95 protein-coding genes and 2 pseudogenes (1 of these 97 running past the window's edge) are annotated in these 93,274 nt (G+C 39.0%); 16 read left to right on the forward strand and 81 right to left on the reverse strand.

Features of this window, described 5'->3' with window-relative positions; genetic code table 11:
• The 4 genes from ABES02_RS21890 to deoD all read right to left on the reverse strand — a co-directional run.
• Positions 1-510 carry the 5' portion of a CobW family GTP-binding protein gene (locus tag ABES02_RS21890; protein ID WP_430139592.1) on the reverse strand. Its footprint begins 411 nt before the window's first position, so only the first 510 of its 921 coding nucleotides appear in the window; its start codon is at positions 508-510; its stop codon lies beyond the left edge, outside the window.
• 94 nt (positions 511-604) lie between these two features.
• Entirely contained in the window at positions 605-2,101 is a 1,497-nt protein-coding gene (locus ABES02_RS21895; protein WP_430139594.1) for a S41 family peptidase, read from the reverse strand.
• Positions 2,102-2,275: 174 nt separating this feature from the next.
• Complete coding sequence (locus tag ABES02_RS21900; RefSeq protein ID WP_430139595.1) at positions 2,276-4,468, reverse strand: heavy metal translocating P-type ATPase; 2,193 nt, start codon at positions 4,466-4,468, stop codon at positions 2,276-2,278.
• Between the two features lie 140 nt (positions 4,469-4,608).
• The gene (deoD, locus tag ABES02_RS21905) at positions 4,609-5,313 is read right to left on the reverse strand and encodes a purine-nucleoside phosphorylase (RefSeq protein ID WP_430139597.1); all 705 of its coding nucleotides are present in this window, start codon (positions 5,311-5,313) and stop codon (positions 4,609-4,611) included.
• A gap of 156 nt (positions 5,314-5,469) precedes the next feature.
• On the opposite strand from deoD, the gene ABES02_RS21910 reads away from it, so the two are divergent.
• Positions 5,470-5,598 (forward strand): hypothetical protein, encoded by a 129-nt coding sequence (locus ABES02_RS21910; protein WP_263315207.1) that lies wholly within the window; start codon positions 5,470-5,472, stop codon positions 5,596-5,598.
• Positions 5,599-5,639: 41 nt separating this feature from the next.
• On the opposite strand, the gene ABES02_RS21915 is transcribed toward ABES02_RS21910, so the two are convergent.
• From ABES02_RS21915 to ABES02_RS21935, 5 genes are all read right to left on the reverse strand, one after another.
• Positions 5,640-5,951 (reverse strand): hypothetical protein, encoded by a 312-nt coding sequence (locus ABES02_RS21915; RefSeq protein WP_430139598.1) that lies wholly within the window; start codon positions 5,949-5,951, stop codon positions 5,640-5,642.
• Positions 5,952-6,107: 156 nt separating this feature from the next.
• Positions 6,108-6,878, reverse strand: coding sequence for a sporulation protein (locus ABES02_RS21920; RefSeq protein WP_430139600.1), 771 nt, complete (start codon positions 6,876-6,878; stop codon positions 6,108-6,110).
• Positions 6,865-7,686 carry a serine/threonine protein kinase gene (locus ABES02_RS21925; protein ID WP_430139602.1) on the reverse strand — a complete coding sequence of 274 codons (822 nt, stop codon included), beginning with the start codon at positions 7,684-7,686 and terminating at the stop codon, positions 6,865-6,867. Before ABES02_RS21925 ends, ABES02_RS21920 begins: the two co-directional genes overlap by 14 nt.
• 4 nt (positions 7,687-7,690) lie before the next feature.
• Complete coding sequence (locus ABES02_RS21930; RefSeq protein ID WP_430139604.1) at positions 7,691-7,873, reverse strand: hypothetical protein; 183 nt, start codon at positions 7,871-7,873, stop codon at positions 7,691-7,693.
• Positions 7,874-8,032: 159 nt separating this feature from the next.
• Positions 8,033-8,206, reverse strand: coding sequence for a YozD family protein (locus ABES02_RS21935; RefSeq protein WP_223593216.1), 174 nt, complete (start codon positions 8,204-8,206; stop codon positions 8,033-8,035).
• Between the two features lie 138 nt (positions 8,207-8,344).
• On the opposite strand from ABES02_RS21935, the gene ABES02_RS21940 reads away from it, so the two are divergent.
• The gene (locus ABES02_RS21940) at positions 8,345-8,512 is read left to right on the forward strand and encodes a hypothetical protein (RefSeq protein ID WP_430139606.1); all 168 of its coding nucleotides are present in this window, start codon (positions 8,345-8,347) and stop codon (positions 8,510-8,512) included.
• A gap of 1 nt (position 8,513) precedes the next feature.
• On the opposite strand, the gene ABES02_RS21945 is transcribed toward ABES02_RS21940, so the two are convergent.
• From ABES02_RS21945 to ABES02_RS22015, 15 genes are all read right to left on the reverse strand, one after another.
• Positions 8,514-9,209 (reverse strand): hypothetical protein, encoded by a 696-nt coding sequence (locus tag ABES02_RS21945; protein WP_430139608.1) that lies wholly within the window; start codon positions 9,207-9,209, stop codon positions 8,514-8,516.
• Between the two features lie 128 nt (positions 9,210-9,337).
• Positions 9,338-9,565: a YozE family protein gene (locus ABES02_RS21950; protein ID WP_430139610.1), complete on the reverse strand. Its 228-nt coding sequence runs from the start codon at positions 9,563-9,565 to the stop codon at positions 9,338-9,340.
• Between the two features lie 107 nt (positions 9,566-9,672).
• Positions 9,673-9,951 (reverse strand): YokU family protein, encoded by a 279-nt coding sequence (locus ABES02_RS21955; protein WP_430139612.1) that lies wholly within the window; start codon positions 9,949-9,951, stop codon positions 9,673-9,675.
• 5 nt (positions 9,952-9,956) lie between these two features.
• Positions 9,957-11,381: a lysine 2,3-aminomutase gene (ablA, locus tag ABES02_RS21960; RefSeq protein ID WP_430139613.1), complete on the reverse strand. Its 1,425-nt coding sequence runs from the start codon at positions 11,379-11,381 to the stop codon at positions 9,957-9,959.
• 113 nt (positions 11,382-11,494) lie between these two features.
• Entirely contained in the window at positions 11,495-12,883 is a 1,389-nt protein-coding gene (locus tag ABES02_RS21965) for a sigma-54 interaction domain-containing protein (protein WP_430139615.1), read from the reverse strand.
• Positions 12,884-12,952: 69 nt separating this feature from the next.
• Positions 12,953-13,876, reverse strand: a complete 924-nt coding sequence (gene ablB, locus ABES02_RS21970) for a putative beta-lysine N-acetyltransferase (protein ID WP_430139617.1) — start codon at positions 13,874-13,876, stop codon at positions 12,953-12,955.
• A gap of 6 nt (positions 13,877-13,882) precedes the next feature.
• Entirely contained in the window at positions 13,883-15,304 is a 1,422-nt protein-coding gene (locus tag ABES02_RS21975; protein WP_430139619.1) for an aldehyde dehydrogenase family protein, read from the reverse strand.
• Positions 15,305-15,376: 72 nt separating this feature from the next.
• Positions 15,377-16,738 carry a 4-aminobutyrate--2-oxoglutarate transaminase gene (gene gabT, locus ABES02_RS21980; RefSeq protein ID WP_430139621.1) on the reverse strand — a complete coding sequence of 454 codons (1,362 nt, stop codon included), beginning with the start codon at positions 16,736-16,738 and terminating at the stop codon, positions 15,377-15,379.
• Positions 16,728-17,999, reverse strand: a complete 1,272-nt coding sequence (locus tag ABES02_RS21985) for a peptidase (protein ID WP_430139623.1) — start codon at positions 17,997-17,999, stop codon at positions 16,728-16,730. Before ABES02_RS21985 ends, gabT begins: the two co-directional genes overlap by 11 nt.
• A gap of 29 nt (positions 18,000-18,028) precedes the next feature.
• Complete coding sequence (locus tag ABES02_RS21990; protein ID WP_430139625.1) at positions 18,029-18,694, reverse strand: 3-oxoacid CoA-transferase subunit B; 666 nt, start codon at positions 18,692-18,694, stop codon at positions 18,029-18,031.
• A complete protein-coding gene (locus tag ABES02_RS21995) occupies positions 18,679-19,371 on the reverse strand; it encodes a CoA transferase subunit A (RefSeq protein ID WP_430139627.1) in 693 nt (230 codons plus the stop codon). The genes ABES02_RS21990 and ABES02_RS21995 overlap by 16 nt, the downstream gene beginning before the upstream one ends.
• On the reverse strand, positions 19,372-20,727 hold the full coding sequence (locus ABES02_RS22000) for an aspartate aminotransferase family protein (protein ID WP_430139629.1): 1,356 nt from the start codon (positions 20,725-20,727) through the stop codon (positions 19,372-19,374). It lies immediately after the preceding gene.
• 131 nt (positions 20,728-20,858) lie between these two features.
• Positions 20,859-25,028 (reverse strand): tetratricopeptide repeat protein, encoded by a 4,170-nt coding sequence (locus ABES02_RS22005; protein WP_430139631.1) that lies wholly within the window; start codon positions 25,026-25,028, stop codon positions 20,859-20,861.
• Between the two features lie 105 nt (positions 25,029-25,133).
• Positions 25,134-26,600 (reverse strand): NAD(P)/FAD-dependent oxidoreductase, encoded by a 1,467-nt coding sequence (locus tag ABES02_RS22010; RefSeq protein ID WP_430139633.1) that lies wholly within the window; start codon positions 26,598-26,600, stop codon positions 25,134-25,136.
• A gap of 181 nt (positions 26,601-26,781) precedes the next feature.
• On the reverse strand, positions 26,782-26,931 hold the full coding sequence (locus ABES02_RS22015; RefSeq protein WP_430139635.1) for a YjcZ family sporulation protein: 150 nt from the start codon (positions 26,929-26,931) through the stop codon (positions 26,782-26,784).
• Between the two features lie 118 nt (positions 26,932-27,049).
• On the opposite strand from ABES02_RS22015, the gene ABES02_RS22020 reads away from it, so the two are divergent.
• A complete protein-coding gene (locus ABES02_RS22020) occupies positions 27,050-27,649 on the forward strand; it encodes a DUF502 domain-containing protein (RefSeq protein ID WP_430139637.1) in 600 nt (199 codons plus the stop codon).
• Between the two features lie 20 nt (positions 27,650-27,669).
• Here ABES02_RS22020 and msrB read toward each other — a convergent pair whose 3' ends face one another.
• From msrB to rsgA, 3 genes and pseudogenes are all read right to left on the reverse strand, one after another.
• Positions 27,670-28,110, reverse strand: a complete 441-nt coding sequence (gene msrB / locus ABES02_RS22025; RefSeq protein WP_430139639.1) for a peptide-methionine (R)-S-oxide reductase MsrB — start codon at positions 28,108-28,110, stop codon at positions 27,670-27,672.
• Positions 28,100-28,594 carry a peptide-methionine (S)-S-oxide reductase MsrA gene (gene msrA, locus ABES02_RS22030; protein ID WP_430139761.1) on the reverse strand — a complete coding sequence of 165 codons (495 nt, stop codon included), beginning with the start codon at positions 28,592-28,594 and terminating at the stop codon, positions 28,100-28,102. The genes msrB and msrA overlap by 11 nt, the downstream gene beginning before the upstream one ends.
• A gap of 173 nt (positions 28,595-28,767) precedes the next feature.
• A pseudogene (gene rsgA, locus ABES02_RS22035) lies at positions 28,768-29,896 on the reverse strand (ribosome small subunit-dependent GTPase A).
• Positions 29,897-30,230: 334 nt separating this feature from the next.
• On the opposite strand from rsgA, the gene ABES02_RS22040 reads away from it, so the two are divergent.
• A complete protein-coding gene (locus ABES02_RS22040) occupies positions 30,231-30,974 on the forward strand; it encodes a DUF4397 domain-containing protein (protein ID WP_430139641.1) in 744 nt (247 codons plus the stop codon).
• 25 nt (positions 30,975-30,999) lie between these two features.
• Here ABES02_RS22040 and ABES02_RS22045 read toward each other — a convergent pair whose 3' ends face one another.
• The 7 genes from ABES02_RS22045 to ABES02_RS22075 all read right to left on the reverse strand — a co-directional run bounded on the left by ABES02_RS22045 (position 31,000) and on the right by ABES02_RS22075 (position 38,690).
• Complete coding sequence (locus ABES02_RS22045; protein WP_430139643.1) at positions 31,000-31,578, reverse strand: YpmS family protein; 579 nt, start codon at positions 31,576-31,578, stop codon at positions 31,000-31,002.
• A gap of 7 nt (positions 31,579-31,585) precedes the next feature.
• Positions 31,586-32,416: an SGNH/GDSL hydrolase family protein gene (locus ABES02_RS22050; protein WP_430139644.1), complete on the reverse strand. Its 831-nt coding sequence runs from the start codon at positions 32,414-32,416 to the stop codon at positions 31,586-31,588.
• 416 nt (positions 32,417-32,832) lie between these two features.
• Complete coding sequence (locus ABES02_RS22055) at positions 32,833-34,038, reverse strand: RNA-guided endonuclease TnpB family protein (protein WP_430139646.1); 1,206 nt, start codon at positions 34,036-34,038, stop codon at positions 32,833-32,835.
• A 202-nt stretch (positions 34,039-34,240) separates the two neighbouring features.
• Positions 34,241-34,819, reverse strand: a complete 579-nt coding sequence (locus ABES02_RS22060) for an SCO family protein (RefSeq protein WP_430139648.1) — start codon at positions 34,817-34,819, stop codon at positions 34,241-34,243.
• 78 nt (positions 34,820-34,897) lie between these two features.
• On the reverse strand, positions 34,898-36,055 hold the full coding sequence (locus tag ABES02_RS22065; RefSeq protein WP_430139650.1) for a Ger(x)C family spore germination protein: 1,158 nt from the start codon (positions 36,053-36,055) through the stop codon (positions 34,898-34,900).
• A complete protein-coding gene (locus ABES02_RS22070; RefSeq protein WP_430139652.1) occupies positions 36,039-37,160 on the reverse strand; it encodes a GerAB/ArcD/ProY family transporter in 1,122 nt (373 codons plus the stop codon). The genes ABES02_RS22065 and ABES02_RS22070 overlap by 17 nt, the downstream gene beginning before the upstream one ends.
• A 12-nt stretch (positions 37,161-37,172) precedes the next feature.
• Positions 37,173-38,690, reverse strand: a complete 1,518-nt coding sequence (locus ABES02_RS22075) for a spore germination protein (RefSeq protein WP_430139654.1) — start codon at positions 38,688-38,690, stop codon at positions 37,173-37,175.
• A 188-nt stretch (positions 38,691-38,878) separates the two neighbouring features.
• On the opposite strand from ABES02_RS22075, the gene ABES02_RS22080 reads away from it, so the two are divergent.
• Entirely contained in the window at positions 38,879-39,769 is an 891-nt protein-coding gene (locus tag ABES02_RS22080; protein WP_430139656.1) for an MBL fold metallo-hydrolase, read from the forward strand.
• A gap of 30 nt (positions 39,770-39,799) precedes the next feature.
• On the opposite strand, the gene ABES02_RS22085 is transcribed toward ABES02_RS22080, so the two are convergent.
• From ABES02_RS22085 to ABES02_RS22105, 5 genes are all read right to left on the reverse strand, one after another.
• Positions 39,800-40,642, reverse strand: a complete 843-nt coding sequence (locus ABES02_RS22085) for a DegV family protein (RefSeq protein ID WP_430139658.1) — start codon at positions 40,640-40,642, stop codon at positions 39,800-39,802.
• A 122-nt stretch (positions 40,643-40,764) separates the two neighbouring features.
• Positions 40,765-41,016 carry a DUF2535 family protein gene (locus tag ABES02_RS22090; RefSeq protein WP_430139660.1) on the reverse strand — a complete coding sequence of 84 codons (252 nt, stop codon included), beginning with the start codon at positions 41,014-41,016 and terminating at the stop codon, positions 40,765-40,767.
• 306 nt (positions 41,017-41,322) lie between these two features.
• Positions 41,323-42,009, reverse strand: a complete 687-nt coding sequence (locus ABES02_RS22095; RefSeq protein WP_430139662.1) for a hypothetical protein — start codon at positions 42,007-42,009, stop codon at positions 41,323-41,325.
• A gap of 69 nt (positions 42,010-42,078) precedes the next feature.
• Positions 42,079-42,783, reverse strand: a complete 705-nt coding sequence (locus ABES02_RS22100; RefSeq protein ID WP_430139664.1) for a hypothetical protein — start codon at positions 42,781-42,783, stop codon at positions 42,079-42,081.
• 101 nt (positions 42,784-42,884) lie between these two features.
• Entirely contained in the window at positions 42,885-43,418 is a 534-nt protein-coding gene (locus ABES02_RS22105) for a signal peptidase I (protein ID WP_430139666.1), read from the reverse strand.
• A gap of 454 nt (positions 43,419-43,872) precedes the next feature.
• On the opposite strand from ABES02_RS22105, the gene tnpA reads away from it, so the two are divergent.
• Positions 43,873-44,091, forward strand: a complete 219-nt coding sequence (gene tnpA, locus ABES02_RS22110; RefSeq protein WP_430139763.1) for an IS66 family insertion sequence element accessory protein TnpA — start codon at positions 43,873-43,875, stop codon at positions 44,089-44,091.
• A gap of 302 nt (positions 44,092-44,393) precedes the next feature.
• Positions 44,394-44,582, forward strand: coding sequence for a transposase domain-containing protein (locus tag ABES02_RS22115; RefSeq protein ID WP_430139667.1), 189 nt, complete (start codon positions 44,394-44,396; stop codon positions 44,580-44,582).
• A 477-nt stretch (positions 44,583-45,059) separates the two neighbouring features.
• Here the strand turns inward: ABES02_RS22115 and ABES02_RS22120 are convergent, their stop codons facing one another.
• The 4 genes from ABES02_RS22120 to ABES02_RS22135 all read right to left on the reverse strand — a co-directional run bounded on the left by ABES02_RS22120 (position 45,060) and on the right by ABES02_RS22135 (position 48,525).
• On the reverse strand, positions 45,060-45,728 hold the full coding sequence (locus tag ABES02_RS22120) for a TasA family protein (protein ID WP_430139669.1): 669 nt from the start codon (positions 45,726-45,728) through the stop codon (positions 45,060-45,062).
• Positions 45,729-45,961: 233 nt separating this feature from the next.
• A complete protein-coding gene (locus ABES02_RS22125; protein WP_430139671.1) occupies positions 45,962-46,546 on the reverse strand; it encodes a signal peptidase I in 585 nt (194 codons plus the stop codon).
• 89 nt (positions 46,547-46,635) lie between these two features.
• A complete protein-coding gene (locus tag ABES02_RS22130) occupies positions 46,636-47,304 on the reverse strand; it encodes a hypothetical protein (protein WP_430139673.1) in 669 nt (222 codons plus the stop codon).
• A 360-nt stretch (positions 47,305-47,664) separates the two neighbouring features.
• A complete protein-coding gene (locus ABES02_RS22135; protein ID WP_430139675.1) occupies positions 47,665-48,525 on the reverse strand; it encodes a hypothetical protein in 861 nt (286 codons plus the stop codon).
• Between the two features lie 384 nt (positions 48,526-48,909).
• On the opposite strand from ABES02_RS22135, the gene ABES02_RS22140 reads away from it, so the two are divergent.
• Complete coding sequence (locus ABES02_RS22140; protein ID WP_430139677.1) at positions 48,910-49,257, forward strand: helix-turn-helix domain-containing protein; 348 nt, start codon at positions 48,910-48,912, stop codon at positions 49,255-49,257.
• A 43-nt stretch (positions 49,258-49,300) separates the two neighbouring features.
• Here ABES02_RS22140 and hypE read toward each other — a convergent pair whose 3' ends face one another.
• The 13 genes from hypE to tatA all read right to left on the reverse strand — a co-directional run bounded on the left by hypE (position 49,301) and on the right by tatA (position 60,648).
• On the reverse strand, positions 49,301-50,302 hold the full coding sequence (hypE, locus tag ABES02_RS22145) for a hydrogenase expression/formation protein HypE (protein WP_430139678.1): 1,002 nt from the start codon (positions 50,300-50,302) through the stop codon (positions 49,301-49,303).
• Positions 50,303-51,415: a hydrogenase formation protein HypD gene (gene hypD / locus ABES02_RS22150; RefSeq protein WP_430139680.1), complete on the reverse strand. Its 1,113-nt coding sequence runs from the start codon at positions 51,413-51,415 to the stop codon at positions 50,303-50,305.
• Positions 51,387-51,623: a HypC/HybG/HupF family hydrogenase formation chaperone gene (locus ABES02_RS22155; protein WP_430139681.1), complete on the reverse strand. Its 237-nt coding sequence runs from the start codon at positions 51,621-51,623 to the stop codon at positions 51,387-51,389. The genes hypD and ABES02_RS22155 overlap by 29 nt, the downstream gene beginning before the upstream one ends.
• On the reverse strand, positions 51,596-53,899 hold the full coding sequence (gene hypF / locus ABES02_RS22160) for a carbamoyltransferase HypF (protein WP_430139683.1): 2,304 nt from the start codon (positions 53,897-53,899) through the stop codon (positions 51,596-51,598). Before hypF ends, ABES02_RS22155 begins: the two co-directional genes overlap by 28 nt.
• Positions 53,884-54,543 carry a hydrogenase nickel incorporation protein HypB gene (gene hypB / locus ABES02_RS22165; RefSeq protein WP_430139684.1) on the reverse strand — a complete coding sequence of 220 codons (660 nt, stop codon included), beginning with the start codon at positions 54,541-54,543 and terminating at the stop codon, positions 53,884-53,886. Before hypB ends, hypF begins: the two co-directional genes overlap by 16 nt.
• Positions 54,540-54,899: a hydrogenase maturation nickel metallochaperone HypA gene (locus tag ABES02_RS22170; RefSeq protein ID WP_430139686.1), complete on the reverse strand. Its 360-nt coding sequence runs from the start codon at positions 54,897-54,899 to the stop codon at positions 54,540-54,542. Before ABES02_RS22170 ends, hypB begins: the two co-directional genes overlap by 4 nt.
• Positions 54,892-55,326, reverse strand: a complete 435-nt coding sequence (locus tag ABES02_RS22175; RefSeq protein ID WP_430139688.1) for a hypothetical protein — start codon at positions 55,324-55,326, stop codon at positions 54,892-54,894. Before ABES02_RS22175 ends, ABES02_RS22170 begins: the two co-directional genes overlap by 8 nt.
• The gene (locus tag ABES02_RS22180; protein WP_430139690.1) at positions 55,323-55,805 is read right to left on the reverse strand and encodes a HyaD/HybD family hydrogenase maturation endopeptidase; all 483 of its coding nucleotides are present in this window, start codon (positions 55,803-55,805) and stop codon (positions 55,323-55,325) included. The genes ABES02_RS22175 and ABES02_RS22180 overlap by 4 nt, the downstream gene beginning before the upstream one ends.
• On the reverse strand, positions 55,795-56,589 hold the full coding sequence (gene cybH / locus ABES02_RS22185; protein WP_430139692.1) for a Ni/Fe-hydrogenase, b-type cytochrome subunit: 795 nt from the start codon (positions 56,587-56,589) through the stop codon (positions 55,795-55,797). Before cybH ends, ABES02_RS22180 begins: the two co-directional genes overlap by 11 nt.
• Positions 56,590-56,600: 11 nt before the next feature.
• Entirely contained in the window at positions 56,601-58,322 is a 1,722-nt protein-coding gene (locus ABES02_RS22190) for a nickel-dependent hydrogenase large subunit (RefSeq protein WP_430139694.1), read from the reverse strand.
• Positions 58,319-59,395 carry a hydrogenase small subunit gene (locus ABES02_RS22195; RefSeq protein ID WP_430139696.1) on the reverse strand — a complete coding sequence of 359 codons (1,077 nt, stop codon included), beginning with the start codon at positions 59,393-59,395 and terminating at the stop codon, positions 58,319-58,321. The genes ABES02_RS22190 and ABES02_RS22195 overlap by 4 nt, the downstream gene beginning before the upstream one ends.
• A gap of 211 nt (positions 59,396-59,606) precedes the next feature.
• Positions 59,607-60,338 carry a twin-arginine translocase subunit TatC gene (gene tatC / locus ABES02_RS22200; protein ID WP_430139698.1) on the reverse strand — a complete coding sequence of 244 codons (732 nt, stop codon included), beginning with the start codon at positions 60,336-60,338 and terminating at the stop codon, positions 59,607-59,609.
• A 115-nt stretch (positions 60,339-60,453) separates the two neighbouring features.
• Positions 60,454-60,648: a twin-arginine translocase TatA/TatE family subunit gene (gene tatA / locus ABES02_RS22205; protein ID WP_430139700.1), complete on the reverse strand. Its 195-nt coding sequence runs from the start codon at positions 60,646-60,648 to the stop codon at positions 60,454-60,456.
• A 316-nt stretch (positions 60,649-60,964) separates the two neighbouring features.
• On the opposite strand from tatA, the gene ABES02_RS22210 reads away from it, so the two are divergent.
• Positions 60,965-61,204 (forward strand): hypothetical protein, encoded by a 240-nt coding sequence (locus tag ABES02_RS22210; RefSeq protein WP_430139702.1) that lies wholly within the window; start codon positions 60,965-60,967, stop codon positions 61,202-61,204.
• Between the two features lie 52 nt (positions 61,205-61,256).
• Here ABES02_RS22210 and ABES02_RS22215 read toward each other — a convergent pair whose 3' ends face one another.
• The 3 genes from ABES02_RS22215 to ABES02_RS22225 form a co-directional block, all read right to left on the reverse strand.
• The gene (locus tag ABES02_RS22215; RefSeq protein WP_430139704.1) at positions 61,257-61,745 is read right to left on the reverse strand and encodes a dihydrofolate reductase; all 489 of its coding nucleotides are present in this window, start codon (positions 61,743-61,745) and stop codon (positions 61,257-61,259) included.
• Positions 61,746-61,966: 221 nt separating this feature from the next.
• Positions 61,967-62,911 carry a thymidylate synthase gene (locus tag ABES02_RS22220; protein WP_430139706.1) on the reverse strand — a complete coding sequence of 315 codons (945 nt, stop codon included), beginning with the start codon at positions 62,909-62,911 and terminating at the stop codon, positions 61,967-61,969.
• 150 nt (positions 62,912-63,061) lie between these two features.
• Positions 63,062-63,391: a LysR substrate-binding domain-containing protein gene (locus ABES02_RS22225; RefSeq protein ID WP_430139764.1), complete on the reverse strand. Its 330-nt coding sequence runs from the start codon at positions 63,389-63,391 to the stop codon at positions 63,062-63,064.
• 8 nt (positions 63,392-63,399) lie between these two features.
• Between ABES02_RS22225 and ABES02_RS22230 the strand changes: the two are divergent.
• From ABES02_RS22230 to ABES02_RS22245, 4 genes and pseudogenes are all read left to right on the forward strand, one after another.
• Positions 63,400-63,897 (forward strand): annotated as a pseudogene (locus ABES02_RS22230) (putative sulfate exporter family transporter); the annotation flags it as partial.
• Positions 63,898-64,122: 225 nt separating this feature from the next.
• Positions 64,123-65,607, forward strand: a complete 1,485-nt coding sequence (locus ABES02_RS22235; RefSeq protein ID WP_430139708.1) for a spore germination protein — start codon at positions 64,123-64,125, stop codon at positions 65,605-65,607.
• Positions 65,597-66,790, forward strand: a complete 1,194-nt coding sequence (locus ABES02_RS22240) for a Ger(x)C family spore germination protein (protein WP_430139710.1) — start codon at positions 65,597-65,599, stop codon at positions 66,788-66,790. The genes ABES02_RS22235 and ABES02_RS22240 overlap by 11 nt, the downstream gene beginning before the upstream one ends.
• Before the next feature lie 37 nt (positions 66,791-66,827).
• Positions 66,828-67,922, forward strand: a complete 1,095-nt coding sequence (locus ABES02_RS22245; RefSeq protein ID WP_430139712.1) for a GerAB/ArcD/ProY family transporter — start codon at positions 66,828-66,830, stop codon at positions 67,920-67,922.
• Between the two features lie 508 nt (positions 67,923-68,430).
• On the opposite strand, the gene ABES02_RS22250 is transcribed toward ABES02_RS22245, so the two are convergent.
• From ABES02_RS22250 to ABES02_RS22265, 4 genes are read right to left on the reverse strand one after another with little or no spacing between them, the layout of a single operon-like run.
• The gene (locus tag ABES02_RS22250) at positions 68,431-69,009 is read right to left on the reverse strand and encodes a TerD family protein (RefSeq protein WP_430139714.1); all 579 of its coding nucleotides are present in this window, start codon (positions 69,007-69,009) and stop codon (positions 68,431-68,433) included.
• Between the two features lie 32 nt (positions 69,010-69,041).
• A complete protein-coding gene (locus ABES02_RS22255; RefSeq protein WP_430139716.1) occupies positions 69,042-69,656 on the reverse strand; it encodes a TerD family protein in 615 nt (204 codons plus the stop codon).
• Between the two features lie 23 nt (positions 69,657-69,679).
• Positions 69,680-70,783 (reverse strand): toxic anion resistance protein, encoded by a 1,104-nt coding sequence (locus ABES02_RS22260; RefSeq protein WP_430139718.1) that lies wholly within the window; start codon positions 70,781-70,783, stop codon positions 69,680-69,682.
• Between the two features lie 3 nt (positions 70,784-70,786).
• Positions 70,787-72,427 carry a YceG family protein gene (locus ABES02_RS22265; RefSeq protein ID WP_430139720.1) on the reverse strand — a complete coding sequence of 547 codons (1,641 nt, stop codon included), beginning with the start codon at positions 72,425-72,427 and terminating at the stop codon, positions 70,787-70,789.
• A 213-nt stretch (positions 72,428-72,640) separates the two neighbouring features.
• Here ABES02_RS22265 and ABES02_RS22270 point away from each other — a divergent pair, with 213 nt between their 5' ends.
• Entirely contained in the window at positions 72,641-72,880 is a 240-nt protein-coding gene (locus ABES02_RS22270; protein WP_430139722.1) for a hypothetical protein, read from the forward strand.
• On the opposite strand, the gene ABES02_RS22275 is transcribed toward ABES02_RS22270, so the two are convergent.
• The 16 genes from ABES02_RS22275 to ABES02_RS22350 all read right to left on the reverse strand — a co-directional run bounded on the left by ABES02_RS22275 (position 72,861) and on the right by ABES02_RS22350 (position 89,008).
• Positions 72,861-73,667 carry an HAD family hydrolase gene (locus tag ABES02_RS22275; protein WP_430139724.1) on the reverse strand — a complete coding sequence of 269 codons (807 nt, stop codon included), beginning with the start codon at positions 73,665-73,667 and terminating at the stop codon, positions 72,861-72,863. The genes ABES02_RS22270 and ABES02_RS22275 overlap by 20 nt on opposite strands.
• Positions 73,664-74,785: a cysteine protease StiP family protein gene (locus ABES02_RS22280; protein WP_430139726.1), complete on the reverse strand. Its 1,122-nt coding sequence runs from the start codon at positions 74,783-74,785 to the stop codon at positions 73,664-73,666. The genes ABES02_RS22275 and ABES02_RS22280 overlap by 4 nt, the downstream gene beginning before the upstream one ends.
• Positions 74,766-76,130, reverse strand: a complete 1,365-nt coding sequence (locus ABES02_RS22285; RefSeq protein WP_430139728.1) for a phosphoribosyltransferase family protein — start codon at positions 76,128-76,130, stop codon at positions 74,766-74,768. Before ABES02_RS22285 ends, ABES02_RS22280 begins: the two co-directional genes overlap by 20 nt.
• Positions 76,072-77,268 carry an HpcH/HpaI aldolase/citrate lyase family protein gene (locus ABES02_RS22290; protein WP_430139730.1) on the reverse strand — a complete coding sequence of 399 codons (1,197 nt, stop codon included), beginning with the start codon at positions 77,266-77,268 and terminating at the stop codon, positions 76,072-76,074. The genes ABES02_RS22285 and ABES02_RS22290 overlap by 59 nt, the downstream gene beginning before the upstream one ends.
• Before the next feature lie 78 nt (positions 77,269-77,346).
• The gene (locus ABES02_RS22295) at positions 77,347-78,126 is read right to left on the reverse strand and encodes a TerC family protein (protein ID WP_430139732.1); all 780 of its coding nucleotides are present in this window, start codon (positions 78,124-78,126) and stop codon (positions 77,347-77,349) included.
• Between the two features lie 79 nt (positions 78,127-78,205).
• Complete coding sequence (locus tag ABES02_RS22300) at positions 78,206-78,787, reverse strand: TerD family protein (RefSeq protein WP_223593342.1); 582 nt, start codon at positions 78,785-78,787, stop codon at positions 78,206-78,208.
• 106 nt (positions 78,788-78,893) lie between these two features.
• The gene (locus ABES02_RS22305; protein ID WP_430139734.1) at positions 78,894-79,487 is read right to left on the reverse strand and encodes a YpjP family protein; all 594 of its coding nucleotides are present in this window, start codon (positions 79,485-79,487) and stop codon (positions 78,894-78,896) included.
• Positions 79,488-79,632: 145 nt separating this feature from the next.
• Positions 79,633-80,406, reverse strand: coding sequence for a class I SAM-dependent methyltransferase (locus ABES02_RS22310; RefSeq protein WP_430139736.1), 774 nt, complete (start codon positions 80,404-80,406; stop codon positions 79,633-79,635).
• Between the two features lie 233 nt (positions 80,407-80,639).
• Complete coding sequence (locus tag ABES02_RS22315; RefSeq protein ID WP_430139738.1) at positions 80,640-81,074, reverse strand: BrxA/BrxB family bacilliredoxin; 435 nt, start codon at positions 81,072-81,074, stop codon at positions 80,640-80,642.
• 70 nt (positions 81,075-81,144) lie between these two features.
• On the reverse strand, positions 81,145-82,281 hold the full coding sequence (locus ABES02_RS22320; protein WP_430139740.1) for a conserved virulence factor C family protein: 1,137 nt from the start codon (positions 82,279-82,281) through the stop codon (positions 81,145-81,147).
• A gap of 226 nt (positions 82,282-82,507) precedes the next feature.
• Positions 82,508-84,397 (reverse strand): ABC-F family ATP-binding cassette domain-containing protein, encoded by a 1,890-nt coding sequence (locus ABES02_RS22325; RefSeq protein ID WP_430139742.1) that lies wholly within the window; start codon positions 84,395-84,397, stop codon positions 82,508-82,510.
• Entirely contained in the window at positions 84,394-85,032 is a 639-nt protein-coding gene (locus ABES02_RS22330) for an HD domain-containing protein (RefSeq protein WP_430139744.1), read from the reverse strand. The genes ABES02_RS22325 and ABES02_RS22330 overlap by 4 nt, the downstream gene beginning before the upstream one ends.
• Positions 85,033-85,320: 288 nt before the next feature.
• Positions 85,321-86,169 carry a DegV family protein gene (locus tag ABES02_RS22335; protein ID WP_430139745.1) on the reverse strand — a complete coding sequence of 283 codons (849 nt, stop codon included), beginning with the start codon at positions 86,167-86,169 and terminating at the stop codon, positions 85,321-85,323.
• Between the two features lie 108 nt (positions 86,170-86,277).
• A complete protein-coding gene (locus ABES02_RS22340) occupies positions 86,278-86,769 on the reverse strand; it encodes a glutathione peroxidase (protein ID WP_430139747.1) in 492 nt (163 codons plus the stop codon).
• Complete coding sequence (locus ABES02_RS22345) at positions 86,766-87,311, reverse strand: hypothetical protein (protein ID WP_430139749.1); 546 nt, start codon at positions 87,309-87,311, stop codon at positions 86,766-86,768. Before ABES02_RS22345 ends, ABES02_RS22340 begins: the two co-directional genes overlap by 4 nt.
• 14 nt (positions 87,312-87,325) lie before the next feature.
• Positions 87,326-89,008, reverse strand: a complete 1,683-nt coding sequence (locus tag ABES02_RS22350; RefSeq protein WP_430139750.1) for a formate--tetrahydrofolate ligase — start codon at positions 89,006-89,008, stop codon at positions 87,326-87,328.
• Positions 89,009-89,242: 234 nt separating this feature from the next.
• On the opposite strand from ABES02_RS22350, the gene metA reads away from it, so the two are divergent.
• Together metA and ABES02_RS22360 are read left to right on the forward strand one after the other, a co-directional pair.
• Entirely contained in the window at positions 89,243-90,151 is a 909-nt protein-coding gene (gene metA / locus ABES02_RS22355) for a homoserine O-acetyltransferase MetA (protein WP_430139752.1), read from the forward strand.
• Between the two features lie 80 nt (positions 90,152-90,231).
• Positions 90,232-90,444, forward strand: a complete 213-nt coding sequence (locus tag ABES02_RS22360) for a DUF3892 domain-containing protein (protein WP_430139754.1) — start codon at positions 90,232-90,234, stop codon at positions 90,442-90,444.
• Between the two features lie 31 nt (positions 90,445-90,475).
• Here ABES02_RS22360 and mntR read toward each other — a convergent pair whose 3' ends face one another.
• Positions 90,476-90,898 (reverse strand): transcriptional regulator MntR, encoded by a 423-nt coding sequence (mntR, locus tag ABES02_RS22365; protein ID WP_430139755.1) that lies wholly within the window; start codon positions 90,896-90,898, stop codon positions 90,476-90,478.
• Positions 90,899-90,979: 81 nt separating this feature from the next.
• Positions 90,980-93,148 carry a DNA topoisomerase III gene (locus ABES02_RS22370; protein ID WP_430139757.1) on the reverse strand — a complete coding sequence of 723 codons (2,169 nt, stop codon included), beginning with the start codon at positions 93,146-93,148 and terminating at the stop codon, positions 90,980-90,982.
• Positions 93,149-93,274 lie beyond the last annotated feature (126 nt).

Raw genomic sequence — 93,274 nt, forward strand, 5'->3', positions numbered from 1 at the left:
GGTTGCCTGCTGTCCCTCTGTAAGTTCATTCATTTTGTTAATAATAATGAAATCAGCATGCCTTACTTGTTCAAGAATTAGCTGCTGCAGCTGAGGGCTGAGGGCCTTTCGATTGATCCATCTCGTACCGTCTACAGTGGTTATGATACCTTTAATGATTAATTTCTCAGCAAACAATGGGGAGAGTATTGCATCTAATACTTCAACCGGATGGGCCGCTCCTGTTGTTTCAATGTAAATAACATCTGGCTTTTCATCGATTAATAAGCCTTGAAGCTGTGCTTCGAGTTTGTCCTGAATGGAGCAGCAAATGCAGCCGCCAAGCAATTCTTTTAAGGCCACATCATCGTCAGAAATGGCATCAGAATCGATCGAAACCTTACCAAGTTCATTCATCATGACAGCTACTTTTCTTGCTGATTTTTGTTCATCCTCTAGCAATCGTTTTAGCAAGGATGTTTTCCCGCTACCTAAAAATCCTGATAAAATATAAACCTCCACTTTTTTCATCTTCATTTCCCTTCCAAATTCAACCTGATTATTTTATTATAGCTGAAAAAAAGAATTAAAAAACCCGACTCCTCGAGGAATCGGGACGTTTCGATTATTTCATTCTGCCTTTTAGGACTTCAACTGCTTTTTGCAATTGAGTATCACTTGTTTTTATTTTTTCTCTTAATTGGTCCATTAACTTTAAAGTTGAGTCCCCTTTTAGAACTCCATTTACTGGGAGCTTCTGTGCTTTTTGGAATGCCATAACAGCCGCTTTTGTTTTTTCATCAAAGAATCCATCTTCACGGCCTGGATCATACCCAATTGCTTTCAGCATTTTTTGGGCTGTTTGAATCTCTGTCGAAGAGGCTGACAATGCCAGTTCTTTATCTGGGTTAATAATTGGTAATGTTGCATATTCTGGTAAGGCAACTTCGTAATCAGGTTTAATACCCTTTTTATGAATCCAATTACCATTTGGTGTCAGCCATTTGGCGATTGTAAATTTCAAGTTGGAACCGTCGGTAAAATCTGAAGCCGTTTGAACGGTTCCTTTTCCAAATGATTTTTCTCCCACTAATGGAATCCCCGCGGACTCTTTTACTGCTGCTGAAAGAATTTCGGAGGCACTTGCGCTCCCCTTATCAATCAACACCACTAATGGAAGGGTTGGATTTCCTTTATTTTCAGATGGTATTTCGGTAATTTTACCATTGCGGTCTTCTTCTTTAACAATAACTTTTCCTTTTGGAACGAACATGCTCGATATGGATACAGCTTGGTCTAATAATCCACCTGGATTCTGACGCAAGTCTAAAACAAGGCCTTTCATACCCTTCTTTTGCAAATCATTTAGGGTTTTAACAAGCTCGGTTGACGTATTGCTAGAGAAACTCGTAATTTGAACTTTAGCAATTTGGTCATCGACCATTTCTCCATAGACCGTTTCTATTGGAATCTCATCCCGAATAATAGGCACATTCATAGGTGCATCGGTTCCAGGTCGTTGAATAGACAATTCCACTTTTGTACCTTTTTTGCCGCGAATCATAGTTACAGCTTGAGTTGAATTCATTCCTTGCAGGCTCTTTCCATTGACGGAAAGGATGATATCATTTGGTTTTAAGCCAGCCTTTTCTGCGGGTGAACCCTTGATTGGCGATACGATCGTAATATGACCATCTTTTTCTTGAATTTCTGCACCGATTCCCTCAAATGATGAGGAAATGCTGCTATGAAAGCTCTTCGCTTCATCTTTACTCATGTAATCTGAATAAGGATCATCGAGTGCCTCCACCATTCCATCGATGGCTCCATTGATAAGCTTATTTTGATTTAAACCTTTGTAATACTTTGTCTTCAATGTATCATATGCCTCATACAGCTTATCAAATTCTTGCCTTTCGTTGGCAGCAGGTACAACCTTTTCTTTGCCAAACGAAAAAGCAACTGTTGTGACCCCAGCGGATAGAAACACCATAAAAAACAAAAGCATTATAAAATGGAATTTCTTTAGGCGAATATAACTAGATTTATTTTCCGTCATTTGCTCCTGTTCAACCTTTTCTTGTTCCTTGTTCTCTTCTTCCAAAGCCTTCACCACTTTCATTTACCGTAAAAATAAGAAATGTTCAAGTTAAAACAATTATTAAATAGCCCTTAATGTTTAGAATAACATCTTTTTTATAAAATTAACAAAGAAAAGATAATAAATTACTCCAATTGCTTAAATGGTTACAAAACATAGCACCTGCTCAGGAGAGCAGGTGCCCATAGATTTAATTCAGATCTTCACTCTTTTTAGGCGAAGTGAGTTTGTTACAACCGATACGGAACTAAACGCCATGGCAGCACCTGCCACCCAAGGTGCCAACAATCCAAAAGCTGCGATGGGAATACCTCCAGTGTTATAAAATAGCGCCCAGAATAAATTTTGGCGAATATTTTTTATGGTCTTATGGCTTAAAGAAATCGCCTTGGGAATCAAGGTTAATTCTCCGCCTAAAATCGTGATATCGGCCGCTTCGATCGCCACATCCGTTCCCGTTCCAATCGCTATACCAATATCAGCGACAGCAAGAGCAGGTGCGTCATTGATTCCATCACCAACCATTGCAACCTTCTTTCCTTTTAGCTGGAGTTCTTTAACATGATTAGCCTTTTCCTCAGGGAGAACCTCTGCGATGACGTTAGTAATTCCTACTTGACCGGCAATTGCTTTTGCTGTTCGTTCGTTATCTCCCGTCAACATAAAAACCTCAATTCCCAACTCCTGTAATTGATGCACCGCCAATTTTGCTGTTTCTTTTACAGTGTCAGCAACCGCAATTACACCCATAATAGAAGAATTAATGGCAATAAACATTGCTGTTTTTCCTTCGTTTTCAAAACGATGCAAGTCCTGTTCAACGTCGGAGTAAGGGATTCTTTTTAGATTCATAAGCTTGCGTGTTCCAATATAAATTTCATCATTGCCAATCTTTGCTTCAATCCCATAGCCCGGAATCGCCGCAAATTTTTTAACAGGAAGTGTACTTGTCCTTCTTTCGATTCCGAATCTTACAATTGACTCAGCTAGAGGATGCTCCGATGACTTTTCAGCTGAAACAAGATACTGCAGGACTTTTTTTTCATCTTGATAGGCGATAAAATCTGTAACGATAGGCTGGCCTTTTGTAATCGTTCCTGTTTTGTCCAAAACGATCGCATTAATTTTGTGGGCTGCTTCTAAATGCTCCCCACCTTTGAAGAGAATGCCCATTTCTGCGCCTTTTCCTGTGCCAACCATGATTGAGGTCGGTGTTGCTAGTCCAAGGGCACATGGGCAAGCAATGACGAGGACAGCGATCGATGTTTCTAATGCCGATGGAATATTTCCAGGATTTAAAACGAAATACCATACAAAAAAGGTAATAAGGGAAATTGTCACAACAACAGGAACAAAGTAACCAGAAATGATATCGGCAATCCGTTGAATTGGAGCTTTGTTTCCTTGGGCTTCCTCAACGATTTTAATAATACCCGCAAGTGCTGTATCTTTTCCCACCTTTGTCGCTGTCATCGTGATTGTTCCATTTTTATTAATTGTCGAACCAATTACGGTATCACCCACTGATTTCTCCACGGGAATAGACTCACCTGTAATCATGGATTCATCTACAGCTGATTTCCCTTGGATCACTTTTCCATCAACAGGAATTTTCTCTCCAGGTTTTACAATTAAGTGATCTGACACTTTTACTTCCTCTATCGGAATTTTAACCTCCACGCCATCACGAATGACAATGGCCTCCTTAGCTTGTAAGCTGAGCAACTTCGAAATAGCAACAGTCGTTCTGCCCTTCGCCATAGCTTCAAATAACTTACCAAGCAGGATTAACGTAATCAATACAGCACTGGTCTCAAAGTAGAGATGTGGGGAGTAATAAGGATTTTCAAGTGTTTTTAATCCTTCAAACAAACTATAAAAATAAGCTGCTGAAGTCCCAAGTGCAACTAAAACATCCATATTGGCACTTTTATTTTTCAATGCTTTAAAGGCAGCAATATAGAATGGTCCTCCAATATAAAATTGGATCGGTGTCGCTAATAATAATTGAAACCATGGATTCATTAAAAGATGCGGTATGGGAAGGCTTAAATCTACTGGAATATGGGCCAGCATTGTATACAAAAGCGGCGTAGAAAGAATGATAGCAAGAATAAGCATTTGCTTCTTATGTTTTATTTCTTCTTCCTTTAATTGTTTTTTTTCCTCTCTTTGCATTTTCTCTTTGGCACCATAGCCGATTTTTTCAATCCTCGCGATAATCTCATTACTAGAAACCAGCTCTGGCTCATATGAAATGGCGGCACTTTCCATCGCTAAATTAACATTGGCTTCAACACCGTCCATCTTATTCAAAACCTTTTCAATTCTTGTTGAACACGCTGCACAGGTCATTCCCGAAATATCTAATTTAAGCTGCTCTTTCATTTGGTTCACCTCAATTATTACAGTACCGTGGCATCCTATGTTTTTCGATGATAATTATCACAACGGCTTGTTTTTACATAATTATTTAATTCGCCATTACAAACAAAAAACCTCTTCCGTTTAAGGAAGAGGAGCCTGTATTACTCTTTTATAGATGCTTCTAATGCTACTTCAATCATGTCGTTAAAGGTTAACTGTCTTTCTTCAGAAGTCGTTTCTTCACCCGTTAAGATGTGATCACTTACTGTTAACACAGACAATGCTTTTCGATTGAATTTAGCCGCAAGCGTATAAAGGGCAGTTGTTTCCATTTCAATCGCTAAAATTTGATATTTAGCCCATTTCTCTAATTCTGCATTATCGTTATAGAAAGAGTCAGCAGTAAAAATATTGCCTACCTTTAAATTTAAACCTTTTTCTAATCCTGCATCGTAGGCTTTCTTTAATAAATCAAAGTTAGCACATGGAGCAAAATCAACATGTCCGAAAGTTAAACGATTCATGTTAGAATCCGTCGAACTTGTCATTGCCAGGATGACATCGCGTACTTTAACATCCTTTTGAATGGCTCCGCATGTTCCAACACGAATTAAGTTTTGAACATTGTAGCTTTGCATTAACTCGTTGACATAAATAGATATCGATGGAACGCCCATTCCAGTTCCTTGAACCGAAATTCTCTTCCCTTTATATGTACCAGTATAACCAAACATATTTCGAACTTCATTATAGCATTTAGCATCCTCTAAAAAGGTTTCAGCAATGTATTTCGCACGAAGCGGATCTCCAGGCAACAATACTGTTTCCGCAATTTCGTTATCTTTCGCACCAATATGTACGCTCATTCAAAATCCTCCTAACAAATAAATAGTACAGATATTATTCTGCACCATAGACACTATATCATAAACCATTTTCAATAGAAAACCTTTACATGAAAAGGACATGAAATTTTAAAATTGTGGGAAACTATTTTTAGAATTAAAAGGAGGTTGAATTTAATGGGAAAGAAACATCGAAGCCGAATAAATGGTCAAAAGAAAAATAACCATATTCCTGCTGAGGCAATCGTTGCAGAACATGAGGCACATGCTAAAGAACATAATGCCACAGGGGGCCGCAAAAGCTAAAAAAAACCTAAGGATGCTTTTTCCTTAGGTTTTGTCATTAGTTAGAGAAGCAATATTCGATTAATGGGAACCCAGCCGCCAGGTTTTAATTGATAATAATGCTGACCGCCGCGCCCTTCATCAATTAAAATGATATCTCCAGTCGTTAAAAATCTCCCACAATAGTCAACTGGAATTCTGTCGGTCACATTAAAACGGCTAAAGGTCTCCTGTAAACAATGTTCCCTGCTATTCGCCTGAATCGTTGTTCGATAAACCTCTTTATGTCCTTTATTTTCTCGGTACTTTGGAGTTTGAAAGATCGTGACATCATATTGAATACAAGCTCTTCTAGTTAACACTTTGATCATCATGGCCCTCCAATTATTTGAATTAATTTTATATTCTAAATAATTGGCGATAACTACTGTCGATTCCTTCTAAGAAATTCCACTTTTTTTGTCGAATAGTATTTTTTTTACACAATTCGTGTCAATTCACGTGAAATTTAGCGTAAATTAATAGATTTTCTAGGAATAGCGTTGAATGACCGATTGAATTTTTTGTGCTAAGTAAGGAATATCAGCGTTTGTAACGGTTAAACGCACATTGGTTTCATCCGCTCCCATGGCCTCAGAGAATATTCCCGCCAGCCCTCTCGCCTTTCGGTCTACTTGAAACATGATATCAAGGGCGCCATTTCCAGATGGAAAGAAAACAACTTCTAGTTCATCTAAACGGCCGCGAAATGACCCAGAGGTTGGTACAAATTCAAATTCTTGAACAAACGGGAGACGTCCACGTAAACGTCTAGGTGCTTCTTCACAATCAGCCTCCCTTATTCTGAAGCCTAAATTATCAATGGCATTAAACACGGCAGCCATTAGAGGACTTGGAACGACTTTTAAATGATCTTGATCACTTGGATCGATACCACCTTTAATATCAAGACCTGTGGCAACCCATACCTTCGATCTGCCAATTGTTAGCGGGGTTTCATACGGCAGCTGGAAAGTAAACGGGATTTCTTTTCTTTCGTTTGCCCTAATCGTAAAGGGAGTCGTTAAACGAAAACGGTCGATGGCCGCTGTGACTGAATACTTCCGATCATCGGATTCTCTTAAGTAAGTAGTGTTTAGAGTCAAATAGATTTCATCTATTTGTTGTTCTACTTTACCACCTCTAATTTCTACGATTCCTTGTACGGTCTCTCCTGGCATATACGTATCCTTTTCAAGCTTTGTGTCTACCTCTGCAGATCCTATTCCTACACTTGCAAATACTTTGTTAAAGAACGACATTTTTTTCTCTCCCTTGATTAAGTATAAATTGTTGAATATCAGCTTTTATTTGAGCGCAGTTGTCATAAGCAGTATCGATTTGCAGGAGCCGTCTAATAATGTGTCTGGCCTCAATTGAAATATCCAGTTCTTCTTCCCAGCTTTTTTCCGGCAAATTCTCTTGACAGGTAAAATTGGAATAAAGCAAAAACAAAAGAAAATGGCCTAATCCATAGAAGTCCGCCTGATAGTTCACCGCTTTTCGTAAATTTAGTTCCTGTTGTCCTTCGCTTTTGGCAGGTTCCAATGGTCTTGCAAGTCCTAAATCAATAAGCCTGATTAGGGAACCGTCTAAAATGACATTGGGTATTCGGATGTCTCTATGGATAATGTTACGACAGTGCAGATATTCAATATGTTCTAATAAATCATAAGTAATTCTAAAGGCTTCCGTTTCAGGAATAACTCTATTCTCAACAAAAATGAGCTGTTCAAAGTTCTTACCGTCAATAAATTCCATTGTATAAAAGGGGGTATTTTTATATGTTCCATCTTCAAAAAACTTTGGAAATCCTGGATTTTCAATAGCCCTTAAAAAATCCTTTTCCAACTCAAAACCTTGTTTTCCAGCTTTAGTCATTCTTTTGTGAAGACGTAGGGCTTTTAATACCTTTTTTGTTTGAGAGAATAAATCAACAACTAGATAACTGTGCCCATAACTGCCCATGCCGAGATGGCTGATCACCTGATAGCGGTCGGCAATTACTTTTTCATTGGCGAACGGTCTTTCAAAAAGAGTGGATAAAAATAAAATGATTTTTTTTAGCATTTACTTAGCTGCTAAAGAAACTAGACATAAAACTTCCACTTTTATGCTTCTTTTTATAATGATGGTGACCATAGTTATTGTGATTATAATGATTCATTTTTTTCCATGCATCACTTGATGAACCATACTTGTGATGGCTGTTGCTAAGCTTACTTTTCATTATTGATTTAAGGATTTTTTTGAACATACCAATCCCTCCTCATCTTCATAAACATATATACGAACAAAAAAAATTTTAGTTTCGTCAATTTAAAAAATATTTTATATTTATCTGACCAAACAAAAAGCGAGCACTGAATGCTCGTCTTTCGTTTTCATCTATTTTAAGAAAGAGATTTCACTCCTTCTATTCATCCTGAACTTCTTCATCGATGATACTCTTTTCAATTAAATATTCGAAGGTAATGTCAGCGAGTTCTTCCAGTTCTTCTTCGCTAGGAACGTATCCCCTTTTTACAAGCTCATGAAAGAAAAATTCGGCAATCTCTTCTGTATCAATAAATACTTCAATTTCTCTCATCGCATCGCCCCCTTTTTACAGAATGTATGATGTACATGGCCTTTTCATGCTACTTCAATTCATTTTAAAAAGAAACATGTCTTTTTTTTATTGGACAAGCATAGGTTGAATTAAAAGAACATTCCACGAGGTGATCTAATGTTAAATTTACAAATGAAGCTAGAGGCATTGATTGAAGACGTAAACAAGGAAGATGGAATCACCATTCAAATGTTCGAGAAGATTTTAGGCTCTATGTTTTTTCTAATCAAGTGGGCGGGAATTCCTTTTGTCTTATATTTATTCTTTATGGTCACACGATTGTAGGCTACACATGGCTTTTGCCATCGTTACTTACAAGGCTTTCCAATTTCCTGAGAATGACACGCATGACTTGATAATATTCCTGGTCACCAAATAATTCATATAAAATACGGTAATCATTAAATATGTCCAAAAGGTTGTCAATGAGTTCTTTCTTTTCCTTTTTTCGTTCGATTTCTTCAAATTCCGCTTTCCTAACGATGTTCTGTAATTGAGGATTTTTCGTTGTTTTCTCCTGCTTATTTACTAAGTATAAGAGGCCTAATTTTTGGATGAACGTGTCAGCACTTTCCGCATCTGCTACAAGTGTCAGCTCCTCTTCCCCTGCTTCGAGCCATTCCCCATCACTTACTCTTGATAGCTCATATATGACATCTTCCCAGGCATCATCCTTATAACGCCAAATTTCTGTGCGGAAGCCAACCACTTTAAATAAATCCGATCCATAGCCACTTACTTGGACCAAATCACCGATAAAAAACTTATATTCTATATCAATTTGCTCCTGTTCCATTATCGTGCCATCATATTCAGAGAGTAATTGGAGGGCTTCTTCAATGAATAGCCCATCACTTTTATTCACTTCATAAACATATTTGCCATCAAGCCATTTTACATCTGTGACCCTGCCAACAGTACCATAAATTGTAATCACGACCGTATCACCGATCTTATATTTCGGTTTTTTTCGTTTAGCCATGTCCTCCCATCCTCTCAAATGATTAGTCGTGAATTTTGATTACAATAGTATATGCTCGCCGTTTTATAAAAGCGCAGACTATTTATAAAATGAAAAAATCGCCTCCCAAGTAAGAGACGATCTTCGCTTTATGATTTGTTTTCCGAAATAATATATAACTGCCAGGCTTCATCGAATATGGACATCGATTCTAAATATTGCCCATTCAATTCGAGGTAAGAGCTTAGTTCATGGTAATCAGTTGAAGTTTTTGGGAAACTATGGTCTAGATATGCATGGTTGGCAAAGGTGCTGATGAGGTCCTTAGGTGCTGGGTGCCGATACTTCATTAAAAAATGATAAAATGATTTGCTCATAGATATACGCCTTTCTAATCCGGATTATTTATATGACATACTATAACGGATAGAGGTTGCAGCGTAAAGTTTCAAGTGACAAAAGCAGCCACTCTGGCTGCTTTTCTTTAAGAGGAGAAATCAAAGTAATTTTTCTTCAATAGTCTTGGGATGGCCATTAATTCTTTATAGGTAATTACTTTTCCAATCTTTTTGCAATCAATTAAAAATAACTGATCCTCGATTTCTTTTATTATCAACTCACTCTGATATACCATCAAACATTCAGGGCACGACAGTGTTGGAGTTTCTGTGATTTCAATTGCCCGAGTTCCATCTGGAATTTCCCAAAAAACAGAGCCGGTGACTCTTTCCACTTTTGTGCTGCTGCACCATTCACAAGCCATAATAACTATACCCCCTCTGCTGCACTGCTTGAATCCTGACTACCCTGTTCTTTTTGCGTTAGTGCTTTAAATTTTTTATCCTTTAATTCATCGCGTTTACTTCGTTTATCCTTTAACGAGGTATGGGTAGGATCCTGATTGTAATCTTTGCGTCTATTTAGCCTTGATAAACCTTCTGGAACAAGATTAAAGTGCTGATCGTTCATGATTCCGGCAATGCCTGCAAGTGAACGTTTTTCTTCCATATCCGGATATACCTCTTGAAAATAACCCTCTGCCCTTCCTGGCACATAATTCTCCGGTTCAGGATATGAAGTAATGACGCCTTCAAAGTTCCTTAGGACAACTTTTTCCGCACTTTGAGAAATTAAATAATTGGGTTGAAGCGCTATTTTCCCGCCGCCACCTGGAGCGTCGACGACAAAAGTCGGTACAGCATATCCACTTGTATGGCCGCGCAGTCCTTCAATGATTTCAAGCCCTTTGGAAACAGGAGCACGGAAATGGCCAATTCCTTCTGAAAGATCGCATTGATAAATATAGTAGGGACGAACTCGTATTTTCACGAGATCATGCATAAGTCTTTTCATAATTGGAACGCTGTCATTAATTCCTGCTAGAATAACAGACTGATTGCCGACAGGTACCCCGCAATTAGCAAGCATTTCGCAGGCACGTTTCGATTCTTCGGTAATTTCAATGGATGTATTAAAATGAGTATTTAGCCACACCGGATGATATTTTTTTAGGATATTACATAGATTTTCTGTTATCCGTTGCGGGAAAACAACAGGCGCCCTAGTCCCAATCCGAATAATTTCAACATGATCAATTTCCCGGAGATTTTTCAGAATATATTCCAAAATATTATCATTAATAAGGAGGCCATCCCCACCTGATATCAAGACATCCCTTACCTGTGGTGTTTGCCGGATATATCCGATGGCTGCGTCTAGCTGCTTTTTCGGAACCCCCATGCCAATCTGCCCAGAGAAGCGCCGTCTTGTGCAATAGCGGCAATACATCGAACATTGATTGGTGACTAAAAAGAGAACTCGGTCTGGATAACGATGAGTTAGACCTGGAACCGGAGAATCTTCATCTTCGTACAATGGATCCTCAAGGTCATATTTGGTTTTATAGATTTCTTTTGAAATCGGAACTGATTGCATTCTTATCGGACAGCGTGGGTCATCAGGATTCATCAACGAAGCATAATAGGGTGTGATATTTAGGGGGATGGTTTTGGTCGAAATCCTGACGCCCTCTTCTTCATCTGGAGTCAAATTGATTACTTTTTTCAGATCCTCTAATGTTCGTATAGTATTTGTCAGCTGCCATAGCCAGTCATTCCACTGTTCGTCCTTAACATCCTTCCAAAGCTCGATATCCTTCCAATGCCTCTTCGGCTTATATAAAAATTGTTTCATCACAATTCCTCCATTCGCGCTTTATTAAATAATATGCAAGTTTTGTGCCAAAGACAAAAGCGGAAGCGCCCGTTTAGAGGAACAAAAAAACGCCGAAAATCCGGCGTCCAGAACTAGAGCTTTTTTAGTTTATATTGTAATGTTTGTCTAGGAATCTCTAAAAGCTTGGCAGCTTGGTTAATATTCCCTTTGCTAAGTTCTAAGGCATGATTGATTAATCTACTCTCTAATGCCTCGATATTTTTTCTAAGTGAAATTTCTTCAGTTGAATCACCGATTCTATGTAGTGGTGCTGGAAGATTCTTCAACATAATCGGCAAATCCTCTTCTGTTAACCATTCCGTATTACAGACGTTCATCATATATTCAATCGTATGCTTTAACTCGCGAACATTACCTGGCCAGTGATAATTCATAAAAAAAGTTTCCAACCTATTCTCCATTCCATTTACTTTTTTATGCAATTTATTATTAAATTCCTCAATAAAATGAGCGGCTAAAAACAAAATATCTTCCTTCCGATCTCTTAATGGCAATAGGGAGAAGGTAAACACATTTAAGCGGAAATAGAGGTCGGAACGAAGCTTCTGGTCTTGAAGGGCATCGCTTGGTTGAACATTCATTGCAGCAATAACACGAACATTTACTAAAATGTTTTCCGAACTTCCGACCCTTCGAACCATTCCATCCTCTAAAACTCTAAGAAGTTTAGCCTGGAGTTCAATTGGCATGGTATGTAACTCATCAAGAAAAAGAGTACCACCATCTGCCAATTCAAATAACCCTTTACGATCAACGGCCCCCGTATAGCTCCCCTTGGCAGTCCCAAAAAGTATGCTTTCAAGCAGAGTCTCAGGAATAGCGGCACAATTTTGAGCAATAAACGGACCTTCAGAACGATTCGACTCATGATGGAGGCCTTGTACGAATAATTCTTTTCCAGTTCCACTTTCGCCATAGACAAGAATTGGAGAATCCGATTTAGCTAGTCTTTTTGCTTCGTCCTTCATGTTAGTAAAACTAGAATCAATGGTCATTAAATCCGCTAATGTATACCTCACCTGTTTGGCTGACTTTTTCTTACTGCTTCTATTTAAGCCTTTTTGCAGGTCTAAAAGTCTTTCCGCAAACAGCTTCATCTGGGAATAGTCTTTTGCTATTTCAACAGCTCCAATGATATCTTTCCCTAGATAGATTGGCAAAGTGGTATTCATTGTATCAATTCTTGCCCCATGTAGATTTAGATACACCTGTGTTTGATTGTAAATCGGCTTCCCCGTTTTGATAACCTTTAAAAGAGTGCTGGATTCTTCTGAAAGAGAGGGGAAGGCGTCAAATAAATGCTTCCCCAGCACTTCCTTCACATTCATCCCATCATGTCTTGCAGCCACTTCATTATAGAAAATCGTTTTACCTTCTGTATTAACTACGTGTATACCTTCATCGATGCTTTTTAGAATGGCTGTTAGAACTTCCTGTGTTAAAGCGGTTAATTGCGCCAATTGGTTCCCCTGCCTTTCTTAACCATTATGATGAGGTGCCGAAAAATGGGCAAAGCCCAAGCCGAAATTCTAGCAGTTTGCCAGATTCTTTACCCACATATTCATATTCTCTAACTTGTCATAAATATAGCAATTGTTCATTAACCTTCCTCTGTAGGAATAGCCTAACTGATATAATACAGCGTTCATGCCAAAGGATAATGACCTTGCAATTGAATACGCACAGAAGATACCATCCCTTTTCAATTCCCCTTCAAGTTCTTGAAGGATTAGCTTCATCAGTCCATACTTCCGATGCTCTGGGAGGGTTGCACAATCTGTTAATTCCGCATTCTTATAAAAAGAATTAATTTCCGCAGAAGCTGCACTGACGATTTTCCCCTGATAAAAAAAGACATAATAAATTGTCCCATCTTTCATGGTCTTTTTCACATATTCAGGATCATGCAGCGGTGTCGGATAGATTTGAAACACTTGTCGGTACAAAGCAGAAAGCCCGGCAGCACAGCTTTCGTCCGCCTTTTTCAATTCATATTCTTTGGGAGGATAGGTTTTTTGAACGGTTGTATCTAATTGATATATACTGTGAACCATTCCATCTTCCGTAATCCAATGGTCATTTAATTTTCGGTCCTGTGTATAAAACTTTGAAAAAAAATGGGCATCTGAGCCATGGAAATAGCGATCAACCACTGCCTCTTGCTGAAGCCCGTGCTCTAGAAATACTAGAAAATCTTCCGTTCGCCCCTTTATAATCAACTTTTCGGCTTGATGATGCTTAACCAGTTCTTCTGCTTTTTCAATAAGCTGATTTAAATTCCCGCGATAATCATCCACACGGATTCGTTTATTAAAAGGATCTAGGTAGACTTCTAGATAAAAACTACTTTCTACCAGATAAATTGTGGAAGCTGTTTGATTCATAGCCTTCACTCCTTTAAGCACCATTCCGGCTGCTTGAAAAAATGTCTGGCCTAGAAATAAGCCAGACATTTGATGCTACTCCATCTTAAAACTTATTAATTTTAACTCCGTCATTTCTTCAACTGCATATTTGATGCCTTCCCGGCCCATGCCGCTCAGCTTGAGTCCACCATACGGCATGTTGTCAACACGGAAGGTTGGAATTTCGTTAATCATTACACCGCCAACCTCTAAGCGTTTGGCTGCTTGAAGACCATGGTGAATATCATTCGTAAAGATTCCTGCCTGAAGTCCATATTTGGAATCATTCACCATTGCAATCGCTTCATCCAATGTTGTAAATCGATTGATATGAACGACAGGTGCAAAAATTTCTTCACAAGAAACTTTCTCACCTAGTGGCACATCGACCAAAACGGTTGGCTGATAGATCCCATCTGTAAAGCTTCCGCCAATTTTTAATCCAGCACCATTTGCCACAGCTTCATCGACCCAAGCTTTTGTACGCTGTACGTCTCCCCTTGAAATCAAGGCAGAAATATCTGTATCTTCCTCTAATGGATTACCGATATTTAGTTTTTTTACTTCTTCGACAATCCGTTGGGTAAATGCTTCAAATACTTTTTCATGAACAAATATCCTTTGAATGCTAATACATACCTGACCTTGGTAGGAAAATGCCCCCGTTACAATCCTAGGGATGACTTTTTCCAGGTTTACACCTTCATCCACAATAACGGCAGAGTTTGAGCCTAATTCTAGAGTTACTCTTTTTAATCCGGAATTTTCACGGATATACCTGCCAACCTCAGGGCTGCCTGTAAAGGTGATCATCTTTATACGTTCATCTTTCATTAATATGTCGCCAACACTTCGGCCACTTCCGGTGACGACATTTAATGCGCCATGAGGCAATCCGGCCCGATGAAAAAGTTGCGCGATTTTATATGCCGACAATGGGGTCTGGCTCGCCGGTTTTAATACCACTGGATTACCGGCCGCAATCGCTGGTCCTACTTTATGAGCAACTAGATTCATAGGGAAATTAAACGGAGTAATCGCCGCAATAACACCAAGCGGCTCTCTTACCGTAAACGCAATTCGACCTTCTCCTCCAGGAGCTGCATCCATCGGAACGGTTTCCCCATGAATTCTTCTTGCTTCATGAGAAGCGAAGGTATAGGTCATTATGGTCCGGTCCACTTCAGCCCGGGCTGCCTTAAGCGGTTTGGCTGCTTCTTGAGAGATGAGCTTAGCACATTCCTCTCTTTCTTCCTTCAGAAATCCTGCTACTTTTTCTAAAATTTCTGCTCTTACGTGTGCAGGCATCGCTGCAAGTTTTTCGGCGGCCTGTTCCGCAGCCGAGATCGCATCCAAAACATCGTCTCTCCCGGCAACAGCGATATCAGCAATATGCTCTAAATTATAAGGGTTTTTAAGTTCCGAATAGGTTGCGGAAGGACGATATTCCCCGCCTATCCATAGTGACTGTTTCAAAATAAAATCCTCCAATCCCATGCCTTTACTACTATTATACCAACCTATTAATCAAGACTGTATCCTTCCAGCTTACTTTTTTTGACAACATTGATGAATGGCACGCTCTAATACCTCTAGTCCTTCATTAAGCTGCTCATCTGTAATGACAAGAGGGGTTAATAAGCGGATGACATTGCCATACAAGCCAGCCGTCATGATGATAAGTCCATTTTGATGGGCTGTTTTAATAATTTCTTGAACCAGTTCTTTATTAGGTTTTTTGGTCTTAGCATCCGTTACAAACTCCATTGCACACATGGCACCGAGCCGGCGAACATCGCCCATTTGCGGGTAAAGGTTTTTTAATTTTTTAAAGCGGGTTTGGAAGGCATTGCCGATTATTTCGGCTCGACTTAATAGGTCTCCTTCTTCGATTGCTTTCACCACTTCAAGTCCTGCTACGCATCCAAGCGGACTGCCGCCGTAGGTTCCGCCAATTTCCCCAATGTTTGGGGAGTCCATGATTTCTGAACGACCTGTTACGGCACTGATTGGGAGCCCTGCTGCTAACGATTTAGACATTGTTATGAGATCCGGTATGACATCAAAATGTTCAATCGCAAACATTTTCCCTGTTCTAGCAAATCCGGTCTGAATCTCATCGGCAATAAACAAAATTCCATTTCTTTCACAAAGTGATTTAACCCCTTTTACAAATCCTTTCGAAGGAATGATGAATCCACCCTCCCCCTGAACTGGTTCCATAATCACTGCTGCAATTTCCTCTGGTGGAACTTCACTTTGGAAAAAGGTTTCAAATCGCTGAAGGAGTGCATCATCTAACTGCTCCGGGGAGTCAAATTCAGAACGGTAATAATAAGGATAAGGCCACTTATACGTTTCCGGTGCGAAAGGTCCGAATTCATATTTATACGGCTTTACCTTGCTTGTTAACGACATGGCCATATAGGTACGCCCGTGAAAGCCCCGTTCAAAAGAGATAATCGCTTTTCGGCCTGTATATTTCCTTGCTATCTTGACAGCATTTTCAACCGCCTCAGCCCCACTGTTTAAAAAGAATGTTTTCTTCTTGTGGTTTCCTGGCGTAATTCTGTTTAATGTTTCCGCCAGTTCGATATAGGGCTCATACATCATTACGTGAAAGGAAGGATGAAGATAGGCATCAATTTGATGATGAAGTGCCTCCACCACTCCCGGTGGGCAATGGCCTACATTTAATGTGCCAATCGCCCCAGCAAAATCAATAAAGGTATTTCCATCAACATCAGTAATTAAAGCGCCCTCCCCTTTTACCGCAAAGGTATTGAGCGTATTAAAAGGGCCTTTAGGGACATTATGTTCTTTCCTTGCCAAAAGCTCGATGGACTTTGGACCAGGAATTTTTGTTTTCAATTGAATGAATTTTTTTTTCGTTTCTTTTTTATGACTCATCCACTTCACACCAATCTAATAAAGTAAGAGCAATGATCTCACTTGCCACAAACATATCCTCTAAGATGATATGTTCATTAGCATCATGGGCTGTTGCAGTAATCCCCGGCCCGAATACAACGACAGGGGTATGGCCAACATTTGAGAGAATTCCTCCATCTGTTCCCCAAGGGCTTGCTTCAATGACCGGCAGATCCCCCCTCACTTCCTTAAAACTCTTAGTCAGTTCTTTCATTAAAGGATGATCACTTTCCAGGCTCCCTGGCAGCCATCTGCCACCGAACCACTCGATCTGTAAAGGGTTTTCTTTAAACCACTGATCATTTTCATTCAATTCTCTTAAACAATTTTCCATTTCACCTTGCGCAGATTGAATGGTTTCCTCTGGTGATACCCCCATTCTGCCTTCAAGGATTGCAGTGTCCGGGACCGAAGATGGCCACTCCCCACTTTTGATTTTGCCAAGGTTTATTGGAATTGGAATCGGGATTTTCTCAAATAAGGGGTCGTTAATCCTAGCATTTCTATCTTTTTCTAATTGTTGTAATCTTTGAATAACAAGAAGAGATTTTTCAATGGCACTAACGCCCTCATACCTGGTTCCTCCATGGGCAGCCCTTCCTTTAACCTTGATTCGAAACCACATCGACCCCTGCTGCTTCGGGAAGATTTTCATATTGGTCGGCTCTGGAATAATCGCCCCGTCTGCCTGATACCCCCGAAGAACGGCTGCAAGTGTACCGGCACCTCCGCTTTCTTCTTCAATCACACTTTGAAAAATTACATCGCCTTTTAGCCTTATTCTACTGGCAATTAATGATTCAATCGCCATGATGAGGGCAACATTCCCGCCCTTCATATCGGTCGCGCCTCTTCCATAAAGCTTGCCGCATTCTATGGCGCCACTATATGGGTCATGTTTCCAGTTCTTTTCGTCCCCCACCGGAACCACATCAATATGGCCATTTAAAATAATCGATTTACCTCCGCCTGAACCTTTAAGAACAGCTACTAAGTTGGGGTTACCTTCGAAGTTTTGCCGATCACAGCAAAAGGCTGGATGTTTTTTAAGTTCATCTCCGCCAATCTCCCAAATATCCAGTGTTAAGCCGAGTTGACGGCATTTTTCAATAACGATGGCCTGTGCGGCACTCTCATTTCCCCTTGTACTATCTTCCTGAACAAGGATTTGTAAAAGTCTTGCCCCCCTAGCACGATTATCCTTTAGCCACTGCTTAATACGGACCTTGTTTTGTTCCAACTGATTCACTCCTTATGGGAAGATTTAAGCTAGTAAGGAATTCTACGGATACTTTCACTAAAGTTAAATGTACAGCCCGTTCGGTTGATTACATTTTCTAAATTATATGGTGCAAATAGTTCTGTCAGTAGCAACCCTTCTTCGTTTACCTTGAAAACAGCTAATTCTGTGATGATAAGATCAACACAATTGGCAGAGGTTAACGGTAAAGAACAGGCAGGAACAATTTTGGGATGACCATTTTTGTCACAATGGTTCATCACCACAATGACCTTTTTTGCTTTTTGAGCGAGTTCCATCGCTCCTCCCATACCAGGAACTTTTTTCCCCGGTACAATCCAATTAGCCAGGTCCCCTTTTTGGCTCACCTGAAGGGAACCTAAAATAGTGATATCGACTCTGCCCCTACGGATCATCCCGAAGGCAATTGCACTATCTGTGTACGAACCGCCGCAGGTGAGGGTGACTGGAAATCCCCCCGCATTGCATAAATTTTCATCCTCTTCGCCCTTATTCGGACTTGGGCCCATTCCAGTGATACCATTTTCCGCATGAAACATAACCTTCGTTTCTGATGATAAATGGTTGGGAACGAGGGAAGGGATGCCGATCCCCAGATTCACGACCATACCATTTTGAATTTCCTCCGCTGCCCTTCTTGCCATTTGATTTCGAATATCTACTCCCATGCCCATTTCCAATTCACCCCCTTCGAAGGAATGATATAGTTAACGAATACGCCCGGAGTGATGATTTCATCAGGGGCAAGGCTTCCAAGCGGCACAATTTCTTCCACTTCAGCAATGGTAATATCTCCAGCCATCGCGACTAATGGATTGGTATTACGGGCACTTTTGTCATAAATTAAATTCCCGTATTCGTCTGCTTTTTTCGCGAACACAATCGACACCTCTGCAGTTAAAGCTTTTTCCACGAGATAGTTCTTCCCATCGATTGAAAAAAGAGGTTTATTTTTGGCCACAATCTCATTGTCCATGCCAATGTCTGAAAGAATTGCCGGTAAACCTACACCGCCGGCACGAATTCTTTCTGCTAAAATCCCTTGGGGGGAAAACTCGACCTCCAGCTTTCCCTCGTGCATCTGCTGTCCGGCAAAGGGATTGGAGCCAATATGGGAGGCAATCACTTTCTTTGCTCTTTCGGCTTTAACTAATTTCCCAATGCCAATGGTGGGAAAACCGGTATCATTCCCGATTAAGGTAATATCACAAATTCCCTTTTCAAGAATGCCATCTATGAGTGTAGGAGGTGATCCCACCCCGCCAAAACCTCCAAACATCAAGGTCATGCCGTCATGAAAATATTCCATAACATTTTCAAGCGTCGTAATTTTTCCAAATGGATTGTTCATTTACACTTCACCAGCCATTCCTGCGTTCATTTCATTATTAAAGGCTTCAAATGTTTCTTTTAATAAGCCGACAAGTTCTTCGATTTCCCTTTTTGTAATCGTTAATGGGGGGGAGATGATGACTGAGTCACCGTTTAGCCCATCAATCCCTGCACCAGAAGGATAAATGAGCAGGCCATTTTCCTTTGCAAGCGAGACCATTTTTTGTGTAACCTGTGCATTTCTGGAGAAGGGAGTTTTCGTGCTTTTCTCCTCTACAAATTCTATTCCTAGGAGCAAGCCCTTGCCGCGAATATCTCCGATAAAACGAAATTGGCCTTTTAATTTTTCCAACTGGTTTTTCAGATACGTACTCTTACAATCTACTTCTTTGATAATTTCGTTTTTTTCCAAGTATTCGAGAACCGCTAAGGAAACGGCACATGTTTGCGGATTGGCACTTAAGGTATGCCCGCTCATTACGGATTTGGAGCCTGCCAAAATCGGTTCCATCACCTTTTCACTGGCAACGGCCGCCGCAATTGGTGCATAACCTGCCCCCATTCCTTTTCCTAAGGCGAGTATATCAGGGATAATGCCCCATTGCTCACAGGCTAGCATCGTTCCGGTGCGCCCGAACCCGGTCATCACCTCATCGGCAATAAAGAGAATGTCATTGGCCTCACATATTTTTTTGATGATTTTAAAGTAATCCTTTGGCGGCGCAATCGCTCCGCCTGCTGCTCCAATCACAGGTTCAGCAATGAAGGCGGCAATCTTGTCTGCACCTATTCTCGTAATCGCGGTTTCCAATTCATGGGCGCATACATAATTACAGGAAGGTGCCTCTAGGTTGTATGGGCAGCGGTAACAGTAGGGAGGATTGATGACGGGAAATTCTTCTAAGAGGGGAACAAATCTTGCTCTTCTGCCTGTATGCCCCGACATCGAAAGGGCTCCAAGTGTGATCCCATGGTAACTAACCCAACGAGATAATACCTTTGTTTTCGTTTGAATCCCTTTTTCCTGCCAATATTGAATCGCCATTTTCATGGCTGTCTCTGTCGCTTCCGAGCCGCTGTTGACAAAAAAGCTCCAATTAAGCCCCTCTGGTGTTAATTCAGCGATTTTCTCAGCTAGTTTTTCGGCTGGTTCACTGGTAAATTGCGAGCGATACACAAAGGAGACTTTATTTGCCTGCTCATTCATTGCTTCAATAATTTCCTTTACGCCGTGTCCAATATTGGCTGTTACTGCTCCAGATGAAGCATCCAAATATTTTTTTCCTTCTTTATCAAATAAATAGACTCCCTTGCCATAGTCGATTACGGGGTATGTTTCATCAAGCATTGGTTTAATTAAAAAAGAACGCTCCATGGGGACACTCTCCTTAAAATAAGTCAGGCCTCATAGAAATTGTATGAATCATCGTTTTGTTTCTTTCATCTTATTTGTAATAGTTATTGGGAATAAAAAAAACAGACACGCTTCAGTGTCTGTTTTTAGGTTCATCCTATTTTTAATTTAACTAAATCTTCATCGTTTTCGGCTAAGTGCCGGTAATAATCTGTTACTTCATTCTCTAATACATAGTCGAGCACTTGCTTTGCCTCATGGGTGCGATTGAGTAAGGCTAAGTAGCAAGCTTTATTGTAATGTGCGAGTAAGTTATCTTCTTCCTTTTCTAAGACATGATTGATTATTTCTAACGCTTGTTCATTCTCATTCAAATAACTTAAGGTAATGCTTAGCTGAAGCATAATATCGTAATCGAAAGGATGATACTTTGTTCCTTTTTCAAGCAAATTCTTTGCTTCCACATATCTGCCTTGTTTCGTTAGCCATCGACCTAAATGATAATGAACATGGTTTTCAAATGGATTTTCTATAAGAATCATTTTCATCCTTTTTTCAGCCTCAGTAAAATCCCCTTGTTCACCAATGATATAACCAATAATAGCCTGGATGTTCGTATTATCAGGATCATCCTTTAAACACCTTTCAAATAAAGGGAATGCTGACTGATAATCCTTGGAATTTAAATAAATCATTCCCAATTGATAGGCAATTCCATCATCCCATGAGGTGGATAAAGACTTTTGCAAAATTTTTACCGCATCGTCCATCAGATCAAAATCTTCATAAAATTTGGCTAACCGGGTTACTAGATTAAGATTGTCTTGATCCAATTTAATAGCCGTTTCGTACAAGCCCAATGCCGTTCCGAATAATTTCATTTGTTTAAAACGATTCTTTAACTTTCGGACAAAACGAGTGAAGACATTTCCCTCATCCTCATCCAACCAGATGAACTCTTCGAAATGTTGTTCGACCGCTTCAGCAGCCAATAGGAACATGATGCTCTTCTCTTCCTTCGTCCCATCAAAATGATGGAGAAAATCCTCCAGCATCGACCATCGATTAGAAGCAGCGGTATATTGAATCAGTGTCTTAAATAAATCATCATCTTCGTTATACTTGTTTAAAAGTTGTTTAAGGAGTAAGGCTGCCTTTTCCCACTTTTTTTGTTTTATAAAAAGTTTTGCTTGATGATGCCTTAGTTCAGGCTGCTCGGGTCCCACTTCAAGGGCTGCATTTAAACAAATCTCTTCTTCTCTACTATTTCCTAGTGCCCCATGTGAATAGGCCAGCATGTCTAACCTCCATGCTTCCGGAACCGCGCCATGTAAAAGTTCCAACTTATGCAATAAATCTTGTTGACGATCTACAGTCATAATTGAAGCCAGGTACTCTACATTGACATTTACAGGCGCAATATCCAAGAGACGGAGCAAATAGTCTGCCTCTTTGTCTCGGTTCTCATGGATTGATGCTAATTCAGCTAGCTTTAAATAAGCATGATCGACTTTTGAATCCAACTCTAAACTCTTTTTAAAAGCTTCCTCTGCGAGATCAAGCTGGTTCAACTGATAGTAAACCTCACCAAGACGGTAATAAGGAAACGAATCCTCTCTAATTTGCAAGGCAGATTGGTATGCCTCAATCGCTAATGCATAGTGCTGTTTTTCTTCATACAAAGTCCCTTGAAAACATGTAAACTCTATTCTGTTAGGATGTTTTGCTGCTTCTACTCGAAGGAAATCAATCGCTCGGTCAAGTAATGGAGTTGCTTCAACCATTCCTACATAGATTTCTAACGCTTCATATAGATTGGAGTGAATATTGTTTATTCCCTTTTCGAAAAGCTCTAAGGCATCCTCTAATAAGGAAAGACTTTCCTCTGCTTTAGCCCAATCGGCCAAAATACTACCGCCATTAATTAAATATTCGCTATCCCTATCAAAGCGGCTTGTATGCTCCTTTAAATATTGAATGGCATTCTCGATCATGTCTTCATTTGCCATCGTTTCCGCCATTCCTAAATAAGCAAAGCGATCATCAGGATATAAGTTAATGCAAGTTTGATAGATATCCCTCGCCTTAGCCCATTCCTTCTGGTCCTTATATAAATCACCCAGCCGAACATAGACTTGCGAGGATTTTGCCGTTTCAATCCCTGCTAACAGGATTTCTTCTGCTTTAATATACTGGTCAAACTCAAAATCATATAGATCGGCTGCCGCAAGAAAAGCATAAGGTACTTCATTATCCAGTTTAATAGACATTAAGTATCCTCTTAACGCTTTCCGAAGATTTCCTACTTTTTGATCAAGACGCGCTCGCTCAAACCAAGCATGGGAATCTTTTGGCGATTCCTTGATTAGCGAATTAAACAGCTGGCGGGCATTTTCATACTCTTTCTTTTCAATTAAAACCGCTGCATGATTCATTCTCACAAAGCGTTCTTCCGGTGCAAGTAACATGCTGATGTTTGAGTAGAATTCTGCCTGGCCAATTTCTTTTTGATAAAGATAGGAAAGAGCCAAATAGCTCCAAGTATAGTATTGATCCGGGTCAAGCTGAAGTGAGTTCCGGAAAAAACGAACTGCATCTTCATGTTTGTCAAAATAGAGAGAAATTCTTCCTTTTAAAAAGTGATAGAGAGGACTAAATGTTTTCCGGGTAATTTTCGCAAGCTGTTCCTCAGAACGTTCCATTTTTGACAGCCTCATATATGCCTGTGCAACATGGAGATTAAAAAAATCATGATCCGGATATTCAAGTAAAAGCATTTCCGCACATTGGATGATAAATTCACTATATTCCTCAAAAGAAAAATGCTTTACAACATAAATAGGAGTGTACGGAATGGCGATATTTTCTTGCAAGAATTGCAAAAAGGGGCCTTTGTACTTGTTCTCGTCCTCCTCCAATTTTTCACCGAAATCATGCAGAGTACGAAAATAGGAGTCTTCTTCATCAGATAAAAAGTCAATCTCAGCAGCTCTTTCCCTTGGTACGGCCACAATCGACATGTAGCTCGTTGCGAGATTTGCTTTATATAGTTCCTCACTAGAAACATACAACCCCTCCAGCATGTTTGGGTCTTGAATATGGTAAAAATCAAAACGACTGTCATAGCCAGTCATTACTTGAACATGGGACGAGTGTTCAAAATCAACATTCAAAAGGATGGGGATCTGCTTTTTCAACAACTTGACATAATGGTCCTTGTTTCCGATAAAATATCGACAGGTAAATCCGAGCTCTTCAAGATAAGCAACAGTGGTCGACAATCTCGAGCCAGTAAAATCAAAAATATGGCTGGCAATTTCATCCTGCGTGATCGTCACTCCATAAGCATTCAAGATCATTTCCAAGCTTGCGGGGACACAATAATTGCTTTTTTGAACGATGGGTCTAATATTTATTTTGATTAATTCACCATCTTCTTTTTTTCGAACAAACATGGAAGTTTTTTGTTTTTCCGCTTGAATAAAAGCTTCAAGCCGTTTGAAATCCCCTAATTGGTAGAAGGCATTCCCTTTCAAATGACGAAAATACGTCTGATAGACATGGTCAGGGATTCGCTCATTCAATTGTTGGATGATTTCTAGCATTTCTGTCGGTTTGCCAAGGTCACGGTAGCGTTTCACTTTTTCGAGCAAGAAGGTCGGTGTTTCTGGATATCGCTTTTCACCTTCCTCAATCAGTTTCAAAGATTCTTCAGGGCGGCCATTTGCAGCATTTAAATCCGATAATAGCAAATAACAGTATCGTCCTCGTTCTTCATCCTTCAAACCCATTTGCAGGTATTCTTCCGCTTTGTCACGATTACCCATTTGTAAATAAATATAGCCAAGCTTATCCTCGATTGGCCTCGGAGATTCTTTAAGTTTTTCAAGTATCTCCCCTATCTCCTTAAAGCGTTTCATCTCAAGCAAACAACGAATCTTGGAAAAATATGCTCTTTCCAGGGTCTCACTTTCGCGAATATCTTCCTTACACACTGTTATGGCGTTTGTAATTAATTTTTCTGCCTCAAGGGGCCTCCCATTATCAAGCAATTCTTCACAGAACCAAGAAGCCGTTAATAGATTTTGAAAGCGCCGGTATGCATATCGGACTATGAAGGCGCTGTAATTGTACATTAAAAAATGATCTGTATATTTAAGTAAAACTTTAAAATCTTCTGGGGAATCTATTTTTTCAAGTTCTCTTTTTAAATCTGTGTATTGTAGAGATTTTAAACGTGATATTTCAGCATTTAATAGATCAAGAGCCTGGTAAAATTGTTTTTGTTCATAAAGGGCTTTTAGTTGAGTTATGATCGTCATTTTACACCTCTACATTCGAAACCATTTCTTTTAGTCTAGCATATTAAAAAATGAACGATAATCCTAGAGAATTCCAGAAAAAAAATAAAAACCCGTAAAAACGGGTTAAGCCATTACTGTTTCTTGTTTTCGTTCAGTTACCGTTTTTTCTATGATGTCCCTAGCAATCCAGACTCCGCATGCGCTCGCTTGGGCTAGACCACGAGTGATTCCGGCCCCATCTCCACCCACATACAGCCCGCTGATCTCTGTTTCAAATCGTTCGTTTAATTTTGGTCTGGCCGAATAGAATTTCGCTTCCACTCCGTAGAACAATGTATGCTCTGATGCAAGACCTGGCGTTACCTGATTTAATGCCTCTGTCATCTCAATTAAACTTTTTAATGTATTATAGGGAAGAACTAACCCTAAATCTCCCGGCACCGCTTCTTTTAAAGTCGGCTCCAAAAAGCCTTCTTTAATCCGCTTTTCAGTCGATCTTCTTCCCTTTAAGATGTCCCCATATTTTTGAACAATCAGGCCGCCATTTGACAAACTGTTCGCAAGTCGGGAAATTTCATGAGCGTATTCATTCGGCTTATCAAACGGATCGGAAAACGTATGAGAGACAAGCAGAGCAAAGTTTGTATTTGGGCTGCCAAGCTTTGGATCCTTGTAGGCATGACCATTCGCCAGCATGATGCCAGAATGGTTTTCAACCACCACATGTCCAGACGGGTTGCTGCAAAATGTTCGGACTCTCGTACCGACCGAGGTATTAAAGATAAATTTTCCTTCATATAAATGCTCATTGATTTCCTGCATGACAATATTGGAAGTTTCCACACGGACACCGATATCCACTTGGTTACTGATCATTTTCAGCCTGCGCGTCTTCAAAATATCGGAAAGCCACTTTGAACCGTCTCTCCCAGGTGTAATAATGACCTTATCAGCGCAAATATTTTGATCCCCTTTGAGCTTTATCCCTTTTACAACATGTCCATCAGGTGTTTTTTCCGTGATTAAATCTTCCACTTCCGTTTTAAATTTCATTTCAACCTTATCTTTTAAATATTCAAAAATACTTTTTAAGATTTCTAGGTTTTGTTCCGTACCTAAGTGGCGAACTTGAGCACGAAGCAGCTTTAACCCTGCAGCAAATCCTCGTCGTTCGATATCTTTTACTTCATCGGTTAACGGGTCTGTAATACTCTCGGTAGCCCCGTGCTGTAAGTTAATTTCGTCAACATAACGAATTAAATCCACAACTTGAGAATCTGATAAATAGTCAGTCATCCAGCCGCCAAATTCACTCGTAATATTAAACTTCCCATCCGAATAGGCACCAGCACCACCGAACCCATTCGTAATCGAACAGGCAGGCAAACACCCGGCAAAATCCTTTTTCCCTGCAGCAGGAGGACACTTTTCAATTTTCTTTTGTAAAATTGGACAATTTCTCCGGTAAATATCATGTCCTTTATCAACTAATAAAACCTTTGCGTTCGGCATTTTTAATGTAAGTTCATAGCAGGCAAAGATCCCTGCAGGGCCAGCACCCACTACAATCACATCATATCTCGTATTCATTGTCCAATTACCTCCATAGTCGTTTTACTCAACATTGGTAAATATATCAGACAATATTCCGCACGTCAATAAAAAATACGAACTATTTATTTTATTTTTTATATAATGTTCGTGTTTTGGCTATAAATCTGAATGTTTAAATAAAAATAAGACTGACTCCCCGAGTCAGCCCTTTTCCTTTTTAATAACTCCAGCTAGCACCGATAATAATTAATAGGATGAATAGGACTACGATTAACGCAAATCCTCCAAACCCACAACCTACTCCACCATAGCCTACTCCGGGATAACCGCAGCCGCCGCCAAATCCATATCCATGACCATAATACATGCAAACTTCACTCCTTCAGGATTGTTTCTATTCATTGTTACTTTATGAATTAGGTACTTGACCTGTCTGTGCATTCGCCTATATTATTTTATACAATGACAAATTTGCAGGTGATGAAATGAAATCAATTTTGAAAAATTTTATTAATGGCATATTAACAATTGTGCCAATCATTCTAGTGGTCTATGTCATTTATAAAACCTTTATGTTTTTAGACAGTCTGCTTGGTAACACCCTGAAGCTATTTTTTAAGGATGATTACATTCCGGGCATTGGCTTACTAACGACCATTATTTTAATTACCCTATTGGGCTGGCTTTCTACCAAATATGTAACGGGGAAAATGATTAAATTAATTGATCGACTGCTCGACAAAATTCCTGTTGTTAAAACGATTTATTCCGTAATTAAAGATACGGTTCAATCGTTTGTTGGGGATAAAAAATCCTTTTCGAAGGTTGCCCTTGTCACCCTTCCAGGGACCGAGATGAAAAGTGTGGGCTTTATTACTTCTGAACAACTGGAAAGCTTTTATGATCCGCTTAAATACCATGTAGCAGTCTATATCCCGCAAACTTTCCAAGTAGCCGGGTTTACGTTTTTAGTTCCAAAGGAGCAAGTAGAAGTGATTGAAGTAAAGGCGGAAGATGCGATGAAATTTGTCCTCTCTGGCGGGATGACCTCTTCAGCTAAGCAATCCAAAATAGAAGCAAAATAAAAGCCGCTCAATGGCGGCTTTTATTTTGCTTCAAATAGCTTCGAATATTCTCCGTATCCTTCTTCTTCTAGTCTATCCCTCGGAATAAACTTAAGGGCAGCCGAATTAATGCAATAGCGTAAGCCCGTTGGGTTCGGCCCGTCATTAAAAACGTGGCCTAAATGGGAATCCGCTGACTTGCTTCTTACTTCTGTGCGAACCATAAAATGACTAAAATCTTGCTTTTCAGTCACTTCGTCCTCTTGAATCGGCTTGGTGAAGCTCGGCCAGCCACAGCCGGCATCGAACTTATCAAGCGAGCTAAAAAGCGCCTTTCCCGAAACAATATCTACATAGATTCCTTCTCGCGTTTCATTCCAAAATTCATTTCGAAATGGCGGCTCTGTCCCATTATTCTGCGTTACTTCAAACTGCATTGGTGTTAATTCTTTTTTCAATTGGTCTACATCTTTATTTTTCATGTGAGTGTTTCCCCCAGTGCTCTTGAATATATCCGGCCCGTCCTGAGCCGATATGATATCGTTCGTAATGGGCTGGATTTTTCTTATAATAATGCTGGTGATACTCTTCGGCCGGATAGAAGGTTTTTGCCGGCAGAATTGGTGTGACAATTGGTTTCGTAAAGCGGCCGCTTTCCTGTAGCCCTTGTTTGGATTCCTCTGCCAACCTTTTTTGCTGCTCATTATGGTAGAAAATAGCAGTCTGATACGATTGACCTCGGTCATAAAATTGACCGCCTGCATCAGTCGGATCAATTTGCTGCCAAAATAGCTCGAGCAATTTTTCGTATGGAAAAACGACTGGATCAAAGGTGATTTGAACCGCTTCGTAATGTCCAGTTGTATCACTGCATACCTGCTGATAGGTCGGGTTTTCTAACGTTCCCCCCGTATAGCCAGAAATCACACTAATAATGCCGGGCTGCTCATCAAACGGCTTCACCATACACCAAAAACAGCCCCCTGCAAAGGTAGCTACTTGTTTGCTTGTTTCCACATTTCCACCCCTTTGATCGCTTTTAGTTAAAGTATACAGAATCATTGTACAAAAATAAAATTCCCTGACTAAAAGCAAAAAAAGAGCCGAATCAGTTTATTACTGGTTCGGCTTATAGTTCCTTAGTATTTATTTCGCTGCTTTATCTGCTTATTAATATTCTTCCATTGTTTCCTTACTTCTGCTTGTGCTCGCTTATCTTATTTTCGTTCAATAAAGGCTAGTTCCTTTTGCAGCTTGTTGTAGCTTGTAAGCCGCTCAGACGAAAGTACACCTTCCTGTATAGCATGGACTACTGCACAGCCAGGCTCATCCTTGTGCTGACAGTCGCGAAATTTACAAACACTCGCTAATTCTTCAATCTCTGAAAAAGTTTCCGATAACCCATCAGCACTTTCCCAAAGCTGTAGCTCCCTCATACCCGGGGTATCAATTAAGACACTCCCATTTGGCAATAGAACTAGCTCTCGATGGGTGGTCGTATGCCTTCCTTTATCATCATCTGATCGAATCTCTTGGACCAACTGCTTTTCTTCACCTAATAATCGATTCGTTAAGGTCGATTTCCCTACCCCTGAAGAGCCAAGCAAGGCAATCGTTTTACCAGGCTGCAAATAAGGTTGGAGCCTTTTTAACCCTTCATTTGCTTCAGCACTAATTGGGATGACTGGAACCCCACCGAAGGCAATCGCTTCAACCTTAGCCACTTTCTCAAGAACATCTGAACAAAGGTCTGCTTTGCTTAAAACGATCACCGGATTTGCTCCACTTTCTCAAGAACATCTGAACAAAGGTCTGCTTTGCTTAAAACGATCACCGGATTTGCTCCACTTTCCCATGTTAATAGTAGGTAACGTTCTATTCTCCTTAAATTTAAATCCTCATTTAAGGAGTTTACGAGAAAAACGGTATCCACGTTAGCTGCAACAATCTGTTCCTCTGCTGTGTCTCCTGCTGATTTCCTTGAAAACTTACTATAGCGCGGCATTACCGCTAATATCGTTCCTTTACTTTCTGCATATCTCGGTTTCAAGGTTACCCAATCCCCTACAGCAGGGTAATCCTCGCGCATCTGTGCATTAAAGCTAAACTTACCAGATACTTCACTTACAATTCTCCCTGCTCCGTCCATACCCGGTACATATGTTTGTGCTCAAGTGCCACCCTACCAAGAATGATGTCTTCATTCATTTTTATAAGTTCAAAATCATTTCTCACTTTATCAGTTAAACCAATTGTACCTAAATTCATCTTTATTCCTCCAGCGAATATTTTTTTCCAAAACAAAAAACCATAGGCACACACAGCCCATGGTTTTATTCGCATACGAAATTAAAGACAAATAACACCTATACGGAATGGATTTGGGCTGTGCAAACAATATTAAAATAACGGATTTCTTTCATCGCTTCAATTAACATTGCACTTCACCCACTTTCCATCATATTTATTTTTAGTATATGTTTAATTGTTCCATTTGTAAACAAAAAATACAAAATATCCAACATAGTGAAATTGTTGATAGGCACCTGAGGGGGAAAGCTTGAATAAATTATCATGTAATCCCTAGCAGGAGTTGATTAGTATGTCTGAAATGCGATCACAGTCTGACTATCTTCAAAGAGCCTTATTGTATGATATGTTGGCGCAATTTTATAAATACACCTACCCTAACCTTCATATCCATTACTATGGAAAACACTTAAAATATATGAAGAAAGCCATGTATATGATAAGGAGTACTCAACAGGAAGACGCAAAGGTCCGCTTTGTCCACACCTCCTATGATACCCCTAATGTTGATATTTATATTAATGGTCAACGTACGTTTCGAGAGCTGCCATTTAAAAACATTAGTACGGAACATACTTTAAAAGCGGGCAAGTATCATATTGATATTTATCAAGCAGGCAATTCTGTGGACAGCATCCTAAACAAGAAAATTACCATTGAACCTGGCAAATCCTATACTCTGGCTGTTATTGATTCTGTACAAAAATTGCGTCTCCTCCAGTTTGAAAATCAACCAGAGGTACCGGCAAATGAGGCGAAAGTTCGCTTTATTCATTTATCTCCTGATTCGGAGACCTTTGATGTTGCCGTTAAGGATCGGGACGTCATATTCCCAAATGTTTCCTACAAACAAGCAACCGAATACTTGGGTTTAACACCGATGACCGTTGACCTTGAAGTGAGAGAAACAGGAAGCAGAACGGTCCTATTACCAATGCCAAAGATGCAGTTTAAAGCAAATGAAAGCTATACAATTATTTTTGTAGGCTTAACAAAAGATAATTCAGAATTTCAATTTATCTCTATAAAGGATTAAAAATAGGTGCCCTTAGACAAGGCACCTATTTCACTGGAACTAATATCGTAAAGGCGATATCATCCTTTTTCAAATTAAATTTTTTCACTTGAATTTTGAGGTCGCTCTTCAGTTTCAAATTCTGCATGTGGACATAAACGAGTTTTTCATTTGGCCTGATATCTACTCCATTAGGTAGTTTATAGTTCTCACGAATAAAGTTGAGTACATAAGAGATAGGAAGATTTAAGCGGCCGATGGACATTGTTTTTTGCTTTAAAACCAAGTCACCATTCTTTAAGGCCTTCGGTTGAAAGGTTAATTTCAAATTAATTTCTTCACTAAAAAATGGCAGTATTCCATAAAGTTCCACTTCATCCCCTAAGAGAACTCGATAATCGATCGGGGAGTCGGCGGCTTCTTCCTTCAAGTAATGATTAATTAACCTGTTTAAGTCACCCTTATTTGAATTCACATGAAAGGAAACATAATCTTCTGTCGGGGTCTTTACTTTTCCATTTTCATTACCATCTGGCGGAATCACGATCAATGACACGATGATAATTGCGAACACAAGGTTGATTCCTAACAAAAGGAGGAACCCGATCTTCCATTTGTTTTTCATAATAACTCTAATTCTCCTCTGTGCTAACCATATATGGCTTCTTTTCAAGATCAGGAATGACTTGATCTCCAAAGGTATTGTTCAACCTTTCGGCAATCAATTCATATCCTTTGTCATTTGGATGAAAATTATCAGTATACAATAGATTTTCCTTGGTGTTTAAAAATACATCTTCAATGGAGACAAAATAGGCATTGGGGTAATTGGCAATAACTCTTCTTCCAGTTTCATTCCAATCAGACACGATCGTATCCATTTCTTCAATATCAGGAAACCACTTAGAGAAGGGATTATATAAACCAACTAACACAATAGATGTGTTCGGATTTTCCCCTACAATTGCCTCGAGAATTTGCGTTAAATGCTTACGATACAACTCTTTTTCCTTGGTAAAAACGGAAAGTTGAAGATTTGAGAGATTGTCCCTAACCACCTTCATAATGTCATTTCCACCAATCGTCAGAATCACCACATCTGATTTCTGTAATACAGACTTTAATTCCGGAGATTGAAGTCTTTTTAATAATTGAGTTGTGCGGTTACCCTTAACACCATAATTATAAAAGTCCACTTCTTGGATTCCCTTTTCTTTTTCAAGCGAGGTGTCCAAATAAGGGAGGTAACCACCTTGATTGGTGCTATCGCCAATACCTTGTGTTAAGGAATCTCCAGCTGATAATACGGTTAATTTCCGCGGCAGAAAATCGGCAGGAACCGGCTCAAAGACTTGGGCCGCTGTTTTCTTCTCTGAATGGAAAGTCCATTGATTAGACCCAGAGCATGATGATAGAAATAAGACCGAAAGAATTAAAGGGGTGAAAATCTTTTTCACTTTCATTCACCTTCCTTCTAAATTATTGTTATTATGAGTATCCCCATAGCAAAATCTAGGGGTTTCGAAAGAATAGGCCTTAACAGCCGCATTGTCTTTTCGTGGGCTACCACTAGTCCCGCTTATACATCAGGCTAATGCCTTCAGCTTTACTTTTTTTTGAGTTTGGGATGATGATGATTTTCCGTGGAGATTGTAGGAACTGTTTTCCTTCCATTCCTTCAAAAGCATTCCCTAAATGTTTTCGTACAATGTTAAAGGCACCATTTACATCCGCATGGATGAGAGTCTTAGATCCCTTGATTTTATAAAAAGCTCTACTGCATCGATACCCACTAAAAGTAGTTTCCTGAACTTCACTATAAGTTGGAATCGGGTCATGATTCAAGAAACTTGACTTGGATGTATAGCTTTCTTCTCGATCAATGACTTGAATCCCCTTTTTCAGCCTTGTATCGAATCATTTCAATAAGCGTCGTATATGGAATTTGGATGAAGGTTTGCTTATTTGCCTTTTTCATTTCAACCTCCATCTTCCAACCGATATTTCGGCCTATGATGATAGTGTCGATTTTTCTTTCTATCGCTATTTCCACGACTTTTGCGCTTGCCTTATGCAAAAAATCCATGACACGATTATTTTTATTTCGATCCAACGAACTCAACCGATGGGTTGTAAAGATTCCTTCTTTTGGATTTTTTCCATTTCGGATGATACAAAAGTAATGCGCTCTTAATTTATTGTAGTATTGATTGATCGATTTTAACCCTGTGCCCTTGATAAGAAGAGGCTTTAGCCCCGTGTTATCGACAATAGTTGCCAGGTTATCAACTCCCAAATCAATACCCATTACTCGGTTTGGTTCAAATACCAATACATTGGTTTGGTTTTCCGTCCGTTTTATTTCTTTTTCTTGTTCAGCTTTGAAAACGACTTCGACTACATAACGACCATAGGAAGGTACGATTCGAACTTGTTGTAGTTTTCCTATTGAATGGGCGATCTTACCTAATTTTAATTGAAGAGGGGTTCCAGGTAATTTAAGAACATTGCCTTCTTTTATCTCAGTAATTTGATTGGTCAAATAGCACGTTGTTCGTCCATTTTTGGGTTTATATTTTGGAATTTTTGGTTTACCGGAAAAGTTTGCAGGATTGATTTTATATTTCTTAGAGGCTTCGAAAAAACTTTTCCAATCATCAAATACTTTTTTCATTGTTTGTTGATTGGACTGAGAGGGCATAGAAGTGTAATCTACTTGTTTCATTACTTTAAATAAGGCATCGACAAAGTCGTATCGTATGAAGGATTTCGCAAAAGTAGGCATTTCAAATAATTTTAACTTTGGTTCAATTATATTGCCTTTTATGTCCATTTTCTTAGGTTTCGATCTAGCTTTTTCAAAGCTCCTAAGACGAATTTCATTCATTTGAGGTAAATGCATTTCAAGATTTTTTAACACCTGTAGCTGATTTTCATTCCGTGTCTCTTTTTTTAGAGCTGTGTACACCTGTCGAATATAGTAGTTGGTAATGTTGTAAAGATTTTTTGCTTTAAAGCATAGTGAATCGCAGAAAACAAACAATTCATGTTCCGAATGAATTTGTATTTTATAGGAACTATACATTTCATTCACCTCCTTCAACTAAAGAACAAGTGTTCTATTTATATTTTCATTATACCTGAGAGTTTCAAAGAAAGTATAGGGGGAACACTTACTTTATCCTGAAAAAACTCAATACTTCAGTTTATATCTCCTATCTAAAGCAAGGGGTTTTACGTTGCTATTTGATAGTCTTTTGCTAGAAAAAATAGACCTCCTTAGAGATCTATTCTAATGTTTTGATATTATCGATGATTTCATCAAAGGGAACATCCTTAAATCCAGAATAAGATTTTTTGATTTTTCCATCTGGACCAACTAAGTAAAAATACGTTTGATGAATGACTTGGTCACCCTCTTGTGGTTTTTTCACCAAGGTTTTAAACGTATCTCTTGCATAGTTTTCAATGAATGCTTGATCATAACCGGTTAAGAATGTCCAGTTATGAAAATCCGCTCCATACTGTTTTGCATAATTTGTTAGCTTTTCAGGAGTATCAACCGTTGGGTCTACACTAAAAGAAACGAATTCAACATTTTTAAGACCTTCGTCTTTCACCATTTTTTGCAATTTCGTCATATTCGAAGTCATTGGAGGACAAACATCTGCACAATTCGTAAACACAAAATCGGCAACCCAAATTTTCCCCTTTACATCCTTCAAACTAAAAGGCTTATTGTCATGACTAGTGGCAGAAAAATCTTTGACTGGCCAATTGACTGCACCCTCGATTTCTTTTTTTCCACAAGCTGAGAGGAAAAGCATTGACATAAGTAGTACGACAATTGATAATCGAAGCTTCATAATTTCACCTACAACCTTTTCTATTCCATTACGTGAATAGTTTAACAAAGAATAGAAAAAGAAGAAAGGAAAAGGCGTTTAATCAATGACGCCTGTTTTAACAATTGTATTTTTTACCTGTACATCAAAGCTAACTCGCTTGTATAGTTCTCTCCATTTCTTTTTGGTCAAATTTTCCCCGCGTAAATGGGCTTTATATTCATTTCCGACTCCAATCGGGTCCACTCCTAGTTTCTGAAAATAGGTCATTAGTTCTATTATATCTTTTTCCATCGCTTGATTTAGTTTTTTTTCAATAAATTTAACAGAAGCAGGATTGGAAACGTCTAACGGCTCAGTTGATTCCAGCAAGCGTGAATCAAGCTTCACCTCCACCTTAAATTTGAGCCTTTTCATGTCTAGTAAGCGAAGTTTAGCCTGACTGTGAATATTATCAACATCGATAAATAATTTGTTGTAAACGTTTCGAATGGAGTGCTCTCCTTTTTTCATCCGAATCTTTTCAAAGTCAGAGCGTTTAAATCCCAGCTCATGGGTTCCGGCCTTATATTTATCGGATAAAATTTTTAAATAAAAATGTTTTTTAGGACCAAGTTCTGCAATATATCGGTCGTCCTTAAAAAGGCCCAACGCTGAAATAATCACATCACCATTTTTCACTTTTAAAACAGGCAGTACTGGATCTTTGCCTATGTCATAATAATTATGATTAAATTCCTGCAGTGTGGGGGAGATTATTTGCTCACTTTCAACATTTTGTTTGATTAAGTTATATATATAGGTCCCAAGGCTGATTTTAGTGTTCGTTTTGTCTAAATTCAAGATTTCCTTTGAGGAGCCATCAGCGATTGTTAGATAAACCATATTTCCAACGGTTGAGTCACGATTAAGGGAGTCAACCAACTGGATAACGCCTTTCTTTGCCAGCTCCTTGCTGTAAATGACACAACGCATTTGGCCAGTAACGAGCTTTTGATTGGATTGTAGATTCTGACTTTGTCTTAAACCTTTACTCGTATTCGCGGTGGCTGTTATCATTTTTGTGATATTCTGCTCCATTGGATCAAACTGATGGACGACAACAGTACCTCTTATCACATTCTTTTTTTCCAAATCATAACCTGCAGCTGTAACGAGGCCCAATTTTTCAAGCTGTTTTTGCTCGACACAGCCAGAAGAAATAAGAATACATAAAATAATACTTACAAAGGAAATTTGTTTACAGACCTTGGGCATTGGCTTCTTTCCTCCTTACAAGCCTTTTCTTCACTAATACAATGGCGGTTAGCAGCAATGGATAACAAAATGCAAGCACAAAACCCATTTTTGCTACATAATCCGTGACCATATTCATTTGCATTCGTGAATGAATAAAAAAAGCCAGACCCCACGCTAACACACCAATAATCCAGATTCCATGTTTCTGTTTCCACTTGACGACTCTGCTAAATCCCTTTGATGCCGCCCAAAGGTAGGCACCCATATTTGGTAAAATAATTAACATCCAAAAGGAAACAGCAATAAATTCAAATCGCTCTAGATTTGGAAGGCGGACAATTTTAAACATTGATAATACGGGCCAAATGGTACGTGCCAAACTATCCTCTGCAAAGAACATGATCGAAACAAGTGTAACAACAGTAAAAAGAAAAGTTGTATATAAATTTCCGATTTGTGCATAAAGAAGCATATTTTTTCTATCCTTGACAAAGGGATAGAAAAACATCAATAATTCAAATCCCATCATCGAAAGAGAGGACCGGTAAATACCCTTAACTAAGTGTTTGATATCAACATTAAAAATAGGAAATATATGGGTTGTATCAGCGTATTTCATTGGTACAACAAGGATTGTACCAAGCCAAACTGTTCCGATTACACCGAGAAAAGCGAATCCGACCACAATTCGAACTCCCCCTTGAACGGCATAAACAGCTAAAGCAATAAGCACAAGTGAAAGCTGCCAGGCTGGTAAATTCGGAAAAATCCAGACTTGGACAATTTCGATATAATTCATAAAGATAGTAAAAAAACAGGCAGATAAATAAACCATATATGCGATATTCAAAAGGTTACCAATCCATTTTCCAAATACGTCTACTTGAATGCCATACAAATCAGCACTGTCATATTGTTTCAGCATTAAAAACATCACAAAAATTACGATGCTTGTAAATACCCCTGCGAGAAAGACAGAAATCCAGGCATCATGTTTGGACTCTAAATAGACAATCCGCGGCAGTCCCACAATTCCAATACCCGTTTGGACCTTATGAATAAAAAACATAAGGAGATAGGCGTTAAATAAAAGCCCTTTTCTTGGATGTAAATTCACTTTCATCTCGTACCGCCCCTATTCATCTACATCCTTTTTTTCTTTTGCCTTTTGGGAAGAAAAGTGATCATTATCAATTGGCTGATTTGTTACCGGTCTTTTTGAAAGATACTCAAGAGGGTATCTGAACATACTGTATCTCAAATCTGCTATTCTTAGCGGATAGGCAGGGGAAAGATACGGCCGGCCCAATGTGTCTAGTTTTAATAGATGAATGATAAAGAAACAAAAAGCAACCATAATGCCAATCCCTCCCCAAAATCCCGCCATGATAATGATAGGAAATCGGATGATTCGAATCGCAGTGCCCATTAAATAACTAGGTGTCGTAAACGACCCAAGGGCACTAAGTGCAATAATAATAATTAATATATTACTCGTAAATCCTGCATCGACGGCAGCCTGTCCAATAACGATACCTCCTACGATACCCATCGTCTGACCTACTTTAGTTGGCAGCCTTGCTCCGGCCTCTCTTAACATCTCAATAATAAATTCCAAGAGCAATGCCTCAAAAACGGGCGGAAATGGCACGTTTGCCCTTGATTGACCTAATGAGACAAGCAATGGTGATGGAATAACTTCATAATGGTAAGTTAGGACTGACACATATGCGGGAGTCAAAAGCACAGACAAAAAAATAGCCGATAATCGCAACATTCGTAAGAAAAAGGCCATATTCCAGCGCATGTAAATATCTTCTGTTGATTCAAAAAACGTAAAAAAAGGAGATGGACCATATAAGGCGGCAGGACTGCGATCCATTAAGACGGCTACCTTGCCACTTAATAGACCAACTGAAATTCGGTCAGGCAGTTCTGTAGTCATTAACTGCGGAAAAACAGTCCAGCTATTGTTTTCAATCAATTGGCCTAGAACTGTAGTATCAGGAATATAGTCAACCTTAATAGTAGAAATTCTCTGCCTGAAGGTCTCCACATTGGCTGGATCAGCAATATCCTTTATATAGACAATCTTGATTCTTGCTTTAACCCTCGTTCCCACTTCAACATCTTCAAAGCACAAATTCACATCCTTCACATTGCTTCGTAAAATATTGATATTAATTGGCAAGGATTCCGTGAAGGATATTTTTGGTCCGTAAACCAGAGCTTCAGTCTCTGCTTTTTCCAAGGACCTTTCGGCAGTTTTACTTACATTTGCCAGCAGCCCGCAAGGTTCACCATCCACATAGATGTAAACACTTCCCTCGAGAATGGACTCAACAATTTCTTGTAGTTGATTGGATGCAGATAATTGAGCAATTGGAAGAATTTGAGCGGTTTCTTCAACCGTCATATTTTTTTTAAAATTGGTTAGCAAAGAATTTAGGATATATTCATCAAGGCTTGATTTATCAATTAAACTACTTATAAAACTTATTAAAATCTTTTTGCCATCTATTTTTAAGGTTCGAAAACTAATATCAGAACATGATGCCAATTTTTCCTCTAATTGCTTTTTTAGTTCATCGACATTTAAACTATGTGATTTTGCCTCTTCAGACTGTTTCTTATCAAATCTCCATTTGAACATAGTCCACACCTTTAGTCCGTCTGTTTTTTTTATTTTTACCAAAAAACCAAATTTTACCCAAAAGAAAACTGGACATTGGTGTGAGTAAGCTAGAATGATTCCATAAATAAGTGGATATGGTATAATGAATGAGTATTCATTCAGGTTTTTGCAATTGATGAACTTTACATATATGAGAGGTGTTAATCATGAAGCGATTTGGTCCCCTCATCGTCTTAGAAGGTCCAAATAACAGCAAAGTCCCATATTCACGAAGTCTATTCATAAATGATTCCGAAAAGCTATTGATCGATACCGGAGCAGACCCGAATTTATTAAAAGAGATGTATGAGGATTATGGGCTGGATCTTATTATCAATACGCATTACCATCCCGACCATACCCGCTTCAACCATTTGTTTGCAGACACAACAAAATGGATAAATCCGATCGAATTTGAAACATCACGTACTGTTGAAGGTGTTGCAAAAGCAAATGGCGTCTATCAGGAATGGGGTCCTCATGGTGTAGAGAAATGGAAAAAAAGTATCCCACAAGAATGGGTTAATAGCTTTGGAGAAATAACGGGAACTTATGATTATGAGGTGGAATATTGCTTTGGTAAGGTAAAAGTACACTTTCTGCATACACCTGGTCATACTAGCGGGCTTTCATGCCCCTACTTCCCTGAGCAAGGTGTTGTATTTGCTGGAGACTATGATATGACCTCTTTTGGCCCTTGGTATAACGGAACGGATGGGGATATTGAAGATTTTATTAACTCTGGAAGACGATTGTTATCACTTGATGCCGAAACCTATATCACCGGCCACCAAAAAGGAATCTTTTCTAAGCACGATTTTCTAATCGCCATGGAGAAATTTCTTGAAATCATTGATCGGCGCGATCAAACGATTGAACGGTATGTCCGACAAGGTCTGTCATTTGAGGAACTTACAAGCATCGGCATTTTCTACCCGAAAAAAAGCTTGGAAAACACCATCCTAAAAACATGGGAACGAAGCGGCATCCGCAAGCACCTGCATAGACTGGGTTTAACCGTCCCTGAAGCAGCCAAAGAAAGCATAAAGACAAAATAAGGATGGTGCATCATGCGCCATCCCTTTTGTTTATTCACAATAATACATTAATGCAAGAGCACCTGGTCCAGTATGGGTACTAACCGTTGGACCCGTGTAATCAATTTCAATATCTTGATAACCAGTTATTTCGCTGATATTTTCTTTTAATTTCGCTGCAAGTTCGTGTGCTTCGGCATGAACGATGCCTACACCTGTAATGGTTTTCCCTTTAATATCCTCAGCGAACTGCTTGGCCAAAAATTTCACGACCTGCGAATGACTGCGAACCTTCGTTACGGGTGTATATTCAGCTCCCTCTAGTGAAGCGATTGGCTTGATGTTTAATAGTGAGCCGATAAAGGCCTTCCCTTTCCCGATCCTGCCACCTTTAACCAAGTTCTCGAGGGTGTCTACCATTATATATAATTTCGAATGGTCACGAATGGTTTCTAAACGATCAAGGATTTCCTCCATACTCTTTCCTTGTTTAGCCATTTCGGCTGCTTCCTTAACTTGAAAAGAAAGGGCTTTAGAAATAAACTTCGAATCGACCACCGTCACTTTTGTCTCCGTCATTTGGGCCGCACTTTCAGCTGAGCGCACCGTCCCGCTCATTTTTCCTGTCATATGGATGGACAGGACTTCATAGCCTTCTTCTCCTAAACGATCGAACACTTCTAAAAAGGAACCAGCTGAGGGTTGGGAGCTTTTTGGCAATTCTTTAGCACTTCTCATATTTTCAATAAATTCAGCCGCATCTAAATCTACCCGATCTAAATAGGTTTCTCCATTTATCGTTACAGATAACGGCACAACGATAATACCTAATTCTTCTGCCCAATCTTTAGCCATGTCAAGCGTTGAATCGGTAACAATTTTAATCTTGCTCATTCTTTCACTTCCCTAATATTACTGCCTTGTATTATACAGGTTCCGGGTATTGAATGAAATAAAATCCCGTTTATTTTTTGGAAAAACAAAAAGAACACCGATCTCTCGGTGCTCCCCTTACATTAAGCATTATTCTTTAATTCTGCCACTTTAAATAATTGTTCATAATCAGGCCATTTCATAACCTTTTTCAAATAGTCTTTAAAGGAGTAGCATTTTTTCGGGCTTCGCTCCTTGTAGATTGACGTTATAAACGTCTGTAAACGGACTTGGATCATAAATTTAAAAGTGCTATCTTCCTCCAATACAGGAATATCCATGACTTTAACCTTCTGTCCAACAACATTTTTGAACTCTAGGCTTTTGAATAACAAAATATCAATCCTCTTTTTCACCCGTTTGAATATATTATACATCTTTTATTTCTCGAAATCTGTCTAAATATGCTTGGATGAAAAAAATATTTGTGAAATTTAATGGCAGTGGGTTTTAATTAAGTATAAGGGAGAAAGGTTTTTTCGGTGCTTTTCAGCATCTAGGAGTTTAGCCTGGGTGAGGTCATGATGGCAATTCGGACAGATCCACTTTCCGGTATCACAACTGCTGAAGGATGACTTACGGCATTTCCGGCAGTTTTTTTTATACATTTTTGGCCGCTCCTTTTCATTTAATAGAGTGTTTTAATGCCCTTTTAAGAACTTTTCCAAGATATTAGTGATAGGATTAACAGGCTGTTCGTTTGATTCTACTGAATTGGTAGAATTATCAGGTGGTTCCTCTTGTGGTGTTTCTTTATTATCATCTGTGATTTTGGCAGGTTCTTCTTCGGCTTTTGGTTTAAATTTAGTAATCGTTCGTTTTAGGGGATTTTCCACTTCTTTCGAAGCATTTACTTTACCCTGATCGATCGGAACCGAAACCATCTCATCAATATACTGATTAAATCCGATAATCCTATATTGAAGTTCTTTATTGGTGACGGCATCGATTTGTTCCTGATTGGTTGAAAAAGTAGTGTTAGGTTTTAAAGTTGTTGAGGTTGAAGTTAGAATCTTGTTGTTCCAAAGTAATTCCACCCTCAATGGAATAGCTACATCTGAGATATTTTTGATTGAAATACTGGTTCTTACTTTTCCATTTTTCCCGTATTCAATTTCACGAGGTACTATTTCAATTAAATCAGCGGTTGTTGCATTTACAATTTGACCAGTTGAACTAGCGCTGGCATTGAACCATGCATAAGAAACGGGGAGTGATTGCAGAAAGAAGGCAATGAAAATATATGCCCCGCCAAGACTCAACATTCCTATTAATCTACGATATCGTTTTTGACGAATATGTTTATATTTCTTCATCCTTGATTCCATTTTCTCCACCATGAAGGATAAAGACAGCAGCAGCAAATTAACAACTGCCTTTATAATCCTTTCCTCTGCTTATTTCGGCACATTCATATCAGATTGATACATGGCCCCGGCATCTGTTTGTTTGGCTTCTACTTTAAATGAGGCATCATATTTTACACCTTGATATTGATTTCCAGCATTTTCACTAAGCTTGACTGCAAACATGATTAAGATATGTTCATCCTCTTTTAATCTCCAAAACTTAGTTCCATCACCTAGTGTCAAGGTTTTACTTGTTACTTTTCCTTGCTTTGCTAATGTTTGAGCTTCGTTTTCAGTGTACACACCTTGATCCACTTCATAGGTTGCTTTTCCTATTTTTGCACTATTAGTCGCCACTGCATTTCCGTTCACGATGGCCCCTAATCTTTCTTGAATGGCTTTCACTTCATCACCGCTAGGCTTTTCTTTCATTTTCATGGCAAACCAGCCAACCTTATACTTATTCACGCTGACGTTTTCGCTATTAACCTTGTGAGTGTATGTAGCTCTTAAAAGCTGATTCATATTACCGGTGTTTTCAACGGTATTGAAATCACTAAATAGGATTTGCGATGGAGCAAATTTTTCATGCTGGAATAGCTGCCCCATTTCACCTAAAAAAAAAGTTCCATTATCAATGGCTCCAACTGCCTCTTTTTCTGCGTTAAACCATGAATACGTTCCGATTCCCGCTCCTGCGACTAAAGTTCCGGCAATGGCTGTTCCTAGTAAAACCTTTTGCAATTTTTTCATTTGTTTTCCTCTCCCTTTATTTTTTTAAAGTCCGAGCAAATTAAGAAATTACTAGATTAACCTCCGTTCCACTCTTCACTCCTCTCTTTTTCAGAACAAATTTATATGTTTTGTTCCTTACTACCGATTAAGCCGAGCCATTTGAATATTTGGATAATCACTAAAAGTAATATGGGTAGGACTATAAAAAGGAAAAAACCGATTGGTCCTGACACAAATTGTGCAATATAGCCAACTTTCGGAATAACGAACTTTTCGACTCCGATGATCCTTGAGGTTGGGATTAATTCGTCATCGGGTGTATTGTTGTTATCGCCTTTTGTTTGGAAGTAGGTTTTGCCATTCTTATTTAAGTTCTTTATTATTCTGTGCGTTATTAACCTGCCGTCTGGTTGTTTATATGTAACAACTTCATTTATCTGTGGAACATTATTTACATTAATTAATACCACGTCGCCCGCATTAAAAGTTGGCTGCATGGAGTTTGATAGAATCGTGAGGGGCTTATATCCAAAAATGCTTGGGGTTTTATCGATGTTGCCTTTTGATTGGAAAAAGAAATATCCAAATAGAATTGCAAATAATAATATTAAAAGAATAATTGTGAACGATAATGTTTTTGTTACCTTCTTCACATAATCACGACCTTATTTTGGTGTTTCTATCATTTACCACTATAATTAACATTATTACCTAATTAAGTTCTATATAACGAACGTTACAAATAAATTATAGAGTAAAATAGTGAATAATTAAAATATCAAAAATACGCAAAAAAGCGAGATAAAGAACAATTTTTGTTCTTTATCTCGCTTTTCCTCGATTTTTCAAAGCTTTGTGTTTCTAATTGGATATAAATTTAGATTCTATTTTCACAATATTTAGGAAGAGTTTATTAAGTTTAATTTAAATAGAGGATTATATGGTGATATTAGTTGAAATTTTAATACATTTAAAAATAGACCATGTTTATTGTATTTAAGTAAGCGTCACATAGTTTCCAACTATTAAACGAAATCCTTCCATCAGATAATCTCCTCAAATAAAAAGTTTAATGGAATAAAGTTGCGTAATTAATGGGAAAATCGAATTACCGAAGTTAAACTAGTGGCCAAAACACAAACAAAATGGTGTGCAACTCACGATCTTAATATTCATCAATTTATGTATTGGTTAAGAAAATTTAACTTCAGTGATACGAACAGCTCCAAAAATTCATTGAAATCAAACTGGCTGTCAATTGAAATCGATGAACAGACAGGGACGAGAACCGGTTTTATTGGTAAAAGTAGGAGAAGGCACAATTAAAGTAAAGCTAGATTATGACCCTGTTCTATTTTTTTGATGCAGTAAAGAAGCTGAAATCTATAGGTTAAGTGAAGCAGTGTAGATCATGTCTACCTCGCAAGAGGTTGCACAGATTTATTGAATTATAGGAATAACAACATACATTATGGGAGGGAAAGAGTCAAGTACCCATTTTTGCATAGCTAAAGTTCTGAAACTGCTTCCCATAATTATTATTATTGGATTACTTACAATCATCACATAATCAAACCTTACGTGATTGAAAGGGAAAACGGCTTTTTTCAAAATACACCGAAAGGTACATGGACAACAGTGCAATTATTTATGGTATTTTGGATGCAGCTAAGGGAAATGGTATAAATCCATATTATTATCTTCGCTATCTATTTGAGATGATACCCAAGATTGATCCGACAGATGAAAGTGCCTTGGATAAACTTTTACACTGGTCACAATCTCTTCTAATCTGTTGTATAGATTTAAAAACTTAACTAAAAAATATCGCGATTCCCATCTGTTTGCAAGGTGTTGGGTATTATTTTACCGTTACCTAATAACTAATAGATTTCCGACAAAGTTCGGAGCGTGGCACCAATACTGATATTCAAATATTCAAGTGAAATTAAAAAGATTGTATAAAATGGATGATTATATGCAAAAGCAAGATAATTACTTATGAGGCTAGTGAAAATACTGAGTTGCCTGAAAAAAAGTCAACTATATATAAAAGATTTCAACCATATTTCGTATATGTTTTTTCACACTGAGATTCTTTGGAAGGTTTAGTGGGTAAGCAAGTCGTGGATTTGATGAGTCGAGGTGATACAGTCATAACTTTGAATACAAGGTGTTAAATCTTAAGCATTAAGTGGGTCTGATGAATATCATTTTGAATTTACTTAAAAATCCATAAGGGGGAAGCGAAGACTTCCCCCTTTAGCTTTTCAACTTATTTTAATCCTTATTTCTTATTTTGGTTCGTGAATACTAGCAAGTCCATCTGTTGGTGAATTTTGCGTTGCATTTGCCATTATAGTAAATCCTGCTGTCGTTCCTTGATAATTGTTATCTGCATCCTCAGCAAAATGGAAAGTCAATGATAAAGAATAATCTTTTTTATCACCACCTGCTAAAACCACCCCATCAGAGCCAGTATCATTTGTGTAATATCCATAACTACCTGGCATAAAATTAACAAGCTCATCTAGTGTTAGTACATTATTATGATCACCTACTTGAGGAGCAAGATTTGCAACTTCATTACCAGTATCTACACCATTAAACTTTTCACTAAGATTTGTTACAATTACTTTTTTAAGAAGGTTTGCACCATTTGTTCCGCCGCCAGTAGTAATATTTTTAAATCCTAAATAAATATGATGTGCATCAACGGAACCTGTATTTGTGAAATTAATTGTAGAACTGAATTCTTGACCTGGAGCCCAGTTTGTAGGACTTACCCAATTCAATGTTTTATTAGCATCAGGTGATAAATCCATTTGCAAAGTACCAGCAGTAAAGGTGTTATTTGCAACTTCTTTGCTACTTGAGAAATCCGAGAATGTCGCTCCACCCACAATCGCTGCACCTAAAGCTAATGATCCTACACTTAATAATAAATTCTTTTTCAATTTCATTTAAAATCTCTCCCTTTTATAAATATTAATTTAATTTAATAGAAACCCATAATCACAAAGACAATTGCAATTTGATTATGTAAACTTTCATTCACTAGATCCTTTGAAAAACCACCCCCTTAACTAGATTTATTTTAAAACAAACTGTACAAACGCATTTTTTTTGAAAGATAAGATAGAAGGTATTTTTTGTACAGCATGTAATAAATTAACAAAGATCTAATTCTAGAAAGTTATGATTGAATTTCTTTGTTGTTTATTTCATACTTTCTCCTTTTTTCTTCCTTAATCAGCCTTATTACTTTCATTAGTTGTGCTATCAGAAACCAACTTCCTGGTATTATTATCAGAGGAAGTTTCATTCCCATGGAGCTCTTCGAAAATTCTAAAATATACCCTAAGTAAGGGACCCAATAATTTACTTTACCGATAACATTACCCGCTGGAACAACGAAAGGGTCATTAGAATCGTTTGCATCACCCTTTGTTATAAAACTTAATGATCCATTTTTATTAGTAATTTGAACAACTCTATGTGTAATTAACTTGTTTGAATCCCTAGGGTCAATAAAGGTGACTATATCTTTCGGGACAATTTGTTCTGGTTTAATCTTTTTATCTATAACAATACTTCCAGGATCAAATACAGGTACCATACTTCCAGTCAATACAACATAAATTTTGTTACCAGCAATGTTCGGGACTTCGCCATTAATCTTACTTTTAATAACAAAGAACCCAATCGTTAGAGTAAATATTAGAATTACAATAAAGAGAACATTTCCTAAAACCTTAAACGTTTTTTTTAGCTTACCCACAATATTCTCCTTTCCTAGAAATCCAATGGGTATTGCATTTACAATTGGATTTGCACTAAATATTTCTGTCTTTGTAGATCATTTTAAAATTATTTTGTTCTTATTAACGAACTATTTGATTTAATAATATCCTCATTATTTGATGAAGTGTGATTTTCTGTTTGATCAGCAGGTTGAGATGAATTATTGTTTTGGTCTGTAGATTGATCACTAGTTATTGCATTTTGTTGAATATTAGATTCTTTTTCCTTTGTTTCTTTTTCTTCAGCCTTATTTTTCTCTTTTTCCTTTTTTTCTGATTCTTTTCTTGCTATTTCATCTCTAATTGTTGCAATTTGCTCAAATAGCTGCTGTTTTTTTATTTCAAACTCTTGATAAGCTTTTGATACATAGTCATATACTTTTTTTGATTCATCTGTATTAGTTGATTCATATTCCCTAAAGGCCCGGTTATAATAGGAAGTTATTTCGTAATCCAGTTTATTAGCTGTTTCCTCATAAACTTGTAATTGATTTTCATCGCATTCCTTACATTTTATTGTAGGTAAGCTTCTAATAATTTGTTGTAAAGTATTGGGAAACACAAATGCTGCATTCATTGAAGCATTAATAGTTTTTGAAGCAGTAAATAATGCATATGTCTTATCTGTAACCTGCGATATTCCTATAAGTGATAATGTCACTGCAGTACTCGCCATTATTACGTTAATTTTTTTCCCTTTATTTTTGCGATATTTTCTTTTTCTAGTTGATCTCATGAGGTTATTCCTCACATCCGTTCTTTAAACTCCTTGAATTTCGTTCTCTTTAAAGAACTTATGAGATGAGTATAAAACAAAATAAATAACAAGAAAAACCTCAAATTTCTCTAAATTCCCTTAATAACGAACGTTTTTTAATCATTTTCTCGTGATATCTTACATTTTCTTAATATTTTGTATTTTATAACGAAAACCCTGTTCTTTATAATGATTAAAGCTGCGATTTTAATAGGGCTTATATTAGAAAAGATAATCTTATTCTTAAAAGTGATTTAAATTCTGATAAAGTTTATATGGCAAACTACATAAAGAAAAGACCTTTGAGATTTTTCAAGGTCTTTTCTTTTAATTATTAAATTACGGTGCATTTGATCGGTTACCTTGCTTTAAAACTTGAAATGTCTTATTACAGTATTCTTTGTTATCAACATATACTGTTGCCTTATACCATTGATCTGTCACTAATGGGTAATCAAAAGGGGAGAGCTGTGCATGATAATGTGGTGGGCTTACTTTTTGAAAATCTAAATTTCCATTTTTGGGAGTAAATATATATTTAACATTACCACCACTATCTTTGGGTCCAGTTACTTCTAAACGAACATTTTGTAAAATTTCATCTTCCAGATTCCCATGAGAATCTCTCAAATGAAACTTAATGGGTACAGTTGATTTTTGCTGCAAAGTAAAATTACGATTACCAAATGGCGGTTCAAAGCATTGCCCATCAATTGGTATCTGTTCCTCATGGCCAATCGCAATAAAATCAAATGCAACTTTAGTTGACTTTCCTTGTGCCTCATTTCCAGTTTCAAATGGGAGTTCTACAGTAAAGACTAATGAATTACTTCCGAAAGCGGCAATCGTACCTAGTGGGAAATTAAAAAAATCTTTAAAGCTCCCCTCGTACAGAAGACCTTCACTATTTGAAACCTTTAGTAATAACTGATTATATAAATAATCATCACCAAATTCTTTACGTGAACTTACTGTGTAGTTAAAATCAAGGTTACCATCATTGTTTACCTTTAAAATGGAGGTTTCCTTATCTCCAGGTTTCATATTTCCAACATTAAATAATACCTCTGTAGGAGATGTATTAATCTCAACCCTATAATCTTCATCAGCTTTAATATTTTTTACCATAAATAAAGAGATAAAGAGAATTATTGATAAGATTACAATTGCCCCAGTAAAAATGAGTTTGTAGCTTTTCACTATAATCCCTCTCAGTACCTAAATAAATTTTTAAAAAAACAACTCAACAATTTAACTGAAATTATTTAGGTTTTTAATATTAAATTGTTATATGTTAATTGTAATAATCAACTCCCCTGATTCGAAATTTAGTCTCATTTGATTTTATTCTTTATCTTATCGTTCTTTTTAAAGAACATTCAATTTGAGTATAAAATAAAAAGATTTATCTTGAAAAACTTTAAAAATTGGCAAAAATCCCTATTTTTATAGGCTTTCCACCCATTTTCTTTGTTTATCTCACGATTTCTTACCCTTATAGTATTTTATAAGGAACATTTTGTTCTTTATAATGTAATTAACATGAAAGATTAAAATTAGATTAAAAAAAGGAGTCTGGGGTCTATGATCGGGAATAAGATTAAGGAGATGAGGCAGGCAAAAGGGTATTCTATTAGTGAGCTAGCGAAGTTGGCAGATGTTTCGAAATCGTATTTGAGTCACATTGAAAGGGGCTTGCAGTCCAATCCTTCCCTCCAATTTTTACATAAGATCGCTAAACCACTGGGAACCAGTCTTGATTATTTATTACAGGAAGTAAATACAGATAAAGATAGGCCGGTGGAATTGGATGATGAGTGGATCGTGTTGATTAGAGGGGCGGTTGAGGATGGTTTAAAGAAAGAAGACTTCCGAGAATATCTTAATTATATAAAATTTCAAGCCTGGATGAAGGAAAAACAAAGTAAGTAATTAGACAGCCCACATTCCAATCAATAGAATGTGGGCTGCTTTTTTAACATATCCTAGGAAACATTGTTCCTGATAGTCTATTTAATAAACGTTTCGATCCAAGAGGCGTTTCTAATAATAATTGGCCTTTATCTTTCCCAATGATAGAACCAATTACAATGGCATCTTTTCCTTCTGGGAATTCTCGTAATATCTCGATTACTTTATCTGTTTCACTTGCAGAAACAATAATAATCGATTTTCCTTCATTGGCAAGATAAAGCGGATCAAAGCCTAATAGATCACAGACACCATGAACCTCTTCTTTTACGGGTAAATCTAGTTCATTGATTTTCATTGTTAAGTGAAAATCTTCGGCAATTTCAACAAGGGTTGTCGCTAGGCCGCCCCGAGTCGGGTCGCGCATGATCCGCACCCCGTTAGTATGCTGTAACACTTCAGCTAACATTCTATTTAAAGAAGCACAGTCACTATCAATTGGAACCGTTATGCCTAGATCACCTCTCGAAGCGAGAACAGCGATACCATGGTCACCAATGGTGCCTGTGACGATGATACTATCCCCTTCTTCAAACTCGAGACTGCAGCCAATCCCAGATTCATAGACCCCAATTCCCGTGGTGTTAATATACACTCCATCTGCACTGCCACGTTCGACTACCTTTGTATCCCCAGCAACAATCGTAACTCCAGTTTTTCTTGCTTCCATTGCCATATCCGTAACGATTTTCTTTAAATCGCTGATAGGGAAACCTTCCTCGATAACAAACCCACAAGTTAAATAGACGGGTTTTGCACCGCTTACAGCTAGATCATTAACCGTTCCGGCAACCGCTAGTTTTCCAATCGACCCGCCTGGAAAAAATATCGGCTTAATGACAAACGAGTCGGTCGTGACGGCGATTTTTCCGCCAGAAATGTTAACGGAAGCCGCATCAAACAAGGCTGAATTTCCGTCACCAAAAGCTTCAACGAAAACATCTCGGATTAGACGATGGCTCAATTCTCCTCCATCACCATGAGCTAAGCTGATATATTTCTCCATTTAAAAACTCACCCTCATGTATTGATAATAAGCGGCGCAGCTGCCTTCTGCCGATACCATACATGGTCCAATCGGGTTCATTGGGTGGCAGGCTTTCCCGAATAACGAACATTCATTTGGAGAGATTAACCCTCTTATAACTTCACCACAGCGGCACTTCGTTTTCCTTGGCTCCCCAACCTCGACAGTAAAACGCTTCTTTGCATTATATCGGTCGAATTCTGGTTTTAAATCCAATCCGCTCTTCGCAATGATTCCGATGCCGCGCCAGGCTTCATCACATTCCGTTAAGTATTTATCCATCCACTGATGAATAACTTGGTTTCCCATTTTACTAACAATGGAAGGATGGTTATTGACGATTGCCACCTTACCCTTTAATGCTAGTTCAATTGATTTATAAATTCCGGCCAATAATTCAGCTGTTTCAAAACCGGTAATCACACCTGAAATGCGATATTCCTTGACTAAATATTGATAGGACTCCTCTCCTAAGACAATGGAGACATGGCCTGGGAGTAAAAAACCATCTAAATTGACTTCGCCTGCATCTAACAGATAACGGAGAACCGGTTCAACCAGCTTCGTTGTCATCCAAATGGAGAAATTATGGATACCGCGCTTTTCGGCTTCCCCGACCATCAGCGTAAGAATGGGAATGGTCGTTTCAAAGCCGACACCAAGAAAAATCACTTCTTTGTCAGGGTTTTCTTCTGCAATTTTAACAGCATCTACGGGCGAGTATAAAACCCGGATATCCTTTCCGGCAATTTTTGAATCCAGCAGTGTTTTGGTCGAGCCCGGAACCCGCATCATATCGCCAAACGTACAGATGATCCGATCTTCACCTTCAGCTAATGCGATCATCGCATCGATTGACCTTTGGTCCGTCACACAAACTGGACACCCTGGTCCTGATATCAGATTCACATGGTCCTTTAAACATTGCTTCACACCGGTTCTAGCGAGGGACATCGTATGAGAACCGCAAACCTCCATCAAGGCGGGTTTTCGTCCGAATTTCAGGTGGAATTCCTTTGCTAGTTCAATTACTGCTTCGACAAGCGGCCTACAAATTTCGGGATTATTTGACTGTTTCAGAATGTCGAGCATCGATGAGCTTCCTCCATTCTTCGACACTTTGTCGTGCATACTCTTCATCTACAATACTCATCGCCTGACCGGCATGAACGATGACAAAATCCCCGAGTTCGATTTCTGGAACAAAAATGGTTCCCACAGTGGTTTGTGAGCCCATTACATCGACAACGGCACTGTATTCCATCTTTTTGACTACTTTAGCTGGTACTCCAACGCACATTGGTTAACACTCCTTTTCGCTGAGGCAACTACCAATTGCCCGTATGATAAGCCTCCGTCATTACAAGGAACTGCCTCTGGAACAAAGATCTGAAAGCCTTTTTTCGTTAATTCCGCTGTAATCCTTTTTCGTAAATAACGGTTATGAAAACTGCCTCCTGATAACACAACCTTTTTATCATCATAAATGCACTGCAATATATCCATTGCCGCGACAATCGCTTGGACAACCGTTTCGTGGAATCGCCCGCTGATTATTGATACATTCTCACCTGCTATTACATCCAGGGCGATTCTTTTAATCATGTCAGAAAAATTAATCGTTACTAATTCATCATTTATTAATGCATAAGGATATGCGGGATAGATCATCGTCTCATCAACCAGTTCGGCTAACTGAATAGCAGCTTCCCCGTCATAGGTTGAAATTTTCGTCACTCCGCACAATGCACTGACAGCATCAAATAATCTCCCACATGTGCCGGCATAAACGGTGTTTAGATGGTTTCCAATCATGTTACTTAGAATCGTAATTTCTGATACTTTGTCGGGAAAAATTGCCCTGGCCCATTCTTCCCCCTGTTCTCTATGCAGATAAATAAGCATCGCGGCCGCATTTCGCCATGGCTCCCGAATACATTTTTCATTTCCTGGAAGAGGAGTATTCTGGAGATAAGCCATCCGTTGAAAGTTTGAGGTATCCCCATGGAGAATTTCAAATCCCCAAATGGTTCCATCAGAACCGTAACCAGTTCCATCTAAAATAATTCCATAAGCTTTACCTGAAATTTGATGTTCATCCATACAAGCGGCCATATGGGCATGATGATGCTGGATTTCTATCGTTTCAGCAAATCGGTATTCTTTTACTAGATTCTTAACATTATAGTCTGGGTGCGCATCGACGACGGCAATCGACTTTGGTGTTTCAATCCACTTTAACAGGTGCTCAAGCTCCTGTTGATAGTGTTGGATGGTTTCAATATTATCCAAATCACCAATATGAGGACCGACAAATATTTGCTCGTTTCGACCAATTGTAAAAGTCGTTTTTTGTTGCCCGCCAAAAGCGACAATGCCTGTTACGTCCTTTTCTGATGTAAAGGGATCAGGCACATACCCCCGTGATCTGCGAAAGAAGTCTAGCTTGCCGTCATTGATTTGCACGACCGAATCATCCACAGGGTGAAAAATCTCACGATTATGAACGAGGTAATAATCGGCAATACCGTTTAGATATTGAAAGGCTTCTTCATCTTTAAATAAAATCGGCATCCCGGAAGGATTAGCACTCGTCATCACTATGCAATCTAATTCCGGATCCGTAAAAAGTAAGTGATGCAGTGGTGTATAGGGAAGCATTACCCCAATCGTGCTCATTTTTGGTGCCACACCTTCGGCTAATGGGAACAGCTGATTCTTTTTCAGCACCACAATTGGAGATTCAGGACTCTTTAGGAGGCTTTTCTCCTCGTCTTGAATCACGCCAAACTTTTCAACAGCCGAAATCGATGCGGCCATCACAGCAAGCGGACGATTCGGACGTTTTTTCCTATTTCGTAGCATTAAGACTGCCTCTTCATTACGGGCATCGCAGCAAAGATGATAGCCGCCAAGCCCCTTAATGGCGACAATTTTTCCTTCTTTTAACAGATTAATTGTATCCATTATTGGATTCTCTGAATCTATTTCTTGACCTTGATAATCATGCAGACTCACTTTGGGACCGCATTTCGGGCTAGCAATTGGCTGAGCATGATGTCTGCGATTAGTTGGGTCCTCATATTCGTTTCGGCAATCCTCGCACATCGGGAAATGCTTCATTGATGTATAGGGGCGGTCATATGGTAATTCTTCTATGATCGTGTAGCGCGGACCGCATTGGGTACAATTGATAAACGGGTATTGATAGCGAAAATCATTTGGATCATTCATTTCGTTTAGGCAATCCTCGCAAACGGCTGAATCGATAGGGATTACAAGGTGCGATGTTCCGCTCCGCTCGCTTTCAATAATGGAAAAATCAGTTGCGTAAATGGGATCTGCATCTTCTACTAAAATCTCATTAATTTTTGCAAGACGGGGCGTCTTATCCATCAGGTCTGAAAGAAAGGCTAGAATCGCCAAATGCGTCCCTTCAAGGAAAATCTTTACTCCATCCATATTATTTTGGACCGTACCGTTCAGCTTATATTTGTCCGCAATCATAAACACAAACGGACGGAAACCGACCCCTTGGACCCTGCCTTTGACGGCTACTTTTACTGCTCTATGCATCGTTTGTATGCACCTTCTATCCATGAAAACCATTCATGCAGTCCTTCTTTAGTTCGAGCAGATAATGGAATCAAGAAGGACTCCGGATTAATTTCAGATAGGTCTTTTTTTGCCCCTTCTACACTAAAATCCAGATACGGAAGAAGATCAATTTTATTAAGCAATACCAGTTCTGTGCGCATAAACATTTGCGGGTATTTTGGGATTTTATCATTTCCTTCAGGAACACTTAACACGGCTACCTTATGATGCTGGCCTAGGTCGTAGCCAGAGGGACAAACGAGATTCCCGACATTTTCGATGAAAAGGATATCGATTTCATCCAGATCGAATTCACCTAAAGCAGCGGCAATCATCCGAGCATCCAGATGGCAGCCGCCATGAGTATTGATTTGAACCGCTTTTGCGCCCATTGACCTTATTCGGTCGGCATCCCTTTCTGTCGCTAAATCTCCTTCAATAACGGCGATGCGATATTTACCTGATAGCTCACGTACCGTTTCTTCCAACAGAGTGGTTTTTCCAGCACCTGGTGAACTCATTAAATTAATCACCAAGGTTTTTGTGCCTTGAAAAAGCTCGCGATTGAATTCGGCAGCCTTATTGTTATTAGTTAACACATCGGTCCTTAATGTTACTTTCATGGTTGATTGCTCCCCTCGTATGATAGGATTTGAAAGGTTTCCCCTGCAAGGACTTTTCCTGACGGAATCTGGCAGGTTGGACAAAGGGCGATTTTCTGAGCAGGTCGATACTGTTCTCCGCAGATTACACACTCTGCGGATGCCTCTTCAATTTTAATGACCAACTCTGCCGTTCCTGAAAAAAGATGCTGGTTTTGATCCCGAAAAATATCAAAAGCCATCCTTAATGCGTCTGGCATGGCATTTGATATTTCGCCCACGATTAATTCAACCTTTTCAATTTTTTGAATCCCTTTCTCGAAGGCATCCTCTTGGACCAGCTGAAGAATATCGCCCATCAATGCCATTTCATGCATGCAGACCACCTAGTTTCATATGCTTTTCAAATCCGATATAATATGCATTTTCCTTCTGTTTGATTGGAATGGAATTAAGTAGTAAATCTCCTGATTTTGTCTTAAAATTGAATTCTTTTTGACAATTCAAACATTTCCCACTTGAATATAGTGTTGTGAGAATAATAATATGCGAACATTCAGGACATACACCATTCCACGCCTGCATGTTCGTTCCATTTCTACTTACTATAATGGGAGTGCCACCAATAAATTTTAGTTCAAGGTCGGTGTGAACCTCTGTTAACGGCAGCCAAGCTATTCCTAAAGCGCGGTCCGCAGCTGCCTCCACTTTTTCTAAATCTTCATTCAAGAAAGGTTCATATACCGATTTCACAGTTTGAAATAAACTGGAGCGCATTTCTTTTAAGAATTCGCCCCGCCTCATGATACTTCTCTCCAGCAATTCACTTGATCCACCACTACTTTTGCTAGTTCCCCCAGTTTGCTTTGATTGGTCTCCGTTAATTCAACCCCTAGTTCAAGTGAGGTTGGCTGCATGCCAAACATGACAATTTGCTTTGGATAACGTTCTCTCATTTTTGCTGCAAAGAGAACCTCCTGGAATCCTAATTGATGAATTGACATTTTGACGCCAAAATAAGCAGGAATTTCGTCTCCCACTAACGATATAATTGTGCCGCCCTCTTTACCGGCATTGATGGCATCAATGATGATCAGATTTTCAGCCTCTTCGACTGGACCTAGCAATCTCATTCCGTCCGTTAAGCCCTCAATAATTTCAACATTTTCATAGGATTTTAGTTCTACTTCAAGCAATGGCAAAAGGTGGATGCCAACACCCTCATCAGAGAAAAGGGTGTTGCCAATGCCTAAAATCGTAATTTTGCAGTTTTTATTTGTCATTTTTCTCACCAACAGATTTTTTAGTTGTTGTTTTATAGCCTGTAATCATCGAAGAGATGGAGCCGTTCCGTTCCAGATAGTCATCACGGAATGCCATGTAAACGTGAATAACCGTGAACAACATAAAGCCCCAAGCTGTTAGGTGATGCCAAGATCTGACCGTATAGCTGTCACCGCCAAAAAGATACGGTACCCAGAAAAACAGCTTTGACCAGTAGGATTCTAATTGCGGTTCAAAATACATGTAGAATCCAGTGAGCACGACAATCCAAGAGCCAAGACCGATAAAGATCCAATAGCTTAATTGGGCTAACGGATTATGGCCGACATAATGCGGTTTTTTATTTTTCAAAAATAAATAGAACTTAACGGTTTCGAACACTTCTTTCCAGAAAATCCATCTCAGCGGGTTGGAGGTGGCAAACTTATTGCCCCTTGCTACCCAATACAAACGGAAAAGAAGATTTAGTGTAAAAATAAATGCAGCAAAAAAGTGAATATATCTCATCCAGCCCATCAAATTGGAATAATACGCTTCCTCAGGAATACCAGCCGCCGCAAACGGCTTGCCGATATAAATTCCTGTTCCCATTAACACGAAAATGGCCAGCATATTTAACCAGTGGAATATCCTTACAGGCAACTCCCAAACGTAGGCCCGTACTTCATTTTTTACTTGTTTAAAGACGATTGGCTTTTCTGGGTGAAACGAATTCTCGCTGTTCATCACCGGATTTTCAGGGAACGGTCCCGGCGTTTGCGTCGGTAATTTTGGCGCAGCCATATGTCTCACTCCTAACCTAAACGTATTTCAGTCGTATTATTGGTTTCCAAATCGGTTAAGTGAACGGCACAGGCAAGACATGGGTCAAAGGAATGGATAATCCGCATGATTTCAAGCGGCTGCTCCTTATTTAACATTGGTGTCCCCTTAAGGGCTGCTTCATAGGCACCGATTTTATTTTTGTGATCACGTGGTGAAGCATTCCATGTAGATGGGACAACAGCCTGATAGTTTTTCGTTTTACCATTTTCAATATCAATCCAATGACCAAGGGCGCCGCGTGGTGCTTCCATCCAACCAACACCTTTAGCACGTTCTGGCCAGGTGCTTGGTTCCCATTTCGAACGATCAAAGGTGACCTGATTGCCACTCTTCACATTTTTCAATAAGGCATCCATATCATTGCGTAACCAGTCGGCGATGAGCACAGTCTCAAGACCACGCGCTACGGTGCGTCCAAGAGCAGATTGCAACGCAGCAATTGGTAAATCCAGCTTTTTCAAGGTTTCGTCAACGATATTCACAATTTCTTCCTTACCTGCTGCATAACCAACAATCATCCTTGCGAGCGGGCCGGTTTCCATTGGATGTTCTTTCCACCTTGGGGCTTTTAGCCAGCTATACTGTTTGTCAGCATCCAGCATCTTAAACGGCGCTTTCGGTCCGGTGTAGTTGAAGGTGGTTTCACCGTCAAATGGATGCTTCCCTTTACCGCCTTCTTCCCCGTCATACGTATACCAAGAGTGATCAATAAACTCCTGTACATGTTTAGGGTCTTTCAAGTCAACGTCTAAGACCTCTTTAAGATTTCCGTTCAAGACGATTCCTCTAGGCATACGGTAGAGCTTTGTATCATAAATATCGCCAGTTGAGAAATCACCATAGCAGAGATAATTATTTAAACCACCGCCGTATGTCCAATCTTTATAAAAGGAACCGATGGCCAGTAGATCTGGAATGTATACTTGATTAACAAATTCTCTTGCTTGGTCGATTAACTGTGATACATGCATCAATCTTTCGGCATGCACACCGTTGTCACTATCAATATCAAGCGGTGTCGCCATTCCGCCAACTACATAGTGCGGGTGCGGATTTTTCCCGCCGAAGATCGTATGGATTTTCACAATTTCTTTTTGCCAATCTAATGCTTCTAAATAGTGGGCAACAGCTAATAGGTTTACTTCAGGCGGTAATTTGTAAGCTTTATGCCCCCAATAACCATTCGCAAAAATTCCAAGCTGTCCACTTGCGATCAGTTTTTTCACTTTATTTTGCACATCGGTAAAATAGCCTGGCGATGATTTTGGCCAGCTTGAAATCGATTGGGCGATCTTCGAAGTTTCTGCTGGATTTGCTTTCGTAGCGCTTACAACATCGACCCAGTCAAGAGCATGTAGATGATAGAAATGCACGACATGGTCATGAACAAATAACGCTTCGTTCATAATGTCACGAATTAAATGAGCATTTCTCGGAATTTTTATTTTTAAAGCATCTTCAACCGATCGAATCGAGGCAAGTGCATGTACGGTTGTACAAACGCCGCAAATCCGCTGGACATAGGCCCAAACATCCCGTGGGTCTCGGTCTTTCACGATTAACTCAAGGCCACGGACTGCGGTTCCTGAGCTAAAGGCATCCTTAATGACACCTTTTTCATCCACATCCACTTCTACACGAAGGTGACCTTCTATTCTAGTAATTGGATCTACAACTATGCGTTCACTCATTCTTCCTCACCCCGTTTGTCGTCTCTCTTCTTTTTGATTACCGTTCCTGCTGCATGAACGGCAATACCAGCTGTCGTTAACCCAATGGATGCTAATCCTACTTCGTCTGGATTGATGGTTGTTTGGGTTCCTGGTATTTTGGCTCTTCTAGTATAAAACGGACCGTTATCCCAGAAGTCTTTTTCCGAACAGCCCACGCATGGATTACCAGATTGAATTGGGTAGCTGACTCCGCCATTCCAACGCATTTCCGCACAGGAGTTGTAGGTGGTTGGTCCCTTGCACCCTACTTTATATAAGCAATATCCTTGTTTAGCTCCCTCATCATCAAACGACTCTACGAATAAGCCAGCATCGAAATAAGCGCGGCGATTACATTTATCGTGAATACGATGACGATAAAACGCTTTTGGACGGCCAAAATGGTCAAGTTCTGGCAATTTTCCAAAGGTAATGATATGGGCGATTACACCGGTCATTACTTCTGAAATCGGTGGACAGCCTGGAACAAGGATGATCGGTGTATCTTTTACAAAACTAGTAACTGGCTTCGCACCAGTTGGATTCGGATGGGCCGCAGCAATCCCGCCCCATGACGAACAAGAACCATATGCAATGATTGCTTTCGCTCCCGCCGCCATTTCTAGGAACGTTTCCTTTGCAGATTGACCTGCAACTGTTAAAAAGGCATCATCATCCGGAATACTTCCTTCCACCGCCAAAACATATTCTCCCTTATAATCCTTTAGTACTTGTTTCATGGAAGCTTCTGCCTGGTGTCCTGATGGAGCGGAAAGTACTTCAGAATACTCAAGTGAAATCATATCCAGTAAAACGCTTTCAGTTTTTGGTTGTGATGAACGAATAAATGACTCTGAACATCCGGTACAATCCTGGAATTGCATCCAAACAACCGGTACTCTTGTTTTTGTTTCCATGGCTTTGACCACTTGGTCAGATTGTGTGAATTCCAGCCCTAATGTGGCAGCTAATGCTGTACACATTTTCAGGAAGTCACGCCGGCTAAATCCATGGTCGATCGCGGCTTCATATACTGTTTTCTGTCTCTTCATCCGCAAACCCCTCCACTTTTCATTAAAAACTTGAATTCAAGGAAATTGTAGTACACAAATAGGCAATACGTCCTGATTTATCCAAAAAATACACAAAGTATCCTTAACTCTATTTCAACGGTTTTTTTATTAATTAGGTTAGTAATTCATTTTTTTCCATACAAAAAAGACCTTAAAGGAGGCAAGTCCCTTAAGGTCTTTTCTTTATCTATTATGCTTCTACTAATTCTTCTTCCTGTTCCTTTTTCAAGCGTTTCCGGTATACAAACTTTGATAAATTGATACTAACTTCATAAAGCAGCAGGAGCGGCAATGTTACCACAAAGTCAGACATAAAGTCAGGCGGTGTGATAACAATCGCAATTATGATTAAAACGAAATACGCATATTTTCGGATTTTGGATAATACAAACGGATTAATAATCCCTAGTGATGTTAAAAACATGACCACCACTGGGAGTTCAAACAATACACCAAATGGGAGGGACATATTTAGGATAAATCTAAAATACCGTTCCGCAGTAAAGTTGGTAACAAACATTCCTTGTCCCATATTGACTAAGAAATCTAGAACCATAGGGTAGATAACAAAATAGCCAAAGGCAAGACCGCCTAAAAAAAGAAAAAATAATGCCGGCACATAGGATAAAGTAATTCTTCGTTCATTTGGTTTTAATGCAGGTTTTACAAATAACCAAATTTGTAATGCCAGCACTGGAATGGTTGCAGCGATTGCCACAACTGTTGCGAGCATAAAGTAAATCCACATAATGTCACTTGGTCCAAGAACCTGCAATTTTTGATCTCCGACAAACCATTTATAAATATCATCAACGTAAATAAATGCAACGATAAAAAAAGCAACAAATGCGACTACCGAAACAATGATTCTTTTACGCAATTCCTCTAAATGGTCTACTAATTGTAATTCTCTATCTTCCATGTAATTCCCCTGCCAATTTCAAAGGTAAATATAATTTATGAGTTTTTACTTTTTTACACATTCTTATAGTTTAAAATCCGAGAAGAAAAAGGTGCAAGATACAGCATCTCACACCTTATTTAGTCAATTTTTCTTTTTCTTCCTTAATATCTTCCATTACATCTTCTGTAAGTTCACGTGTCGATTTTTTAAATTCTTTAAGTGTTTGTCCAAAAGCACGACCAATCTCTGGAAGCTTCTTTGGTCCGAAAATAATCAAGGCTAGCACTAAAATTAAAATGAGGCCTGGAACACCGATATTAGAAAACATGGATTTACATCCCCTTTAGTTTTGTATATTTCTACTACGATTATAGTATTGAAAAACCAATTTGGGTTAATTTTATGCAAGATTTCATATTAAATTCACAATATCAAAAAAAATATTGAAATTGTGATATTTACCATTTTCGAATCCGTTTAATAACCTCTCTTTAGACAATTTAACAATAACGACTATTATAGTCAATGACATTTTATTTAATAGATTTTTTTAAATATTTTGACAATTATACTTTTTTTACATATAATTTGAGCATTAGGAACATATACTAATGAAAATTTAAACAGGAATGGAAGTGAGTTGGATGGAATTTTCACTTTGCAGTTTTGATGGAGCTCTTCCTGTAGAAGTAACAATTGATGATGACAATGGAAGATACACCATTCGAAAAAGCGACCGGAGTGGAGAATATTTTAATAGCCCTAAAGAATTAATCGCCTGGGTCAAAGCACATTTCCGTGAGGAGGAATTTTGCCATCCACATGAATTTCGAGGCATGCTTGCAAAGCTTTCAGAGTATGAAATAAATGGATCCTATTTTTAATAGGATGATTGTAAAGCAAAGCACCAGCGAAGAGCTGATGCTTATTTTTATGCTATTTCTTTTTGTCATAAATCCTGAATTCATAATCGTAAGGATTTTTTTCATCCTTGATTCCTTTTTCACAAGAAACTAGCTCCCACTTTTGTAAATCGTATTCAGGAAAGAAGGTATCCCCGGCAAAATTTTCGTAGATACGGGTTATGTAGAGACGGTCTGCAAAAGGAAATGTTTCTTTGAATATTTCCGCCCCGCCTATAACAAAAATTTCATCATCTTGCCCACGGCTGTATTTTACAAAGTCTTCGACAGAATAAAAAACGGTACAACATTCACTTTCGTAACCTTCCTGGCGAGTAATGATGATATTTTCCCGGCCAGGAAGGGCACGTCCTATGGATTCGTGCGTTTTTCTCCCCATGGCAATCGGATGCCCCAACGTGACTCGCTTAAAAAATTTCAAATCCTCAGGAAGGTGCCAGGGCAGTTGATTATCTTTCCCGATCACTCTATTTTCGTCCATTGCGACAATAAATGAAATCACCAATGACCACTCCTTTTTTTTATATGGCTGTGTTAAAGGTCAGTGTTGATTTTGCACCTTGTTGATTGGAGCGGAGGGCACTCGACTCCTGCGGGATAGAGAGGTCACTGGAGACCCCACAGGCGCCAAAGCGCCGAGGAGGCTCCAGGGCCTCCCCGCGGAAAGCGAGTGCCCGGAGCGGAAATCAACAACCAAATTTAACACAGCCCTTTATATTAATGTTAAACAGCAACCTCTGCTTTAATATGTGGATGTGGGTTATACCCTGTAATTTCAAAGTCTTCAAGTTTATAATCAAAAATTGTTAACGGCTTAGTAAGAATATTTAATTGCGGCAGTGGGCGGGTTTCACGGGATAATTGTAATTTTGCCTGTTCAATATGATTAATATATAAATGAACATCTCCACCAGTAAAAATTAATTCTCCTACTTCGAGGTCACTTTGTTGTGCAACCATATGTGTTAAAAGTGCATAGCTTGCTATGTTGAAAGGCAGGCCAAGGAAGGTATCGACCGATCGTTGCTGCCACATGCAGGATAGCTTTCCTTCTGCGACATAAAATTGAAAGGCATAATGGCAAGGCGGGAGTTTCATGTCATCCACTTCCCCAACATTCCAGGCATTTACTAGCAATCGTCTTGAGTTTGGATTCTGTTTGATTTCATTGACAACTCTATCGATTTGATCAATATATTCCCCGTTTTTCATTTCCCATTTTCTCCATTGTGATCCATAAACGGGTCCAAGCTCGCCATACCTTGCAGAAAATTCATTATCCTCCAATATTCGTCTCTTAAATCTTTCCATTTCTTGTTCATACACTTTTTTAAATTCATCATCATTTTGACTTCTTAGACCAAAATCAGTCATATCCGGTCCATTGTATTCATCACTTTCAACCCACTTTTTAAAAGGCCATTCATTCCAAATGTTATTATTGTGTTCAAGTAAGTAACGGATATTGGTGTCTCCTTTTAAAAACCATAAGAGTTCACTAGCAACCAAACGGAATGGTACCCGCTTAGTTGTTAAAAGAGGGAACCCTTCAGTTAAATCAAACCGTATCTGACGACCAAAAACAGAACGCGTTCCCGTACCAGTTCGATCCCCTTTTTGCACTCCGTTTTCTAGCAAATCCTCTAGTAAATCTAAATAAACTCTCATAAATATCCCCTCTGTTTTTAATGTTAACTTCACATATTATACCCTATGGACAAAAATGATTGAACTCTACAATACATGTTTCAAATAAAAAAGAGCCCAGCTATTAAACGAACTGGTCATTTATAAAGGCTTTGTTTTTTTATTTAGTATTCATTTAGAGCTGTTTCCATTATTTAGATACTTTTCAATTAGTTCAATAAATAAATTCATAGATTTTGTATGTATTTCCACAGATTCTGTTATGACTGAAAAATTTCTTTGTATCGGTGTCCCTTTTACATTTAACACTTGAATGGTACCAAGCAGTCTTTCTTTTTTTACGGTAAGTTCTGATAAATAACTAATACCAAGCCCTGCTTCAACGGCTTCTTTAATTGATTGAGTGCTGCCAAACTCCATTAACCTAGTAGGACGTATTTGTAAGGTTTGAAATAATTTTTCTGTTGCATCTCTTGTCCCAGATCCTTCTTCACGTACAATCCAATTATTTTTCCATTATCTATACGTTAATATATCCTTTCTTACCTATAAGTCTTATAGACTACGGAAATTGGGTTGGAATCAGCCTTCATGAGATTGGCCATGTTGCTTTAGCTGCAGCTCCAGCAGGCCAGGATGCCCTTGCCCACGCATTGCTAGCCAAACTTTCACGAATATTTTTATTAATACCGGTATGTTTTATCTTAATGCTTTGGATGAAAAAGAAAGGAAAAATAGAGGGAGAAGCAAAATTCGAATTTCCATGGTTTTTAATTGGCTTTATCATGATGAGTTTTGTGGGGAGCTATATGATCGGAAATGAGTTTGTAGTATCAAAAAAACATCTGTCAGATATTACAGTTTTCACATCTTTTATTTTAACGATGTCTATGACCGGCTTAGGATTAAATATTAGCTTAAAAGAATTACGCACAAAAGCCATACGTCCACTTATAGCCATAATAATTACTTCAGTCCTTTTATCTATACTAACTTTTTATACTTGATATAAGATTAGGTGGAGAAAATATCCACCTAAAGAGGAATGTATTAACGCAAAATCATAATTTTGTGTGTTAGAATTTTGAATGATATAGGTAGGGTTTTGCTCCAGCACTTCGAATACCCATAATTATAAAAGCTGTTCGTTAGACCATTAATTCCAAATGCATATTTAATTACCTCCAAAGGAAAAATAAATTATCTATTCCAATGAAAATCCGGTGGTAACAATGAAAGTTAGAAATGTGGTATCAAATGATCTTCATCACCATATAAAAAGCCTAACTGCTATTTTGGGAAATAGTTCTGATTTTCAAGTAAGAGAAATTACATTAACAAGAATAAATAAAAAAGCGGCTGTTTTATTCATTGATGAGATTGTGGATTCGAATGCTGTTCAGCAATATGTAATAGAACCTTTATTAACATACAACCTGCCGCATTTTACAACGGATGAGGAACTGCTTACTTTTATGGAATCAGCTGTGATCCAATCGAAAAATATTACACGTGTGGAAGAAATATCGCTTGCTACAAATGACTTGCTAGTAGGCAAAACACTCATTATTTTGGAAGGTATCCATACGTTTCTCTCAACCGATACAACCAAATGGAACGTGAGGAGCATTGAAAGCCCGAAGGGTCAACGCGTCGCGAAAGGGCCCGATATCGGCTTCTCAGAAAATAGAAGCACAAACGTCTCTCTTGTCCGAAAAATTATTAAAAATCCAAATGTAAGAATAACGACCAAACAGTATGGAACAAACACCCATACAGATGTATCCGTCATGTATATTGAAAATATCGTGGATAAGAAAATATTGGAGACAATCTATGAACGCTTACAAAAGCTAGAATTGGATGCTGTGCTGGAAGCAAATTACGTTGAGATGGTACTGACAAAGGAATCAAAGTCTTTTTTCCCACTCATGTTGAACACCGATAGACCTGACGTGGTAGCAGGCGAAATGCTGGAAGGAAAAATCGCAATATTTGTAGACGGCTCTCCATATGTCCTAATCGCTCCTGCGGTTCTCATCCAATTTTTCCAAACACCCGAAGATTATTACATTGGGAAAACAGGTCTTATTAATCAGCGCCTTCTCCGCTGTTTTCTCTATTTTATTGCTTTGTATATTCCGGGACTTTATGTAGCGTTTATGACTTATCATGCAAACTTATTGCCAGTCAAATTGCTATTGGGATTTGTATCCCAACGGGAATTGGTGCCTTTTCCAACCTCGTTACAAGTATCCGTTTTGATGATTGTGGTGATTGCTATAAACGAAAGTTCCAATCGATTACAGCAAAATGTTGCCATTACGGTGTCCATTTTCGCGGGAATTGTTTTAGGTCAGTCGACGATTGAATCACAGTTAGTTGAACCAGCCAGCTTGGTGGTGGTTTGTATTACCTACATTTTAGTCAGTGTCGTCCCGATTTACTCAATGCGAATACCGGCAGCAACGATCAGTCTTGTTTTTATTAGTGTGGGTGCTGCACTCGGGTTTTATGGAATCGCGTTAATATCGCTTGTTTTACTGCTTCATTTAAGTTCCTTGCGAAGCTTTGGCGTCCCTTATTTATCTCCTTTTGCTCCACTTGTAACTCATGATTTAAAAGACAGTGCGATTCAATTGTCACAGGAAGAAATGACCAATGATGAGTCTCGTTTTTTGAAGGAAGAAATGGTGGAAGAGACAGATGAAGCGTAAACACACGAAATCAAATATTACCCTTTGTCTAATAATAGGACTGGTTATTGCGAATATCTTCGGAAAATTTGCTCAAGATACAATGTTGGATAAAATTTACATTATTTCTGCCATTGGGATTGATAAAAGTAAGGAAGGCTATGTCACAACTGTTCAAATCTATAATCCAGCCTCCAATAGCAAAGAAGGTTTAGCGGAACAAGGTCAATATACATACAGTGTACAAGGTCGAACAATTCCGGAAGCCATTGACCGTATTCACAATCGATTACCACGGTCTATTTTCTTGGATGATACGGAAGTGGCAATAATCGGGGAATCGTTAGCAAAATCTGAAGGAATTTCTTTTGTTGCTCATTACCTTTTGCGTGAACCCAGTTTTCCTTCCAATATACGGTTTATCATATCAAAGGGCATAAAACCGGAAAAACTACTTCAAATCTTTACGCCTGTTCAAAAAATTTCTGGAAGCAGATTCGAAGAAATGCTGAATCGAAAACGGGAGTCCTGGGGAGACCTCCCGAATATGACCGCGGACAAAGTAGCAGGAATGCTAAAACAGAATCGTACAGAACTAACCATTCCTTATATCACTTTAAAGGGGGATCTTTCAAAGGGACTTACAAAAAGCAATATCGAAAAGGCGACCCCAGATGCGATATTAGAGATAAATGGATTAGCCGTTTTTCAACATCAACGATTATCATACTGGCTATCATCTTCGGAAAGCACCCTCTATGCGTTAACTCGAGGGAAAATACGAGATACCACTTTAGTAACGAAATGCCGTAAACAGGCGGGATTTGTGACATGGAAAGACGTTCAAAGCAAACAAGATATTCGTATACAGGATAAAAAGGGAGAACCATCCTATCTTCTCCAGATGCAAATTAAAGGTAAATTGGAGGATGTGTCGTGCAATATGGACTCTTCTTCAGTCCGAGCGATTGCCCAATTAGAACAAGACGCAGAACATGACCTGCAAAACCAGATTAATCAGCTGATAGCGAAAACACAAAAGAAAAAAACCGATATTGATGGATTTGCAGACATTTTGTATCGAAAACAACCAAATCGATGGAATAAAGTTAAACATAATTGGGATTCTGTCTATTCAACCATACCAATTCGGACAAAAGTGAAGGTTGAAATGATAGATACAGGAGAAATTAAGTCGCAATAAAAGGGATTCTTTGCATGGAAAGGAATTGGGTGGGATCATGGTCAAATTAGCTCCAATCGAAATATTTTCCTTAATGATCAACTTTTTACTTGGAAGTGCTATTGTCGTAGGCTGGAACTTCGAAACGAAACAAGATATTTGGATCACAATCTTGTTGTCGTTAGGCTTTGGGGTGGGGATTTTCTATTTCTACCTCATGCTTCACTCCATCGGAAAATGGGGAAATTTAATCCAACTTTTGGAATTAGGATTTGGACGTTGGATCTCCAAGATACTTGGATTCATTTATTATCTATACTTTATTTACATCGCGGGAAGAGTGTTAAAAGATTTTTCATTTTTCGTCGGTCAAGTGCTTTTTCACAACATCCCTTTTGTGGTTATTTCTTTCACGCTTCTTCTAGTGGTATCGTACAGTTGTTATCTTGGCATCGAAGCTACGGCCAGAAGTTCAGTTATCTTATGTGCCTTTACAGGAGTTTTCATTTTGATTCTGATGTTTTTTGGATACCTGTCTCCTTATTTTGAATTCAACCATTTAACCCCCCTATTCCGGACGAGCTGGAAGCATATATTCTCTTCTGTTTTCCCAACCGGATTGACCGTACCGTACGGGGAGCTCATCGTATTTACGATGTTTTTCCCGTATGCAAACGATAAAAAGGCCTTACGCAAATACGGTTTTATCTCTGTGTGTACAACAGGAGTGCTCCTGCTTCTAGCCGGTGAAATGATACTAGGCTTATTAAATTCTGAAACAGTCACCATGTATGTTTTTCCATTTGTGAAAGCTTTGGAACTCACCAGTGTCTTAGAATTTCTGCCACACATAGAAACGTTTGCAGTCATCCTTAACCTTATCGGTGGTTTTGTTAAAATTTTTATTTTTATGTATGGCGGGGTGATGATTCTTGCCCACATGTTTCCAAAAACAAAACCAAACCGCCGAATTATAGCTGCGGCGATTCTAACCTTTTTAGTCACATTTACATTATCCAAAAACATTATCCAGCACTTATTTATTGGATTGAAAATAGTGCCGTTTTATTTGCACATCCCATTACAATTTATTATCCCATGTATCCTGGTGATTTGTTTGCTCATTAAGAAATATATAGTGAAATCATTATAAGATCAGTCCGCCTCTTGATTTCGGTATTATAGGATGTACCCTCCTATGTTTGTAATTGAAAGGCAACCGATTGAGTCTAGAAAATAGCCTTTGAAATAAACTCACAGCCTATGAAACGAATTTATTAAAACATGTTTTGGGAATCTACTATATAGAAAAACAAAATTACGTTAGGCTATTGAAACATTAAAATCAATTCAAAATGAGAAATATAATAACCCAGAATATTACTATCACCTGGCAATCGCTTACCACACTATTACTAAATTCCCCCATATTTTTTATTAGGAGAATTATAAAATGGCAAATAGGTTAATAAATTTGGAAATTTAAAGGTAATTACTTTTTACAGCTGACTTTCGCTGATTAAAGTATGTTATCCGCCGATTGAAGCATGCTAACCGCTGATTACAGATTGCCATCCGCCGATTGTAATTTAACCAGCCGCCTACAATCAAACGCACAAAAAGAAAAAGCCGCCAACTCGGCAGCTTTCCACTCGTAAAAATTACACTTCCAATCCAAAGTTCCGGCAAAGTGATGCTAATCCACCAGAGAAGCCGCTGCCGACTGCATTGAACTTCCATTCGCCGTTATGACGGTAAAGCTCGCAGATGACCACAGCTGTTTCTACAGAGAAGTCCTCGCCAAGATCGAATCTGAGGATTTCCCGATTCGTTTCTTCATCGACTACTCGAGCAAAGGCATTGCTGACTTGACCAAAATTTTGGTTTCTTGCCTCGGCATCATGAATCGTCACCGTGATCGCTATCCGATGAACATGGGACGGTACCTTACTAAAATCAATCTTAATTTGCTCATCATCACCGTCACCCTCACCCGTGCGGTTGTCGCCGGTATGTTCAACAGAACCCGAGGTATGAACAAGATTATTGTAAAAAATAAAGTCCAGATCTGCTGTCACCCTGCTGTTAGCATCCGTTAAAAAGGCGGAAGCATCAAGGTCAAAATCATGTCCGCCATGATAACGGTTTGTATCCCAGCCAAGACCGATAATGACCTTTGTTAACCCTGGATTCGTTTTCGTTAAATCGATTCTTTGTCCTTTTGATAAGTTAATCCCCAAAAGTATCACCTCATTTTGACAATATTAACAAATTAACTATAAGAACGAACTACTTCGCTTAGGCTGGCTGCATTGGTGCCGCTGCCGATTGCTGCAAACTTCCACTCATTGCCGTGGCGATAAATTTCACCGGTAACAAGACAAGTCAATCCACTGTAATTATCGGATAAATTGTATTTGATTAACTCAGAATTGTTCGTTGGATTTACTACTCTTATGAAAGCATTGCGAATCATGCCAAAATGCTGCTTTCTTTTAACGCAGTCATAAATATTTACAACAAACACAAGCTTTTGAATATTGGATGGTACGCGGCTTAAATCAATCATAATCTGCTCATCGTCGCCATCACCGTCTCCAGTCAGGTTGTCGCCTGAATGTTGAACGCTGCCATCATTGCTTTTCAAATTGCCAAAATAAATGACGTCTTTATTGTTCTGCAGCCTATCATTTTCACCAAGCATGATCACAGATGCATCACAGTCTACATTTGCTTGACCGCCTCCGCCGCCAAACAGGGAACCAAACATTCCTTTGCCTCCGCTGCTTTGCACGGGATCCCAGCCCAATCCTACCATGATTTTAGTTAAACCAGGATTACCCTTTGTTAAATCCACTCGTTGACCTTTTTGTAAATTAATTGCCACAACAATCACCTCATTAAAATTATTTATTGCTGTTTCATTTTCTTAAAATTATCCTGGAGCTGTTCTAGACGCTTTGTCCCTTCTATCCGCATGCGTTTGTTTTCCTCTTCAATTGCCTTTGTTTCCTGCATGCCCTTGATGATGATATTCCAGGATTCTTCAATCGTCTCAATTTTGATGCTCGGTGCGCCAGCAAGCCTAGCAATATCCGTGCTTTGCTGTGAAATGTTTTGCGCATTTTTTAGGAGCATTTCATTGGTGCGGCGGTCAAGCTCACTCATCGAATCAGCGACTAGCTTCTGCCTTTTTGCAGCTACAGCCTGAATTAATCCATTTTTAAAAATCGGAATGGTTGTAACAAAGGCAGAATTAATTTTTCCAATCAACTTCGTATTTCCTCTTTGTAATAGCCTGATTTGCGGTGCTGTTTGCAGCGCTACCATTTTGGCCATTTCTAAATCATAAACACGCTGTTCTAATAGCTCAATAGCATTCCTGAGCGTATCTAGCTGCATTGAAGCAAGTTGATCCCCTGCAGCAGCCCGTGCCTCAAGCTGTGGCAGCTGATTGTTTTTCAGGTCTTCTACCTTTATTTCGCCCGCCACTACGTATTTTTCTAGCGTTAAATAAAATTGATAATTTTGTTCATACATTTGCTCGAGCATATTGGTCGATTCAACCATCTCTTGTCGATATTTAGAAATTTCCACATAAACTTTATCGATTTCCGAGCCCATCGTTTGGTACTTGCCAAATATCTTATCAATCATCTTTTCGCCCTTTTTGAACAGTTTGCCAAAAAGGCCGCCAGACGTTTTTTGAAAGTCCTTTGCATCAAAGCGGTCCATGATTTTGCCCAACTGCTTAAGGAGTTCCCCGGAATCTTCTACCTTTGTCGTGCGCATATTTGCGAGGATTTGATCGGAAAAACGGGATACTTGAATGGCTGGCTCTTTCCCAAACTCTAAAACTTGAATCTGGTCGCGCTCATCAATAGTGCGGGCCAAATTTTGAATTTCAGGTTCTTTACGAAGGGCAAGCTTAATGTCTGATACTTTTGTTTCTGTAAGAACATCTTCAGCACCTGCTGGCGTTAAGCCGCTTGATGGATTTGGCGATAGATTCACTTTTTAATCTCCCCTTAAATTTTTTAAGATTCCTTGGAAAAGACCTTTTTTAAAAAGAGAAGGCTCTTTAAATTCCAAATCGAATACCATGTCTTCTAGCCAGTGTTTATCAAATAAACGATCATCGAGATAATTTTCGATGTCATTATGCCCTGTAGGATTGTAGACTACGATATCAATACCGAACTGATTTAGTAATAGCAGAAGTGCTGCATCGGCCCTTGATAGCATCCCGGTTAATTCATTATTGAAAATAATTAATTTAGGAACATGCTGGGAATAATCAAATTTCTCCAACAGCTGAACCATGTTTTTCGGCATAAACATTGCCTGCGTAAACAGATAAATTTTTACATCTTCCATGGTTTCCTTTGGCAATGGCTTTAAATCTGGTTCCTGACAAATTTCACGTATCGCATTTGCGATTCCTTTTTGTAAACCTGCCGGTAAAAAGGAGTAAGGCCAGTAATGAGCTTGCATCATTTTATCAGGGCTTATCAGGCCGTCCCTGCCAACTGCGTTTCGGTAATGATAGCGAAAATCACTACTACTCGAAATGGCAAAGGGCAACTGGCGAATGAGCAGGCTGTGCTCTAATTGGTCAAGAGCCTGGAGCCGGTCCCAGTACTCTTTTCGATTTCTACTAACTCCAAGGACTTTCGCGAAAATGGACGGTATTTTGACATGTCCATTTTCCACGGTAAAATCCGGACGAATCATTGCTAATTCTTTACTAAGAATATACAGTTCATCATAAGTGGTTTTCAGCGTAATGGATGAAGGAGTGTATTCCCTCAGTTGCCACGGCTTGTATAGACCTGAACCTTCCTGGTTTAGAATGGTTTCAATCTCTTTTGAGGCCCGGTAGGCAACGGTCGTTTTCCGGCTTCGTTTTTCTTTTGGAAACGGCTCTGCAGGCAGTTTATTCGGGTAATGATGGGTGAAAATCGGCTCTTGACACATGTCTGCTAAAATATCCTTGCACTCAGGATGAAAAATCATCATGTCACAGCCAAGCTTTACTAAATAAAATAAAAAATATTGATGGCTCTTTTTAAAATCGCCGTACCATAAAAATTTTGGCATTTCTCTTTGCGGGTCGACATTCTCGAGCAAAGGCTGTAAATGGTTGATTGACCACTTAACTAAATCCACTAAAACTCTTCGTAGTTCATGGTTTTTTAATCCATCTTTTTCATGGCTAGCATACAATTCCAGCGTTGCAATCATTGCTTCTCTTAGTTTCCGGTGAATAACTGGAACTTTAGATTTTAACAATAATTGCTCGCCGTCAAGAAAAGCCGTAAACCGATTGATCGATAGTTTCTGCTCCTGATGAATATTTAACACTTTTTGTATTGCTTGAAAGCGGGCATTATTGATGGATTTATCAAGGGAATCCTCACTTAGCAAATGCATGCTCCATTCGGTAGAATTCACAAAGTCAAAAAGCTGGTTATAGTATTCATCGGTATCAATGGGCACTCCAAAGAACTTGCCCACTATTTGCCCGATCTGGATGGTCCCATTTTCTAATGCATATTCCGGCCGGTCCGGTAACGATTTTCTTATTAACCCCTGCCAATTTTCAAATGAAAGGGCCCCGATTGGTCGGGTAATTAACTGGTTTAATGATGGGTGCATTCATAATCCCTTCCTCTGAAAGCGAAAGATTTTTAAACTTAGCCAAATTATGTAAGGTTTCCCTATCATCATATCACAGTTATAAAAATGGTTCATATCTTTATACGAATGTGTTCGAAAAATGTTTCATATTTAGATATTTTTCCACCTTTTTCACCTTTTTCCTTGTCCCTACATACTATTTGAGTACTCAAACTTAAGTAGGTGACACGAATGAGGTTTTTATATAAGCGACCGAAATTAGAACTAATTGACGATGAATTAAATGACGTCATCAAAGTGATGAGTGCAAGCGCTTTTATTTATCTGGATTTACTTGTTTTTAGTTTCATCTTTACGCTTTTGCTTGCTCCCGTCATGCATTCAATCGGACTATCCATTTTATTCTTTTTTGTGTGCTATAGTTTTTTTTCTGCTCTCTATTATTTAGTTTTCAATCGTTTATTGAGGTAAAACTGCGCAATAAGAACTGTTGGAGAATTTCTTCCCCCGCCAGAACACCACATTTTTCTGTAAAAGTAAAAACAGATTTCATGGACACACGAGCCAATTCGCCGTGTTTTGGAATAAAGCGATTTTGGCAGAGCTCTAAAAAGTCCAGATCAAGATAGGAGTCGCCAGCACCTGCGATTGCAACCATTCCTTCACGTTGACAAATATAATCGAGGGCAGTACCTTTACTTATGGCGTATGGCATAAAGTAAAGCTTTCTCCCTTGCAGGGAAATTCTCCAGCCATATTTTGCGACCCAATCACTTAGTTCACTTTTCTCAAAAGAATCAGGAAGACTATTTAAGATGAAATAGAAAAATAGATTTTCTACCTGCTTTAATTGCCCGTCAAAGCGAAAGCCCTCCCTTTGTAACTTCGCTAACAATTCTTCCGGTGCAGCCGAATCCATCTCTAAAGCTTGTAAAATAGTATCTGCCCATTCTTTTAACGGCTCACCATGATATAAAATATTTGCTCCGTTTGTGGTGATGGCATATTTTAGAGGAATATCCTCGGCAAAAATGGTGAACCGGTTAAACTGTTCTGTTGTTCTCGTTGTTACGGGGACAAATAAACTATGACGGGAAAGCTCCTTTAATGTAAAAAAAGAGGATTCCGTCATATAGGAAACCCAGCTGCCATCCTTTTTCTCGACAGGTTTAAGAAGTGTCCCTTTAGGAATCCCAAGCTCTTCAAGAGCCCTTTTAGAATATACAAGCGTACGGTCAAGATCAGAAGCAAAAATCATTTGTGTTTCTCCTTAACTGATTTGATAAGGCCGCAGCATAAATAATTTAAGTTAGGATATTCAACTACCTCCACACCCTTTTCTTTGGCTAGCATGAGAATGTGTTGCACAAAAGGGCTTGTTGAATCGCGCATTAATATTTTCCATGGGACCCTTCTAAGCAAGACCCGAGTCGTTTCACCAACACCTGGTTTAATATAATTGGTGCTCTCAATCGCAAATTCAGTTTGGATTTTCTTGACGTCCTTCATCCCTAAAAAGCCAGTTTGAATTTCCTCTGTTTTTTTTGGCAAAGAGGCTTCAAACGCTTCTGTAAAGATATTTGTAAATTGTTCAGCTATTAAACTAATAAATTCATTTGAAACATCTTCTGCTAGCAGTTCCTTGTAAAACTTAGCACCATGAAAATCTTCTTTACCAATGTATTTATGGTTTAAAACTGTTCGGCTGACAAGTCCAGATACGGTTGAGTTTAAACAAGCACTTGGAATTAAAAAATCCTCTCTTGTTCCAAAAAGCGTCGTGCAATGGCCTGGGTCTGCCATGACGGCCAGCGTATCATCAAGGGAAACCCCATATTTTCGTTCAAACTCCTGACAAGCTTTAGTCAGTTCAATCGAAATGGCTCCTTTCCCCGTCCACCCATCAACAAACTGAATCATCCGGTCAGGATGCTCCCTGAAAATATATTGAATAGCATTTTCATCAATGCCCCGGTCACGAATAATCGAAATGCTATAGTGCGGCAGTGCCACCTTGTAGCGTAACTTTAAATACCGTTTGATCAAAATTCCAACCGGTGTTCCAGCACGGGCAAGTGAGACAAGCACTGTTCTTTCACCCTTTAACCGGTAAATCTGTTCAGCGACAATGCCGATGCATAACGCTACTTTACGTTTGTACACATGAAGAGTTTCCCAAAATAAATCGACGTATTCTTTTGGCGGTTGGTATTCAATCGGCAGTGATTCGCTATAATGACCGCCTGATTGCATCAACGCTTCCCGGTTAGCCGTGGAATCTTCAAGCCCAACATCACTTAAATCCTTTAATAAAAATAGGATGTCGTCCTCACAATAGGTTCCTATTTTAGCAGGTTTATTTATCGTTTTTTGCATATTCTTCACCTCTTGCATTAGAAAAAAAGACGAACTTTACAGATTTGATTTGTAGTAATTCCAATTCATCCAGGAAAGGCTGAAGACACTCTATTTCTACTTCCCTTTCAAAAAATAAAAATACTTCATCATAATATCCAGGTGGTATATTGTAGACAAAATGAGTGACAGCGTGATCTTCAGGGTTAGGAAAAGTAAGACCATATCTTGCCCCATAACCTTCTAAGTTTTGGATATAAATTGGGCTTCTTGTTGTCGATTGAAAGGAAACACCGCTTCCCATTGCTGCTGATAATTTCATGGGCAGGTACATAAATTCCCCTGTTCCCAAACACAGGGTGGTATTTCCGGTCCTTTTTTCTCTTAAATACTTGACTGCATCGACCATCCTTTGATGCGCGGTCTGGTTTTCAGTGCTATTTAAGCCAAATCGACCTGTTTCTTTTATGAATGAATTGTTACCGTCATTAAGGCTGCTCGATGTAAAATAAGGCGTTAATTGTACCTTCTCAATTAACACTTCCGCTGCTTTATCTTGCTTTGATTCAATTGTTATTTCCTCTAAATCCCTCAGCTGCTGGACTTCCACATTTCCTGAAATAAGGCTGACAACCTTAATCTTGATGCCAAGCTCTTTTTCAAGCTGAGAGAATCGGGTTTTGTTTTGATCTGAGCGCCAATCCAAAATCGATACAACCGTATATTCTTCACGTGGAAATTGGGCTTGAATCGAGCGAATAATATTGATTGCCGTTTTTCCGGTCGTCATTTCATCATCTACAAGAATGATCTCTCTGTTATTTTGGAGCAACTCTTCTGGTATATAGCACCGATGGGAAGTGGCATGTGAGTGTTCTTCCTCAAAAGTGATTCCAGGTTTTTGGTTAATAAACTCTTCTCTCGTGGTATGAAAATAATCGGCATTTTGGAAACAGGCAAAAAATCCATGTCCGAGAGCCGTGGCCGTCTCCGCAAAACCAATTACAATTGGATTAATATTTGCTGGAATAAAGGGTTGAACGTAAAAGCCTTCCCTTTTATGAAAAGAGGAAAGCAGTTGCTCTGTCACCTTGCATTCCTGTCCTTTGATTGATTCTAGAAATCTAGCAGCCAATAGAGCCGCTGTGGTCAGCCCCTTGTTCGCATCAATCGGTATATGTTTACCTAGCACCTTGCTTACAAATAAAAACGAACGCTTTTTGTTAATCCTTGCTGCCATCGTAAAAAGGTCTTCAATTGGTAACTGATAGGGATTTTCGGTGATTTCGATTTCCGTTTTTATGGAATTAAGGATGTGAAACGTATACTTCTTTTTTGATAAGGTCAATGTTGGTGAATTGTTCATGTAACACCCCGTATAGCTGTGATTTAAATAGGATTTTTTTCGCCCAATAATAATGGGGTTTAATTTCATTCATTTTATTAGCAAACTCGCTTTTCATGACGCCAATCTCCCCTGTTGCTGCCTTCACGATATTACTTGCATCAATATATTCCTCATATGAAACCACATTTAGAGCCTGAACAATCTTGATATGGGATGGATGAATGATCGTCTTTCCTGTCAAACCATTTGCGATATCCATAATGGTTTCCCTTATGAGACCATCCAAATTATCGTCCAGCAATCGAGATCTCCATTTAAGCCCCTCCTCCCCATAGCGTTCACGAAATGGCGTTTGTCTAAGCTGTGGCTTCAGCATTCTTTTTTTAGCCGAAAAATATTCCCAAACTGGGCCAGAAACAACATAGGGGCTCTCAAATCGTTGAAAAACATTGATTATATCAGTTATGCAATCTCTTAATACAGTAATATCATAAACCGTTGTATCAGCACTTCTACGAATCCCATATAATCCACAAAAATCAGTAGCACCAATCCGAATATTCAATACAATCTCTTTATATTGGTCGACTTGATGTTTGATCTTTAATAATTCTTCCATTCTTGTTTCCTTTTGAATTACCTTGGCCGTCTCAAGGATAGGCATCGCATAAAAAGGATGCTGCTCGGAGTGAAGCTTTTGTACTTCGGTTAATAATTCTTCCCCGGTTTCAGCAGAAAATTTTGGAAGAACCACTCCAGTTAGGAGGCGGGTGGCATCGCCTAACTGCTCGGTTACCCGCTTGAATTGCTCAAGATTTCGAATCCGAAAAAACATAAGCGGCAAATCCTCAAAGGATAAATAACCTTTCTTCAATTCTCCGAATAATTTCAAAATCTCCTCAACTAGAAACCTTTCGGCCCGATTAACTTCATTGTCGCCAACTGCATCTTCAAGGTCGATGACAAGCGAAGTTAACCCATCATGCTTATTAGAGAGAATTTCTTGATGAATATTTGGACGAAGTGCAGGCATGTAGAGCGTGGCACCTAAACCATAGGATAAAAGCTCACGATTTGAATATTTAGAAAAGCTTTGCGGCTTCAGATAAAAATATTGTTCCATTTCATTACCGTAAAAATATGTAAAGAACCTCATTTTTCAACCTCACTTTAAAGGTAAAAAATAAGGGAGACGGACTCTCGTCGGCTCCCTATATTAAGCAAATATATTATATTATGAATTGTTTTCTTTGCTGCCTTCTTTATTCTTATTCAGGAAGTGGACGATAAATGTCGCTCCAAATGTTAAAAGTAAGATAATAAAAAAGTAAAGTGATTCAATATGGATATCAAATACCCCTAAGAACATCTTAACCGAAATAATCAGAATTAAGATATAAGCAGTTGTTTCGAGTTCTGGAATCCGGTCAATTAAGGTTAGGAATACGCCGGCCACACCACGCATCATTAACACACCCAGCATACCGCCAACTAATAAGACCCATACCTCATTACTTACTCCAAATGCAGCAAGGACGCTATCAACCGAGAAGGCAATATCCATTAATTCAACTGCTGCTACTGTTCCCCAGAAAGTACCAAACAAGCGAATCAATAAACCTTTTTGGTTAATTCCTTCAGCCTCTTCCTCATTGTCACCTTCTCCACCCTTGTATTTATCAATAAAGTACTTAATCGATAACCATGCAAGGTATGCGGCACCAATAACTTTTACCCACCAAAGCTCAATGAGGTAAACCCCGATTCCAATTGCGATAAAACGGAAAGCATAAGCGCCTAATAAACCGTAGAAAAGCGCCTTTTTCCTCTTTTCAGGAGGCAAATGCTTGACCATTACGGCTAAAACTAGAGCGTTATCTGCAGATAGAAGCCCTTCTAAAATAATTAAAGTACCAATAAGTCCCCAGCTGACCGGATCAGTTAAAACCTTTCCCCACATATCTAAATCAAAAAATTGAGCATATGTGTCAATAATTCCCTGTAAAACTGACATTAAAAAAATTCCTCCCAGATAGTAAACAAAATTTTGTAAAAAGACCCAGCCGAGCGCTGGGTCTCTTGTTATCTAATGATTAGCCGACTTGTAAACCGAAATCAGTTGCCAGCGCTGCTAAACCGCCTTGGTAGCCGCTGCCAATTGCACTGAATTTCCACTCTCCGTTGTGGCGATATAATTCACCGACAACAATCGCTGTTTCAATCGAGAAATCTTCACCTAAATCATAACGAATTAGTTCTTCCCCTGTAGCTTCATTGAAAATACGGGCATATGAATTCGAAACCTGTCCGAAGTTTTGATTTCGGCTTGCAGCGTCATGAATTGTAATCGTAAAGGCGATTCGCTGAACATTTGCAGGAATGGCTGTTAAGTTGATTGTGACTTGCTCATCATCGCCATCACCTGCACCCGTGCGGTTATCACCCGTATGTACAACAGCACCATTTGCGCCTTGTGGGTTATTGTAGAAAACAAAGTCTGTTTCATTAGTAACTTTTCCATTTTCCCCTAATAAGAACACAGAGGAGTCTAAGTCAAAATCATTGCCGCCGTCATATTTATTCGTGTCCCATCCAAGTCCAACCACAACGTTTGTAAGTCCTGGATTTGTTTTTGTTAAATCTACTTTTTGACCTTTTGATAAACTTACTGCCATTTTTTCATTCCTCCATTTTAGGTAATAGTCTATTTACGAGTCTGTCATAAAAAAGTTTCATTTATAATATAAAATTTTTTTTTGCCAAAACGCAAATGTGCTCAGATTAACTCATCCATTTCGGCGGTGTATTCTTAGCCCAATAAATAGAGCCTAGATCATGGTGATTTTGAAAGTCATCATGATAGGTATGATAGTGAAAATTAAACCAGTAACCTGCTTGCGGCGGATTATCTCGTCTTACATGGAATCGTAGAATATCTTTTCCATTAAGGTCATTTTTTATATTAAAAATTTTTTCGGAAAGTCCAGTTCCAGGCTGCTCTGTAATCGTCAGATTCTTTAAATCCTCCTCAGGAAATTGGTCCGAAGTTTGATTAATCGCGATTTCAATATTAGGCAAAATAATTTCTCGGAATTCGTCTTCGATCACAGGTTTAATTTTGCTGCCAAACTTTTGGTATGATTGCATTTCCGCTTGTTTTAACAAACTTTGCATAAATTCTTCTCTATTAAACTCGGAATCTTCTATAAATCTGCTCGGCTGCGCGAAACTGATATCGGTAGCCGGTGCCTCGAATGCATCGCGGTCGTTCATGTTCTCAGCATTGACGGCATTCATCAGCTGTGTTGGCGTAACAAGTCCAAATGTTAAAATAGAAACCGTGACAAATAACGATTTACGGAGCCATTTTTTCATATATGTTCACCTAAATTCTATCAATAATTTATAGTTTAAAATTTCCTATAGAAAATATTATACTTCTTTTATCAGAAAAATGGAAAAGAACAGTTTTTGTCCATTGAATAGAAAAAAACTGAAGTCCATCAGTTGAGACCTCAGTTTATTTTTCTATATAACCAAAATGGAATTTAGCATTTGGTCTTTGATGCACTTGAAAGCCGTAACGATCAAAGCGGCTGCTTTTGTAATGGTCTTTTAAGATTATTCGAAATCTTGCCACCCGCAATGCTTCCTCCATCGTGGCTTCTTGTAAATCGTCATAGATAGCAAAATGACCTAAGGGTTGAATCCCAACCGATCCTAAAATACTCTCTTCAAACATCGGATCAAAATAAACACAGTCTACAGAGTTGTCTTCTTGCTCTTTCAAATAACCTAGCGAGGACGAATGAATAACCTTGATTCTTTCCATTGCTTCATTCATTTCCTGAATCCCTGAATCCCAGGTTTGGAGCCCGTCTTGAACGATGTAGGCTAAGAATTTATGCCCCTCTATACCTGTAACGGATCCTTCCTTTCCAACGAGTAAACTAGCCACAATCGAATCGGAGGCAAGTCCAAGCGTGCAATCGATGATGGACATTCCCTTTGATAGCTGCGCTGCCCCGGCAAATGGATCGTGTTCTCCGCGCAAAAGACGCTTAATTCGAAACATGGCTGAGTTAGGATGAAAGAAGAAAGGCTCGGCTTCCCCCTTTTGAAATAATTCCAGCCGCTCTTTCGTGACAACCAGGCAATCACTATCCCATTTTTCTTGTAAAAACTGGACAGACTTCTTTTTTCGCGGAACATAAGCAACATCGAGTAAGGTGGCGATGTTTATTGCTTTTTCATTAAGTTGCTGGGTTGTTCTTCCTGAAGTGGTAACAAACATTTTTTCCCTCGTTTTTTATTTATGATGCTCTGTTAAACGATTTATACACTGTTGATTGGAGTGGAAGGCGCTCGACTCCTGCGGGAGTACGGGGCAGGGGAGACCCCACAGGCGCGTTAGCGCCGAGGAGGCTCCCCAGCACGCCCGCGGAAAGCGAGCGCCTGGAGCGGAAATCAAAATCCAAATTTAACAGAGCCATTTATGAAAAAAAGGACGTCGTATTGACATCCTGATTAGCAGTTGGCTTCAAATGCTGACTTTAGATTCTCCATAATGGCTTCCATTGGCATTCCTTCAATATCATGCCGCGGAATAAAATGAACAACTTTATTGTCTTTTAAAATAGCCATGGATGGTGAAGATGGTTCGATTCCATCGAAATATTCACGCATTTTTGCTGTAGCTTCTTTATCCTGTCCAGCAAATACCGTTACTAAATGGTCAGGTTTTTTATCACTAGTTAAAACGGCTTGAGTTGCCGCCGGGCGCGCTAGGCCAGCTGCACATCCGCAAACAGAGTTCACAACTACTAGTGAAGTACCCCTTACATTTTCCATAAAGTTTTCTACTTCCTCAGCTGTTGGGAGCTCTTCAAAGCCCGCTCTTGTTAGCTCTTGACGCATCGGTAAAACCATTTGTCTCATATATTCTTCATATGCCATCGACATAAATAATCCCTCCATTTAAAAGCTTTGCAGTGTTAGAATACTATATTTTATCAGCCTATTGCAATTTTAATTAACTATCTGATTTTCTTGCTTCCGTCATTTGCTTCCAAACGGACCCCTTTGCTTCCTCGCCGCCTTCAATTCTTTCAATGGCCATTTTTATTTGCATGCTGACTTCAAATTCCTGGTCGTCTTCAGCGGCCTTTAATGCTGGGAGTGCCTTTTCGTCCCCAACCTCGTATAAGAACATCGCAGCCCGCCAGCGCACTAATTTGCTTTGGTCTTTTAGCGCTTTGACCATTTCATTTGCTGCTTCCGGGAATCCTAAGTCTGACAAACAATCTCCAGCTGTTCTCCTAACCGTTACCGTCTTATCTTTTAGGGCTTTATATAAAAGCGGCAGGACGGCAGGGTCTTTGATCATGCCGAGGTATACGGTGGCCAGCCGGCGAATGGATGGTTTCTCATCGGTTAATGCCTTTTCTAATACCGGCAGGTCCTCAAGCTCGGGATCATCCATTTGTTCCAGTAACTGATAGCGGACTTGCCAATCAGGATTTGCGAGCGCTTCTAGTGTTACTTTTTTTCGGCTGAGGATTGGTTTTGCTTTCGATTGAGAATCTTTTTGCTGAGCTCTTTCTACCAGTGCTTCCAGACGTTCGCTTGGGTAAGCGGCAATCAATTCTTCTACAACTTCCTGACCTATTTGGTCGAAATCGCCGTACCGGACTCCTTGGTCAGCCCATTTTCGTAGTAAAATGTAATTTTCGTCCGGGAGCTGTGCTCTTTCTCTTGCTTTTAAAAAGTAGTCGGGCATTCCGAATCTTTTCTCCGTTGTACCATCTGTCAACTTTACTTGGAGTGGAATATCTTTAAACATTTGGACTTCTACTTTTATTTCACCGAAATGCTCATTAATCTGGTTTTCGGTCTGGGCTGATTCAGCAGCCGATTCACCAAAGGCCTGGCGGACCTGCGGCAATAATACCTTCCAATCAAATTTGGAATTTCTTTCAACAGCTAAGAAATCAGCGACATGATAAACACCTTTGATTCCGTTAATTAGCAGGATTGCCTGGATGACAGCAGGTGCATCGGCAGACGTTTCTTTTTTATAATTATGGCTTTTCCCCATTGGTAGTTCTTGATCTAAAATGATTTTCATTGTATTCGGGCTTGGTGTTGGTTCAATTGCCTTAATTTTCAATACTATCACCTAATTCTTTATTGTTTCTTTAACAAGTTTAACACATTGATCTTAGTTCATTCATGGGAGATGCTTTCAAGAAATATGGTTTCGCAGATAAATGATCATCTTTCGCAGATAAACTGTAACTTTCCGCAGATAAATCATCGATTTTCGCAGATAAACTATAAATTTTCGCAGATAAAAATCAATTCAATTAAAAAAAGCACGCCAGAGGCGCACTAATTTATTCATTTTCCGCAACTTCAGATAAATATGACCATCTTTCAATCAAGTATTCGAGCTTTTCGTTCAATTCTGCTTCTTGTTTCATCAAATCTTGTGCTTTTGAAAAATCACTGCCTGTTTTGCCTAATTCTTCAGCTATTTCCTCCAACCTTGCCTCAGTGTTGGAAATAACCTCGTCAATTTCTTCCCACTCTTTTTTCTCCTTAAAGGTCATTCTTTTCCTTTTTTCCTTTTCTGGAGCTTTTGCAGGTTGTTTTGCAACAGGTGCCGTCTTTTGCGCCTCAATCGCCATTTCTTTTTCCAGATATTCCGTGTAATTTCCATAGAAAGGATCGATGACCCCTTCACCGCGCAATACGAGCAGCTGCTCCGCCACTTTATCGAGAAAATATCGGTCATGGGAAACGGTAATTACGACTCCAGGGAATTCCTCCAGATAATCTTCAAGCACGGTTAACGTTTGTGTATCCAAATCATTGGTCGGCTCGTCCAGTAAGAGAACGTTCGGGGCAGTCATCAAAAGTTTCAACAGGTAAAGCCGGCGCTTTTCTCCTCCGGACAGCTTTCGAATCGGCGTTCCATGCGTAAACGGCGGAAACAAGAACCGTTCAAGCATTTGCGCAGCTGAGATCGTCTTTCCGTCTGATGTTTCCACAATCTCGGCGGTTTCCTTAATGTACTCAATCATCCGCTTATTCTCATCCATATCTTCGCTTTCTTGTGTATAATAAGCGATTTTAACTGTCTGACCCATGATGAATTCACCTTCATCAAGCGGGATCCGCTGGGCGAGAATATTTAAAAGTGTTGATTTTCCTGCCCCATTCCTGCCGATAATCCCAATTCGGTCTCCAGGCTTCACTAATAAATCAAAATGATTCAAGATTGTTTTTTCCGCATACCTCTTCGATGCATCCTTAAGCTCAAATACCTGCTTCCCAAGCCTGCTGCCATTTAACGAGATATCCAGCTTCTCACCTGAAGGCTTCCCAGAAGCAACCTTTTCATCAAGTTCCTCAAAACGTTGAATCCGGGCCTTTTGCTTGGTAGTTCGAGCCTTCGCGCCTCGTCTAATCCATTCCAGCTCTCTTCTGAACAGATTTTTCCTTTTTTCAAAGGTCGCGGCTTCATTTTCTTCACGTATCGCTTTGGCCTCTAAAAAGGCAGCATAATTTCCTTTGTAACTGTATAGATTTCCGCCATCAAGCTCAAACATTCGATTCGCAACACGATCTAAAAAGTAACGATCATGCGTGACTAACAAAATAGAACCACTATATCTGCTTAAGTAATCTTCCAGCCATTTAACAGAATCAAAATCGAGATGGTTAGTCGGCTCATCAAGGATTAGTAAATCAGGTTCAGCAATCAATACCTGCGCTAATGCGACCCGTTTTTTCTGACCGCCGGAAAGCTCTCCGATTTTTTTCGTAAAATCCTCAATTCCTAATTTCATTAAAATGGATTTAGCATTTGTACTGGCATCCCAGGCATTTAACGCATCCATTTGCTTTTGTAATTGAAAAAGCTCTTCTTGGGCTTTGGTATCGTTTGGAAATTGAGTGAGTTTCAAAAGCATTTTTTCGTATTCTCGCATCAACTTTAAGATAGGTGCATCTCCGTGAAAGACCTGTTCAAGCACGGTCTTATCCGCATCCAACTCGGGCTGCTGGTCTAAATACGCAATAGAATAATCCTTTGCGGAAATGATTTTTCCTTCATCAGCAACGTCCACGCCTGCAATGATTTTTAATAAAGACGATTTGCCTGTCCCATTTATCCCGATTAAGCCTACTCGTTCCTTTTCACTAATCGTGAAGGAGATATTGTTAAAGAGCTGTTTCTCCCCATATGTCTTTGACACATTTTCTACCGTTAGCATTTTCATGATTCTTGCCCATCCCATTCTTGGTAAAATTGATCTAAAAATAAGACCATCGTTTTATGACGGCTCTCTGCCATTTTTTTAGCAGTTTCTGTATTTAATAAATCCTTTAATTTTAATAGTTTTTCATAGAAATGATGAATGCTGGTTGACTTACCTTTACGATATTCTTCCAAACCCATTTCTTCTCTTACATTAATATTTGGATTGTAAATAGGTTGTCCCTTTTTTCCCCCGTATGCAAACGCCCTTGCAATGCCAATGGCCCCAATGGCATCTAACCGATCAGCATCTTGGACAATTTTGGCTTCGACCGTTTCTAGAATTGTGTTTCTGCCGCCTTTATAAGAAATCGATTCGATTATTTGCATGATATGAATTTTGTCCGCATCCGTTAATGAGACAGATTGTAAAAAGGATTCAAGTTTTTGCTTACCCTTTTCCGCACTTTCATTTAATTTTTCATCTGGAATGTCATGGAGAAGCGCCGCCATTTCAATAATAAACGGATCACCGGTTTTTTCTTCCTTGCATATATGTAAAGCATTACGGCGGACGCGGTCGACATGGAACCAGTCATGGCCCGTTGCATCCTCACCTAATTCATTTCGAACAAATTCTTCTGTTTGTATTATCATAAAAAGCACCTGCCTTCACCCTAGCTATTTTATCATGAAAAACAAACAAAAAATAACCCCGAATGCTCGAGGTTATTTTTTGTTTGCTTGGCGTCCGCTTTTTTTCTGGCTTTGTGAACTTGTGTTTCCAATGTTAAATTCACTGCCTAATTCTATATCATTCCGGTTATCCTGCTTTTCAATCTGTGCTCTTGTTTGATTGGCATTTTGCCTTCCTTGCTTACTAATGACAAATCCCCCCTTAACTTTGACTTGCTAGCAATTTTAGTATGCTCTATAGGGGGAAAATTATTTCATGGCATTATGCCAGCTGATTCCAAGGGTATTCTCACCCGCGTGGACGCCGATAACGGCACCCAATGGACAGCAAATGACACTTAGTTGTGGAAATTGTGCTTGTAACTCTGCCTTCCAATCTTCCGCATGCTCTTCGTGCAGGCCATACAGAATATATACTTCTTTAACTTGGTTCTTTTCGCAGGCAAGCTTAAAATAATCAAGGATTTTTTCTTTTGCTTTTTTCTCGCTTCTTACCTTTTCTTTTACATTTAGGGCACCGTCTTCAATCGCAATGATCGGCTTAACGTTTAACAAACTTCCCAGGAAAAATTGGACACCCGTCATCCTGCCGCCGCGATGCAGCTGTTCTAGGCTGCCAACCAACACATAGGTCTCATTCGTATCCCTAATCTGTCCCAATTCCTCTATGACGTCTTCAAGACTGCTTCCCGCTTCAAGCAGTTCCATCCCTTTTTTAAGTAAAGCTGTCATGGGGTAGGTGAGAATCTTCGAATCAAAGGTTGTTACTGGTATATTTACCAGTTTCGCTGCTTGCTCACTAGAGGAAACCGTGCCACTTAGTTTACCAGAGAGCAACACACTTATGATTTGGTCATAATCCTTCTCAAGCCGTTCATACAAAGCTTGGAAAGCCCCTACTGAAGGTTGTGAAGTGGTGGGAGGATTTTTTATCTGCTTTAATCTCTCAAATAATTGTGTCGGTGATAGGTCAATCCCATCCGCAAATTCCTCCCCATCTAGAACAATTGATAAAGGAATGGTATACACATCTGGATGATTTTTTAATTCTTCATCTAAATAAGCTGTACTATCCGTTACCCATGCTGTTCTGACCAAATCGATCTCCCCCTTATTTAGTATCAGGTCATAATATCTAGTTGAAAATATCGTACCTTGAAAATTGAATATTGTAAATAATTTACCTCAAAAAATAAAACCGGCTGATTAAACCGGTTTTACAGAAAGCAATGTTTCAATATCCTTAACGATATCACTTGGTTTCGTCGTTGGAGCAAATCGCTTAATGACATTTCCCTTTGAATCCACTAAAAATTTAGTAAAGTTCCACTTAACTGTATTAATGCCCAATAACCCAGGAGTTTGCTCTCTAATGTATCTAAACAAAGGATGTGTATAAACTCCATTAACATCTACTTTGGCAAACATCGGAAAAGTAACACCATAATTTAATTCACAGAAGGATTTTATCTCCTCTTCACTGCCAGGATCCTGGTTCATAAATTGATTGCATGGAAATCCTAGGATTTCAAACCCTTTATCCTTAAAGCTTTCATAAAGCTCTTGCAGCTCTTTAAATTGAGGTGTAAAACCACATTTGCTTGCGGTGTTGACGATGAGCAGTACCTTTCCCTCATATTGTTTGAGTGAAATTTCTTGTCCATTGATTGATTTTGCATTAAATTGATAAATTGTCATTCCTTAACCCCCTTTTTCCTATCATCCACAAAAGCTTGTAAGTGTTCTAATGTGGTAACCATAAATTCTGTCATCTCCATTAAATCATCCATTTGCTCTTCGTTTATAATTCTTTCAAAATCAATGGTGATGACATTTTTGATTTTTCTAGGTTTGTTTAAAGGATTATATTCTACAGATTGAATGATTTTCCTCTTTTCACCCCAAATGGTGAAAAAAATCGATTCAATCGTTTGGAATTCTGATAGAATTTCGGCATGTTCAAGAAAGAATTGCAATCTAACATAGCTACCGGCAAACTGTTCTGGCAGGGAGTTCGGGAGGAGCTCCGCTGCCAAATTAACTAGTTTTGATTTCAATTCAAGCTTGGTTGAAACAGAGCCGTCAGCCAATCGAAACGATATTTCAAACGAACGCGACATTTTTGCCAAGTTGACGATATCATTTCGATCCGTGATGACAATATCTCCGCTTAAGTCTAAGTCATAAAGGGCACCTTCAATAATCACTTTCATATTATCAAAGGCAGTTGGATCAAACATTTCTATTCTCTCCTTTAGAAAAGGCCAACCGCATTGCCGTTTTCATCTACATCCATATTTAAGGCAGCTGGTTTTTTTGGCAGGCCAGGCATGGTCATTACTTCTCCGGTTAAGGCGACGATAAATCCAGCACCGATTGAAGGTTTAAACTCGCGGACTGTTACAACGAAATCCATTGGTCTACCTAGCTTAGACGGATCATCAGACAAGGAATATTGAGATTTTGCCATGCAAACTGCCAAATTGGACCAGCCGAATCTTTCAAAATCAATTAATTGTTTTTTCGCTTTGGGAGAAAACTCTACATCCTTTCCGCCGTAAACCTGTTGAACAATTGCTCTTACCTTTTTTTCGATGGAGTCAGAGAGGTCATATAAGGAATGGAACTTATTTTCCTCCTTATCAATAACGGCTAAAACCTTTTCAGCAAGCTCAATACCGCCTTCTCCACCTTTTTCCCAAACCTCGGTCAATGCAACCGTGACGTTTTCTCGTTTACACCACTCTAATAAGGTTTCAACTTCTTGGTTGGTATCTGTGATAAATTTGTTGATAGCCACTACAGTTGGCAGCCCAAAACTTTTAATCGTCTCAATATGTTTTTGCAGGTTTGCAAAGCCAAGTGTTAACGCAGGTATGTTTTCTTTTGATAATTCCGTTTTCGCTATTCCCCCATGCATTTTAAGGGCTCGTATAGTCGCTACAATAACAACAGCTTCCGGCTTAATTCCGGCGCTTCTTGCTTTGATATGTAAAAATTTCTCTGCTCCTAAATCAGCTCCAAACCCAGCTTCAGTAATCACATAATCAGCTAATTTAGTAGCTGCCGTTGTGGCAATCACACTGTTGCAGCCGTGGGCAATATTGGCGAATGGACCGCCATGTATCAGGGCAGGAGTGTGCTCAATCGTTTGGACAAGATTTGGTTTTACCGCTTCCTTTAACAACAAGGTTAAGGCTCCTTCAACGCCTAAATCCCCAACTGTTACAGGTTCCTTGTTGAAATTATAGGCTACAACCATTCGAGATAATCGTAATTTTAAATCTTTTAAGTCAGCCGCTAAACAAAGAACTGCCATTATTTCTGATGCAACAGTAATATCAAAGCCCTCTTCCCTTGGAACGCCCTGTAATGGACCACCCAGGCCAATAATCACTTTTCTTAGTGCACGATCATTTAAATCAACAGCCCGCTTCCAAACAATTCTTCGCTGATCAATGTTTAGTTCATTTCCTTGCTGGAGATGGTTATCTATAAGAGCAGCAAGGGCATTGTTTGCCGTTGTAATGGCATGCAGGTCCCCAGTGAAATGTAGATTTATGTCTTCCATCGGCAGTACCTGTGAATAACCGCCACCAGTTGCTCCGCCTTTTATTCCCATCGTTGGTCCTAATGAGGGTTCACGCATCGCAATCATTGCTTTCTTTCCGAGGCGATTAAAAGCATCTCCTAAACCAACGGTTACGGTCGATTTTCCTTCCCCTGCTGGAGTAGGATTAATCGACGTAACAAGAATGATTTTTCCACTTTCATTTGTCTTGAGTTTAGCTAAAGCTTCATTCGAAAGTTTCGCCTTATATTTACCAAAAAGCTCAAGATCATCCTCTTCTAGACCAATTTTTTTGGCGATTTCGATAATCGGGTCCATCTTTGATTCTTGGGCAATCTCAATGTCAGACTTTACTGTTGTTTTCATTACCACTATAATCCCCCACATTTCAGCATTTAGAATAATACTACCATACTACCACTTTATTGTATCAAAAAAGCGCTTTCATTCCGAAATCTAATTTTGAACAAATTATTATCTTTTCTGAATTTACATTAATGTTTATAATAAAAATAATGAATTTTTCAAATATTCATTGACTAACAACGGTGTACCGTTGTATTAATAAATGTATCATTTTATTAAAAAGGGGTTGGTCACTTGCCTATAAACATTCCAAAACTGCTGCCCGCACGGGAAATTTTGGAGCAGGAAAACATTTTTATCATGGACAATGAACGCGCAACTAGTCAGGACATCAGGCCATTAAATATTCTTATCTTGAATTTAATGCCAGAAAAGGAAAAAGCGGAAACACAGCTTCTAAGATTACTGAGTAATTCGCCCTTGCAGGTTAATGTCAAGCTTTTAAAAACAAATTCCTATGAATCTACTAATACTAGTAAGCAGCATCTTGAACAGTTTTACACTACCTTCTCGCAAATTCAAAATCAGAAATTTGACGGGATGATCATTACCGGTGCCCCTGTTGAATTATTAGAGTTTGAGCAGGTAAAGTATTGGTCTGAGCTTAAGGAGATCATGGAATGGACCAATAACAATGTTACTTCGACATTACATATTTGCTGGGGAGCACAGGCTGCACTTTTCTATCATTACGACATTGGTAAATTTGAATTGTCACGAAAATGTTCAGGAATTTATGCTCATCAGATTTTTGAACAAAATGATATTTTGCTGCGAGGATTCGATGATCAGTTTTATGCTCCGGTTTCACGCTATACCGATGTATCTATTGAAGCAATCAAAAAGAACCCGAAATTGAAATTGCTTGCTGCTTCTGAGCAGGCAGGAGCTTTGTTGATTGCATCAAGAGATCGGAAGCATGTCATGATTACTGGACATTTAGAATATGAATCTGATTCACTTGCACAAGAGTACGATCGTGACCTAAGCAAAGGATTAGAAATTCATATGCCTGAAAACTACTTTCCAAACAATGATCCAACCCAGCCGCCAATCAACCGCTGGCGGTCGCATGGCCATCTATTCTTCTCAAACTGGCTCAATTATTATGTTTATCAAGAAACTCCATTTAACTGGAATTAGGAAGCGTCGGCTATTGCCGGTGCTTTTTTGTTTATTTTGCGTATGATATAGAAAGAATATATGGCAAAAGGAGGATTATCGTGGAGACAATTGTAGCACTGCATCGTAATCATTTTGGTGAAATTATCAGCTTTGTCACTTCCGAGGGACGGATTATATCCTATCGAAAGGCATTAATGGAGGCAGAAACGGGCCTCATTGAAGGAATACAAACCGTTAATGGTGCAGATGGAACTGTATCCTTATCACCTGAGCCCAACCAGTCATTCGACGATTATCCGAATTTATTTTAAAAAGAGGATGTCCATTGGACACCCTCTTTTCTTAATTTTGTTCGTTCTGTTTTTGTATCTCTTTTAATGCTTCAATCCTGTTCATGTCCTCTTCAAAAAACTGAACGAGATCACCTATACGATCGATGGAATCCCAGCTTAAGTGATGCTCGATTCCTTCGACATCGGCGTAAATATTTTCATCTTTAACCCCAATTATTTTTAGAAACTGTTCAAGAAGCTCGTGCCTAAATACAAGACGCTTGCCAATTTTATTCCCCTTCGGAGTTAAACTGAGTCCTCTATATTTTTCATAAACTAAATATTCATCTTTATCCAGCTTTTGAACCATTTTTGTTACTGAGGAGGGATGTACAGATAACGCTTCGGCTATATCAGAGACCCTGGCGTATCCTTTTTCTTCAATTAAATTATAAATTTGTTCGATATAATCTTCCATACTAGGTGTTGGCATCCCGTACCCTCCAAAATCATAATCAACTAAAAGTTTACTATAAGAAAAAACAGGTGACAAGGTTCTTTGTCACTGAAATCCTTATTTTGGTACAGATTCTTCGAATGAAAATTTAACTTTTTTATCCTTTTCATCTAGAAAAAGGCAGGCATTAAAGGATTTGTCTTTATTTGTAAACCCTTCAATAAGCTCTGTTTTACCATCTTTAAGAAGCAGTTTAATATTTTTTTGCGTAATGCTTTTTCCAAGAATTTTTTTGGAAATAGTAAAATCGCATTGATTATTTTTATAATTGGAACAGCCATAAAAGCTGCCTTTATCGACAATGGATCCATCGCATTTTTTACAGGGTCCAAGTTTCATATAGCTTTTTGACCTCGTCGTTTTCTTTCCTGGTGTAAAGTTTTGCCGGACTTCTTCGGAAAAAGACCAATTATTTGCTTGACCAGTACTAGATGAAATGAGATGCATGACCATCTTTTTCGTTTGCTCCATGAACTGCTTTGGGGAAGCAGATCCATCAGATATCTCTTTCAACTTCTGTTCCCACTTTGCCGTCATCTCTGGCGAAGCAAGAATTTCTTGGCCGATCGCCCCAATTAATATTTTTGCCTTAGAAGTTGCATATACTAAATTCTTGGAAACTTCAATATAATGACGATCCTTTAGCATCGTGATAATTCCTGCTCTTGTTGCCTCGGTTCCCAGTCCTTCCGTTTTCGCCAAAATTTTCTCAAGTTCTTTATCCTCAATATGCTTTCCAGCTGTTTTCATTAACGTAATCAATTGCCCTTCTGTATAGCGCTTTGGCGGTTGCGTTGAACTTTCTTTCACTTCTACCTTTTCGGTAATCCCTTGCTCTCCTTTAGTTAAAAGCGGCAGTGCAGGGTCGTCATCATGATCCTTCGGCTTTAAAACCTTCCTCCAGCCTTCTTCTATTTGTACTTTCCCCTTAGAGACAAACTCAGCTCGTCCATCCACTAAGGTGGTTACGGTAGTATATTCAAAAATGGCTTTATGGTAATGGATTGCTAGTAAACTTTTAACCACCAAATCATAAATTTTCCGCTCATCTTGGTCTAACTTTCCAATATTCGGAATTTGTTCAGTCGGAATGATGGCATAGTGATCGGTCACTTTTTTTTCATTTACATACCGCTTGTTATCCGCAATAGAAGAAATGGGCAATGGGAAAAAGCCTTCATAGTCTTTCAAATGACTCAATTTATTGAGAATATCCGGGAACGTGCCCGCTTCTTCTTTTGTCACATAGCGTGAATCTGAACGTGGGTAAGAAACATTTCCTTTTTGGTAGAGTTTTTGAAGGACATCTAACGTTTTTTTCGGCGGGAACTTAAATAATTTATTGGCTTCTGCTTGGAGGGCAGAAAGATTATATAATAATGGTGGAAAAAATTCTTTTCGCTCAGAAATCACTTCCGCTACTTCTGCCGGTTTTCCTTGACAAAATGCCGCAACCTTTTCGGCTAACTCTTTTTTATTGACCCGTGTCTCTCCATCATTCTGCCATTTCCCAACATATTTTTTCTCATTAATGAGGAAATGGGCTATTACCTCCCAAAATGGTTCAGACTTGAAATTTTCTATTTCTAATTCTCTCTTTACGATTAGGGCTAATGTCGGTGTCTGTACTCTTCCAACGGAAAAGACATCGGAAAAGCCTTGTTTTTGAAGAAGTAAGCTATAAAGCCTTGATGCATTCATCCCAACCACCCAGTCCGCACATGCCCGGGTATAGGCTTCAAAAAATAAACTACGAGTGTCATTTTCATCTAACAGTTTTTTAAATCCTTCACGAATGGCATTAGCTGTTAAGGATGAAATCCAAAGCCTTTTCATTGGCTTTTGACATTTGGTTAACCTTAAAATATTGCGAATAATTAACTCGCCTTCACGCCCGGCATCTCCTGCATGAATAATCTCTGTCACTGCTGGATTTGAAACAAGCTTTTTAATTACCGCAAATTGCTTGGCCTTATCTTTCGTGACTTCATACTCAAATTGTTCCGGAATAATTGGCAAATTATCCAGGGACCATTTTTTCCAGCTTGGCTGATACGTTTCCGGAGGGACTAATTGACAAATGTGGCCAATCGCCCACGTAATATAGGCCCCATTCTGAAAAAATTCATTAGGAAAGATTTCGATAAATCCATTTTGTTTTTTATGCTTAAAGATGGACGCCAGCGTTGAACCTTGATCTGGTTTTTCAGCAATAATTAGCTTCATACTAATTGCCCCTTTTTTAAAACATCTCCGCATTCATTTTACCCATTTCAATCGATTCTCGTAAAGTTTTAATAATATCCACAAAAAAACCCTTTCACCAATTAGTAGAGTGACCTAATTAAATGA

The sequence above is a fragment of the Neobacillus pocheonensis genome, from assembly GCF_050477905.1.
Taxonomy (GTDB): Bacteria; Bacillota; Bacilli; order Bacillales; family Cytobacillaceae; genus Neobacillus; species Neobacillus pocheonensis_A.

What these genes read in the sequence shown, in the direction of transcription:
- ABES02_RS22140 (WP_430139677.1), top strand. Translation starts at nt 48,910, where the DNA reads ATGATCGGGAATAAGATTAAGGAGATGAGGCAGGCAAAAGGGTATTCT.
- ABES02_RS22210 (WP_430139702.1), top strand. Translation starts at nt 60,965, where the DNA reads ATGGAATTTTCACTTTGCAGTTTTGATGGAGCTCTTCCTGTAGAAGTA.
- ABES02_RS21895 (WP_430139594.1), bottom strand. Translation starts at nt 2,101, where the DNA reads ATGAAAGTGGTGAAGGCTTTGGAAGAAGAGAACAAGGAACAAGAAAAG.
- ABES02_RS22050 (WP_430139644.1), bottom strand. Translation starts at nt 32,416, where the DNA reads ATGAAAGTGAAAAAGATTTTCACCCCTTTAATTCTTTCGGTCTTATTT.
- ABES02_RS21950 (WP_430139610.1), bottom strand. Translation starts at nt 9,565, where the DNA reads ATGAGCAAATCATTTTATCATTTTTTAATGAAGTATCGGCACCCAGCA.
- ABES02_RS22275 (WP_430139724.1), bottom strand. Translation starts at nt 73,667, where the DNA reads ATGATTTTTGCTTCTGATCTTGACCGTACGCTTGTATATTCTAAAAGG.
- ABES02_RS22265 (WP_430139720.1), bottom strand. Translation starts at nt 72,427, where the DNA reads ATGCACCCATCATTAAACCAGTTAATTACCCGACCAATCGGGGCCCTT.
- ABES02_RS22155 (WP_430139681.1), bottom strand. Translation starts at nt 51,623, where the DNA reads ATGTGCGTTGGAGTACCAGCTAAAGTAGTCAAAAAGATGGAATACAGT.
- ABES02_RS22015 (WP_430139635.1), bottom strand. Translation starts at nt 26,931, where the DNA reads ATGTATTATGGTCATGGATATGGATTTGGCGGCGGCTGCGGTTATCCC.
- ABES02_RS21995 (WP_430139627.1), bottom strand. Translation starts at nt 19,371, where the DNA reads ATGAACAATCCATTTGGAAAAATTACGACGCTTGAAAATGTTATGGAA.
- ABES02_RS22175 (WP_430139688.1), bottom strand. Translation starts at nt 55,326, where the DNA reads ATGAGGCGGGGCGAATTCTTAAAAGAAATGCGCTCCAGTTTATTTCAA.
- ABES02_RS22130 (WP_430139673.1), bottom strand. Translation starts at nt 47,304, where the DNA reads ATGAGATCAACTAGAAAAAGAAAATATCGCAAAAATAAAGGGAAAAAA.
- ABES02_RS22325 (WP_430139742.1), bottom strand. Translation starts at nt 84,397, where the DNA reads ATGAAAATGCTAACGGTAGAAAATGTGTCAAAGACATATGGGGAGAAA.
- ABES02_RS21955 (WP_430139612.1), bottom strand. Translation starts at nt 9,951, where the DNA reads ATGGCTTGTGAATGGTGCAGCAGCACAAAAGTGGAAAGAGTCACCGGC.
- ABES02_RS21900 (WP_430139595.1), bottom strand. Translation starts at nt 4,468, where the DNA reads ATGAAAGAGCAGCTTAAATTAGATATTTCGGGAATGACCTGTGCAGCG.
- ABES02_RS21940 (WP_430139606.1), top strand. Translation starts at nt 8,345, where the DNA reads ATGTTAAATTTACAAATGAAGCTAGAGGCATTGATTGAAGACGTAAAC.
- hypD (WP_430139680.1), bottom strand. Translation starts at nt 51,415, where the DNA reads ATGCTCGACATTCTGAAACAGTCAAATAATCCCGAAATTTGTAGGCCG.
- ABES02_RS22000 (WP_430139629.1), bottom strand. Translation starts at nt 20,727, where the DNA reads ATGGAGCGTTCTTTTTTAATTAAACCAATGCTTGATGAAACATACCCC.
- ABES02_RS21990 (WP_430139625.1), bottom strand. Translation starts at nt 18,694, where the DNA reads ATGGGCATGGGAGTAGATATTCGAAATCAAATGGCAAGAAGGGCAGCG.
- ABES02_RS22120 (WP_430139669.1), bottom strand. Translation starts at nt 45,728, where the DNA reads ATGAAATTGAAAAAGAATTTATTATTAAGTGTAGGATCATTAGCTTTA.
- ABES02_RS21945 (WP_430139608.1), bottom strand. Translation starts at nt 9,209, where the DNA reads ATGGCTAAACGAAAAAAACCGAAATATAAGATCGGTGATACGGTCGTG.
- hypE (WP_430139678.1), bottom strand. Translation starts at nt 50,302, where the DNA reads ATGGAGAAATATATCAGCTTAGCTCATGGTGATGGAGGAGAATTGAGC.
- ABES02_RS22350 (WP_430139750.1), bottom strand. Translation starts at nt 89,008, where the DNA reads ATGAAAACAACAGTAAAGTCTGACATTGAGATTGCCCAAGAATCAAAG.
- ABES02_RS22170 (WP_430139686.1), bottom strand. Translation starts at nt 54,899, where the DNA reads ATGCATGAAATGGCATTGATGGGCGATATTCTTCAGCTGGTCCAAGAG.
- deoD (WP_430139597.1), bottom strand. Translation starts at nt 5,313, where the DNA reads ATGAGCGTACATATTGGTGCGAAAGATAACGAAATTGCGGAAACAGTA.
- ABES02_RS22300 (WP_223593342.1), bottom strand. Translation starts at nt 78,787, where the DNA reads ATGGCAGTAAGTTTATCAAAAGGTCAAAAAGTAGATTTAACAAAAACA.
- ABES02_RS22245 (WP_430139712.1), top strand. Translation starts at nt 66,828, where the DNA reads ATGGTCAAATTAGCTCCAATCGAAATATTTTCCTTAATGATCAACTTT.
- ABES02_RS22370 (WP_430139757.1), bottom strand. Translation starts at nt 93,148, where the DNA reads ATGAAGCTAATTATTGCTGAAAAACCAGATCAAGGTTCAACGCTGGCG.
- ABES02_RS22295 (WP_430139732.1), bottom strand. Translation starts at nt 78,126, where the DNA reads ATGTCAGTTTTACAGGGAATTATTGACACATATGCTCAATTTTTTGAT.
- ABES02_RS22195 (WP_430139696.1), bottom strand. Translation starts at nt 59,395, where the DNA reads ATGAAGAGACAGAAAACAGTATATGAAGCCGCGATCGACCATGGATTT.
- ABES02_RS22330 (WP_430139744.1), bottom strand. Translation starts at nt 85,032, where the DNA reads ATGATAATACAAACAGAAGAATTTGTTCGAAATGAATTAGGTGAGGAT.
- ABES02_RS22310 (WP_430139736.1), bottom strand. Translation starts at nt 80,406, where the DNA reads ATGTTTGTTACCACTTCAGGAAGAACAACCCAGCAACTTAATGAAAAA.
- ABES02_RS22080 (WP_430139656.1), top strand. Translation starts at nt 38,879, where the DNA reads ATGAAGCGATTTGGTCCCCTCATCGTCTTAGAAGGTCCAAATAACAGC.
- msrA (WP_430139761.1), bottom strand. Translation starts at nt 28,594, where the DNA reads ATGGTGAAGCCGTTTGATGAGCAGCCCGGCATTATTAGTGTGATTTCT.
- ABES02_RS22020 (WP_430139637.1), top strand. Translation starts at nt 27,050, where the DNA reads ATGAAATCAATTTTGAAAAATTTTATTAATGGCATATTAACAATTGTG.
- ABES02_RS22270 (WP_430139722.1), top strand. Translation starts at nt 72,641, where the DNA reads ATGAGGTTTTTATATAAGCGACCGAAATTAGAACTAATTGACGATGAA.
- ABES02_RS22005 (WP_430139631.1), bottom strand. Translation starts at nt 25,028, where the DNA reads ATGACGATCATAACTCAACTAAAAGCCCTTTATGAACAAAAACAATTT.
- ABES02_RS22235 (WP_430139708.1), top strand. Translation starts at nt 64,123, where the DNA reads ATGAAAGTTAGAAATGTGGTATCAAATGATCTTCATCACCATATAAAA.
- ABES02_RS22290 (WP_430139730.1), bottom strand. Translation starts at nt 77,268, where the DNA reads ATGAGGTTCTTTACATATTTTTACGGTAATGAAATGGAACAATATTTT.
- ABES02_RS22055 (WP_430139646.1), bottom strand. Translation starts at nt 34,038, where the DNA reads ATGTATAGTTCCTATAAAATACAAATTCATTCGGAACATGAATTGTTT.
- cybH (WP_430139692.1), bottom strand. Translation starts at nt 56,589, where the DNA reads ATGGCTGCGCCAAAATTACCGACGCAAACGCCGGGACCGTTCCCTGAA.
- ABES02_RS21930 (WP_430139604.1), bottom strand. Translation starts at nt 7,873, where the DNA reads ATGTTCAAAAAAATCCTTAAATCAATAATGAAAAGTAAGCTTAGCAAC.
- mntR (WP_430139755.1), bottom strand. Translation starts at nt 90,898, where the DNA reads ATGCCAACACCTAGTATGGAAGATTATATCGAACAAATTTATAATTTA.
- ABES02_RS22060 (WP_430139648.1), bottom strand. Translation starts at nt 34,819, where the DNA reads ATGAAGCTTCGATTATCAATTGTCGTACTACTTATGTCAATGCTTTTC.
- ABES02_RS22280 (WP_430139726.1), bottom strand. Translation starts at nt 74,785, where the DNA reads ATGCAAAAAACGATAAATAAACCTGCTAAAATAGGAACCTATTGTGAG.
- ABES02_RS22045 (WP_430139643.1), bottom strand. Translation starts at nt 31,578, where the DNA reads ATGAAAAACAAATGGAAGATCGGGTTCCTCCTTTTGTTAGGAATCAAC.
- ABES02_RS22285 (WP_430139728.1), bottom strand. Translation starts at nt 76,130, where the DNA reads ATGAACAATTCACCAACATTGACCTTATCAAAAAAGAAGTATACGTTT.
- ABES02_RS22085 (WP_430139658.1), bottom strand. Translation starts at nt 40,642, where the DNA reads ATGAGCAAGATTAAAATTGTTACCGATTCAACGCTTGACATGGCTAAA.
- tatA (WP_430139700.1), bottom strand. Translation starts at nt 60,648, where the DNA reads ATGTTTTCTAATATCGGTGTTCCAGGCCTCATTTTAATTTTAGTGCTA.
- gabT (WP_430139621.1), bottom strand. Translation starts at nt 16,738, where the DNA reads ATGAGTCATAAAAAAGAAACGAAAAAAAAATTCATTCAATTGAAAACA.
- ABES02_RS22095 (WP_430139662.1), bottom strand. Translation starts at nt 42,009, where the DNA reads ATGGAATCAAGGATGAAGAAATATAAACATATTCGTCAAAAACGATAT.
- ablB (WP_430139617.1), bottom strand. Translation starts at nt 13,876, where the DNA reads ATGTCTGGCTTATTTCTAGGCCAGACATTTTTTCAAGCAGCCGGAATG.
- ABES02_RS21935 (WP_223593216.1), bottom strand. Translation starts at nt 8,206, where the DNA reads ATGAGAGAAATTGAAGTATTTATTGATACAGAAGAGATTGCCGAATTT.
- ablA (WP_430139613.1), bottom strand. Translation starts at nt 11,381, where the DNA reads ATGAAACAATTTTTATATAAGCCGAAGAGGCATTGGAAGGATATCGAG.
- ABES02_RS22240 (WP_430139710.1), top strand. Translation starts at nt 65,597, where the DNA reads ATGAAGCGTAAACACACGAAATCAAATATTACCCTTTGTCTAATAATA.
- ABES02_RS22220 (WP_430139706.1), bottom strand. Translation starts at nt 62,911, where the DNA reads ATGAGAGTTTATTTAGATTTACTAGAGGATTTGCTAGAAAACGGAGTG.
- ABES02_RS22040 (WP_430139641.1), top strand. Translation starts at nt 30,231, where the DNA reads ATGTCTGAAATGCGATCACAGTCTGACTATCTTCAAAGAGCCTTATTG.
- hypF (WP_430139683.1), bottom strand. Translation starts at nt 53,899, where the DNA reads ATGCATAGAGCAGTAAAAGTAGCCGTCAAAGGCAGGGTCCAAGGGGTC.
- ABES02_RS21920 (WP_430139600.1), bottom strand. Translation starts at nt 6,878, where the DNA reads ATGTCGTTCTTTAACAAAGTATTTGCAAGTGTAGGAATAGGATCTGCA.
- ABES02_RS21925 (WP_430139602.1), bottom strand. Translation starts at nt 7,686, where the DNA reads ATGCTAAAAAAAATCATTTTATTTTTATCCACTCTTTTTGAAAGACCG.
- ABES02_RS21915 (WP_430139598.1), bottom strand. Translation starts at nt 5,951, where the DNA reads ATGATGATCAAAGTGTTAACTAGAAGAGCTTGTATTCAATATGATGTC.
- msrB (WP_430139639.1), bottom strand. Translation starts at nt 28,110, where the DNA reads ATGAAAAATAAAGATGTAGACCAATTGAAAAAAGAATTAACACCAATG.
- ABES02_RS22010 (WP_430139633.1), bottom strand. Translation starts at nt 26,600, where the DNA reads ATGAATACGAGATATGATGTGATTGTAGTGGGTGCTGGCCCTGCAGGG.
- ABES02_RS22190 (WP_430139694.1), bottom strand. Translation starts at nt 58,322, where the DNA reads ATGAGTGAACGCATAGTTGTAGATCCAATTACTAGAATAGAAGGTCAC.
- ABES02_RS22075 (WP_430139654.1), bottom strand. Translation starts at nt 38,690, where the DNA reads ATGTTCAAATGGAGATTTGATAAGAAACAGTCTGAAGAGGCAAAATCA.
- ABES02_RS22115 (WP_430139667.1), top strand. Translation starts at nt 44,394, where the DNA reads ATGGACAACAGTGCAATTATTTATGGTATTTTGGATGCAGCTAAGGGA.
- ABES02_RS22065 (WP_430139650.1), bottom strand. Translation starts at nt 36,055, where the DNA reads ATGCCCAAGGTCTGTAAACAAATTTCCTTTGTAAGTATTATTTTATGT.
- ABES02_RS22345 (WP_430139749.1), bottom strand. Translation starts at nt 87,311, where the DNA reads ATGTTTGATCCAACTGCCTTTGATAATATGAAAGTGATTATTGAAGGT.
- ABES02_RS22070 (WP_430139652.1), bottom strand. Translation starts at nt 37,160, where the DNA reads ATGAAAGTGAATTTACATCCAAGAAAAGGGCTTTTATTTAACGCCTAT.
- ABES02_RS21910 (WP_263315207.1), top strand. Translation starts at nt 5,470, where the DNA reads ATGGGAAAGAAACATCGAAGCCGAATAAATGGTCAAAAGAAAAATAAC.
- ABES02_RS22315 (WP_430139738.1), bottom strand. Translation starts at nt 81,074, where the DNA reads ATGTCGATGGCATATGAAGAATATATGAGACAAATGGTTTTACCGATG.
- hypB (WP_430139684.1), bottom strand. Translation starts at nt 54,543, where the DNA reads ATGAAAGTAACATTAAGGACCGATGTGTTAACTAATAACAATAAGGCT.
- ABES02_RS22100 (WP_430139664.1), bottom strand. Translation starts at nt 42,783, where the DNA reads ATGAAAAAATTGCAAAAGGTTTTACTAGGAACAGCCATTGCCGGAACT.
- tatC (WP_430139698.1), bottom strand. Translation starts at nt 60,338, where the DNA reads ATGGAAGATAGAGAATTACAATTAGTAGACCATTTAGAGGAATTGCGT.
- ABES02_RS22305 (WP_430139734.1), bottom strand. Translation starts at nt 79,487, where the DNA reads ATGAAAAAATGGCTCCGTAAATCGTTATTTGTCACGGTTTCTATTTTA.
- ABES02_RS22340 (WP_430139747.1), bottom strand. Translation starts at nt 86,769, where the DNA reads ATGACAATTTATCAATTTAATGCAAAATCAATCAATGGACAAGAAATT.
- ABES02_RS22180 (WP_430139690.1), bottom strand. Translation starts at nt 55,805, where the DNA reads ATGACAAATAAAAACTGCAAAATTACGATTTTAGGCATTGGCAACACC.